Origin of the sequence: Nocardioides pocheonensis, assembly GCF_003725535.1 — a bacterium.
Lineage (GTDB): Bacteria > Actinomycetota > Actinomycetes > Propionibacteriales > Nocardioidaceae > Marmoricola > Marmoricola pocheonensis.
The window spans coordinates 54,469-136,723 of the sequence record NZ_RJSF01000005.1 but is presented as its reverse complement, the minus strand read 5'-3'; the positions used below and the strand labels follow the sequence as shown (position 1 = coordinate 136,723).

Genomic DNA, 82,255 nt, shown 5'->3' with positions numbered 1-82,255 from the left:
TCCCGGCGCAGGCGTCGCCGTTCTTCCTCCCGGGCGCTGACGAGCGCGACTCGGGAGCGTTGCAGAGCGAGGCTCGCCCGGACCGCGTGCGCTGCCACGCCGACTTGCCGCGCCAGGTCGACCAGGAGGCGGCGATCCGACATGTGCAGTGGCTGGCCGGGTGCACGCGGCGACACGAGGAGTCGGCCGACCCGTTCGGCCTGGTAGGTCATCGGAAACTCCTCGACCGTCCCTGCCGGCCGTCCGTGCTCGGCCGCCATCGACCAGCCGGTCTCGTCGAGCAGCTCGACGGCGGCGTAGGGGAGTCGGAGGGCGTCGGTCACCGCCGTGACGACGCCGGGAAGCACGGTGTCGGGCAGCACCGCGTGCTCGAGCTGCCGGCCGATCCGGTTCATTGCTTCGTAGGGTCGCAGTCGGTCGCCGTAGAACACCTCGTCGACCGTTCTCTGGACCAGCGCGCGCAAGGGCTGGAACGCCGCCGCTGCAGCGACGGCCGCCGCGACGTGCTCCGCCTGCGTGGCGTGCCCACCGACGGCGGCCTCGACCATCGCGACGATCGCCAGGTAGATGCCGGCGACCAGGGCGCTGACGACGGCGTACGCCGCGGCGCGCCGGACGACCAGATCCAGGTCGTAGAGCCGGTAGCGAAGCACGGCGACACCCAGAAGCACGGGCATCACCAGGAGGGCGACCGAGATCAACACGTCGCTGACCACCGGCAGCGCGTCGTGCAGCAGCAAGGGCACTGGGAACAGCGAGACGCCGGCAAGGAACCACTTGAGCTGCTGTCGCTCGTCTCCACCGGATCGACGCCAACGCAGCACCAGCGTGACCAGGCCGGCGCACAGCGCCAGCAGCCCCAGCGGCGCACTGAGGGCGATCATCGTCGCCCAGAGACCGTCCAGCGCGGTGATGGCGTAGGGGTTGTCTCGACCCGGCACCGACTCGAGCCGCTGGGGCGTGAGCGCGTTGCCGAGGGTCGCCAGCACGATGAATGCCCAGCCGGCCCAGAGGGTGTGCCGCCATCGTCGGGACAAGGGCCGACCATCGGGAAACACCTGCGGGATGATGCCGGCGAACATGCCCATCGTCGGCAACGCGGCCGCGTCGGCGCGCCACGAGACGAACACGCCGGCCGGCAGTCCAGCGGACGGGTGCGCCGCCGCGTACCGGGCGTAGAGGCCACCGACCCCCAGCACCGTCAACGACACCGCGCCTGCGCAGAAGAGCGGGCCGATCCCGTTTCCCGGCCGCTGCCACACGACCAGCGCCCCGACCACCGCGAACGCGACTGCGCTCAGACCCATCAGCGCGTCGCCGAGATGCCCGCCGGCGGCACCGAGTACGACGGCGAGCAGCCAGGAGCCGGCCGTGACGGCGACGGCTGACGCCGCCGCCGCCCGGCCAACTCGCTGCATGTCACGTTGTCTCTGTGCCACCGGTCATCTCCTGCATGCCTTCGCCCACAGTGTCGCCGCCGCGACGGCTCCAGTCCCGCGGATCGGGGAACTCCCGCTCAGTGCAGGAGATTGCCGGCAACGGTGACGAGGATCGACGCACCCGCCGCGAACAACCCGAGGATGCGAGCCGCGGAGAATGCCCGGGAGTGCTGTGCGCTCTCCGATCCCGCGCGGCCGACCAGCGCTGCGGCGCTTCCGACGATCAACGGCAGGCCGCTCCAGAAGACGCCCAGTCCCAGCACGGAGACCGTGGCCAGGCCCACCGCCCAGCGGCGGCCGCCCGCCGTACCCGCATCGACCGCACGAAGAGCTCGCGGCGCCAGCACTCCGAACGTCACGATCGCTGCCACCGCAGCCATCACGAGGACGAACGGCATCCCCGACTTCTGGGAGTCAGGCGCCTGCGAGTCACCGTAGGTGCCGTAGACAACCAACGCCATCGCGAGGACACCTGCCACCATCCCCGCGCGGGCCGCGCGTGCGCGGCCGCCGTTCCCGCCGATCCGACCCTGTTCCACCACCGTCTGTGCCATGACCACTCCTTGGACGATTGAGCTGACCGAACGACCGTGCCGCCAGGGCTGTCCCACTGTCATGAGACTCGTGTCCCGTTCGTGTCGGGATCTTGCCGCTCCCACCCGGCTGGCCAGGCGCCATCGCTGGGAGGAGGATCCTGGTCATGGAGAGCCCCGCGAGCTTCGCCGATCAGCTGGCTGACGCCGCGCGCTCGATGCAGGGATGGGCGAGCACTCAACTGACGCTCGAGAAGGTCGTCCTGGTCGCCACCGAGATCATCCAGGGGTGCGATCTTGTCGGTATCTCGATCGTCCACAGTGAAGGGATCGACACTCCCGTGGGGAGCGACGAGACCCTGAACCGAACCGACGGACTCCAGTTCGTGCTCAAGGAAGGACCGTGCTTCGACGCGCTGCACATGGACGAGATCGTCCACAGCCGGGACCTGGCCAACGACAAGCGCTGGCCCAGGTGGGGGCCGATGGTCGCGAAGGAGGCCGGTGTCGCCTCCATCGTGAGTTACCGCCTGTACACGACCAGCGACACCCTCGGCGCGATGAATCTGTACTCAACCGAGCTCGACGCGTTCGACGCCGACGACATCAACAACGGTCAAGCGCTCGCCGCCCACGTCGGTGTGGCGCTGGCAGCTTCGCAACACGCGGAGCACCTCGAGACGGCAATCAACCATCGCACGACGATCGGACGGGCCGAAGGCATCCTGATGGAACGGTTCGGCATCCCACCCGCTCAGGCGTTTGCTGTCCTCCGCCGCGTCTCACAGCGGCGGAACGTCAAGCTGAATTGGGTGGCCGCGGAACTGGTCCGCACCGGGGAAACGCCGGCGTAGTGGGCGATCCGAATGCACGGCGGTGATTCTTCGAGCGCGACCTTGGCTCGTACCCTCGGACCACTGTGTGACGACGCAGTCTGTCGCGCGACGCGCCTGAGAGCCGATCAACCGCGTGCCGGCCGCGTCCTCAGCTGTGGGCTGGCGCAAGCGCGCGGATGACACGACGTGGCAGGAGCCACCCGGAAGGCGCAGTGCAGGGACGCGTGCTCGCGTGAGCCACGCGCCCCTGCACACCCCCGTCCGGCGCGCTCAGTGCGAGCGCGGAGACGCCTGCCGATGGGCGATGAGCCGTCGCCTCACGGAGTGTGCGTGGCCAGGATCGGCGTTGCGAAGCTGCGCCTCCGACCCCCTCGTCAACGCCGGCTGCCTGACCCCCGCCCGGTCGGAGTCGACGCCGTGGAACGGCATCAACGTGTCCCTGGCCTGCTCGATGAGCGTGGGTTCGCCAGCGATGACGCGCTGCGCGACATCGGACGGATCGGTGGCAGGTACGTCGTCATTTCGCTCGCGCGGCAGCCCGGCACGCGGACGGGTCGCAGCTCGGCGTGCGTGAGGGGTCCGGAACTGAGGGTCGGCGGGCGACATACCTGAGCCTCTCGAGGAGAGCCGTCACGACCACGACAACCGGCCGCAGGCTGCTTTCCCAACCACCGACCTCGAATGTAGGTGACGAACGTGAACCTGTCTACGCCGGCGGGTCGACGGGGAGCCTGCGGGAAGGGGTTCTGGGATCGGAGAGTGGGCGCTCGCACGCCCCTGGCGGCCATCGAAGTCACTGCCGAGCGCCCGTCGCCCGTCGCCCGTCGGTCACCGTGGGACTCGACGCGCGCGTGGTCGGTGAGCGCAGGGATGCCACCGTGCGAAGAGCCGTGCGGACCACGATGAGAGCAGCCACAGCAGTGGCGCCGCGCGCGAGGAGTCGGCACGTGCTCAGTCGAGGGTGACTGGCTCCAACGTCCACAGGACCTGGCCGGATTCTCCAGCGGAGGAAGCGGCCACCTGTGCCCACGCCTCGACGGGGGCAAAGGTCTCGAGCCAGCCGTTGAGCAGGCGGTCGGCCTCCTCTTCGCCGTACTGGGCGGAAAGCAGGACGCCAAGTTCCCAGTCCTCTTCGAGACTGCCGCCCTCGAGCATGAACGCATATGTGACGACGTCGTCCGCCGGCCCCCCGCTCGAGCGCATCACCCGCCACCGCCCGGCGAGGTCAGGACGTTGTGCCCGAACGGCGGGTAGAACGACCTCTGCAAGGAACCGTTCGAAGTCTTCGGCACGCTCCGCTCGGACCGGATTGAGACCTAGATGAAGCTGCTCGGTCATGATGCCCCCTGCTTGTCGTCGCGGCCTGAAGGGTCCAGTTCACCAGCGTGGACTCGGGAGCGGTCGGTGTCCAGAGTCCTGCTTGGGATGGGCAGCGTCGGAGCGCCGCCGACCCGCGGCTGAGACTTGGCACACCATCGGGACACCAGAGTGGATGCATTCGTCGGCGGCCCCGCAACCGGCGATGTCTGGGCTGACGGTCTTCCTTGTCGACGGCGACGTCATCGGCGTCGCGGGGGTTCTCCCGCTACGGCGGCTCACAGTGACCATCGCCAGCCGCTCATGTCTAGCCCAGCATTGACTTGGTCGAGATTATCCTTAGAGTTCTAACTATTCGAACTCTAAGAAAGAGTTCCGATCAAGGAGAACACCATGACCACTCTGCTCGTGCAGCACCAGGTGCAGAACTTCGACGACTGGAAGTCGGGTTTCGAGAACCACGAGTCCAACCGGCGCCAACACGGCTCGACCGGTCACCGCGTCCTGCGTGACGGCGACGCGGTCGCCATCCTCATCGATTTCCCCGACACGACCGCGGCTCAGGGCTTCGCGACCGACCCGGCGCTGAAGGAAGCGATGTCGAACGCAGGCGTCATCGGTGCGCCAGCGATCAGCTACCTCGACGACGTCGAGAGCGTGAGCTATTGAGCCCCGACGCCGAGCCCGTCGACGGCGGTCGCCCCGGCAGCGGGGAGACCGCCGTCGTACCACGCCATGTCGACCGCGCCGCGTTCGCCCGCGAGTTCCCTTCCGGGGACGCGACCGCGACGGAGTGCGCGCAGAACCTCATCCACACCGCCGACCTCTTCCGTGACGCGGACATGCGCGCCCTCCGCCATCACGGCCTGTCGATCCCGGCCCGCATCCTCCTTGCCACCCTCGACGGCGCCGAGCAGCCGCTCTCGCACTCCGCGATCGCCGAGCGCCTCTTCGTCACCGGTGCCAGCGTGACGTCGCTCGTCGACACGCTCGCGCGCAAGGGCCTGGTCCGCAGAGTCCCGGACACCTCTGACCGCCGCGTCATGCTCGTCGAGCTGACAGGCGCCGCCCAGCCGGTCATCGACGCCTACCTCGCCGAGATCACCACCCTTCACGCCCACGAGTTCGCCGTCCTCGACGATGAGGAGCGCGAGACCTTCGTGCGTCTCCTGGCCAAGGTCGCCGCCTCGATCGAGTCGCTCGACGTGGACGCCGTCATCGCGAGAAGCCGTCCCCGCAAGCGCCCGCGCAGGCCGCGCCGACGGGCCTGACCGGGGCTGATACGGCGCTGATACGGCGCCGACTCTGCCGTGCAGCTCGGCCACGAGGCCCGGAACCTGCGCGTCCCGAGCCGATGCGCGGCCTGGGCCCGCTGCAGCGACCGGTGAACCGTTCACGGGTCGGCTCCGTGTACGTCTATGACGGACCTCGTCCTCGTCCAGGGCGGTGGATCCCGTGACAGGAATGAACCAGCCGACACCTTGGAGGACACAGATGTCCACGTTGCGCTTGGCGACCGGCGCCACTCTCGCCGTCGCTGCCTTTGTGATCGTTCCCGCATCCGGCGCCTCGGCGCACGTGCACGGGATCACCCCGCTGCGCTGTACGCCCGCGCCGGCCAACGCGGGTGCCAACCAGACCAACGACACTCCGGCGGCGGCAGCCAACGGCGGTCCGATCTCGGATGTCATTCCGATCACAATGGGCGGCAACGTGACGTTGTTCGGCGAAGGCTTCGACGCCGCGGTCTGTTCCTGACCCGACCCCGCCCTCCGATCCAGGGGGACCTTCGCCGTACACGAAGTCGGCATGCGGCGGTGCGACGCGTGTCGGTCCGGACATCGTTCTCATGAGACGGTCCGGCTCACAGGGTCCCGGGACCCGTTGTCACGAGTCGTCCGACGACCCGCTGGCTGGAATGGCCCCATGCGGATCTCCGACTGTCCGGACCCGCCGCGGGGTTCTAGGTTCGACATCATGAGCACAGTTCTGGAGCGCCTCATCGAGGCACAGAATGACCACGACGCCGATCTCTTCGCCTCCCACTTCACCGAGGACTATCAGAGCGATCAACCCGCACACCCCGGACGCCGGTTCTCGGGACGAGCCCAGGTCCATGAGAACTGGTCCTCGGTCTTTGCTGGTGTCCCGGACTTCCGGGCAGACCTCCTGGCAACGTGTCGCGACCGGGACACGGAGTGGGGCGAGGTCTACTGGCGGGGCCACCACACCGATGGCTCAGGTTTCGCCATGTGTGGGGTCATCATCGCCACCATCCGCGATGACCGGATCGCCGCAGCGCGGCTCTACGTCGAGCCTGTCGAGGACACCGGTGAGGACATCGCCACCGCGGTCGACCAGCTCTACCGGCCGCCCTCCCAGGATTCCTGATCGACGCCCGAAGCGCACGGACGTCAGTACCGAACAGCGCTGCGCCACCTGTCAGCCATCCGAGTGCACAGGGCCGACCCGAGGCCCCTGCACGATGACCAGACATCCGTCGGGCACACATGCCGACCGCGTACCCGCCGACTGGCGGCGGACAACGATGCGTCTTCGCGGCGGTGTGACGCACAGCCCGACCGACGGGACTCCTGCACGCCCATGGGCTGCCACCTGAACACGATCCTCCAGTCTGAGCGTGCCGGGCATGCGTTCGGTGGCAGACTCCCGAACTGTGTTCAACAGGTACAGCTTTCGGAGCATGTGGCGGCTCGCCGCGCCACCCGGTGACGTGTATGCCGCGCTCGCTGAGCTGGCCGACTATCCGTCCTGGTGGCCAGAGGTCAGACGCGCCGAGTCTCGAGGCGGGAATACGTACGAGCTCACCTGTCGCTCGTTGTTGCCGTATGACCTCGTCTTCACCACCACCCAACAACGTCGTGACCCGGTCGCCGGCGTGCTCGAGGCGAGCATGGTCGGCGACCTGTCGGGGTTCTCGCGGTGGACGATCACTGCCTCAGGTGCGGGCACCGAGGCAGTGTTCGAGGAGGAGGTTGAGTTGAAGAAGGCGTCGCTGCGCCGGCTTTCGCCGGTGGCACGGCCCGCATTCCGCGGCAACCACACCTTGATGATGCGTCACGGCCACCGCGGCCTGACGGCATACGTGGCTGGCTACGGCCTTCGCGATCGCCAACGCCCGTAGCAGCCGCTCAAGGACGACGTGCGTCAGCTCTGGCCTGTCGACAGCTCAGACCTTCGCGGCTACGGAAAGACGCTGGTTCGTCGAGCGTGCGGATCGTGTCAGGTGTCCGGCAGACGAGAGGTACGGCAGGGGGTGTGGACGGCCTCGCGGCGTGGTGGTGACCGTCCGTTGACCGGCCCGAAATGCACAAGCAACGATGCGGCTTCGGCCTTGTCCGTGAGGCTCCTCACGGGTTGGGCCCTACCCGTGGGTACGCTGCCACACTCCGCGGATGGGAGCCATGCCACCTGAGTCCTCGCCCGATCGCGACTTCGACGACATCGCTGCGGCGCTCGCCATGCAGGGTGCGAATCCTCTTGCGGGGCTGACTCCGCCGCAGGTCGCCAGCGCCATGTTTCGGTGGTCCCTCGCCTACAGTCGCCGACCCACGCTGGTCTTGTCGCAGGCTCTCCAGTGGGGAGCCGAGGAGACCAGGATCGTTGCGGGCGTGTCGCCGATTCGACCCGACGCGAAGGACGCCCGCTTCGCAGACCCCGCGTGGCAGCACGCCGCGTGGCGACGTCTGGCCCAGTCCTACGTACTGGCGGGTCGGATCATTCTGAGTTCGGTCGACGAGTTGGACCTCGATGCGAAGAGCGCGCTGCGTGCGCGGTTCGCACTCGGTCTGCTGATCGACGCATGTGCTCCCACCAATGCTCTCGCCGGGAATCCGGCCGCGCTGAAGAAGGCGCTGGCCACACGAGGTCGTTCCCTGTACGACGGCACGCGCCACTTCCTGTACGACGTGCGCAACAACCGGGGGATGCCCTCGCAGGTGGACAGCCGGCCGTACCGCGTGGGCGAGACGGTCGCAGTCACCAAGGGTGCGGTGGTCCATCGGACCGAGATGTTCGAGCTCATCCGGTATGCGCCCACGACCCCCAGGGTCCACAGTCTGCCGACCGTGGTGATCCCGCCTCAGGTCAACCGGTACTACTTCCTGGACCTCGCTCCCGGCCGCAGCTTCGTCGAGCACGCCGTGAGCACCGGGATCCAGACGTTCCTGATCTCCTGGCGCAACCCGGGGCCGGAGCAGCGGGACTGGTCGCTGGACGACTACGCCGGCGCCTGCGTCGAAGCGATGCAGGTCGCCGCCGAGCTGTGCGGCGTGGAGCAGGTCAACACCATCGGATTCTGCGCCGGCGGGATGACCCTGGCCGGTGTCCTGTCCCATCTCACCGCGACGCACGCCGACCTCATCAATGCGGCCACCCTGGCAGTCACGTTGCTGGACACCGATGTGAACAACTCGCTGAACATGTTCGTCAGCCGGCGAACGGTCGCGGCCGCGATCTCGAGGTCACGCCGCAAGGGCGTGCTGGACGGTCGGACTCTGGCGTCGGTGTTCGCGTGGCTGCGGCCCAACGACCTGGTCTGGAAGTACTGGGTCTCGAACTACCTGATGGGCAACAACCCGCCCGCCTTCGACATCCTGGCGTGGAACGCCGACTCGACCAACCTGCCGGCCACGCTGCACGCCGAGTTCCTGCACATGTGGGTGGACAACGTGCTGATGATCCCGGGCAGCTTCGAGATGCTCGGCACCCCGATCGACCTGACCCAGGTCAAGAACGACCTGTACGTCGTCGGCGCCCTGACCGACCACCTCGTCCCGTGGCAGTCGGCGTACGCCGCCGCTCGCGTGATGGCGGGTGACGTCCGGTTCGTGCTGTCGAACAGCGGCCACATCCAGGCCCTCGTCAACCCGCCGGGCAACCCCAAGGCGAGCTTCCTCACCAACGACGACAACCCCGACGACGTCGAGGCCTGGTACCGCTCGGCGTCGAGGAACACCGGGTCGTGGTGGGAGGACTGGACGCGATGGACCGCCGAGCGCTCCGGCGAGCCGCGGCCCCGGCCGCGCCGCCTCGGGAACCGCAGTCATCCCGTCCTGGAGAGCGCACCGGGAAGCTACGTCCATGGCTGACCTGGATGGACCGTCGATGATGGACGTGCCCCTGAGCGCATGGCTGCTGCTCGACAACGCCCGCCGTCATCACCATCGAACCGAGGTGGTGAGCCGGCTCGCTTCCGGCAAGACCCACCGCTACACCTACGCCGACCTCGCGACCCGTGCGCACCAGCTCATGGGTGCGCTCGACGTGCTCGGAGTCGACCCGGGCGAACGCGTGGCGACCTTGGCCTGGAACAGCTACCGGCACGTCGAGGCCTACTTCGGAGTCCCGTGCAGCGGTCGCGTCCTGCACACGCTCAACGTGCGCCTCAGCACCGACGAGCTGGCCTTCGTCATGAACGACGCCGACGACCGGGTCGTCCTGGTCGACCCGGACTTCCTGCCCGTGATCGCACAGGTGGCCCCGATGGTCCCCGGACTCAGGCACGTGGTCGTCCTCGACGACACAGCCGGCGATCTCGTGGCGGGTGCCCTCAGCTACGAGGACCTGATCGCGGACCGACCGGAGATCCACCCCCAGCCCCTGATCGACGAACGGGCACCCTGTGGGCTCTGCTACACGTCGGGAACCACGGGTCGGCCCAAGGGCGTGGTCGCCACGCATCGTTCCACCTACCTGCATGCGATGGGTGTCTCGTCGGGCGCAGGGATGTCGGTGGGACCCACCGACGTCGTGCTGCCCCAGGTCCCGATGTTCCACGCGAGCGCGTGGGGCCTCGTCCACGCCGCGGTGGGCGTCGGCGCGGGCCTGGTGCTCTACGGCGGCGGGCTCGAGCCCGAGCCGTTCGTCGACCTCCTCGAGGAGGAACGCGTCACGATCGCGGCCGGCGTACCCACCGTCTGGCTGGGCGTCGCCGAGGAGCTGGCGAACCGCACCAACCCGCTCCGATCCCTGCGTCACATCGTCTGCGGAGGAAGCCAGCCACCCCGGTCGCTGATCGATCGGTTCCAGCGCGACTTCGGGGTGCCGATCATTCAGGCGTGGGGCATGACCGAGACGTCTCCGCTGGCCTCGTTGGCGTGGCCGCAGCCAAGGATGCACGACTGGCCCGAAGAGGCGGTCCTCGACACGGCGCGCACCCGCGCCGGCCTGCCGATCCCGGGCATCGCGATCAGCATCCGGGACGCCGATGGCGACGAGGTTCCCTACGACGGCTCGACGATGGGCGCGCTCCACGTCCGAGGACCGTGGGTGGCATCCGGCTACCTCCATGGGCATGGCGCCGAGAGCTTCACCGACGACGGCTGGTTCGACACCGGCGACATCGCCGTCGGCCATCCCGACGGCTACTTCGTGATCGCTGACCGCACCAAGGACCTGATCAAGTCGGGCGGCGAGTGGATCTCCTCGGTCGACATGGAGGCCGCGCTGATGGCGATGCCCGAGGTCCTCGAGGCCGCGGTGATCGCCATCCCCGATGACCGCTGGCTCGAGCGACCCATGGCGTGCCTGGTCCTGCAGCCGGGTGCGCAGGTCACCCCGGAGCAGGTGCGCAGCCACCTCGAGGCCCATGGATTCGCGCGCTGGCAGCTGCCTGACCGCGTCGAGCTGATCACCGAGATCCCCAAGACCTCGGTCGGCAAGTTCGACAAGAAGGTGCTTCGGTCGCGGTTCTCCGCATGAGCCGGTCGGACGACGTCACCTCGTTCGTGCGGGTCGGCCCGACCCGGGTGAGGGTCCGCACGCATGGGAGCGGCCCGCCGCTGCTGATGATCATGGGTATCGGCGGCAACCTGGACATGTGGGACCCGCTCGTCCCCCACCTCCCCGGGCGCGAGCTCCTGATGTTCGACTTCCCCGGAACCGGCAACTCCGGCATCTCGTGGCTGCCCCCGACGATGGCCGGCAACGCCTGGTTCGTGAAGAAGCTGATCCGCGTGCTGGGCCACGCGCGGCTCGACGTCCTCGGCTACTCCTGGGGCGGCCTGCTTGCGCAGCACCTGGCCATCCAGCACCGCGGCAGCGTCGACCGCCTCGTCCTCGCGGCAACGACGTATGGACTGGGGGCCCGACCGCCGGGTCCGGTCGTGGCGTCCCGGATGCTCACGCCTCGGCGCTACTACTCCCGCCCGTACTTCAAGAAGATCGCCCCGCACATCTACGGGGGGCGGTATCGCGTCGACCCGGTCCTCGCCAACGAGGACGCACGGCGCCGGGTCGGACGGCCCCCCAGCCTGTACGGCTACATGACCCAACTGGCGGCCGTCACGGGCTACTCCACGCTCCCCGGACTGCCTTTGATCTGCGCGCCCACGCTGATCATCGCGGGCAACGACGACCCGATCGCCCCATCCGTGAACGCGAAGGTCATGGCGCGCCTCATTCGCCGATCCGAGCTGCACATTCTCGAGGGTGCCGGCCACATGATGCTCTTCGACAGCCCCGAGATCTCGGCGCCGCTGGTCAGCCGTTTCCTGGCCCGGGAACCCACCTCACACGCCTGACGCTGGAGATCGCCGTGAGCCAGTGTTTCGCGGTACGGCCCACTCCCAGGATCATCCGAGCACCAGGGTGCGACCCGCGGATTTCCGAACTTCGCGCACATGCAGCGTCCCTGATCGCGGCGGAGTGACGCAGCTGGGTGGCATCTGGATCGCACGCGACGCCTGCCCCGGTCGACGTGCTTGACCTGGGTCTTCGCAGCACCAAGTCTGAGGACATGACCAGTCATTCGGTCGATTCCCCCCGCCGGCTGCTCACGTTCGGCCGGGTGGACCGGGTTCAGGTGCAGGTTGGCTTCCGTGCCAGGCCCGACGACCGGCCGTACCAGCAGTTCCTGCTCGACCTGCCGACCTCGGAGGCGGACAGCGCCCGCGGGGGTGGTGCAATCGACGAGCAGCGGGTCCTCGCGGCACTGGAGCCGGTCCTCTATGCCGGCGCCGAGGCGCCGAAGCACTACTCGTTGCACCAACACCGTTGGCACACCAGCTGGGGCGCGAGTCCTGGTGTCCTGGGCATCGGACTCTTCGTGACCACCGGCGCCAGGACGACGGCGACCATCTCGGAAGCATCGCACGACAGCGTGACCCGCGCGTTCCGTGACCTGATGGAGGTGGCTGGTCGACCGCAGCCAACGCCGACCACGCGCGATGCCGCGATCCTGCAGGCACGACGCGCAGCCGCCATGGCCTATGCCATGGACCTGGAGGCGCTGTCGGTCAACGTCGAGGAGCACCGTCCGGCGGAGAACTCCTGGACCGTCGGACTGCGCGCCACCGCAATCGACCAGTACGTGGTCGTCGTCGGCTTCGTTGATGGGTATGCCGGATCGGTCCGGGTGCGACACGCACCGCAGATCGAGGTGTCTGACTCCGTCGGCTCCGAATGATTCGGACCTCGCGAGCTCCGGCGCGCCGGGCCGGCCAGAAGGGCTCTGGCGGCGGAGTGACGCAGGTGATGCGGGCATGGGATTGGCGGGGAACGGCCAACGGGCGTGCATGACGCCACGTCCAGGACTCCGCAGTGTTGAGCGCCTTCCACGGACAGCAACCGACGCGCTTGCTAGTGGGTGGGCGCGATGACCGCGAGGACTGTCGACGCGAACTCGTGTGGCGATTCGTACGCCGCGAAATGGGACGCACGTGGGACGACGAGGACCTCGTGGCCGTACGCCGACCGCAGGGCTTCGACCGACGCGTGCCGGATCGCCGGGGAACGTTCACCCACGGTCACCACGACGCGGCCCGGGGTCGCGGAGAGTGGTTCTGGCTCGAAGTGCCGGAACATCGCGAGCTCCCTCGCGGTGACGGCATCGTCGACGGGCTCTCCGAAGAGCTCTGGGGTCCACGCGTCGCCGTAGAGCGTCCGCGCGAATGCCGTGGTTCCGCCCTCCTCGAACGCCCTCACCATCGGGCCGAGCAGGCTCGGGGCGAGTCTGCCGACCGCCGGCTCGTGCAGGATCGCGCCGGCCAGCGGCACCGGCCCGGAGGCCAGCGCCAGCCCGATGGTCGCGCCGCCGCTCATGCCGACGACCCAGGCGCCCTCCACCTGGGGTGCGAGCCAAGCGAGCTCGCGGGCGAGGTCGCCCGTGCGCGGTCGCGTCACCGCGACGACGTCGTGGTCCGGCAACAGTGGAGCCAGCCGATCCCACACGCGGGCGCTGGTCGCCGCTCCGTGCACCAGGACGACGCGAACCATGGGCGGAACCCTAGACGTCCGTCCGCTCGGCGCAAGCGGCTGTGCGATCTCTTTAAACAGTTCGTAACCGCGTCCGGTGAGTCCTCGAAACATGCTGCATACACCGTCGTATACAGCGCCGGGTCCATGCGGTGCGGCTCTCGGGACTCGACGACAGAGAAGGGTGACGGGTGCGCACCAGGAGCCGGGCCGGGGCAGCCGAGAGCCTCCGCGAACGCGCCTACACCCAGATCCGCAAGATGGTCATGCTCGGCGAGTTCCAGACCGGGCAACGTCTCGCCGAGGAGCAGATCGCTGAGCAGCTGGAGGTCTCGCGGACGCCGGTGCGCGAGGCGTTCGTGCGGCTGCATGCCGATCGGCTGCTGAGCCGATTCTCCGACGGCGGCTACTTCGTCGCCGAGATCGACCTGATCGATCTCCGCGACCTGTACGAATTGCGCCTCGCGCTCGAGCTGCAGGGAATCAATCGGGCCCGGGAGTTCGGCATCGACCACGACCGCGCCGCGCTGCTCGCGCTCCGGAAGGAGTGGCAGGCGGTCCAGAAGTCGCCGCCGGAGCCGGACGGCTCCTTCATCGAGCTGGACGAGTCGTTCCACGTGGCCCTGCTGCGCGCGTCGGGCAACCTCGCGCTGGTCGAGGTGCTCGAGTCGGTGAACGTCCGGATCCGGCCGGTGCGCACCTACGACTTCCTCAGCGAGGACCGGATCGTGACCAGCACCGCCGAGCACCTCGGGATCGTCGAGGCGCTCCTCGACCACCAGATCCCGCTCGCCGCCGACCGGCTGCGCGAGCACATCGGCGCGTCGCTCGAGGTCGTCGAAGAACGCGCCGCCGAAGCCATGCGGCGGCGAGCCCTGCGCAGCCGCATCACCCGGGAGGTCTGACCCATGTCCATGAGAGACCCGCAACCGCTGCTCGAGGTGCTCGGCCTGACCAAGCACTTCGGTGAGGTCACGGCCAACAGCGAGGTCAGCCTCGAGGTACGGCCCGGAGAGGTGCACGCCCTCGTCGGCGAGAACGGCGCCGGCAAGAGCACGCTGCTGAAGATGATCTACGGCGTCTACCACCCGGACGCCGGGAACCTGATCTTCAGCGGCAAGGAGGCCGTGATCAACAGCCCGGCGGATGCCCGCAAGCTGGGCATCGGGATGGTCTTCCAGGACCTGCGTCTCGTCCCGGCCCTCACCGTGGTGGAGAACGTCGCCCTGGCTGTCCCCGAGGGCTTCGTGCTCCGGACCGCCCAGCTCGCCGACCGGATCGCCGAGGCCAGCGAACGGTTCGGCCTCGAGGTCAATCCGTGGGCCAGGGTCGGACAGCTCTCCATCGGTGAGCGACAGCGCGTGGAGATCCTGAAGGTGCTGATGACCGGCGCGAAGCTGGTCATCCTCGACGAGCCGACGAGCGTGCTGGCACCGCAAGAGGTGGAGGCCCTGTTCGGGGTCGTGGATCACCTGCGTGCCCAGGGCTTCGGCATCGTGATCGTGACCCACAAGCTCGACGAGGTCCGCGCGATCGCGGATCGTGCGACGGTCCTGCGCGGCGGAAGGACCATCCTCGAGAACGTCCGGCCCGGCGACTACACCGACGCCGAGCTGATCGAGGCGATGGTCGGGCGCAGCGTGGCGGACCTCGAACGACGGTCCTGGGGCGACGGTCGTGGACCAGCCGGACGCGCAGGGGCAACCGCGCCGGCGCTCGTCCTCTCCGGCGTGGACTGCATCGGCGACAAGGGCAACCTGGCGTTGGCAGGCATCGACCTGGTCGTCGCGACCGGCGAGCTCGTCGGTATCGCCGGCGTCGCCGGCAGTGGCCAGCGCGAGCTCTGCGAGGTCGCACTCGGGCTGCGCCGACCCTCGAGGGGGAGGGTCCGGGTCGACGGCACCGAGGTGCGCTCACCGAGCGATGCGATCGCCGCCGGATCCGCGAGCGTGCCCGAGGATCCGGTGGCCGACTCCGTCGTCGGCAGGCTCAACGTCGTCGAGCACATGGTCCTCAACGGCCGGCCGTTGCCGTCCAGGCGTCTGGGCATCGACTGGCGCTGGGTGCACCGCCGGACCGTCGCCGACAACGAGCGCCTGGGCCTGCGGATCGCGCCGTCGCACCGCAAGGTCAGTGAGCTGTCAGGCGGCAACATCCAGCGGGTCGTGCTGACCCGGGAGCTCGCTCTGGACGCCAAGCTCCTGGTCGCGGCGTACCCCAGCCGCGGCCTCGACATCGCCAACGTGCGCCGTACCCAGGAGCTGCTCCTGGAGCGCCGCGACGCCGGCGCCGGAGTGCTGATGGTGTCCGAGGACCTGGACGAGCTCATGAGCATGTGCGACCGCATCCTGGTGATGCACCAGGGCCGGATCTCCGGGGAGATCAGCGTCGCCGACTTCGACCGCCAGCACATCGGTCGCCTGATGATCGGAGGGGCGGCATGACCGCGATCACCTCGGCCGACCTGACCGGCAGCAACCCGGCCCCGGTCGCCGTCCGGCTGCTCAAGCTCCTCCCCGGGCTGGGACGCTGGGTCCTCGCGATCGCCGCGGCGCTGGCAATCTTCAGCGTCCTGCTGGCGGTCAAGAACGTGAACCCGGTCGACGCCTACAGCAAGATGATCGACTCGACGTTCAACCGGCCACGGTCGGTGCAGGAGATCTTCGTCCAGATGACGCCGCTCGTCCTCGGGGCGCTCGCGGTCGCGGTCCCGGCCCGAGCCGGGCTGACCAATGTCGGCGGAGAAGGTCAGATCATCATCGGTGCCGTCGCCGCCTGCGGCACGTCCCTGATGCTCGGGGACAGCGCCCCCGGCGGCCTGATCATCGCGGCGATGCTGGTCGCCAGCATGGTCGCAGGGGCACTGTGGGCCGGCCTGGCGGCCGCCCTGAGACTCGTCGCCGGTGTCAACGAGGCGATCAGCACGCTGCTGCTCAACTTCATCGCGCTCGACGTGCTGCTGTACCTGATCTACCAGCCGTGGCGGGACAACCCGGTCGGACAGCCGACGACCAAGGAGCTGGTGGACACCGCCAAGCTGCCGGTGGTGGCCGCCGGCAACAAGGTGCACATCGGGTTGTTCATCGCGCTGGGGCTGGTGGTCGCCGTCCACCTGTTGCTCAACCGGACCCGGTGGGGCTTCCGGATCTCGGTGGCGGGCGGCAACGCCGAGGCCGCTCGCCGCGCCGGCCTGAACGTCGGCGTGCTGGTGATCTCGGCCCTCATGATCGGCGGCGCCCTGGCCGGACTGGCCGGGATGATCCACTTCGCCGGCGTCGAGTACAAGCTGCGACCCGGGTTCGGCAACCAGCTCGGCTACACGTCGTTCCTGGCGTGCTGGCTGGCCAGGCACCAGCCGTTCCCGATCGTGGTCGCCGCGCTCGTCTTCGCCACCCTCTCGGTCGCGGGCGACAGCCTCCAGCTGGACTCCGGCTTGCCCGGCTCCTCGGTGAACGTGCTGACTGCCCTGATCCTCCTCGCTGTCCTCGGCTTCACCACCAAGCGGAAGGTGTCGCGGTCATGAGCCTGGTCGTGGATGTGATGGGCGGCGGCGTGGCCGGCGGGACGTCGATCATGTTCGCCGCGCTCGGCGAGACCGTCGGCGAGCGCAGCGGCGTGATCAACCTGGGCACCGAGGGCTCGATGCTCGTCGGTGCGCTGACGGCGTACGCGGTCGCCACGGACAGCGGCAACCCCTGGATGGGCGCCCTGGCGGGCGCGGTCGCGGGCGGCACGCTCGCAGCGTTGCACGCGTACCTGGTGGTGTTCCGCGGCGCCAGCCAGTTCGCCGTCGGTCTGAGCCTGCTCTTCCTGGCGCTCGGACTGACCTCGCTGTTCGGCGCCGCCTACGTCGGCCGACCCGTGGTCGGGTTCAGCGACTGGCACGTCCCGCTGCTCAGCGACGTCCCGGCACTCGGGCCGATCTTCTTCCAGCACGACCCGCTTCTCTACCTCAGCTACCTTCTCGTGCCGGCGGTGTGGTTCGCGCTGTTCCGCACCCGGCTGGGACTGCTGGTGCGTACGGCGGGCGAGCGGGCCGACTCGCTGACCGTGCATGGGTACAGCGTGAGCTGGACCCGGTTCGGTGCCGTGACCTTCGGCGGCATGCTCGCCGGCCTCGGCGGCGCGCACCTCTCGATCGCCTACGCGAATGCGTGGTTCGAGAACATGGTCTCCGGCCGCGGCTTCATCGCGGTGGCCCTGGTGATCTTCGCGGTGTGGAGCCCGTGGCGGGTGATGGGCGGCGCCTACCTGTTCGGGATGGCGATCGCGCTCGGGCCCGCCCTGCAGGCCCGTGGCTACGAATGGAACCAGTTCGCCCTGGACGCCATCCCGTTCGTGATGACTCTCGCCGTCCTGGCCGTTCTCGGGCGCCGGACGCTGTCGAGCTCACCGGCGGAACTGAAACGAGTCTTCGAGAACGCCCCGACGTAGCGGCCTACTCGAAGGGGCAGCCGCCCCCGATCGACCCGAGCAGCACCCCGAAGACAAGCCACCGCGCCCCCGGAATCAGTTGGACCTGGAAGCCAAGGGCGCGGCGGTGAACACGAAAGGAACCTTCATGTCCGTCAGCAAATCTACCCTCCGGCTGGCCGCCGTGGCCTCGGCCGCGGCGCTCGCCCTCGCGGGCTGCGCCTCGGCGACGGAGTCCGTCGGCAGCACCGGCGACAGCGCCGCCCCCGGCAAGGGCACCAAGGCCGTCGGCTTCATCATGGTCGGCCCGAAGGACGACTTCGGCTACAACCAGGCCGTGTACGAAGGCAGCCAGGTGATCAAGAAGGAGTTCCCCGACCTCGACGTGCTGACCGCCGAGAACGTCCCCGAGGACGACACTGCGGCGACCACGATGGAGCAGATGATCGACAAGGGCGCGAAGCTGATCTTCGCGACCAGCTACGGTCACCTGGACGCCGCGATGAAGGTCGCCGCCGCGCACCCGGACGTCGTCGTCGTCCAGCAGGGCAACACGATCTCCGGGGCCGTCCCGAAGAACGCCGGCACCTACTTCGGCACGGTCTACGAGCCGATGTACCTCGCCGGCATCGCCGCCGGGGCCTCGACGAAGACGAACAAGCTCGGCTACGTGTACGCGTTCCCGATCCCGCAGACGATCGCGAACATCGACGCGTTCGAGCGCGGTGCGCAGTCGGTCAACCCGAAGGCCGAGACGATCACGGTGAGCACCTCGTCGTGGTGCGACCCCGGCAAGCAGCAGGCCGCCGCAGCCAGCCTCCTCTCCCAGCACGTCGACGTGCTCACCCAGCACCAGGACTGCACCGCCACGGTCATCCAGGCAGCCGAGAAGGCCGGCGCGATGACCGTCGGGTACCACGCGGACGCGTCGTCGCTGGCGCCGAAGGGCTGGCTCACCGGGGCGGTGTGGAACTGGGGTCCGCTGTACACCGACATCGTCAAGACGGTGCTGGCCGGTGACTTCGTCGGCAGCAAGTTCAATGCGAACTACCGGGTCGGCTACAAGACCGGCACCAACCCGTTCGTGCTCGCAGGGTTCGGCCCCGACGTCTCGGCGGACGCGAAGGCGAAGATCGACGCGGCCCAGAAGTGGCTCGGCACCGATGCCGGCTCACCGTTCGTCGGCCCGGTCGAGGACCAGTCCGGCAAGGTCGTGATCAAGGCCGGCACGGTGCCGACGTACGCGCAGAACGACGCCCTGAGCTTCTTCGTCAAGGGTGTCGTCGGGAAGCTCGCCAAGTAGACCCGGGCCCAGGAACAGAGATGAGCGGAACCGTCGCGAGCACCACGCCGTACTCCTGGCCGTACGACGGCCGGCTCGACCCGAGACGCCTCGCGCTGCTCGTGGTCCTGCCCGGACCCGAAGACGCGGAGTCGGTAGCCGACGGAGCCGGAGCCCCCGACTCGGTCCTTGGCCGGGTCGGGGTGCTCGCCGGAGCGATGTTCGACGTCGGGGGTGTGGTCGTCGAGGTGACGACCACACCCCCGCCCGGCCGGCGGCCCGAGCGCGTCCCGGCGCCCCGGCGGGCCGCGAACCTCGGTCTGCGCGGCCCCGCGCACCGGATCACCTCTGGGGGCGTCGACGGCTTCTTCTCCAGCCCTCTCGACGCCACCCTGCGGGCACTCGGTCGCGACCAGCTGGTGCTCTGCGGGCAATGGCTCGAGACCGGGGTGCACTCGACGATGCGGTCGGCGAACGACCGCGGGTACGAGTGCCTGCTCGCCCTGGACGCGTGCATCCCCTACGACCCGGACCTGGCACCGGCCGCCCGGTCCCAGATCGAGATGTCCGGCGGCATCTTCGGCGCCGTCGGCGACACCGCCGCGGTTCTCGCGGCGCTCGTGCCCTGAGCCCCCAGACCAGAACCTCCCCGAAAGGACACCCGCGTGACCACTTCCGCCTTCGGCCCCATCGACGCCGAGCCCTACGCCTGGCCCTACGACGGCGCCTTCGTCGCCGCCCGCACCGCGCTGGTCAACATCGACTGGCAGGTCGACTTCTGCGGTCCCGGCGGGTACGTCGACCAGATGGGCTACGACCTGTCGTTGACCCGCTCCGGACTGCCCGCCACCCAGCGGGTGCTCGCCGCCGCCCGCGAGGTCGGCATGTTCGTGGTCCACACCCGCGAAGGCCACCGCCCAGACCTGTCGGACTGCCCGCCCAACAAGCTGTGGCGCTCGGAGCAGATCGGTGCGGGCATCGGCTCGGACGGTCCGTGCGGCCGCATCCTGACCCGGGGCGAGCCCGGGTGGGAGATCGTTCCCGAGGTCGCGCCCATCGAAGGCGAGCTGGTGATCGACAAGCCGGGCAAGGGGTCGTTCTACGCCACCGACCTCGACCTGTTGCTGCGCACCCGCGGCATCACCCACCTGATCTTCACGGGCATCACCACCGACGTCTGCGTGCACACCACCATGCGCGACGCCAACGACCGCGGCTACGAGTGTCTGCTGCTCACCGACTGCACGGGTGCCACCGACCGCGGCAACTACGAGGCTGCGCTGAAGATGGTCACGATGCAAGGCGGCGTGTTCGGCGCGATCGCGGACTCTCACGCTCTGCTGGCTGCGCTCGCCGGTACCGACGCGGCATGACCTCATGCGCTCTCGCGCCGGAAGCCGGTGCCGTGCGCGCGATCGCGGCGGAGTCGGGGCACCTCCCTCGCCACCCCTACGGCAGCGACAGCTCCAGTACGCCGGGCCCGGCGGCGTCGGGTCGGGAGGCGACGCGGGAGACGCACAGACAGATCCGTGAGCCCGCCTCCTGCTGCGTGCTGCTGAGGAAGACGTCGCGGTGGTCGAGGCGTCCCTCGAGGGCGGCGACGTCGACGAGACAGAGGCCGCACTCGCCCTTCCGGCAGTCGTACATCAGGTCGGCGCCGGCAGCGGACAGCGCGTCGAGGATGGTCGTGTCGGTGCCGACGGTGGTCTCGAGGCCGAGCTGGGGGAGCCTCACGACAAAGGGCTCGGGGTCGAACCAGCCGCTGTTGCCGAAGGTCTCGTAGCGCAGGTTGGTGGGCGGCAGCTCGGCGGCGAGCCAGGCGCGGCGGACGGCGTCCATGAGGCGGATCGGCCCGCACATGTACAGCTCGGTGTCCGCGGCGACGTCGTCGGCGGCGATCGACGCGACGAGGGCGTCCACGTCGAGCGGGCTGCCCTCGTCGTCAATGAGCTGCGACAGCCGGTCGCCGTGGACGGCGGCGAGCTCGTCGGCGTACGCCATCACGTCGCGAGTTCGGGCGACGTACACCAGGCGGTAGTCGGCGCCCACGGACGCGAGCACGCGCGCCATCTTGACGAGCGCGGTGATCCCGATGCCGCCGGCGAGCAGCACGTAGCGAGGTGCGCCGATGCGTAACGGGAAGTTCTGCAGTGGCTGGGTGGTCGTGAGCTCGTCGCCCACCTCGAGGGTGTGCATGTACGCCGACCCGCCGCGCGACGCCGCCGCGAGCTGGACGCTGATCGTGAGCCGGCCGCCGTCGGCGTCGGACTCGACGATGGAGTACGACCGGGTGTCCCAGCCGCTGCCGATCGGCACGCGCACGTCGAGGTGCGTGCCGGGCGCGGCCCGCCGCGACGGCGGCCGCTCGAGGGTGATCCGGCGGACGCGCGCGGCCACGAGTCGCGACTCGACGACGCGCGCGGTGGCCCAGGTCGGACGTCCGGCGGTGCTCACGTGAGCGCTCCCTCGGCCTCGAGCATCCGGTCGAGGATGCGGCGTACCCACATGCCGCCGGCGTCGATGCTCAGGCTGTAGAACTCGTGGTCGGGGTTCGCGTCGATCGCCGCCTGCTGGGCGGTGAGCATCGCCTCGTCCTCGCCGAAGACGCCGTGGACGCCCTGGCGCAGCTGGGTGGTGATCAGCTGGCTGTCGAGCCGGTAGTTGCGCATGAACGCCCAGAAGTAGTGGCAGGTGCGATCCGTCTCGGGGGTGATCGTGTTCATCACGTAGCCGTTCACCCCTTCCGACCGGTCGCCGGACGGGGCGCCGGTGCCGGCCCGGGCGACGCCGACGTCGATGCAGATCGTCGACGGCGCGTAGTAGTGGATGATCTGCCACCGGTCGACGCGTCCGCTGAAGCCGGGGAACTTGTCGCGCATGTTCTTGAGCCAGAACGGCGGCGGCTCCACGTCGAGCATCCAGCGCTCGACGGTGACGCTGCCGTCGGCCTCGCGCCGGGTCTGGAACTCCGACTCGCTGAGCTCGGCCTGGCCGAGAGTGTTGCCGTGCACGAACTCCTCGTGGGTGAGGTCCATCAGGTTGTCGAGCACCAGCTGGTAGTTGCACTTCGCCTCGATGGTCAGCCCGTCACCGGCCCACGCGGGGTCGTCGAGCTGGGTCATCGGGGGAACGAGCGCCGGGTCCGCCAGGGTCGGGTCGCCGGGCCAGACCCAGACGTAGCGGTAGCGCTCGACGGTCGGGTACGACGGCACCATGGCGCTCGGGTTCACCGTCTCCTGGGCCGGCATCTGGGTGCAGCGACCGGCGGAGTCGAACCGCAGCCCGTGGTAGGGGCACTGGACCTCGTCGCGCCCGACCAGCTTGCCCATCGAGAGCGGGGCGAGGCGATGCCAACACGCATCGGCGAGCGCGACCGGGCGGCCGTCGGCGGTGCGGTAGAGCGCGAGCGGCTTGCCGGCCACGGTGCGGGCGAGCAGGCCCTTGGCGGTGATCTCGTGGTCCCACGCAGCGGCGTACCAGGCGTTCAGCGGGTGGGGGAAGATCTTGGCTCGCACCCGGTCCTCGGCACTGGTCGGCGGTGCGGGGCGTGGCGGCTGCAGCGTGGTCATGTCGGGCTCCGTTCGTCGGTGACCGCAGCATGCGATCGCCGATGTGACCGCGACTACGCCGTTTCCGCCTGGCGGAAGTCTGGCGTCGGCGCGCCGAGCGCCCGCGAGATCCCGCGGCTGGCCGCGCGCAGTGCGGGGATCAGCGACGCGGGGGAGACCGAGCCGTGCCGGACGACGAGGGAGAGTGCGGCGACCACGTCTCCGTGGGCGTCGCGGATCGGGCACGCGACCGACACCGCGTCGTCGGTGACCTGCCGGTCGCTCACGGCCACGCCGGTGCGGCGCACCTCTGCGAGCACCGCGCGGAGCTGGTCCGGGTCGCTGATCGTGTGGTCGGTCCAGGTGCGCAGCGGCCGGGACAGCACCTCCTGCAGGATCTCGTCCGGCGCATGCGCGAGCAGCACGAGCCCGACTCCGGTGGCGTGCAGCGCGAAGTGGTCACCGACGCGAGTCAGGACGGTGACCGAGCGGCGTCCGGTGAGCCGCTCGACGAACACCGCCTCGCACTGCTCGCGCACGGCGAGCTGGACGTTCTCGCCGGTGGCGACGAACAGGTCCTCCATGTACGGCAGCGCGACCTCGCGCAGCCCGAGACCGCGCGGTGCCAGGGACGCCACCCGCCACAGCCGCAGGCCGACCTGGATCCGCCCCGAGCGGGTGCGCTCGAGCGCGCCCCAGGCGACCAGGTCGGTGACGATCCGGTGCGTCGTGGTCAGCGGCAGCCCGCTCTCGCGGCTGATCTCCTGCAGCGTGCGGGTCGGGTGGTCGGGCGTGAACGTCGCCAGCACGTCGAGCGAGCGGTCGGTCAGCGACATGCCGTCCTCCTGTCAGCCCGCCAGCAGGGGGACGTCCAGCCGTGACCGGAGCTCCTCGACGGTGGTGCCGAAGGTGGCGGTCACGACCACTCCGTCCGGGGTGAGGTCGAAGGTGGCCACGTCGGTGTAGACGCGGCTGACGCAGCCGACGCCGGTCAGCGGGTAGGTGCACGAGGGCACCAGCTTGGCCCGGCCCTGCTTGTCGAAGAGCGTCATCATCACGAACACGTCCTTCGCCCCGATGGCGAGGTCCATCGCGCCGCCCACGGCGGGGATCGCGTCCGGCTCGCCGGTGTGCCAGTTGGCGAGGTCGCCGGTGCCGGACACCTGGAAGGCGCCGAGCACGCACACGTCGAGGTGGCCGCCGCGCATCATCGCGAACGAGTCGGCGTGGTGGAAGTACGCCGCGCCCGGGGTCTCGGTCACCGGCACCTTGCCGGCGTTGACCAGGTCGGGGTCGACCTCGTCCCCCTGGGCAGCCCGGCCCATGCCGAGCATGCCGTTCTCGGTGTGCAGCACGACGCCGCTGTCCGGCGCGAGGTGGTCGGCGACCGTGGTGGGCTGGCCGATGCCGAGGTTCACGTAGGACCCCGGCGGGATGTCGGCGGCGATCTGCTGAGCCAGCTCGGTGCGGGTCAGGGGCCCGCGGTCGGGCTGCTCGATCGTGGCGGTCGTCATCCGGCCGCTCCTTCCTCGGCGAGCTCGGTCGACGCCGGGCAGACCACCACGCGGTCGACGAAGATGCCGGGGGTGACCACGACCTCCGGGTCGATCGCGCCGGCGTCGACGAGGCGGTCGACCTGCACGACCGTCGTGGTCGCGGCAGTGGCCATCACCGGCCCGAAGTTGCGCGCGGTCTTGCGGTAGAGGAGGTTGCCGCGGGTGTCGGCGACGTGGGCCTTCACCAGGGCCAGGTCGCCCCGGATCGGGTACTCCAGGACGTAGTCGCGCCCGTCGATCGTCCGGGTCTCCTTGCCCTCGGCGAGCGGTGTGCCGACGCCGGTGGGGCAGAAGAAGGCGCCGATGCCGGCTCCGGCGGCGCGGATCCTCTCGGCGAGGTTGCCCTGCGGCACCACCTCGAGCTCGATCTTGCCGGCGCGGTAGAGCGCGTCGAAGACCCACGAGTCGCTCTGCCGCGGGAACGAGCACACGATCTTGCGCACCTGCCCGGCGGCGAGGAGGGCGGCGAGCCCGTGGTCGCCGTTGCCGGCGTTGTTGCTCACCACGGTCAGGTCGCGCGCCCCGGTGCGGATGAGGGCGTCGATCAGCTCCACCGGCTGGCCCGCCGTACCGAAGCCCCCGACGAGGACCGTGGCTCCGTCCGCGACGCCCTTGAGCGCGGCGTCCGGGTCAGATGCGATCTCGGTCATGCCGTGTTCTCCAGGACGACGGCCAGGCCCTGGCCGACCCCGATGCAGATCGCCGCGACGCCCCACCGGTGCCCGTCCTCGCGCAGCACCTTCGCCAGCGTGCCGAGGATGCGGCCTCCCGACGCGCCCAGGGGGTGTCCGATCGCGATCGCACCGCCGCGGGTGTTCACGATCTCCGGGTCGATGCCCCACGCGTCGACGCAGGCCAGCGACTGCACCGCGAACGCCTCGTTGAGCTCGACCGCGCCGACGTCGGCCCAGCCGATGCCGGCCCGCTTCAGGGCCAGGTTGGCCGCCTCGACCGGGGCGTAGCCGAACCGCTGCGGCTCCAGTGCCGATGCACCGCGACCGGCGATGCGCGCGACCGGGTCGCGGCCGAGCAGGTCGACAGCCTCGGGCGAGCCCAGGAGTACGGCGGACGCGCCGTCGTTGAGCGGGGAGGCGTTGCCGGCGGTGATCGTCCCGTCGGGACGGAACGACGGTTTAAGACCGGCCAGCGTCGCGGGGGTCGACTCGGCGCGGATGCCCTCGTCGCGGACCAGGTCCGTGCCCGGCACCGGGATCACCAGGTCGTCGTAGAACCCCGCCTCCCAGGCGGCGTGCGCGCGCTGGTGCGAGCGGGCCGCGAACTCGTCCTGCCGGTCTCGCGGGATGTCGAGCTCGCCGGCGAGCTGCTCGTTGGCCTCGCCGAGCGAGACCGTCCACTCCGCCGGCATCCTCGGGTTGACCAGGCGCCAGCCCAGGGTGGTGGAGACGGCGGTGACGTCGCGTGCCGGGAAGGCACGGTCGGGCTTGGGCAGCACCCAGGGTGCGCGGGTCATCGACTCGACACCACCGGCCACGACCACCGAGGCGTCGCCGCACTCGATGGCCCGCGACGCCACCATCGCGGCGTCCAGGCTCGAGCCGCAGAGCCGGTTGACCGTGCTGCCCGGCACCGTGACCGGGTAGCCGGCCAGCAGCAACGCCATCCGGGCGACGTTGCGGTTGTCCTCCCCGGCACCGTTGGCGTTGCCCAGCACGATCTCGTCCGGCACGAGTCCGGGCGTGCGCGTCGTCAGCGCCGACAGCGCGGTTGCGGCGAGGTCGTCCGGACGCACGTCGGCGAGGCCGCCGCCGAACCGGCCGAACGGCGTGCGGACCGCGTCGTACACGAAGGAGCTGCTCACCGGCCGTCCTCCTCGGTGGGGGTGGCGTCGAGCACCTGCTGGGCGATCCGGAACGCGGTGTTCGCGTCGGGCACCCCGCAGTAGATGGCGGTCTGCAACAACAGCTCCTTGATCTCGTCGTCGGTGAGGCCGTTGGTCTTCGCTGCACGCAGGTGCATGGCGAGCTCCTCGTGGTGGCCCCGGGCCACGAGGGCGGTGAGCGTGATCAGCGACCGGCTGCGGCGGTCGAGGCCCGGGCGGGTCCAGATGCTGCCCCAGGCGTACTCCGTGATCAGCTCCTGGAAGTCGCGGGTGAACGCGCTCGTGCCGGCTTCCGCCCGGTCGACGTGGGCGTCGCCGAGCACCTCGCGGCGCACCTTCGTGCCCGCGGCGCGCACGTCGTGCAGCGTGAGGGCGGTGCGCGCGTGCCCGCGCACCAGGGCGGCCACGTCGGCCGGTGCCTCGGCCGGCGCGAGGTGCGCCACGTCGGGCAGGACCACCGCCCGCCCCGCTTGTACGCCGGTCGCGATCGCGCCCGCCATCGTGGGGGTCGCGACGCCGTCGTGCTCGCCCGTGACGGCGAGCACCGGCGTGGTGATCTCGTGCAGCCGCGCACGTGCGTCGAAGCCGGCGAGCGCCTCGCAGGCCCGCGCGTAGCCGAACCGGTCCGCGTCCTGGAGCGAGTGCAGGAGGCGTGCTGCCACCGCCGGCTCCCGCTCGATGAAGCCCGGCGCGAACCACCGCTGGCTCGACCCGGCGACCATCACCGGCGTGCCGGAGCTGCGGACGAGCTCGGCACGCTCGGTCCACCCCTCGGCCTCTCCGATCTTCGCCCCCGTCGAGATCAGCACCGCGCTGCCGACCCGGCCCGGCGCGTCGAGCAGGAGCTGGAGGCCGACGGCACCACCGAGGGAGTCGCCCGCGTAGGCGAACGTGCCTGCGGGCTCGCCCCGCTCGGCCAGGGTCTTGTCCCCGAGGCCGAGGACGGCCGCGGCGAGCTCGGCCATGGTGAACGGCTCGTCCGTCGTCGGGCTGGCCCCGTGACCGGGCAGGTCCCAGCCGACGACGTGGAAGTCGTCGGCCAGGAGCTGTGCTGCGTCCGACCAGAGCGCGCTGACGGAGGTCCCGAGCGAGGGACCGCACAGCAGGAGCGGAAGGTCGGTGCGACCCGCGAGCTGGGTGCCGACGACGGTGGGCACGGTCATCGGGTTCCTCCGTGGTAGCGGGCGAGCACGGCGTCGACGAGCTGCTCGCTCGCGCCGAGGTAGTCGGCAAGTCGCTCGGCAGGTCCGTCGGCGGCCTGCGCCGCGATCGAGGCCTGCTCGGCGAGCAGGCTGCTCGCGGCCGCCTGGGCGTTCGCAGCCATCCGGTCGCGGTCGACGCGCAGGCCCTCGAGGAGCTCGGTGGTCTGCGAGGCGGCGACGACCGCGCGGCGGGCCAGGGTCGACAGCGCCGACCACTCGACGTGCCACCCGCCGTCGGCACGCTCGTCGACCGACTCGGCCGCGGCGAGGTGCAGCTGCGCGGCGAGCGCGGGCGCGGCGAGTGCGGCCCGGCGTACGAGCACGGAGAGGATCGGGTTGGCCTTGTGCGGCATCGTCGACGAGCCGCCGCGGCCGGCCGCCTCGGCGACCTCGCCGATCTCCGGCCGGGCGAGGACCAGCACGTCGTTGGCGATCCGGCCGTACGCGTCGGTGGTCGCGACGAGCGCATCGGCCAGCCGGGTGACCGGGCTCCGGTTGGTGTGCCAGGGGAGTGCGTCGTCGAGGCCGAGCGCGGCGGCGGCCTCGGACGTGACCGAGCGGGCGGCCTTCGCCGGCTCCGCCACGTCACCGAGCCGGGCGAGCTCGACCGTTGCCGCGAGGGTGCCGACTGCGCCACCGAGCTGCGCCGGAAGCCGTACGCCGGCCAGCTGCTCGCGCGCGTCGAGCAGGCCCTCGAGCCAGCGCGCGACCTTCAGGCCGAACGTGATCGGGACAGCGTGCTGGGTCAGGGTGCGGCCGGCCATCACGGTGCCGCGGTGCAGGTCGGCCAGGTGGGCCAGGCGCTCCGCCTGCTGGTCGCACTCGGCGAGCACGCTGCCCACTGCGTCGCGCGCACAGAGCATCAGCGCGGTGTCGACCACGTCCTGGCTGGTGAGGCCGCGGTGGATCCAGGACGCGGCCTCGGCGTCGCCGCCCCGTGTCCGCAGGAGGTCGACGAGTGCGATCACCGGGTTGCCACCGGACTCCGCGGCCGCGCTGATCCCCGCGAGGTCGGCCGGACCGACCACGGTGTCGAGGTCCGCGCGCGCCCGGGTCGGCGCGATGCCGGCCGTGACCAGCGCGCCGAGCCACGCGGACTCGACGCGCACCATCGCGGCCAGGAACGCGCCCTGGCCGAACAGCTCTCCGGCGCGCTCGTCGCCGGGCCAGAAGAGGTCAGCCATCGTGCCCCGGATAGGAGAGGAAGACGGTCTCGCCCTCGCCCTGCAGGCGGATGTCGAACACCAGCCCGGTGGCGTCGCGGCGTGCGACCAGGGACCCCCGCCGGTCGGCCGGCACCGAGGCCAGCAGCCGGTCGCTCTCGAGCAGCGGGTGGTCGGGGACGTAGGCGCGGGTGAACAGCCGGTTCAGCAGGCCCCGCGCGAAGACGGTGATCGCGAAGAACGGCGCGGCACCCTCGGTCGGTCCCGGCACGACGGTGGTGAACGAGTACTCCCCGGTCCGGTCGACCGAGGTGCGGCCCCACCCGGTGAAGGTGAAGCCGTCGCGCTGCAGCGAGCCGGGCTCGCGGGAGATCCGCCCCTGCTCGTCGGCCTGCCAGACCTCGATCAACGCGTCGGGCACGGGATCGCCCCTGCCGTCGCGCACGGTGCCGCGGAGCCGGATCGCGTCGGGCCTCCCCGGCGGGACCAGCTCGTTGCCGCCGGCGTACGGGAGGGCGAAGCCGTAGAACGGCCCGACGGTCTGCCCGGGAGTCGGCGGGAGGGTGGGGGACTGGGTCATGCCGTGGTCTCCGGTTCCATCCAGGTGCGTTGCGAGCCGGTCAGCACGACGTCCCACCGGTAGCCGGTGCTCCACTCGTGCTCGGTGACGTCGTGGTCGTACGCCGCGACCAGCCGCTCGCGGGCGCGCGGGTCGACGATCGACTGGTAGATCGGGTCGAGGGCGAAGAGCGGGTCACCCGGGAAGTACATCTGGGTGATCATCCGCTGGGTGAAGTCGGTGCCGAACAGCGAGAAGTGGATGTGCGCGGGCCGCCAGGCGTTGAAGTGGTTCCGCCAGGGATAGGGGCCGGGCTTGATCGTGGTGAACCGGTAGGTGCCGTCGGCGTCGGTGAGGCAGCGGCCGACGCCCGTGAAGTTGGGGTCGATCGGCGCGGGGTGCTGGTCGCGCTTGTGGATGTAGCGCCCCGCCGCGTTGGCCTGCCAGATCTCCACGAGCTGGTGCGCCACCGGCCGGCCGTCGCCGTCGAGGACCCGCCCGGTGACGATGATCCGCTCGCCCACCGGCTCGCCGCGGTGCGCGATGGTCAGGTCGGCCTCGAGAGCGTCCACGTCCTGGTGCCCGAAGACGGGCGCGAACAGCTCGACGGTCTCGGGGTCCGCGTGGTGCGGGTCCTTCGTGGGGTGGCGCAGGATGCTGCTGCGGTAAGGGGGGTAGTCCAGGCGCGGCATCGTCTCCGGCACGGTCGCCGTGGCGGCGTACTCGGCCGAGATCGCGTCGATCTCCCCGGTGATCTCCTGCTGCGAGGCGGCGGCGGCGTCGGAGCTCGTCTCCGGACTCGCCTGCGCCGGGGTCAGGGTGCTGGTCATGGGCTGGACGGTAGAGGGACGAGAGTCGACGAGCGACGCTACGCTTCCACTCAGCGGAAGGAGGGCGATGGCAGGCAACACCTCGGCGCCGGGCGCGAGCGTGACTTCGCGGGTGCTCGCGATCCTCGGCTCCTTCGACGCCGAGCACCGCTCCCTGACGCTCAGCGAGCTCGCCCGGCGCTCCGGCCTCCCGCTGCCGACCGTGCACCGGCTCGCCGCCGAGCTGGTGTCCGGGGGCGCCCTGGTGCGCCGAGGGTCGGGCGAGTACGTCGTCGGCCGCCGGATGTGGGACCTCGGGTTGCTCGCGCCGGTGCAGGCCGACCTGCGTCAGGTCGCCTCGCCGTTCCTGCACGACATCTACGCGGCCACCCTGGCCACGGTGCACCTGGGGGTCAGGGACGGCGCCGAGGTGCTGTACGTCGACCGCCTCTCCGGCCACGCCTCGGTGCCGGTCGTCAGCCAGATCGGCTCCCGGCTGCCGCTGCACGCGACCGGCGTCGGCAAGGTGCTGCTGGCCTACGCGCCGGACGCCGTGCGCGAGCAGGTGCTCGGCAACCTCACCCGGTTCACGTCGTACACGATCACCCAGCCCGGCCGGCTCGTCGCCGAGCTGCGCCAGGTCCAGCGCCTGGGCTACGCGCAGACCCACGAGGAGATGAGCCTCGGCGCGTGCTCGGTCGCGGTCCCGATCAGGTCCGCGGACGGCCGCGTCGTCGCAGCGCTCGGCATCGTGGTCGCGAGCCTCAGGCGCGACCGCCCCCGGTTGATCGCTGCCCTGCAGGTCGCGGCCCAGGGCATCGGCCGCAGCCTCTCCGCCGAGAGACGTTGACCGACCTTCCACTCAGTGGAAGGACCGGCTCGATCGGCGAGCAGTCATCCGCTGCACTTTCGCCATGCCCGAACCCGTTCTGACCCGGACCACCGTCGGCATCGTCGGTGGCGGTCCCGCCGGCCTGATGCTCTCCCACCTCCTGCACCGTGCCGGTGTCGACTCCGTCGTCGTGGACAACCGCACCCGCCACGAGATCGAGCAGACCGTGCGTGCCGGGATCCTGGAGCACGACAGCGTCCGGCTCCTCGTCGACAGCGGGGTGTCCGACCGAGCGCTGCGGGAGGGGCACGAGCACCGCGGCATCGACCTCGCGTTCGGCGGCAGCGGTCACCGCATCGACTTCCCCTCTCTCGCCGGAGCCTCGGTCTGGCTCTACCCGCAGACCGACGTCTTCATCGACCTCGCCGCGGCGCGGGAGCGCGACGGCGGTGACGTCCGGTTCGGGATCAGCGACACCCGGGTCGTCGACGTCACGTCGGACCGGCCGGGGATCCTGTTCACCGATGCCGACGGCGTCGCGCAGGAGGTGCGCTGCCACTACCTCGTCGGCGCGGACGGCTCGCGCAGCATCTGCCGGCAGCAGATCACCGACCGGCGCGACCACTTCCGCGAGTACCCGTTCGCCTGGTTCGGGATCCTGTGCGACGCGCCGCCGAGCGCTCCGGAGCTGATCTACAACCACTCCGACCGCGGGTTCGCCCTGATCAGCCAGCGCACCGACACCGTGCAACGGATGTACTTCCAGTGCGACCCCACCGAGGACGTCGCCGACTGGTCCGACGACCGGATCTGGGAGGAGCTCCAGGCGCGGGTCGGCGCGAACGGCTACACCCTCCAGGAGGGGCCGATCACCTCGAAGACCGTGCTGCCGTTCCGCAGCTACGTGTGCGAGCCGATGCGGCACGGCAACCTGCTCCTGGCCGGGGACGCCGCGCACACGGTCCCGCCGACGGGCGCGAAGGGGCTCAACCTCGCCCTCGCCGACGTCCGCCTGCTCGCCGAGCAGCTCGAGCTCGCGATCCGCAAGGACGACCCGACGGTGCTCGACGACTACACCGACCGGGCGTTGGCGCGGGTCTGGAAGTCGCAGCACTTCTCCTACTGGATGACCACGATGCTGCACTCCCTGCCGGACGCCAGCGCCTTCGACGCGCGTCGCCAGATCGGGGAGCTCGACTCGGTGGTGACGTCGCGAGCCGGGTCGGCGTACCTGGCCGAGGCGTACTGCGGCTGGCCGTCGGCGTAGCCGACACCGTCAGGACTCGAGCTCCTCGAACAGTGTGAGCTGGAGGTCCGCGGGCGCTTCGAGGCGCGCGTTCAGGGAGTTCCACGGCGTCACGGTCGGCGGAGCGACGAGCTCGGCGCCACCGGCGACGAGCCGGTCGGTGGCCGCGGCGGCGTCGGCGACCTCGAAGGCTACGCGCAGTCGTGGGCTGACCGGTCGTCCCACCTCGACCCGGTCGATCATCTCGACCTGCGCCCGGTTCGACAGCTCCAGGGTCGCGCGGCCGACGTCGAGGATCGTGACCTTCTCGCCCTGATCACCGTGGATCTGCAGCTCCTCGCGCGCGCCGAGCACGTCACGGTAGAAGCGCAGCGCCTCGTCGTAGTCGTCGACCTGGACGACCAGCCGCATCTGCAGCACCTGGCGGGGGTTGTCGGCGGGGTCGGCCATGAGGAGGACCTTTCTGCTGGGCTGCGGTCTCCCCGAGGCTAGGCCAGCGGATCGGGCAGCGCGGCGGCGTACCGCTGCGCCAGGTCGCGGACGTGCTCGACGAGCTCCGGCGGCTCGCTGACGTGGAACGGGAGGCCGAGCATGGAGATCCAGACCGCGACGACCTCGAGGCTGTCGCCGCCCGTGACGAGGACGCTGCCGCCGTCAGGGAGCGGCTCGACGGTGCCGACGGCGGGGTTGATCCGGTCGACCACCTCCCCGGCGGGCGCGTCGACGCGGATGCGGGCGTGCACCGCCCAGCCGGTGCGGGCCACCTCGCGCACCACGAACTCGGTGAGGTCGCCCGGGAAGTCGACGGGCGTGAACCGCCGGCCCCCGGGCGTCTTCACGCGCAGCCAGTCGACCCGGTACGGCGCCCACGTGTCCCCACGGGGCTCGCGCGCGACGAGGTACCAGCGGCGCTGCCACGCGACCAGGTGGTACGGCTCGATCTCCAGCGGCGCGTCCTGGTAGTCGCAGCGGAGGCCGTCGTGGTCGCGGATCGCCAGGGAGATCGCCTCGAGGACGCCAGGGTCGATCGCAGGGTCCTCGACGTTGCTGTCGGTGTTGACCGGCCCCGACGTCGTCGCCCGCACGAGGGCACGCAGCTTGCGGCGCAACCGGTCGGGCAGCACCTGCTCCAGCTTGGCCAGCGCCCGGGCACTGGTCTCCTCGACGCCCGCGATGCCGGTCGCCGCGCGCAGGCCGACCGCCACCGCGACCGCCTCCTCGTCGTCGAGCAGCAGCGGCGGCAGCTTCGCCCCGACGCCGAGCCGGTAGCGACCGCCCGGGCCGCGGACGGCGTCGACGGGGTAGCCGAGCTCGCGCAGCCGGGACATGTCGTTGCGGATGGTGCGGTCCGAGACGCCGAGCCGCTCGGCCAGGTTGGAGCCGGACCAGTCCGAGCGCGTCTGCAGCAGGGAGAGGAGGGAGAGGGTGCGGGCCGAGGTCTCGCGCAAACTCGTCCTCCTCACTCGAAAAATCCGGAACTTATTCTTCCGGAATAGTACCTAACGTCGTGGTCACGAGGTCGAACCCGGCCGACACCTTCCGAGGACAGAGGAGAACCCCATGACCACCACCGACGCCACCATCAGCCCGTTCACCGTCGAGGTCCCGCAGGCCGAGCTGGACGACCTCCGCAGCCGGCTCGAACGCACCCGCTTCGCCCCGGCCGCGCCCGGCGACTCCTGGGACTACGGCACCCCCGAGGCGTACCTGCGCGACATGGTCGAGCGCTGGAAGGGCCTCGACTGGCGCGACGTCGAGGAGCGGATCAACGCCCACCCCAACTACCTCACCGAGATCGACGGCCAGACGATCCACTTCGTGCACGTGCCGTCGGCCGAGCCGGGGGCGCGGGCACTCCTGCTCGCCCACACCTACCCGGGCTCGTTCCTGGAGTTCCTGCCGATGATCGGCCCGCTCACCGACCCGGTGGCCCACGGCGGCCGCGCGGAGGACGCCTTCCACGTGGTGATCCCCTCGATGCCCGGCTTCGGCTTCTCGACCCCGGTGGTCGACGGCGGCTGGACGATGGAGCGGGTTGCGCGGGCGTACGACGCCCTGATGCGCCGGCTCGGCTACGCGTCGTACGGCGTGCACGGCTCGGACGGCGGCGCGATGATCGGCCGCGAGCTGGCGATCCTCGACCCGGAGGGCTTCCTGGGCGCGCACGTGCTGCAGCTGTTCTCCTTCCCCTCCGGCGACCCGGCGGAGTTCGAGGGCTTCGGTCCGAAGGAGTACGCCGCGCTGGAGCACATGCAGTGGTTCCAGAAGGTGGGCGGCTACAACGCGATGAACGGCTCGCGGCCGCAGACCGTCGCGGCCGGTCTCTCCGACAGCCCGGTCGGCCAGCTCGCCTACTCCGAGCTGTTCGAGAGCTTCGGCAACGGCACCTCCCTGGTGGCGCCCGAGCAGGTGCTGGAGCAGGTCTCCCTGTACTGGCTGACGAACACGGCCGCGAGCTCGGTCCGGTTCCACTACGAGGAGGCCCGGGCCCAGCGGGAGCCCGTCGTGAGCACGGGGCGCCTCGGGGTCGCGGTGTTCCGCGACGACTTCCAGACGATCCGGTCGCTGGCCGAGCGCGACAACGCGAACATCCAGCACTGGTCGGAGCACGAGCGGGGTGGGCACTTCGCCGCCCTGGAGAACCCCGAGGCGATCGTGGACGACCTGCGGGTGTTCTTCGCCTGACACCTCTGTGCACGCACTGGTCTCGTCCGGGTGCCCGAGCCGCAGCGGTTTGCGGGTCGGGCACCCGGATCAGGGAGTAGCGTCGGGATGTGGCGGGAAGGCGGGTCCCGGGATCCATACCGGCGGAGCTGAGCTCATTTGTCGGAAGGCGAGATGAGCTGTCGGACGTGCGCCGTCTCGTCGCCGAGTCGCGTCTGGTGACCCTCACCGGCACGGCCGGCGTCGGCAAGAGCCGGCTGGCCCGCCGCGTGGCCGGGCTGCACGGCCGCACGTTCCGCGACGGCGTCGCCCTCGTCGACCTCGACGAGGTGGCCGACCTCGGATACGTGGCCGAGGCCGTCGCCGGCAGCCTGGACGTCCCGGAGCACGCCGGGCGCGACGCCGAGGCCGCCCTCCGCGACTTCGTCGCCGGGCGCGAGATGCTCCTGGTGGTGGACAACTGCGGCCACCTCGCCGAGTCGGTCACCGACCTGCTGGAAGGCCTCCTGCGCGGAGCACCCGGACTGCACGTGCTGGCGACGAGCCGCGAGGTGCTGGGCGTACCCGGGGAGATCACGTACCGCGTCGAGCCGCTGCCGCTGCCGGCGGACGACGACCCGCCCGGAGCCGTCGAGGTGAGCCCCGCGATCGCGCTCTTCGTCGAGCGCGCCGCCGCCGCCGTTCCGGGGTTCGCCGTCGGAACCTCGGACCTCCCGACCGTGGTGGAGATCTGCCGTCGTCTCGACGGCATCCCGCTCGCGCTGGAGCTCGCTGCCGCACAGCTGCGGGTGATGTCGCCGTCCGAGCTCGCCGCCCGTCTCGACGACCGGTTCCGGATCCTCACCTCGCGCCGCGGGACGGCGGTCGCGCGTCACCGCACCCTGCGCGCGGCGGTCGAGTGGAGCTACGAGCTGTGCGACAAGCTCGAGCGCCAGCTGTGGCAACGGCTCTCCGTCTTCGCCGGCGACTTCGACCTCAACGACGCCGAGGAGGTCTGCGCCGACGACGTGTTCACCCGGCTCGACGTCGTCGAGGCGATGCGTGGTCTCGTGGACAAGTCGATCCTGTCGGTGCAGGCGCAGGGCGGGAGCACGCGATTCCGGCTGCTCGAAACCCTGCGGGGCTACGGACTCGACCGGTTGCGCGAGTGCGACAGCCTGGGCAACGGCCCCGACGAGGACCAGCTCAGGACGCGCCACCTGGCCTGGTACGCCGACCTGGCCTGCCAGTTCGAGACCGAGTGGTTCGGTCCCCACCAGGCCGAGTGGCTGACCCGGATGAAGGCAGAGCTGCCCGACGTCCGGGCTGCGCTCGCGTTCGCCCACGAGCATCCTGAGCACATCAGGACCGGCCTGCGCATGGCCGGCGCACTCTGCTGGTTCTGGGGCACGACGGCGGCTCTGCGCGAGGGGCGCTCGTGGCTGGTGCGCGTGCTTGCCGTCGGACGCGAACCCACCCGTGAGCGTGCGCGGGCCTTGTCCGCGCTCGCCATCGTGATGGCGACGATCGGCGCGCCCGCGGGCGGCGACGAGGTCGCCCGCGAGGCGCTCGAGATCACCCGCTCCGAGGACCCCGAACGGCTTCCCCGCGCGTTGGACAACGTCGGGATGATGCTGTTCCCGTACGGCGACCCGGAGGCCCTGCCGGCCATGGAGGAGGCCGTCACCCGGTGTCGCGAGCGCGGACTGGGCGGCGAGGAGCTCGCGTACGCGACGTACGTGCTGGGTTACGGGCGTGGGATGAGCGGCGACGCGAAGGCCGCGGACGCGCTCTTCGCCGAGTCGATCGAGCTGTGCCGCGCGGCCGGAGACCACTGGTGGCAGGGCGTCGTGAGGATCATGGCCGCCCTCGTGTCCTGGGCGAACGGCGACACGGCTGGTGCCGCTGCGAACGCCGTGGAGGGCCTGCGCGTGTGCCGGCTCGTGCCCGACCTGCACGCGTGCGCCGTGGGACTGAACATCGCGGGCCTGCTGCTGGTGGGGCGTGACGACCGCCAGGCGGCCGGGCTGCTCGGCACCGCGGACCAGTACTGGGCCGACGCCGGCGGGTCGATGCTCCAGACCCCGGTCTGGGTCGACCTGGTCGAGGACGCGAAGACCCGGTGCAGGCAGACCCTCGGTGACACCGAGTTCGAGGCGCTCTATCGCGCCGGGCAGGAGCAGCCACCGGAGGAGGCTGCGGCACAGGTGCTCGGCGAACCCCCCGATGCGGCTGCTGCGGCCGCACCGGCCACCCGCGACCAGTTCGGCCTCACCCGACGGGAGCGCGACGTCGCCGCACTCGTCGCCGAAGGGCTGAGCAACCGCGACATCGCGGCCCGGCTGGTGATCTCGCAGCGGACCGCCGAGACGCACGTGCAGAACATGCTGGCCAAGACCGGGTTCAGCACCCGCAGCCAGCTCGCGGTGTGGTTCAACGCCCACGGCGGCACCTGACGACCGGGACCGCCGGTGGTGTCGGTCGCCCGAGCGGCTGGGTCGGGGTGGCGGAACGTCCCGCAGCGCTACGTGGTCGAGAACGCCTCGCGGAACCGCGAGAGCGCGGTCTCGTCGTCGCCCGAGGCCCATGCCTCGAGGCCGACGACACCGTCGTACCCGGCTTCTGCCAGCGCTCGCGCGACGGCCGGGTAGCTGACCTCGCCGGTGCCCGGCTCGCACCGGCCGGGGACGTCGGCCACCTGGATCTCGCCGACCCACGGCAGGCTCTCGTGCACCAGGTCGATGAGGTTCCCCTCGCCGATCTGGGCGTGGTAGAGGTCGAGGTTCATCCGCAGGTGCGGGCTGTCGACGGCGGCGACCAGGGTGCGAGTGTCGGCGGCCCTGGCGAACGGTGTGCCCGGGTGGTCGACGGCGGTGTTCAGGTTCTCCAGGCAGAACACCACGCCTTCGCGCTGGCCGAGCGCGGCGATCCGCGACAGCGTCTTCTCCGCGATGAGCCACATCGCGCCGGTGACCGTCTCGACCGGCACGACCGGCAGGCCGCGGTCGTCGAGGCCGGTGCCGTGCAGGTTGAGGTTGGGCCGGCCGAGCTTCGCGGCCGCTGCGACCGACTCTTCGGCGGTGCGCAGGAGCGCGTCGGCTCCGTCCGGGTCGGCCAGGCTCCCGTGGACGTATCCGGTCATCGAGGTGAACGTTGCTCCGGTCGCCGCGAGCGCGTCGAGGTCCTTGCGCGTCCAGTCCCAGATCTCGACGGCGAAACCGAGGTCATGGATCAGGCGAGCACGCTCCTCGACCGGCTTCTCCAGGAAGACCATCTCGGCGCAGACCGCGAGCGTGAACGGGGTGCTCATCGGACGGCTCCGGTGGCGACGTCGACGGGCACGCCGGACTCGACCGACGCGATGGCCGCCAGAGCGACCGCGAGTGCGCGGCGGGCGTCCGCTCCGGTCACTGCGGGCGTCCGGCCTGCCCGCACCGCCTCGGCGAACTCGGCGAGCTCCGCGGCGTAGGCGTCGGCGAACAGCTCGACGTCGCCGCGCACCGTCTCGATCGCGCGACCCGACGCCGTGGACAGCACGAGCGCAGAGCGGGGGCCGCCACCCATCGAGACCATCCCCCGTGAGCCGAAGACCTCACCGCGCACGTCGTACCCGTACGTCGCCGAGAAGCTGGCCTCCGCGACAGCACGTGCGCCGTTGTCGAAGGTGATCACGACGACCGCGGTGTCGAGGAGGCCGGCGTCCTTGAAGGCGGGCGCCACCAGGGCGTCCGCGGTCGCGTAGACGCTGACCGGCTCCGCGCCCGGGTTGAGCCAGAGCAGGGTGTCGAAGTCGTGGATCAGCGTCTGGGTGAAGATCGTCCACGGCGGCACCCCCGCGGGATCGGCGAGCCCCGGGTCACGGGTGACCGAACGCATCAGGTGCGGAGTGCCGATCGCGCCGTCGTCGATCAGCCGGCGCGCGGCGGCGAAGTCCGCGGAGAACCTCCGGTTGAAGCCGACCTGAAGCGGTACGCCGGCCCTCGATGCTGCTTCGACCCCGCGGTCGATCTCCTCGAGCGTCATGCCCATCGGCTTCTCGCAGAACACCGCCTTCCCGGCGGCCGCCGCGGCCGTGACGAGCTCGGCGTGAGCCACCGACGAAGCCGTGATCACGACGGCCTCGATGTCGGGGTCGCCGAAGACCTCCGACGGTTCGGTCGCAGCACGCGCGCCGACCTTCGCGGCGAGTGCGGCCGCTGCCTCGGGCCGGGGGTCTGCGACGGCCACCAGCCGGGCGCCCGGCACTCGCTCCGCGAGCAAGGTCGCGTGCGACGTGCCGATCCTGCCGGCACCGATCAGGCCGATCTGCACCGGGTCGAGTCGCGGGGCGTGGGTGTGGGACATGCGCCGGTCTCCTTCAAGGGCTAGAGCGCTCTAGTCTCGATCACGCGGCGTCGCCGGTCAAGGGTTTCGGCTAGAGCGATCTAGGATCAGCGACAGGAACGGGTCTCGAGGAGGCGTGATGGCAGGAGAGAGCCGCAGCTCGGCGGTCACCATGGCCGACGTCGCCGAGCGCGCCGGCGTCTCGCGAGCCCTCGTCTCGATCGTGTTCCGAGGGGTGGTCGGTGCGAGCGCGGAGAACCGCGAGCGGGTGATGCGGGCCGCCGCCGAGCTCGGTTACAGCCCCGACCGGCGTGCGCGGCTGCTGGGGAGCAGTCGGAGTCGCACCCTCGGCGTCGTCTTCGGGCTGCACCACGAGTTCCACACCGAGCTCGTCGAGCGGTTCTACCAGGGCGTGGAGCGCACCGAGTTCGACCTGGCGCTCGGGGCAACGGCGCCGACTCGAACCGAGCGGACCGCGGTGCAGTCGCTGCTGGAGTTCCGGTGCGAAGCACTCCTGCTGGTCGGCCCGACGATGCAGCGCAAGGACCTCGACGCACTCGCGTCCCAGGTGCCGGTCGTCGTGCTGGCGCGGGACCTCCGGGCGCCGTCCTGCGATGTGGTGCGCACCGACGACGAGCACGGTGCCCGGATCGCGGTGGAGCACCTGGTCGGGCTGGGCCACCGCGCCGTCGTGCACGTGGACGGTCGGCGCGCTCCGGGCGCCGCAGAGCGCCGTCGCGGCTATCGGAAGGCCATGGAGTCGGCCGGCCTCTCCGCCCAGGTGCGTGTGATTCCTGGAGGGCTCACGGAGGAGGACGGCGAGCGCGCAGCGGCCGACGTGCTCTCGGGCCGGTCGCGGCCGACCGGCGTGGTCGCGTTCAACGACCACTGCGCGGCGGGCCTGCTCTCCGCGGCTCGGCAGGACGGTGTCGCCGTGCCCCGCTCCCTCTCCCTCGTCGGGTACGACGACAGCCGTATCGCCGGGCTCTCGTCCATCTCCCTGACCACGATCGCGCAGGACTCACGGCGGCTCGCCGGTGCTGCGCTCGACCTGGCGGTCCGGCGCGCCGGCGGCTGGGACGAACCTCCGGTCGACACGGTCGTGCCGCCGCGCCTGGTGGTGCGGGGAACCAGCGCGACGCCCGAGCGACGCCGCTGATCCCGGGCTGCTTCCCGATAGCCTGTCCGCATGTCCGACGTCCCGATCCGACGCGTCCGCCCTTCGCGGTGGGAGCCGCTCACGGTGGGCATCGACATCGGCGGCACGAAGGTGATGGCAGGCGTCGTCGACGGCTCGGGCACCGTGCTGGCGGTCGAGCAGCGGCCGACGCTCGGGCACGACGTGCAGGCGGTCGAGGACACGATCGTCGACGTGGTGCGCGGCTTCGCGACCCGGTACGACGTGGCGGCGGTCGGCATCGGCGCGGCCGGCTTCGTCGACGCGACGCGGTCCGTCGTGATGTTCTCGCCGCACCTCGAGTGGCGCCGTGAACCGCTCCGGGCGCGCGTGGCCGACCGGCTGCGCGTGCCGGTCGTGGTGGACAACGACGCGAACGCCGCCGCGCTCGCCGAGTCCCGCTTCGGCGCGGGTCGCGGCCACCGGTTCGTGCTCTGCGTGACGCTCGGCACGGGCATCGGGGGTGCCCTCGTGCTGGACCAGCGGGTGTACCGCGGCGCCAACGGGATGGCGGGGGAGTTCGGCCACATGCAGGTGGTGCCCCAGGGCCATCGGTGCGAGTGCGGCAACCGTGGCTGCTGGGAGCAGTACGCCTCGGGCAACGCGCTGGTCCGCGACGCCCGCGAGATGGTCCGGGCGAACTCCCCGATGGCCCACCACCTGCGCGCGCTCGTCGACGGCGATGCCGACGCCCTGCAGGGTCCGCAGATCACCGAGGCCGCGCGTGAGGGCGACCCACTCTCGATCGAGCTGATCGGCGACGTCGGCACCTGGCTCGGCGTCGGGCTGGCCGGTCTGACCGCGGCGTTCGACCCGCACTGCATCATCATCGGTGGTGGGCTCAGCGCTGCCGGCGACCTGCTCGTCGTCCCGACCCGGCAGGCCTTCGCACGATCGCTCACCGGCCGCGGTCACCGCGCCGAGCCGCTGATCACGGCCGCAGAGCTGGGCCCCCAGGCCGGGTTCGTCGGTGCTGCCGACATGGCGCGCTCGGCAGCGCGCCGCTCCCGCAAGGTGCGCGTACGCCGCACCCGTGAGCGCACCCGGACGCCGCGCCGGCTGCTCCGGGCCGAGCGCTCCTGGAACTCACCGGGCGCGAGCTGACCGGTCGGCCCGTTACCGGTCGACCAGCGTCGTCTCGTAGGCGTAGAGGTCCGGGCGGTACAGGTGGGTGCCGTACTCCACGGCCCGACCGCTGTCGTCGAACGACGTGCGCTCCATCGTCAGCACCGGGTCGCCCTTGCGTCCACCGAGCAGCCGCGCCTCAGCGGTCTCGGCGCGTCGTGCGCTGATCGTCTGGTGCGCCACGCGCAGGTGGATCCCGCCGGCGCGGAAGTGCTCGTAGAGGCCGGTCGTCGTGAAGTCGACGTGGCTGAGGTCGCTGATCGCCGCAGGCACGAAGTTGCGCATCAGGGCAAGCGGCTCGCCGTCCACGGTCCGCAGCCGGTCGAGCTTCCACACCGAGCTGCCCTCGGCGACCTTGAGCCGAGACGCGGCGACCTCGTCGGCCTCGACGAGCTGCTGGTCGAGGACCTGGGTCTCCGCCTGGCGGCCACCCCGCTTGAGGTCGTCGTACAGGCTGGTCAGCTCGACCGTTCGCTTGATCGGCGGGTGCACCACCTGGGTGCCCACCCCCCGCTTGCGGACCAGCATCCCCTTGTCGACGAGGAGCTGGATCGCCTGGCGCATCGTGGGGCGGGAGAGCCCGAGATCCCCGGCGAGCGCCACCTCGTTGGCGATCCGGTCGCCGGGGGCGAGCTTGCCCTCGAAGATAGCCCGCTCGAGCTGCTCGGCAACCTGGAAGTACAGCGGCACCGGGCTCGAGCGGTTCACGACGACGTCCGGTAGCGGCATCTCCCAGCCCCCTCTCGCGCCGACGGTCGTGGCACCGTGCTCGGATCGTAGCGCAGGACCTGCAAACGTCCATATGTCCTAACAAACTCTTGACCTGCGTCCGGAAGTGTGACGACAATCTCACCCATGACGCAGGTGCACGGGTCCCAGGCCCCCGGCAACCAGAACCAGTCCCTTCGATCGCGAGTCGCCGGAGCGCCCATCTCCTGGGGCGTGTGCGAGGTGCCGAACTGGGGACACCAGCTCGAGGCCGATCGCGTGCTCGCCGAGATGCGCACCCTCGGGCTCGCCGCGACGGAGTTCGGCCCCGTGGGCTTCCTGGAGGAGGAGCCGGCCGCCAAGGCCGAGCAGCTGGCGTCGTACGGGATGAAGGCCGTGGGTGGGTTCCTGCCGGTTCTCCTGCACGACGCGGCCCACGACCCACTGCCGGAGGTCGACGCCTTCATCGACGGCTGCCTTGCCTCGGGAGCCGGCGTCGTCGTGCTCGCCGCGTTCACCGGCGTGGACGGCTACGACGCGCGTCCGGTGCTCGACGACGAGGGCTGGGCGACGATGCTGGCCAACCTGGACCGGATCACCGACCGGGCCGAGGCCCGGGGCGTGATCGCCTGCGTGCACCCGCACGTCGGCACGATGGTCGAGACGGGCGAGGAGACCGAGCGCGTGCTCGCCGGATCCCGGGTGGGGCTCTGCGTCGACACCGGCCACCTCATGGTCGGGGGCGCCGACCCGGTCGCGCTCACCGCTCGTCACCCCGACCGCGTCGTGCACGTCCATCTCAAGGACGTCGACGGCAGCCTGGCGGCGAAGGTGATCGACGGCTCGCTGAGCTTCGGCGAGGCCGTGCGCGCAGGCATGTTCCGGCCGCTCGGCGACGGCGACGTGGACATCGCGGCGATGGTGCGCACGCTCGAGGGCGCCGGCTACCAGGGCTGGTACGTCCTGGAGCAGGACGTCATGCTCGACGCCCCACCGGTCGACGAGGGTCCCGTCGCCGACGTGCGCAAGAGCCTCGACTACCTGGTGCAGGTCGCTCCATGACCGTGGCGGCGGAGCAGCCCGCACGCTTCGAGGTGCTGACCATGGGGCGCGTCGGCGTCGACGTCTACCCGGAGCAGATCGGCGTGCCTCTCGAGGAGGTCGCCACGTTTCGCAAGTTCCTCGGCGGCAGCCCGACGAACGTCGCCGTCGCCGCGGCGCGTCACGGCAGGAGGACGGCCGTGATCACCCGCACCGGCGCCGACCCCTTCGGCCGGTTCGTGCACCAGGCGCTGCGCGGGTTCGGCGTCGACGACCGCTACGTCACCGAGGTGCCGAACCTCCCCACGCCGGTCACGTTCTGCGAGATCTTCCCGCCCGACGACTTCCCGCTGTACTTCTACCGGTTGCCCACGGCACCGGACCTGCAGATCGAGGTCGACGAGCTCGACCTCGACGCGATCGCGGCCGCCGACGTGTTCTGGGTCACCGGCACGGGCCTGTGCGAGGAGCCGTCGCGGTCGGCGACCATGGCCGCCCTGAAGGCACGCGACGGCCACGGTACGACGATCCTCGACCTCGACTACCGGCCGATGTTCTGGTCGTCGCGGGCCGAGGCGCACGAGCACATCCGCGCTGCCGTCGAGCTGGTCGACGTCGCGGTCGGCAACCTCGACGAGTGCGAGACCGCGATCGGGGAGCGCGAGCCCGAGAGCGCAGCGGCCGCCCTGCTGGAGGCGGGTGTCGAGCTCGCCGTGGTGAAGCAGGGTCCGGCCGGTGTCCTGGGCGCCCGGCGCGACGGGTCCGTGGTCGTGCCGCCGGTGGCGGTCGAGGTCGTGAACGGGCTGGGCGCGGGCGACGCGTTCGGCGGCGCGCTGTGCCACGGGCTCCTGGCCGGCTGGGACGACGAGCGGGTGCTCCGGTTCGCGAACGCAGCCGGGGCGGTGGTGGCCGGCCGGCTCGCCTGCTCCGACGCGATGCCGAGCAGCGAAGAGCTCGAGGAACTCCTGGGGGAGATGCCGTGAACGTGCCGATCCGGGACCTGGCCGGCGTACGGGCGAGCGAGCCCGGCAGGATCGCCGCTCTCGCCGCTACGCGTCGCGCCCCAGGAGGGCTCGTCGGGAGCACCGGACGCCTCGTGCTCGTGGCCGCGGACCACCCGGCCCGCGGCGCGCTTCGCGCGGGCGCCGACGCCCTCGCGATGGCAGACAGGTGCGAGCTGCTGGAGCGGCTCGCGACCGCGCTCGCACGGCCCGGTGTCGACGGCGTGCTCGGCACTGCCGACATCATCGAGGACCTGCTGCTCATGGGTGCTCTGGACGACAAGGTCGTGATCGGATCGATGAACCGCGGCGGCCTGGCCGGCACCGCCTTCGAGATCGACGACCGCTTCACCGCGTACGACGCCGCCGCGATCAGCCGGATGGGGTTGCAGGGCGGCAAGATGCTGCTGCGCATCGACCCCGCGGATCCGGCCACGGCCCGCACCTTGGAGTCCTGCGCACAGGCCGTGGGCGAGCTCGCCGAGCGCCAGCTGATGGCCATGGTCGAGCCGTTCATCTCACACCAGGTCGGCGGCCGCGTGCGCAACGACCTGTCCGTCGACGCCGTCATCAGGTCGGCGACGGTCGCCGCCGGACTCGGCTGGAGCAGCGCGCACACGTGGCTCAAGCTGCCCGTGGTCGATGACATGGACGCCGTCCTCGCCGCCACGACGCTGCCGGTGCTGCTGCTCGGCGGGGAGGTCTCGGAGGACCAGAGCACGCAGTTCGCGTCGTGGCAGAAGGTGCTCTCGAACCCTCAGGTCCGCGGCATGGTCGTGGGCCGGTCGATGCTCTATCCACCTGACGGGGACGTGTCCGCCGCCGTCGACGCCGTCGTCGGGATGATGTGAGATGGCGACCGAGACGACGCGGCGGACGACCCGCTTCGTGGTGCCCGCGGACAGCGAGGCTCCCTACGGCCTCGACCTCCTGATCACGCCCGAGTCCGCAGGATGGGACCACGGCGGGCTGGCCGTGCTGACGCTCGCGCCGGGCGAGCAGCGCACCTGGTCGACCGGCGCGGCCGAGACCCTCGTGCTCCCGCTGTCCGGCTCGGCGACCGTCACCTGCGACGGGGAGACGATCGAGCTGACCGGTCGGCCCGACGTGTTCGCCGGACCGACGGACTTCGGCTACGTCCCGCGCGACGCGGAGATCCGGATCGCCAGCGAGGCCGGTGGCCGGTTCGCGCTGCCGTCCGCACGCTGCGAACGCCGGCTGGACTTCCGGTACCAGCCGGTCGACCGGGTGCCGGTCGAGCTGCGCGGCGCGGGGCAGGCCAGCCGCCAGGTGAACAACTTCTGCACGCCGGAGGCGTTCGAGGCCGACGCGCTGATCGCGTGCGAGGTCCTCACGCCGGGCGGCAACTGGTCGTCGTACCCGCCGCACAAGCACGACCGGACCACGGAGACCGAGAGCGAGCTCGAGGAGATCTACTACTTCGAGGTCGCCGACGGACCCGCCGGCCCGGGGATGGCCTACCAGCGCGTCTACGGAAGTCCCGGAAACGACATCGACGTGCTCGCCGAGGTGCGCACCGGCGACGCGGTGCTGATCCCGCACGGCTGGCACGGACCGTCGATGGCGGCTCCCGGGTACGACCTCTACTACCTCAACGTGATGGCCGGTCCCGGCGACGAGCGCGCCTGGCGGATCTGCGACGACCCCGCGCACGGCTGGGTCCGGGACACCTGGGCAACGCAAGGGGTCGACCCGCGGCTGCCGTTCGGGCGCGACGCGAAGGGGGAGGGATGACGATCCGGCTGACCGTCGGCCAGGCCGTGGTCCGGTTCCTGGCCCACCAGTGGAGCGAGCGCGACGGCACGGAGCAGCGGCTCGTGCCCGGCTGCTTCGGCATCTTCGGGCACGGCAACGTGGCCGGTCTCGGACAGGCGCTGCTGCAGGACGCGACGCACGGCGCGGCGGAGCTGCCGTACTACCTCGCGCGCAACGAGCAGGCGATGGTGCACGCGGCGGCGGCCTTCGCCAAGACGCGCAACCGGCTCCAGACCCTGGCCTGCACGGCCTCGATCGGGCCGGGGTCGACGAACATGGTGACCGGCGCGGCGCTCGCGACCACCAACCGGCTGCCCGTCCTGCTGCTGCCCAGCGACTTCTTCGCCACGCGGGTCGCGAACCCGGTGCTCCAGGAGCTCGAGGACCCGCGCTCGCACGACGTCTCCGTCAACGACGCCCTGAAGCCCGTGTCGCGGTACTGGGACCGGGTGAACCGTCCCGAGCAGCTGCCGTCGGCCCTCCTCGCCGCGATGCGGGTGCTCACCGATCCGGCCGAGACCGGCGCCGTGACCGTGTGCCTGCCTCAGGACGTGCAGGCCGAGGCGTTCGACTGGCCCGAGGAGCTGTTCGTCAAGCGGGTGTGGCACGTGCGGCGGCCGGTACCCGAACCGGCGGCGCTGGCCCGCGCCGTGTCGGCGATCCGCACCGCGCGGCGGCCCCTCGTCGTCGCCGGCGGCGGCGTCGTGTACGCCGACGCCGCGGACGCGCTCGTCCGGTTCGCCGAGGCGACCGGCATCCCCGTGGCCGACACGCACGCCGGCAAGGGGGCGATCCCGTGGGACCACCCGCAGGCCGTGGGCGGCGTCGGCTCGACCGGCACGCCGGTGGCCAACCGGCTGGCCCGCGACGCCGACGTCGTGATCGGGGTCGGCACGCGGTACAGCGACTTCACCACGGCGTCGCGGACGCAGTTCGGCAACCCGGACGTGCGGTTCGTGAACCTCAACGTCACCGGGTTCGACTCGGCCAAGCACGCGGCGATCGCCGTCGTCACCGACGCGCGCGCCGGTCTCGAGGCCCTCACCGAGGCCTTGGCGGGGTGGCAGGTGGACCAGCCGTACGTCGCGGCGTACCAGGAGCACACGGCCGCGTGGAACGCCGAGGTCGACCGGGCGTTCCACCTGGGCCACGAACCGCTTCCCGCGCAGACCGAGGTCCTCGGCGCGCTGCACGACGTGCTCGACCCGAGCGACGTGATCGTCCAGGCGGCGGGCAGCCTGCCCGGCGACCTGCAGCTGCTCTGGCGCGCCGCGGACCCCAAGGCCTACAACGTCGAGTACGCCTACTCCTGCATGGGCTACGAGATCGCCGGTGGTCTCGGCACGAAGATGGCCGATCCTTGTCGCGAGGTGTTCGTGCTGGTGGGCGACGGGTCGTACCTCATGATGGCGCAGGAGCTCGCGACCGCGGTCGCCGAGGGCGTGAAGCTCAACATCGTGCTGGTGCAGAACCACGGCTTCGCGTCGATCGGCTCGTTGTCCGACTCCGTCGGGTCGCAGCGGTTCGGCACCAGCTACCGGCAGCGCGACCCGGAGACCGGCCGCCTGGACGGCCCGTTCGTGCCGGTCGACCTGGCGGCGAACGCCGCGAGCCTCGGCGCGGACGTGATCCGCGCCTCGACGATCGAGGAGCTCCGGGCCGCCCTGGCGAAGTCCCGCGCCTCCGAGCGCACCACGGTCGTCGAGATCCAGACCGATCCGCTCGCGCCGGTCCCCTCCTCGGAGTCGTGGTGGGACGTCCCGGTGGCGGAGGTCTCGGAGCTGGAGACCACGCGCACGGCGCGGGCGACGTACGACGAGGGCAAGGCGCACCAGCGCGGGTACCTGAGGCCCGCGGACGCGGCACCGGACACGAGCGAAGAGCAACGAGAAGAGGACCGACGATGAGGCAGATCGACCACTGGATCGCGGGCAAGACGACCGCCGGCTCGTCGCAGCGACGCGCCCCGGTGTGGAACCCGGCCACGGGCGAGCAGCAGGCGGAGGTCGCGCTGGCGAGCCGGGACGACGTGGACGCGGCCGTCGCCGCAGCGCGGGACGCGTTCGTCGAGTGGTCGCAGGCGTCGCTGAGCACTCGCACGCGCGTGCTGTTCGCGTTCCGCGAGCTCGTGAACGCGAACGTGGGACGGATTGCCGAGGCGATCACCGACGAGCACGGCAAGGTGCTGTCGGACGCGCGCGGCGAGGTCCAGCGTGGCCTCGAGGTGGTCGAGTTCGCCTGCGGCATTCCGCAGCTGCTCAAGGGCGACTTCTCGGCACAGGTCTCGACCGGGGTCGACCTGTTCTCCTTCCGCGAGCCGCTCGGGGTCTGCGTGGGCATCACGCCGTTCAACTTCCCGGCCATGGTGCCGATGTGGATGTTCCCCGTCGCGATCGCGTGCGGGAACACGTTCGTGCTCAAGCCCAGCGAGCGGGACCCGTCGGCGTCCCTGATCCTGGCCGAGCTCTGGGCCGAGGCCGGGCTGCCCGAGGGCGTCTTCAACGTCCTGCACGGCGACAAGGAGGCCGTCGACGGACTCCTCGACCACCCCGACGTCGCGGCGGTGTCGTTCGTCGGGTCGACCCCGATCGCGAAGTACATCCACGGTCGCGCCTCGCAGGAGGGCAAGCGGGTACAGGCCCTCGGTGGTGCGAAGAACCATGCGATCGTGCTCCCGGACGCCGACCTCGACTACACGGCGGACCACCTCGTGGCGGCGGCCTTCGGATCCGCCGGTGAGCGCTGCATGGCGATCTCGGCCGCGGTCGTGCTGGGCGGCGCGGCCGACGAGCTCGTCGGCCGGGTCAGCGAGAAGGCGCGCGCGGTCAAGGTCGGCTCCGGCCGCGACGCAGGCAGCGAGATGGGTCCCGTCGTGACGGCGCAGGCACGCGACCGGATCCTCGGGCTGATCGACGCCGGCGAGCAGCAGGGCGCGCGGATCAGCGTCGACGGCCGCGGCCTCAGCGTGCCGGAGCACGAGGGTGGCTTCTTCGTGGGGCCGACGGTGATCGACGAGGTCACCCCGGAGATGGACGTCTACCGCGAGGAGATCTTCGGGCCCGTGCTCTCGATGGTCCGGATGGACGACGTCGACGCCGCGATCGACCTGATCAACGCCAACCCGTACGGCAACGGCACCGCGATCTTCACCGGGAGCGGTGAAGCGGCGCGGAGGTTCCAGCGCGGCGTACGGGTCGGCATGATCGGCGTCAACGTGCCCATCCCGGTGCCGATGGCGTACTACTCCTTCGGCGGCTGGAAGGACTCGCTCTTCGGTGAGCACCACATCCACGGTCCCGAAGGCGTGTCCTTCTACACCCGGGCGAAGGTCATCACGGCGCGCTGGCCGCACGTCGACCAGGCCGCTCACCAGGCAGCGCAATTCAGCTTCCCCACCGCCCGTTAGGGCACAGACGTCCGGTGCCCGAGCACCGGGGGACAGTCCGCGACACGCGGTCGAACTAGGAGGAAACACATGAAGGTCCGACGGGGATTGACCCTCGGAGTTGTCGCGCTGGCGTTCGCGCTCGCGGGCTGCAGCACCGGGAGCGGCAACAGCAGCGGCTCCAGCTCCGACACCAACACCAAGGCAGCGAGCGCAGGCTCGGCGAAGGGAAAGTTCCGGATCGACGTCATCACGCACGCGAACGCGGGTGACTCGTTCTGGGACGTCGTCAAGGCCGGGGCGGTCCAGGCCGGCAAGGACGAGGGCGTCGACCTGCACTACCAGAGCGACGGCGACGTGGGTAAGCAGGCGACGCTGATCGACAACGCCGTCGCGTCAGGTACCGACGGACTGGTCATCTCGATGGCGAACCCGGACGGTCTCGAGAAGAGCATCAAGGCCGCGGTCGCGGCAGGCATCCCGGTGATCACCATCAACTCCGGCATCGACAAGTGGAAGGAATTCGGCGCGATCACGCACGTGGGCCAGAGCGAGACGCTGGCCGGCGAGGGAGCCGGCGAGAAGCTCTCGAGCCTGGGTGTCAAGAACGTGCTGTGCGTGATCCAGGAGGCCGGCAACGTGGCCCTCGAGCAGCGCTGCGCCGGCGCCAAGTCGAAGTTCTCGGGCAAGATGACCAACCTGCAGGTCGACAACACCGACCTCGCGGGCTCCGAGGCCACCATCGAGTCCAAGATCCAGTCCGACTCGAGCATCGACGGCATCCTGACCCTGGGCGGCGACATGTCCGGTCAGGCAGTGAAGGCAGTCGCGGCCACCGGCGCGAAGATCCAGGTCGCCACGTTCGACGTCAACGCCGACGTGGTGAAGAACATCTCCGACGGCAAGCTCGCCTTCGCGATCGACCAGCAGCCCTACGTCCAGGGCTACCTCGGTGTCACGGGGATCTACCTCAAGCTCCTCAACGGCAACGACATCGGTGGCGGTCAGCCGGTGTACTCAGGTCCCGCGATCATCACCAAGGACAACGCGGCCGACGTGCTGAAGTTCGCGCAGAACGGCACTCGCTGAGCCGAGGGTGGGGTCCGGTCCTGGTTCCGGACCCCACCCTTCACCCGTACGACGAGCCCGAGGAGGGCACCGATGAGCACCACAGCAGCGCCACCGCAGGTGGCCGAGCCGGAAGAACCGCACGACGTCAGGGACGAGCGGCTGGGGAAGAACGCCCGGTTGGCCGCGGTGCTGCGTCGACCGGAGGTGGGCGCCATGGTCGCGGCGCTCATCGTCTTCCTGTACTTCGCGTTCTCGACCGAGGCGTTCGCCAGGCCCTCCGGTGCGAGCACCTGGATCTACACGTCGTCGTCGTTCGCGATCATGGCGGTCGCGGTCGCGCTCCTGATGATCGGCGGTGAGTTCGACCTCTCCGCCGGCGCGATGACCGGTTTCACCGGACTCATCACCGGCATCCTGATGACGCACTACCACTGGAACGTCTGGGTCTCGATCTTCGCGTCGCTGGTCGCGGCTCTGGCGGTGGGCTTCCTGAACGGCGTGCTCGTGATGAAGACCGGCTTGCCGAGCTTCATCGTCACGCTCGGCACGTTCTTCGTGCTCCGCGGAGTCGACCTCGCGGTGGTCAAGCAGATCATCCACCAGGTCTCGGTGGTGAACTTCCAGGACGTGCCGGGCTACGACGCCGGCGCCAAGGTCTTCGGCTCCTACGTCAAGCTCGACCTCGGCTGGCTGCCGTGGGTGAAGGTCCCGAGCACCGGCTTCCTCACCCTGTACGCCGCGACGTTCTGGGCGATCGTCGTGGTGCTGGTGGCGACCTGGATCCTGCAGCGCACGCACTCCGGCAACTGGATCTTCGCCGTCGGCGGCGCCCAGCAGAGCGCGCGCCAGGTCGGCGTCCCGGTCTTCCGGACCAAGGTCGGGCTGTTCATGACGACCGCGTTCGCCGGCTGGATCGTCGGCATGCTCAACCTCTTCAAGACCACCACGGCGCAGTCGACGACCGGTGTGGGTCAGGAGTTCGTCTACATCATCTGCGCCGTCGTCGGCGGGTGCCTGCTGACCGGTGGCTACGGGTCGGCGGTCGGGGCCGCCTTCGGTGCGCTGATCTACGGGATGGTCGGCCAGGGCATCGTCTACGCGGGATGGGACAGCGACTGGCTCTACGCGTTCCTCGGCGTGATGCTCCTCGGCGCGGTCCTCGTCAACAACTGGGTCAAGACACGAGCGGAGCAGATGAGATGAGCACGACCACGGAGAACCGGTCCGGTGCACCGACCCTGCCGTCGCCGGGCTCCTCGATCATCGAGGTCGAGGACATCGGCAAGACCTTCGGGTCCGTCCTGGCCCTGCAGGGCGTGACCACCACCGTGAACGCCGGCGAGGTCACCTGCGTCCTCGGCGACAACGGAGCCGGCAAGTCGACGTTCATCAAGATCCTCGCCGGTGCGCACGCGCACAGCCAGGGCAGGTTCGTGGTCGACGGCCAGGAGCGGCACTTCGCCTCGCCGCGCGACGCGTTGGCCCTCGGGATCGCCACCGTCTACCAGGATCTCGCGGTCGTGCCGCTGATGCCGGTCTGGCGGAACTTCTTCCTCGGGGCCGAGCTGACCAAGGGGTTCGGCCCGCTCCGCCGGCTGGACGCCGCGAAGATGAAGCGGATCACCAAGACCGAGCTCGCGGCGATGGGCATCGACCTGCGCGACGTGGAGCAGCCGATCGGCACGCTCTCGGGCGGTGAGCGCCAGTGCGTCGCGATCGCGCGCGCCGTGTACTTCGGCGCGAGGGTGCTGATCCTCGACGAGCCGACGGCGGCTCTCGGCGTGCGCCAGTCCGGCGTCGTGCTCAAGTACGTCGCCGCGGCGCGCGACCGGGGCCTGGGCGTCATCTTCATCACCCACAACCCGCACCACGCCTACCCGGTGGGTGACCGCTTCATGCTGCTGCGACGCGGCCGGAGCATGGGCAACTTCCCGAAGGCAGAGCTGGCGCTCGACGAGCTGGTCCAGATGATGGCCGGCGGCAGCGAGCTGGAGGCGCTCAGCCACGAGCTCAGCCGGGAGCTTCCGGACTCGGAGGTCGCCCGGGCGCTCGAGGACGAGGTGGCCGAGACCATGGGCGTCGCTGACCCGAACGACCCGGTCGACCGGGGGGTTTCGTGACGCGTGACGTCGGGGTCGCGGTGATCGGGTTCGGCTGGATGGGCCAGGTGCACACCCGGGCCTGGGCCCGCTTGCTGCACCACTACCCGGACAGCCCGCTGCGGCCGCGGTTCGTGGCGGTCGCCGACCCCGAGCCCGAGCGTCGCGACGAGGCGGTGGCGGCGTACGGCTTCGGTGGGGCGTACGCGGACTGGCGCGAGCTGCTGGAGCGCGACGACGTGGACGTGGTCAGCGTGTGCGGGCCGAACTTCGTGCACCGCGAGATCGGCACGGCCGTGGCGGAGTCCGGTCGACACCTCTGGATCGAGAAGCCGGCGGGCCGCAGCGCGCAGGACACGGCGGCGATCGCCGCCGCGGTCCGCAAGGCGGGCGTGAGTTCCGCGGTGGGGTTCAACTACCGCAACGCGCCGGCGGTCGAGGTCGCCCGTGAGCTCGTCGCGACGGGTCGACTCGGCCGGATCGAGAGCGTCGAGGTCCGCATGCTCGCCGACTACTCGGCGCATCCCGACGGCGCGCTGTCGTGGCGCTTCGACCCGACGTACGCCGGCACCGGCGTGCTCGGCGACCTGGCCAGCCACGGCTTCGACCTGGCCCGCTACGTCGGCGGGGACACCGTCGGGGCGGTCGCCGAGCTGGTCGCTGACCGGGCGACCTTCGTCACGGAGCGACCCGGCGCCACCGGCGCGGTCTCCCACTTCGCGCGCGGCGGCGACGGCCCGAGGGCGGCGGTCGGCAACGAGGACCAGGCCTCGGCGCTGCTGCGGTTCGAGTCGGGCGCCCGCGGATACCTGACCGCGTCACGGGTGGCCGTGGGCGAGCAGTGCAGCTACGGCATCGAGGTGCGCGGCACCGAAGGCGCTCTGGCGTGGGACTTCCGCCGGATGGGCGAGCTGCGCACCTGCCTGGACCAGGACTACCAGGACGCCGCGTGGCAGACCCGGCTGGTGGCTCCTCGTGACGGCGAGCTCGGCCGCTTCCAGCCGGGCTCCGGCATGGCGATGGGCTTCGACGACCTCAAGGTCGTCGAAGCACGTCGGCTCGCCGAGAGCATCAGCACCGGCGTCCAGCACGGCGCCGGCATCGACGACGCGGTCGTGGCCGCGGAGCTGGTCGACGCCGTCGTGCGGTCGGTCGACGAGAAGAGATGGGTGAGCCCGTGAGCACCGACGTGCGGATCGGAGTGGTCGGAGCCGGCGCGATGGGGGCCGCCCACGTCGAGACGCTCCACCGGTGGGTGCCCGGTGCCCAGGTGGTCGCCGTGTACGACCTGGACCTGGACCGCGCCGAGGCCGTCGCCGGGTCGGTGGGCGCGTTCGCGGCGTCCTCGGCCGAGTCGCTGATCCAGGACGACGCGATCGAGGCGGTGCTGGTCGCTGCCCCCGACCCTCTGCACGAGGAGCTGGCGCTGGCGTGTCTCGCCGCCGGCAAGCCGACGCTGCTCGAGAAACCGCTCTCGACGTCGGTCGAGGGCGCGCGCCGTGTCGTCGACGCCGAGGTCGCGGTCGGCCGGCGACTGCTCCAGCTGGGCTTCATGCGGCGCTTCGACCCGGCGTACGTCGCGCTGCGGTCGGCGGTGCTCGCCGGCGAGGTCGGGCGGCCTCGGGCGGTGCACTGCGTGCACCGCAACGTGCAGGCCCACCCGAGCGCCACGTCCGACGGCGTGCTGGTGAACTCCGCGATCCACGAGTTCGACTGCGTTCCCTGGCTGGTCGGCGACCGCGTCGACGCGGTCACGGTGTTCGCGCCGAGGGTCGACGGCGACGCTCTCCAGGACGTGCAGGTGATCGTGCTCGAGATGGCCGGCGGGTCGGTGGTCACGGTGGAGGTCTCGGTCAACGCGCGTTACGGCTACGACATCCACACCGAGGTCGTGGGCACCGAGGGGACGGTCTCGTTGAGCCCGCCGTACGGCCTGAGCTCTCGGCGGGACGCCCTCGACGGCCGCCGGGTCGGCGCGGACTTCGTCGCCCGCTTCGCCGATGCCTACCGGATCGAGTTGGCGGCGTGGGTCGACGGGATCCGCAGCGGGTCGCCGGCGACACCGTCCGCATGGGACGGCTACCTCGCGACCGAGATCGCGTTCGCCGCGATCGAGTCGCTCCACACGCGGGCCCGCGTCGAGGTGCCCCGGTACGACGTGCCGGCGCTCTACGGCTGAGCCGGCCCGGGGAGCTTGTCGGGCAGTCGGGTGCCCAGCCGCGCGGTCAGCCCGGCCAGGGCCTCGTCGAGGGTGCCTGCCACGACGAGGTCCTCGAGCACGTCCGGGTGCACGAATCCCGCCTCGACCAGTCCGCGGAGCGCGGCCAGCAGCGGGTCCCAGAAGCCCGCGACGTTGAGGAAGCCGACCGGGTCGTCGAGGAAGGCGATCTGTCGCCAGCTCCAGACCTCGAAGATCTCCTCGAGCGTGCCGAGGCCGCCGGGCAGGCAGAGGAACGCGTCGGCGTACCGGGCCATGAGGGCCTTGCGCTCGTGCATGCTCTCGACGACGTGCACCTCGGTCAGGTCCGCACGCCCCCACTCGCGCTCGACCATGGCGCGCGGGATCACGCCGACGACCTCCCCTCCGGCGTCGAGCGCACCCTGGGCGAGGCGGCCCATCAGGCCCTTCCCGCCCGCGCCGTAGACCAGGCCGATGCCCCGCTCGGCCAGTCCACGGCCGACGTCGTGGGCCACCTCGAGGAGGGTCGGGTCGGTTCCGGGAGCGGAACCGCAGAAGACGGCGACGCGACGCAGCTCGGGCATGGCGCCGAGCCTAGGGCCGCCGGCGCGAAATCGAGGTGGCCCTCGGCGCCCTCGGCCCGCAGACTTCATCATCATGACCGTGGATCCCTGGGACGTGGCGCGGCTCGACCTCGGCGGCTACCTGGCCCGGCTCGAGGTCACGCCTGAGGCGGGCTCCGACGGGTCGGCGCCCACGCGCGAGCTCCTCGACGAGCTGCACGAGGCGCACGTCCGGACGTTCACCTTCGACAACGTCGATGTGCTGCTCGAGCAGCACCCCGGGGTCGGCCTGGAGGCGGTGCAGGCGAAGTTCGTCGGCCGGGGGAGGGGCGGCTACTGCTTCGAGCACTCGACGCTCTTCGCGGCCGCGCTGCAGCGACTGGGGTACGACGTCCGCCGCCGGCTCGGCCGGGTCGGCGACCCGGACGCCGGCACCCAGCAGGGCCGCACGCACATGGTCGTCGAGGTCGCCGTCGACGGGCAGCGGCTGCTGTGCGACCCCGGCTTCGGGATGAGCCGGCTGCGGCCGATCGTGCTCGCCGACGGGGCGGAGGACTCCTACGGCGGCTGGTCCTACCGGGTCCGTCGTACGCCGGGCGGCTGGGCGCTCGACCGGGAGAGCGACAGAGGCTGGGAGGTCACGCACACGACCGACGACCTCGACGTGCTCCCCGTCGACGTGGTGATGGGCCACCACTACACCAGCACGTTCCCCACCTCGCACTTCCGCAACGGCCTCATGGTCGCCCGCCACCTGCCGGGCCGGCACGTCGTGGTGACGCACGAGGCGCTCACGATCCGCCGGCCGGGAGAGCCGACCGAGCACCGCGAGCTGGGTGACGGGGAGCTGGACGAGTGGCTGGCGACCCTGGGAGTGCGGCTCACCGACGACGAGCGGCGACGCCTGGCCGCGAGGGTGGCGGCCCTCCGCTCCTGACCAGGGTCGCTCCTGACCAGGGGCCCGACGCCTGGCGCCGGCGTCGGGTCAGCCGACCGCGTCGAAGTCCGGCGTGCGCGACCAGCGTACCGACGCGCTGATCGCGGAGGTGAAGTGGAGCGCGCCGGCCAGGAGGTAGACCACCACGAGACGACCGTCCGCGACGGTGCGGCTCGCGACGACGGAGAGCAGCACCGCGCCCACGGCGACCAGGAGGCCGACGATCGCCCGGCGCTTGCCGCGGGCCAGCTCGGCCGGCGTGGAGTACGGGCCGAAGGCGTTCGGTGTGGTGCTGCTCATCGTGGATCCTGGGTGGTCGGCGACGCGGAACCCGAAGGTAACTGCGGGCGGGCGACGGTGCCGGCGGAATCCGCGATTCCGGGTCCAAGGACCTGTCACACCGTGACGACGTTCCTCAGGCCGGCGTCCTCGAGGGCCTCCCGCGCACGGGCCAGGAGCTCCGGCGTGGCCTCGGGCGTCCCGGAGAACTCGAGCCGTACGCCGTGCCGGCGAAACCCGATCACCACCACGCGGACCTCCGGGTCGAGCGCCGCGAGCCAGGCGGCGGTGCGCTCCAGTTGGTCCGCGGAGTCGTTGTGGCCGGGGACGAGCAGGAGCCGGACCTCGGCGAGCCGGTTCCGGTCGTGGAGGTACCGGATGGAGTCGAGGACGAGGCCGTTGCCGCGCCCGGTGAGCCGTCGGTGCACGTCGGGGTCGAGCGCCTTCAGGTCGACCATGAAGCCGTCGGTCACGGGCAGCAGGGCGTCCCAGACCCGGGGCAGCGCGTGGCCGTTCGTGTCGACGTACGTCGTCAGCCGACGGAGCCGCGGGTCGGCCCGCACCGCGCGGAAGAGGTCGCGCACGAAGCGCCACTGCGCGGTCGCCTCCCCGCCGGAGACGGTCACACCCTGCAGGTACGGCTCTGCGAGGCGGATCTCGGTGAGCAGCCCGGCGACGGTCTGGTGACGGGTGCCCGGAGGGTGCGGCGGGATCGTCTCCGGGTTGTGGCAGGCCAGGCAGTCGAACGGGCACCCCTGGGTGAAGACCACGAACCGGTTGCCCGGGCCGTCCACCCACGAGAACGGGACGACGTCAGCGAGCCGGACCGGCGTCGAGCTCATCGGCCACCACCCTCTTCGGAGCCCGTCGGTCGACGTGGGACTGCGCCACCGAGCCCGCGCCCAGGAAGGTGCTGTCGTGCCGGGCCCCGCGCTCGATCTTCGCCAGGTCGGACTTGCGCACGAGGTAGCCGGTGATCCGGATGAAGTCATTGCTGTCGAGGTTGAAGGTGAAGTCCCTCATGCCCGTGCGGAACGCCCCGCGGATCACGTCGACCACCGCCTCGGGGTTGCGTCTCGTGGTCTCGTCGAAGGCCAGGACGTCGCTGATCCCGGCGGGGAACAGCGCGTGGTTCGGCGTGACCGTCCGCAGGTGCTCGAGCAGGGCGGGCTCGTCGCCGACGGGCACACGGCAGCCCGCGGTGACGCCGAGGTCGGAGTCGATGCCGCTCTGGCTGTGCAGAAGGGCACGCCCGCCGCTGCCCTCGCAGTAGGGCATCGGGCGCGTGGCGACGAGCTCGGCGACCCGCTCGAGGATCTCGTGGGCAAGCTGGTCGGCAGCGGGGTCGTGGCCGTAGCTGCCCGGAGTGCCCTCGTGCTCGAGCACCCGGGCCACGGCCTCGGCGAGACCGAAGACACCGAACATCGCGGTGTAGCGGTCGAGGCTCAGGAGCCCGTCGCCGACCAGCCAGGAGTGCTCGAAGAACCGGGCCTCCTCCACGAGGTGCAGGATCCGCGCCTGCATCAGCTCCGCGGTGAGCTCGACGTAGTGCGGGAGCAGCTCGTCGAGGAAGGTGGCGCGCGATCCCTGGTGGCGCAGCGCGACCTCGGCGAGGTTCAGCCGGACCAGCGTGTGCGAGCCACCACCGGCGGGCAGCGAGTTGTAGCAGGACGCCACGCCGTACGCCGGCCCGAGCCCCGCGATCATCATCGGGTGGTTCACGAAGTGCGGCTGCCCGCACGCGAAGACCGTCTCCACGGCGTCCCGGACCAGGTCGTCCGGGGTCAGCTCCGGGTCCACCTTGAGGCTGAGGTTCGGCACCACCTGCAGCAGCTCGCGCTCCAGCCGCAGGGCCGTCCGGCCCACCCGGGTGTCGCGCGGGCCGAGGTTCGCGTGCGTGAAGGCGTCGGGCAGCATCCGGTCGAGCGAGATCCAGAACAGCCGCAGCCTGCGCTGCAGCTCGGCGTCGTCGACGTCGGCGGCGTACGGCTCCAGCAACGCGTCGAGGTCACCGAGCCAGACCGGGTAGCCGGTGATCGAGGGGACCTGCGTGTAGGCGATCAGCAGGTGGGCCAGGGCCTCGTCGAGGTCCCGAGCCGGGGCGAGCTCGAGGAACGACGACCCGCGCTCGAGGAGGACCGCGTAGTCGGGCAGCACGTAGCGGGGCCGGTACGGCGCGTTGCCCTCGTAGAGGTCGCAGACGACCCGCTTCTCCAGGGCCTCCGCGCACTCCGCGGACACCGGCGGAGGCTCCAGCGCGTTCTCCGCGATCGCAGCCAGCCGGTGCACGCGCTGCCGGTAGGTGAGTGCAGGATCGTCGATGACGGCGCGCGCCTGCCGGCGCAGCTCGAGCAGCTCCATGGCTCCAGCATCGGCGCGGCTCGGGGCGTGGCACAGGGCCCAAAGACCCCGCGGCGCGGGGCGTGCGTCAGCCGAAGGTCAGCCAGAGCCCCACGATGGTGGGGACCATGCCGAGGGTCAGCCAGGGGCTGAGCCACGCGCGCTTGTGGATCGCCAGCGCGGCGGCGATCGACAGCACGCCGAAGATGCCGGCGATCATGTTGAGCCCGACCTGGGACACCGTGCCGCGCTCGTCGAGGAACATCGCGGCGAGGATCAGTCCGGCGGCCATGTGCAGGCCCGTGGTGACCGCGAGGGTCGACATCACCCACTGCTGCACGCGGGTGAGGCTCTCCTTCTCGGCCCGGACGTTGCGCACCGGACGGGGAGCGTTCGGGTCCATCAGGTGCCTGGCCCGGCGGGGAGCGGCAGGGCCGGATGACGCGGCAGCGCTCGTCACGTCACGCGGCGTCTCGGTCATCGGTCCTCCTCGGTCGACCGGCGCTCACGAGCGGCACGAGCAGCGCTGGTCGACCGGCACGTTGCCCAGCACGGACTCTACGTGCTCACCGCAGCCGGTGTAGCTGGCCTTGCCGCAGGCGCGACAGGTGGCGGGCATGCACATGGGGGAGTCCTTCCGCGGTCCGGTGTTCGCTCTCTCATCATACCCGAGGGGGTATCAAGGGATCGCATCCGCTGCCCGGCGTACGACGGGTCACGGCACCGGCTGGCCCACCCCGGTCGGTGCCTCGACCGGCGCCGTCGGCGCCTCGGCCGCCTCGTGCTCCTCACCCCTCGCGAGGAAGCGCAGGCGCCGCGGCAGCCACCAGGTGCGGTCGCCGAGCGCCGCCAGCAGCGACGGCAGCAGCACCGCGCGCACCACCGTGGCGTCGAGCAGGATCGCGACGGCGAGCCCCACGCCGAGCTGCTTGAAGGTGGTCATCGACAGCGTGCCGAAGACGGCGAAGACGCCCACCATGATCGCCGCGGCGCTGGTCACGACACCGGCGGAGATCTCGATGCCGTGGGCCACGGCGTCACGGGTCGGCAGTCCGCGGTCGTGGGCCTCACGGATCCGCGAGACCACGAAGACCTGGTAGTCCATGGAGAGCCCGAACAGGATCACGAACGAGAACAGCGGGATCCAGGACTCGATCGCGCCCACGCCGTGGGCGCCGACCAGGCCGGCCCCCCAGCCGTGCTGGAAGACCGCGACCATCACGCCGAACGCGGCGGCCATCGAGAGCACGTTCAGCAGCACCGACACCGCGGCGATCGTCACGGAGTCGAACGCCACCAGCATCAGCACGAACGCGAGGACCAGCACGAAGGCGACCACCGGCACGATCGCCTTCTCCAGGTGGGCGTTGAAGTCCTCGGAGAACGCGAGGTTGCCGGCGACGTACACCTTCGTCCCCGGCACCGCGCCGAGGGTCGCCGGGATGACGTCCTCGCGCAGCGTGGCGAGCGCACGCGCCGAGGTCTTGTCCGAGCCACTGCCGGCGAGCGGGACGTAGAGCTCGAGGATGCCGGCGTCGGGGTGTGCGTCGGGGACGATCGGCCCCTGCGCCGCCCCGGTGGAGGCCGCCCTCGCCCGGAAGTCCGCGACCGCGGCGGTCAGGGCGGGACTGCTCAGGTCGCGGGACGCGACCACGACGTTCGCCGGGCTCGGGCCGCCCGGGAACGCCGTGTTGATCCGGCGGTAGGACTGCATGATGCTGGCGTCCGCCGGGAGGAGCTTGGAGAGGCTGAGCTTCTCGGTGTGGATGCCGACCGCGGGGGCGGCGAGGACCAGCAGGAACAGCGTCGCCACGGTCGTGGAGACGCCGGGCCGCTTCAGCACGCGGCCGAGGATCGCGGCCCAGGCCTTGCTGCCACCCTGCGGGCGGCGCATCCGGGCCAGTCCCGGCACCCGGCCGAGGTCGACCCGGTCACCGAGCAGGGACAGCAGCGCCGGCAGCACGGTCACCGAGCCGAGGATCGCGACCAGCACGACCAGGATCGCGGCCGTGCCGAAGCCGTTGAAGAGCGTCATGCCGGAGAGGTACATGCCTGCCATCGCCGCGACCACGGTGAGTCCGGAGACCAGCACCGAGCGGCCCGAGGTCGCCGCGGCGGTCATCAGGGCGGACTCAGGAGTGCGCCCCAGCGCTCGCTCCTCGCGTTCCCTGCGCAGGTAGAACATGCAGTAGTCGACGCCCACGGCGAGCCCGACCAGGAGCATCACCGAGCTGGTCGAGCTGTCGACGTGCATCCGGTGGCTGATCAGGGCCAGCAGCCCGTTGGCCGCCAGGAACGAGGTCAGCGCCAGGCCGACCGGCAGCACGGCGGCGAGGAACGCGCCGAAGGCGATCAGCAGGATCCCGAGGGCCAGCGGTACGGCGGTCCACTCCGCGCGCCGGAAGTCCTTGCCGATCGTGTCGTTGAACCACTGGTTGGCCGAGCCGTCGCCGAACTCGTCGAGCCGGACGCCGGGGTGCGCCTTCGCGGTCGCTGCCGCCGCGTCCTCGAGCGGCTGGACCCGGTCCGCCGCGGTCATCGGGTCGCCCTTCATCGTCACCTGCACCAGGACGGAGTGACCGTCGGCCGAGACCAGCCCGTTCGCGTACGGCTCGGTGACCGCCGTGACCAGCCCCGTCGCCTGGAGGCGACCGACGAGGTCGGTCACGGTCGCGTGCATCGCCGGCCCGGTGGCCGCGCCGGGACCGGTGAGCAGGAACATCTCGCTGGCCTTCGAGGCCAGCCCAGCCTGGTCCAGGACCTGCAGCGCCTTCGCCGAGTCGCCCTGCGCGTACTCGTCCTCGGTCATCTGCTGCTGCCCGGCGGACGCGCCGACGGCGACGGCGAGCGCGACGAAGAGCACCCACCCGACGACGGCGACGATGCGGTGGCGCACGCTCCAGCGAGCCATGCTCGCGGCGATGTTGCGACGTCCGGGCACGACGGGGCCCGGGTTGACCTTCTCCCTACCCATGGCTCCGATCCTGCTCCGGCGCCCCGTCGGGCGGCAGGGCCGAACGGGTGTCCGTTTCGGGGCGGACGCCCGGGCCGCGGGGTCGCGCCGACCGCACTGCTCCGGGGCGGGAGACTGTCCCCGTGGGCGTGCAGTCGGTCGGCATCATCGGGGGCGGGATCGTCGGCCTGGCGATCGGGCGGCAGCTCGCGCGGGAGCACCCGGGGCTGAAGGTCGTGGTGCTGGAGAAGGAGGACCGGGTCGGCGCGCACCAGACCGGACACAACTCCGGCGTCGTGCACGCCGGCATCTACTACCGGCCCGGGAGCCTCAAGGCCGAGCTGTGCGCACGGGGGAGGCGGCTCCTGCGCGACTACTGCGCCGAGCACCACGTGCCGTACGCCGAGTGCGGCAAGCTCGTCGTCGCGGTGGACGCCGCGGAGCTCGGCCGGCTCGACGCCCTCGAGCGGACGGCCCGGGAGAACGGCGTGCCCGGCCTCCGCCGCCTCGACGCGGAGGGGATCAGGGAGATCGAGCCGCACGCCGCGGGAGTCGCGGCGCTGCACTCGCCGGCCACCGCGATCACCGACTTCGTCGCGGTCGCCGAAGCGCTCGCCGGGGAGATCCGGAGATCGGGCGGCGAGGTACTGCTCGCGACGCCGGCCCTGGGTGTGCATCGCGCGAGCGCACTCCTCGAGGTGGAGACCCCGTCCGGACGGCACCGCTTCGACCGGCTGGTGGTGTGCGCCGGCCTCCAGTCCGACCGGGTCGCCCGGTGGGTGGGGGACGTCGACGGACCGCGCACGGTGCCCTTCCGCGGCGAGTACCTGAGCGTCGTACCGGAGAAGCGGGGGCTGGTCCGGGGCCTGATCTACCCCGTGCCGGACCCGCGCTACCCGTTCCTCGGCGTGCACTTCACCCGGCGGGTCTCCGGTGACCTCGAGATCGGTCCGAACGCCGTGCTCGCGCTCGCGCGCGAGGGGTACAGCCGTCGCGACCTGGACTGGGCCGACGTCCGCGACCTCGCCTCGTGGCCCGGCTTCTGGCGGATGGCGGCCACGCACTGGCGCACGGGCGTCCGTGAGGTGCGCGGATCGGTGTCCCTGCAGGCCTATCTCCGCGACGCCCGCCGCTACGTGCCGGAGATCGGCCTCGAGGACGTCGTGCGCGGGCGGTGCGGGATCCGCGCTCAGGCGGTCGACCGTGACGGCACGCTCGTCGACGACTTCCGGATCCACGAGGCGGGCGGGGTCACCAGCATCCGGAACGCGCCCTCCCCGGCGGCCACGTCGAGCCTGGCGATCGCCGAGCACGTCGTCGCGCGCCTCGACTGGGCCTGAGGGCCCTCGGTCCCGGCTCTTTCAGGACCTTCGGCACTGCCTGGGCCACCTCCCGTCCGGGAGGGTGGCCGTCTACGACTGTGGTCCGGAGGGAGTCGCCCGTGCGCCACCGATGCTCGGAAGGAGCGCGCCCATGACCGCCGAGCCGCTCGCCGACCAGCGGGTGCTGCGGGAGATCGGCCGGGCCGAGGCGCTCGACCTGCTCGCGACGGTCACCTACGGGCGGGTGGTCTTCACCCTGGCGGCGCTGCCGGCGATCCGCCCCGTGAACCACGTCGTCGACGACGGCGAGATCGTGATCCGCACGCGTCGCCTCGCCGGTCTGAGCACGGCCCTGGCCGACCACGCGGACGGTGCGATCGACCAGCCTGACCTCGTCGTCGCCTACGAGGCGGACCACCTGGACCCGGTCGAGCGGACCGGGTGGAGCGTGGTGGTCACCGGGATCGCGACGGTGATCACCGATCCGGAACGACTCCGCCGGATCGCGGAGCGGCTGCACCCTTGGGTCGACTCCGCGATGGACACCGCGATCGCGATCGCGCCGGAGATCGTCAGCGGGATGCGCCTGGTCACTGGCTGAGCGCCGCGGGCCAGCCGATCCCCGGACGCGCGACGAGCACGTGGAGGGGCCCGCGGACCGACCATGCGCCGTACGCCGCGGGGACGGCGACCAGGTCGCCCCCGGCCACCGGCACCTCGCCCGCCTCGGACACGAGCGCCCCGCCACCCTCGAGCACGACCACGGCGGCGAACCCCGCGGGCACGGGCTCGCTCTGCTCGGCCCCCGGGGCCAGGACGTCGAGCCGGAAGAAGGTGTCACCGAGCGACGGCAGCGCGGGCGTGAGCGTGCCGGTGGTGAGGCCGGGGTCGACCCGCCGGCGCAACGAGGCGAGGTCGGCCGGCTTCAGGGCCTCGTGGGACACCGCGGCCATCGCACGCTCGAAGCCCAGGCCGAGGTGCGACTCCTCGCGGGTCGAGGTGGTCACCGACCACTCGAGCAGGATCGAGAAGTCGGTCGGTTCCTGCACCTCGACCACGAACACGCCCTCGCCGATCGCGTGCACCTGGCCGGCCGGCACGAGGATCCCGTCGCCGGGCTCGACCGGCACCCGGTGCATGCGGGACAGCATCCAGTCCGAATCCTGCTCGTCGCGGCGTACGGCGAGCTCGGCCGGATCGACGTCCTCGGTCCACCCGAGGTGCACCGCCGCGCCGGGCTCGGCGTCGACCACGAACCACGACTCGGTCTTCCCGTAGGGGCAGTCCAGGTGACTCGCGGCGAACGCGCGGTCCGGGTGGGCGTGCACCGGCAGCCGCTGCCCGGCGTCGAGCAGCTTGACGAGCACGCCGGTGTCCGCCGGCCCGGGTCGGGGCGCCGCGGCCGGCTCGGCGCCGAGCCAGGCGGCCGGATCGGCCTCGACGAGGTCGCGCAGGAGTCGTCCGTCCTCGGTCACCGCGAGCCCGGTGGTCTCCTCGCCGAACCGCGCGACCGTCGCGGCCACCCACTCCTCGGGCTGGTGGTCGGAGGTGGGTGTGAAGCCGCGCAGCGCGGCGATCCGCGCGCCGCCGCGGTAGAAGTGCTGCACCGGGTTGGGCGCGAGGAGGAGCGGCTTCATCCCGCGGCCGCCTGCGGGGAGTCCGTCGCGCCGGGAGCCTCGGCCGCGTCGCCCAGGATGCGTCGGGTGACCTCGCCGAGCCCGTCCGCGATCGCCTCGCGCTGGTCGTCGGTGAGCACGTCGATGATCAGCTCGCGGACGAGGGCGACGTGGCCGGGAGCCGCCTTCTCGAGCAGCTTCTGCCCGGCCTCGGTGAGGACGGCGTACACCGCGCGGACGTCGCTGGTGCAGCTCCGACGGCGCACCAGGCCGGCCTTCTCGAGCTGGGAGATCTGGTAGGTCAGGCCACTCTTGGAGTTGAGCAGGGCCTCCGCGAGCTCGGTCATCCGCATCTCGTGGTCGCACGTCCCGGACAGCTGCACGAGGATGCCGTACTGCTGGTGCGAGATGCCGACCGACTCCTTGAGCTGGAGGTCGAGGCGGCGGTCGACCAGGGCACTGGCCGCGACGAACGCGTGCCAGGCACGCTTCTCCTCGTCGCTGAGCCACCGCGTCCCGGTCATGTCGTGAGCGTAACAAATCTCTTGTTCAAATTCGAACGATCCGGTACGGTTCCTTTCGAGTTCGAATTTGAACGACCACCCGAACGACGGGAGACCCGATGAGCAGCACGATCCACGGCCTGGCGGCCGTCACGCCGCTGGCCCCCCGCGCCACCCTGCGCACCCGCGTGCGCATCCCGCTCCGCTTCGCGGACGGCTACTCCGTGACGGTGGACGCGGTCACCTTCCACGGCCTCGCCGACGGCCAGGAGCACGTCGCGCTGGTGCTCGGCGATCCCTCGACGTGGGAGGTGCCGCTGGTCCGGATGCACTCGGAGTGCCTCACCGGCGACGTGTTCGGCTCCACCCGGTGCGACTGCGGTCCCCAGCTGCGCGAGGCGGTCGAGCGGATCGCGGACACCGGCGGCGTGCTGCTCTACCTGCGGCAGGAGGGGCGCGGCATCGGGCTCTACAACAAGCTCGACGCCTACGCGCTGCAGGACACCGGCCTCGACACCTACCAGGCCAACCGCGCCCTCGGGTTCGCCGAGGACGCCCGTGACTACACCGCCGCGGCGCAGATGCTCTCGGCGCTGGGGATCGGCGAGCTCGACCTGCTCACGAACAACCCGGACAAGGCGGCCCAGCTCCGCGACCTCGGTGTGCTGGTGCGCCGGACCACGCCGACCGGGGTCTTCGCCACCGACAGCAACCTGCGCTACCTGCACGCCAAGGTCGAGCACACGCAGCACGACATCGACCTGGCCGGCATCGCCGGTCTGGTGGGCTGACGTGCGCGCGGTCGTGATCCGCGACTTCGGTGTCGAACCGGAGCTCGCCGACCTCCCGGTCCCCGAGCCGGGCGCCGGGGAGATCCGCGTGCGGATGCGCGCCGCCGGCATGAACCCCTTCGACTGGAAGGTGATCGACGGCGCCCTCAAGGGCGTGGTCGAGCACCCCTTCCCCGTGGTGATGGGGTCCGACGGCGCCGGCGAGGTCGAGGCGGTCGGCGCCGGCGTGGAGGCCTTCTCGGTGGGCGACCGGGTCTTCGGCCAGTTCATGAAGGTCGCCCTCGGCCGCGGTTCGTACGCCGAGCAGGTGCTCGCTCCCGCCGACGGCAAGCTCGCGCCGATGCCGGAGGGCCTGTCCTTCGAGACGGCCGCCGCCCTCCCGACGGCCAGCGTGACGGCGTACCAGGCAGTCGAGGCCGCGGCGCTGGAGCCCGGGGCGATCTTCCTCGTCAACGGAGCCTCGGGTGGGGTCGGCCAGTCGGCGGTCCAGCTCGCCGCGGCTGCCGGCGCGCACGTGGTCGCGACCGGTCCCTCCGACCTCGCCGACCACCTGCGCGACCTGGGCGCCGCCGAGGTCGTCGACTTCACCCGCGGCCCCACCGCCGAGCAGGTGCGCACCGCCCACCCCGACGGCATCGATGCCGTGCTCGACCTGGTCAGCGGCCCGGGCGACGCCGACCCGATCGTCGGGCTGCTCCGGCCCGGCGGCGTCGCGCTGAGCACCAACGGCGCCCTCGACCCCGAGGCCCTCCAGGCCCGCGGGCTGCGCGGCACCAACTTCTACAGCGACGCGACCCCCGAGGCTCTCGGCGCCGTCGCCGCCCTCGCCGCAGGGGGCCGGCTGCGGATCACGGTCGACAGCTCGGTGACGCTGGCCGAGGTGCCGGAAGCGGTGGCCCGGGCCCGCGCCGGGCATGCCCGGGGCAAGACCGTGATCCGGCTCTGACCCGACCGACCCCGCGCGGCCGTCCGACCGGCTGGGTCTAGCTCTCGCGAACCGAGCGGTCCCAGCGCAGGTACTCCTCGACCACCGCGTCCACGCTCTGGTCGACGTCGATCGTCACGCCGTTCTCGTCGGGGGCGAGGTGCTCGAGCGTCGCGAACTGCGACGCGAGCAGCGACGCCGGCATGAAGTGGCCCGGGCGGCTCGCCTGACGCTTGCGGATCACCTCGGGAGTGCCGTCGAGGAGCAGGAACGCGATCTCGTGGGCGTGGTGACGCAGCTGGTCGCGGTACTTGCGCTTCAGTGCCGAGCAGCTCATCACGCCGCCGTCGGGATGCTCGGCGAGCCACGTCCCGATCGCCTCCAGCCACGGATGCCGGTCGTGGTCGTCGAGCGCGTGCCCGGCCGTCATCTTCGCGATGTTGGCCGGGGGGTGGAAGTCGTCGGCGTCGGCGAACGGCACCCGGAGCCGCTGCGCCACGGCGGCCCCGACCGTCGACTTCCCGGACCCGGACACCCCCATCACCACGAGTGGTGTGTGTGCCATCGGCCGCTCCTCGGGGTCTCGTCGTCCGGCTGCGGTACCCGCCGTGCTGCAGCACATGATTCCCGCGCGAGCGGGCACCTGAACCGGCGAGTTCCGAAGAGAGGTGCGTCATGACCCACTCAGCGCTGCCCGTGCTCGCGGCCGACCAGCCGCTCAGCGACGCCGGCAACACCCAGCTCCTCCTGGCCGCAGTCCTGGCCATCGCCGCGGTGGTCGTCCTCATCGTGTGGGCGAAGTTCCACCCGTTCATCGCCCTGATGCTCGGCACCGGCGTCCTCGGCGCGGTGGCCGCCGTGGCGCCGCTGGACGTGCTGCACGCGTTCGTCGACGGGCTCGGCACGACGTTCGGCACCGTGGGCCTGCTCATCGCGCTCGGCGCGATGCTCGGCAAGCTGCTCGCCGACTCCGGGGGCGCGAACGAGATCGTCGACCGGATCGTCGAACGGGTCGGCCCGACGCGGCTGCCCTGGGCGATGGCCCTCATCGCGGGGATCATCGGGCTGCCGATGTTCTTCGAGATCGGCGTGGTCATCCTGGTCCCGATCATCATCCTGGTCGGCCTGCGCACGCGGATCTCGTTGATGCGGATCGGCATCCCTGCCCTGGCCGGACTGTCGGTGCTGCACGGCCTGGTGCCGCCTCACCCCGGGCCGGTGACCGCGATCGACCTGCTGCACGCCGACCTCGGCCGGACCCTGATCTTCGGGCTGATCGTCGCCGTCCCCACCCTGATCGTCGCGGGTCCGCTGCTCGCGCAGTTCCTCGACAAGCTGGTACCCATCTACGCGACCGAGGAGCGGGCTGCGGCCCTCACCGGCCTCGGGGACCGGTCGCCGGCCTCGGTCGGCTCCGCTCCGGCGGGTGCCGGCGGGCCCGGGACCACGCGCGGTGTCGGTGACCCGGCACGCGCCAGTGGTGGGGTCGGCGAGACGGCCGAGGAGAGCAGCGCCGCCGGTACGCCGGCCGCGCGGCCGCTCCGTCGCCCACCGTTCGCGGCCGCGGTGCTCACGATGGTGCTGCCCGTCTTCCTGATGCTGCTCAAGGCGGTCGCCGACCTCACGGCCCACGAGGGCGGCAAGGTCCGCGACACCCTCGACTTCATCGGTGACCCGTCGATGGCCCTGCTCATCGGCGTGCTCGTGGCGATGGTCGCGCTCGGTGCCACCTCGGGCATGTCCCGGGAGCGGGTGCAGGAGTCGCTGGGCTCGGGTCTGCCCGGGGTCGCCTCGATCATGCTGATCGTCGCGGCGGGCGGCGGGTTCAAGACCGTCCTGTCGGACTCCGGAGTCGCGAACGTGATCGCCGACGCGGCCAAGCACTCGAGCCTCTCGCCGCTGCTGCTGGGCTGGCTCGTGGCCGTGGGCGTCCGCCTCGCGACCGGGTCGGCGACGGTGGCCACCGTGACCACGGCGGGCATCGTCGGCGGCCTCGGCGCCGACCTCAGCACGAGCCACCTCTCGTTGCTGGTGCTGGCGATCGGCTCGGGCTCGCTGTTCTTCAGCCACGTCAACGACGCCGGCTTCTGGCTCGTGAAGGAGTACTTCGGTCTCACCGTCGGTCAGACCCTGAAGTCGTGGTCGGTGATGGAGACCGTGATCTCGGTGATGGGGCTGCTCTGCGTCCTGCTGCTGAGCGTGATCGTCTGACGCGCGATCGGCCTACGGGCGTTCGCTGCCGTGCTCGGCCCTGGCCAACGTCTCCTGCAGCGACAGGCGCGAGGTGAGGCCCGTGGACGCGGCCGCGCGCCGGTACGCGTCGAGGGCGGCGGTCGCCTCGCCGACGTCCTGGAGCAGGCCGCCGAGCTCGAACCACAGCTCCGCAGCGCGGCGGTCGGCGCCCACACCGCTGAGCAGCAGGATCGCCTCGTGGTACGACGCGGCGGCGTCGCTGGTGCGTCCCTGAGCCGCGGCGATCTGACCGCGCAGCACCAGGGCGTCCGCAGCGGTCAGCGGCGCCTGGTCGCGGGCGAGCTCGTAGGTCTGCGCGGACTGCTCGGCGGCCGCGTCCGCGTCGCCGAGCAGCAGGTGCGCACGCGCCAGGCCCAGCTGGTTCGCGACCTTGTCCACGGCGCTCGCGTTCGACCACTCCAGCTCACGGGCCGCACGCTCGAGGATCGTCTTGGCCTCGGCCGCCTCCGGCGGGTCCAGCCGCATCTGCATGTGGCCGAGCTCGGTCCGCAGCCGGGCCAGGTTGCGGGTGTCGCTGTCCTGCTCGAACAGGGCGATCGCCTTGCGCGCCAGCGCGAGCGCCTCGTGCACCGAGCCCTGTCGTGAGGCCATCACGCTCGCGTTCCAGTACGCCGAACCGCGAGCCGTCGCCGAGCCGAGCTTCTCGGCCTGAGCGATCGTCTGCTTGCAGAGCCGCACGGCGTGGCTGGTGTCGCCACGCTCGAAGTACGCCGCCGCGACCGTGAGGGTGAGCTGCATCGCCTCGTTCAGGCTGGACAGACCCTGGCGCTCGATGACCTCCGCGGCGCGCTCGCCGACGTCGACGGCCATGCTCAGGTCGCCCGCCTCGCGGTAGCAGCGGCTCAACCCGATCAGGCCGCGGATCCAGTCGAGGTCGTAGGGCTCGGTCGCGGTGAGCTCCTCGAGGGCGATGATCGCGCCGTCCAGGTCGCCCTTGCCCTCGAGGGCGAACGCTCGCACGAAGCGAGCGGGCCGCTCGAGCTCGCGGATGCCCGAGTCGGGCAGCCGACCCAGGATCGATTCAGCACGGGCGAGTGCCTCGGCGGCGTTGCCGGCGGCGAGGTCCAGCTCCGCGTAGTCCAGCTCCAGCTGGAGCTCCGCGCGCTGGTCGCGCGTGATCCCGACGAGCAGCTCCTCGACGGTGGTGCCGAGCCGTTCGGCCAGGTGGCCGAGCAGCTTCAGGTCCGGCCGGCGCTGACCAGCCTCGATCCTCGAGATGTACGCCGTCGAGGCGTGGCCCCCGGCGGCCTCGGTCTGCGTGAGACCCGCCGCGACGCGCGCGTTGCGCAGCCGGCGGCCGAGCACGGCGGGGTCGATGGACTTGCTGAGCTCGGCGAGGGTGGTGTCCATCGCGCCATTCTGCCGCACGAACCTCCGCTTTTGTCCAGTTTCTGCACACCGGACTTGCCAGAGAGCGCCGCGCACTTGACAAAGTTCGCCGCGGATCGTTGACTTAGGCAAACCGGACAAGTGGGGCGTCGCCTCCGGGGCCGGTGCCACGGGCACGAGCGTCGTGAGTCGCACGGGTGGCGGTGGACGAGCGGCTCAGCCCTCGTGGGGATGCCCGCCGCCCCCGTGCGTCGGACCGGCCGGTCGAACGACTGGTCGACCGGCCGGTGTGACGGCCAGGTACGCGCCTGGTTCAGCTCGGCAGGCGCTCGCCGGTGGCGGTCGAGAACACGTGGACGTGCTGCGGCTTGGGGGCGAAGTCGACGAGGTCGCCCTTCTGCGGCGGCGTGCGTCCGTCGACGCGCGCGATCACGTGGTGCTCGGCGCCGCCGAGCTTCGCCACGCCGTAGATGTAGGCGTCGGCGCCGAGGGACTCGACGAGGTTGATCTCCGTGCGCAGCCCCTGGCCGTCGCCGACCAGCTCCATGTCCTCGGGCCGGACCCCGATGGTCACGGCGTCTCCGCTCTGGTGCGCCGCGCCGGCGGCCTCGCGCCGCAGCGGGACGTGTGCGCTGCCGAACTCCATGGTGTCGCCCTGGACGCCGACCTCGAGCAGGTTCATCGCCGGGGAGCCGATGAAACCGGCGACGAAGACGTTGGCCGGGTTGTCGTAGATGTAGGAGGGCGTGTCGACCTGCTGCAGGATGCCGTCCTTGAGCACCGCGACGCGGTCGCCCATCGTCATGGCCTCGACCTGGTCGTGCGTGACGTACACGGTGGTGACGCCGAGCCGGCGTTGCAGCGCCGCGATCTGGCTGCGCGTCTGCACGCGCAGCTTCGCGTCGAGGTTCGACAGCGGCTCGTCCATCAGGAACACCTGGGGGGACCGCACGATCGCGCGACCCATCGCGACGCGCTGGCGCTGACCACCGGAGAGCGCCTTGGGCTTGCGGTCGAGGTACTCCTCGAGGTCGAGGATCTTCGCGGCGTCCTGGACGCGGGTGCGGATCTCGTCCTTGTGCACTCCGGCGATCTTCAGCGCGAACCCCATGTTGTCGGCGACCGACATGTGCGGGTACAGCGCGTAGTTCTGGAACACCATCGCGACGTCGCGGTCCTTGGGCGGCACGTCGGTGACGTTGCGGTCGCCGATGAAGATCGAGCCTTCATCGACGTCCTCGAGCCCGGCGAGCATCCGCAACGAGGTGGACTTGCCGCATCCGGAGGGGCCGACCAGGACGAGGAACTCGCCGTCGGCGATCTCCAGGTCCAGCTTGTCGACGGCGGGTCGCTCGGACCCTGGGAACAGGCGCGTGGCCTGGTCGAACTTGACCGTGGTCATGTTGATCTCCTTCACCGGCAGGAACGTGCCGGACGATCCGTTGTAAAGGGATGGACGTCGCGACGCAGGTAACGCCGGACGCGCTGACAGTACGACAAAGGTGACCAAGATCCCAGAGTTATCCGTTCGTGACCTTGTTTCCCCTTTGTTTCGTGGACATCTCCCTCCGCGCCGCGCTTGTATCAAGCATCGGCATCCGCGACCCGATGCACCCGTGCGCGGTCGAGCCGGCACTCCAGCAATGAAGACTCCAGCAATGAAGCAGGACGAACAAGGGAGCAAGACGGATGCGACGAATCAACACCCGGCGAAGCTTGAGCGCGCTGGCCCTCGTGGCCACGGCCGGCTTCGTCCTCGCCGCCTGTGGCGGGGGAGGAAACGGCAGCAGCTCGGCAGGCGGGAAGTCTCCCGGTGAGGGCAAGCCCGAGTGCGCACAGCTGACCAAGTACGGCAACCTCACCGGCAAGAAGGTCCACGTCTACACCTCGATCGTGGCCCCGGAGGACCAGTCGCAGAAGGACTCCTACAAGGTCTTCACCACCTGCACCGGCGCGACCGTGCAGTACGAAGGCTCCAAGGAGTTCGAGGCCCAGCTGGTCGTGCGGGTCAAGAGCGGCAACGCGCCTGACATCGCCTACGTGCCGCAGCCGGGCCTGCTGGCCACGCTGGTCAAGCAGACCGGCAAGGTCGCCGAGGCTCCCAAGGACGTCTCCGACAACGTCGACAAGTGGTTCGGCAAGGACTGGAAGGCCTACGGCACCGTCGACGGGAAGTTCTACGCCGCTCCGCTGGGCGCGAACGTGAAGTCGTTCGTCTGGTACTCCCCGAAGATGTTCGCGAAGAACGGCTGGACGGTCCCGCAGACGTGGGACGAGATGATGCAGCTGACCGACAAGATCGCCGCCACCGGCATCAAGCCGTGGTGCGCGGGCATCAGCTCGGGCGACGCGACCGGGTGGCCGCTGACCGACTGGCTCGAGGACACGATCCTGCGCGACGCCGGCGCGGACTTCTACAACCAGTGGGTCGCCCACGACGTGCCGTTCAACGACCCGAAGGTCGCTGAGGCCCTCGACCGCGACGGCGCGATCCTGAAGAACCCGAAGTACGTCAACGGTGGCTACGGCGACGTGAAGTCGATCGCGACGACGACCTTCCAGGACGGCGGCCTGCCGATCCTCAAGGGTCAGTGCGCGATGCACCGCCAGGCGAGCTTCTACGCCGCCAACTGGCCGAAGGGCACGGACGTCTCCGAGAACGGTGACGCGTTCGCCTTCTACCTGCCCGTCACCAACCAGGACAACGGCAAGCCCGTCCTCGGTGGTGGCGAGTTCGTGACGGCGTTCAACAAGCGTCCCGAGGTCCAGGCGTTCCAGACCTACCTCTCCAGCGACACCTGGGCCAACGAGAAGGCCAAGGACACGCCGGGCGGCGGCTGGGTCAGCGCGAACAAGGGTCTCGACCCGAACAACCTGGTCAGCCCGATCGACAAGCTGTCGGCCGAGACGCTGCAGGACCCGAACGCGGTCTTCCGCTTCGACGGTTCGGACCAGATGCCGGGTGAGGTCGGGTCGGGCTCCTTCTGGAAGGAGATGACCGCCTGGATCGCCACGGGCGAGAGCACCAAGGACGCTCTCGACAAGATCGAGGCATCCTGGCCGAAGAGCTGATGGCCTGAGCCGGTTCGTGGGGGTGCCCTGAGCACTCCCGCGGACCGGCTCGAACTCTCGAGGAGGGATCGACGGATGTCGACAGGTGAGAAGCTCGTCCAGATGGGCATCGCGGTCGCGTTGTTCGTCGCGGTGGTCGGCCTGATGCTGTTCCTGGCCGATCGCGTGAAATCCCGGCGTGGCGAGGTGCTGCAGACGACTGCCTTCGTCCTGCCGGCCGTGCTGATGATCGGCTTCGGACTGCTCTACCCGATGCTGCGCACGGTCTACGAGTCGTTCCGGAACGCTGGGTCGACCGCCTTCGTGGGCACCGACAACTACCACCACATCTTCACCGACCACGACCAGCTGGTCGTGCTGCGCAACACCGCCTTCTGGGTGATCGTCACGCCGATCGCGGCGACCGTCATCGGCCTGGTCTACGCCGTCCTGGTCGACCGCGCGAAGTTCGAGAAGTTCGCCAAGGCGCTGATCTTCCTGCCGATGTCGCTCTCGCTGGTGGGCGCCTCGCTGATCTGGAAGTTCGTCTACGACTACAAGGCCACCGAGAACGACCAGATCGGCCTGGCCAACCAGATCCTGAAGTGGCTCGGCTTCGACACCTACCGGTTCCTGCTCACTGAACCGTGGAACACCTTCTTCCTGATCGTGATCATGATCTGGGTGCAGGCCGGCTTCGCGATGACGGTGCTGTCCGCGTCGATCAAGTCGATCCCGGACGACATCGTCGAGGCCGCCCGGCTCGACGGCGTCTCCGGAATGCGGATGTTCCGGTTCATCACGGTGCCGATGATCCGACCCTCGCTGATCGTCGTCCTCACCACCATCAGCATCACGACGCTCAAGGTCTTCGACATCGTCCGAACGGCCACCGGCGGCAACTTCGGCACCAGCGTGCTGGCCTACGAGTTCTACGTGCAGAGCTTCCGCTCGTTCAACACGGGGCTCGGTGCGGCGCTGGCAGTGCTGCTGTTCCTGCTGGTGACACCGATCGTGGTCTACAACATCCGTCAGATGCGCAAGCTGGAGGCACGATGACGACCACCACGCCCGAGCTGACGGTTCCGCCGGCTGCCCGCGTTCCGGCAGGGACGAAGGCGCACACGGCACTGACCAACCGCTGGGCATCGTTCGCTGCGGTCGTGATCGCGGTGCTGTGGACGATCCCGACGGCAGGCCTGCTGATCTCGTCCTTCCGTCCCCAGGCCGACGTCCAGGGCAACGGCTGGTGGAACTTCTTCACCAACCCGCACGTGACGCTCGACAACTACCGCGCCGTGCTGCACGGGAGCGACACCGACCTGGCGACGTACTTCGTGAACTCCATTGCGATCACGATCCCCTCGGTGATCATCCCGATCTCGCTGGCGACGATGGCGGCGTACGCGTTCGCGTGGATGAAGTTCCCCGGTCGCAGCGTCCTGTTCGTGGCCGTCTTCGCCATGCAGATCGTGCCGATCCAGGTGACGATGATCCCGCTGCTCACCCTGTACGTGAACCCGCCGTTCGGGCTGCCGCAGCTCGCGGGTGGGGATGCGCCCGGTGGCGGGTTCTACACGATCTGGCTGTCGCACTCGATCTTCGCGCTGCCGCTGGCGATCTACCTGCTGCACAACTTCATGAAGGAGATCCCGGCGGAGCTGATCGAGGCGGCGCGCGTCGACGGCGCCGGCCACGTGCGCATCTTCAGCCGGATCATGCTGCCGCTGATGATGCCGGCGATCGCGGCATTCGGGATCTTCCAGTTCCTCTGGGTCTGGAACGACCTGCTGGTCGCGCTCGTCTTCGGTGGCGGCAGCCTCGACGTCTCACCGCTCACCGTCCGGCTGGCCGAGCTGTCCGGCACCCGTGGGCAGGACTGGCACCTGCTCGCCGCCGGTGCGTTCGTGTCGCTGGTGGTGCCGCTGATCGTGTTCCTGGCCGGCCAGCGCTACTTCGTCCGCGGCCTGCTGTCCGGGAGCGTGAAGGGCTAGCGCCTCCGATCGATCAGGCCTGACCGGCCCGCACCCGCTCGGCGTACCAGTGGTACGACGCCTTCGGCGTGCGCGCGAGCGTGTCCCGGTCGACGTGCACGATCCCGAAGTACTTGGTGTAGCCCTCGGCCCACTCGAAGTTGTCCATCAGGGTCCAGAGCACGTAGCCGCGCACGTCGGCGCCCTGCTCGCGGGCGCGTTCGACCGCGGCGATGTGGTCGCTGAGGTAGCCGATCCGGTCCTGGTCGTCGACGGCCCGGTCGCCGGTGCGGGCGGTGTCGGGGTAGGCGGCGCCGTTCTCGGTCACCACGAGCGGAAGCCCGGTCCGCTGGTGGGTGGTGACCAGCAGCTCCTCGAGGCCGCGCGGCTCCACCTCCCAGCCGATGTCGGTGAGCGGTGCGCGCGGCGTGAACCGGAACGGCGCGACCCCGGGGAACTCCTCGACGCCGGCATCGCCACCGGTGGTTTCGGCAGGCTCAACCAGCGTGGTGGAGCCCCCCGAGGTGGTTGAGCCTGCCGAAACCTCCTCGACCGGCAGGTCGACCCGAGCCGGGGTGTAGTAGTTCACGCCCAGCCAGTCGGCCGAGCCGCGGACCAGGTCCAGGTCGCCCTCGCGGACGACGGTCGGGTCGGCCAGCACCGGCGCGACCCGCAGGGTGCCCTCGTCGTACGCGCCGTCGACGAGCGGGCCGAGCCAGACCCGGTTGCGGATCGCGTCGACGCCGTCGGCCACCTCCGCGGCCTCGGGGCGGTCGGGCCACACCGGGGTGAGGTTCAGGACGATGCCGACCGCATCGGCGCCGGCCTCGTGGAGGCGGGCCGCGGCGAGGCCGTGACCGAGCAGCAGGTGGTGGGCGGTGACGTGGGTGCGGCCGCCCTCCTGGCGACCGGGCGCGTGGCGACCGGACCCGTAGCCGACGTACGCCGCGCACCACGGCTCGTTGTGCGTCGCCCAGAGCCGGACCCGGTCACCGAGCCGCTCGTGGACCAGCGCCGCGTAGTCGGCGAAGCGCTCGGCCGTGTCCCGGTTCAGCCAGCCGTCCGCGTCCTCCAGCTGCTGGGGCAGGTCCCAGTGGTAGAGCGTCGCCATCGGGTTGACGTCGCGCTCGAGGAGGGCGTCGACCAGGCGCTCGTAGTAGGCGAGACCACGCGGCTCGACCGGACCGGAGCCGGTCGGCTGCACCCGCGGCCAGGCGATCGAGAACCGGTAGTGGTCGACCCCGAGCCCGGCCACGAGGGCGATGTCCTCGTCGAGCCGGTGGTAGGAGTCGCAGGCGACCGCGCCGTCACTGCCGTCGACGACCGCTCCGGGGCGGGCCGCGAAGGTGTCCCAGATGGACACGCCGCGGCCGTCCTCGCCGGTCGCTCCCTCGACCTGGTAGGAGGCGCTCGCGACACCCCACGAGAGCCGGATGCGGTCGGGCAGGTGAGAGCTCATGGCGCCAACCTACGGCCTGCCGAAGGGTCGGTTGCTTCCTTGGCCCCGGCGATTCGGGCCGTAGGCCTCTAACCGCCCGCGGGAGCGGGCGAAAGGGTGGAGACATGACCCCTCAGCGACTCGATTCTGTTCCCGTGCCCGCGGTCGGGGAGGTGACCCAGGCAGGTGAGCTCGCCGCGCGCGCCGTAGCCGTGAGGAAGGTCTACGGCACGGGCGAGACGTCGGTCGTCGCGCTCGACGACCTCACCCTGGACCTGCCGCGCGGCCAGTTCACCGCGATCATGGGTCCGTCCGGATCCGGCAAGTCGACCCTGATGCACTGCCTGGCCGGCCTCGACACCCTGACCTCCGGCCAGGTCTTCATCGGGGAGACCGATCTGGCCACCTTGTCGGACCGCGAGCGGACCGTCCTGCGCCGCGACCGGCTCGGCTTCGTCTTCCAGTCGTTCAACCTGCTCCCGACCCTCACCGCCGAGGAGAACATCACCCTGCCGGCGGACCTCGCCGGCGCGGCTCCCGACCCCGAGTGGTTCGCCACCGTGGTCGACAAGCTCGACCTGCGGTCCCGGCTGCGCCACCGGCCGTCCGAGCTCTCCGGAGGGCAGCAGCAGAGGGTCGCCGTCGGGCGGGCGCTGATCCGCCGCCCTGCGGTGGTGTTCGCCGACGAACCGACGGGCGCCCTGGACTCGCACGCGAGCTCCGAGCTGCTGCGCTTCCTGCGGTCCGTCGTGGACGAGCTGCTGCAGACGGTGGTGATGGTGACCCACGACCCGGGTGCGGCGGCCCATGCGGACCGGGTGGTCTTCCTCGTCGACGGCCGGATCGTCCTCGAGCTGTCCGAGCCGACGCGCGAGCACATCCTGGACGTGATGGGCCGATTGGGCGAGGAGTGAGCCGATGCTCAAGGTGTCGTTGCGCAACCTGTTCGTCAACAAGCTGCGACTGTTCCTCACGGTCGCTGCGGTGACCGTGGGGGTCGCGTTCGTCTCGGGGACGTTCGTGCTCTCGGACACGATGGGCAAGGCCTTCGACCAGCTCTACGCCGGCCTCACGTCCGGTCAGGACGTGATCGTGCGCGCCAAGGCGCCGTACGAGATCGATGTCACCACCGGGGGGACCCAGCGTCCGCTCGACGAGAGCATCGTCGCGCGCGTCGCCGGCGTGCCCGGGGTCGTGGTGGCCCAGGGCGACGTCGCGGGCTATGCGCTGGTGCTCGACAAGGCGGGCAAGCCGATCCAGCCCGGTGGCGCCCCGACGATCGGCGGCACGGCGTCGGGTGACGACCGCCTGGCCGGCGACTTCTCCTACCGGTCCGGCCACAAGCCGTCCGGGCCCCAGGAGATGGCTCTCGACGCGGCCACGGCCAAGAAGGCCGGCTTCGGGCTCGGTGACCACGTCGACGTCGTCTACCAGGGCGGCCGGCGGACGTTCACCTTGGTCGGCACGATCGGCTTCGGCAAGACCGACAGCATCCTCGGGGCCACGTTCGCCGGCTTCGACCTGCCGACGGCGCAGGTCATCACCGGCAAGGAGGGCAAGGTCGACAACGTGGCCGTCAAGGGCGAGGCCGGGATCGGCGCAGCGGAGCTGCGCGACCGGATCGCCGCCGTGCTGCCCGACGGTGTCGAGGTCCTGACCGCTGAGCAGGTGGCGTCGGAGGGATCCGCGTCGGTCCGTGACGCGATGGGCATCTTCACCAAGGTCCTGCTGGTCTTCGCGGGCGTCTCCCTGCTGGTCGGGTCCTTCGTCATCTGGAACACGTTCAACGTGCTCGTGGCCCAGCGCCGCCGCGAGGTGGCGCTGCTCCGTGCCGTCGGCGCTTCGCGGCACCAGGTGCTCGGCGGCGTCCTCGCGGAGGCCGCGCTGATCGGTCTGGCATCGGGCGTGATCGGGCTGTTCGCCGGTGTCGGTCTGGCGGCCGGGATCCGCTCGCTGATGAAGCTGGTGGGTGCCGAGATCCCCACGACGACTCCGGCTCTGGAGACCCGGACCGTCGTGGCCGCGCTCGCCGTCGGGCTCGGGGTCACGATGGTCGCGGCGATCGCGCCAGCCTGGTCGGCCACGCGCGTGTCGCCGATGGAGGCCCTGCGTGATGCGGCGACGTCCAGCAGTGTCATCGGGCGGCTGCGGTCCACGGCGGGCTGGGTGCTGGTCGGCGCCGGGGCCCTCGGCCTCGTTGCGTGCGCCTGGGTCGGCAACGTGCCGTGGTGGACGACGTTCGCCACGTTGGCCGCGTTCGCGGGCCTCGTCACCGCGGGACCGCTGCTGGCCGGCGGAACCGCCCGCCTGGCGGACCACGGCCGCCGGGGGAGTGGCTGGCGGATGGCGGCGCGCAACATCGCTCGCAACGCCCGCCGATCCGCAGCGACCGCGCTGGCGCTCACGATCGGGCTGACGGTCGTCGTCGCGGTGGCGGTGACCGCCGCGTCGATGCGCTCCTCGATCACCGCGGCCGTCAACGACGGCAACCGGTCCGACCTGATCCTGCAGCCGGCCGGCATGGGTGTCGGGATGCCGGCATCGGTGGCCGCGGCGATGCGGGAGCGCAGCGACCTCGGTGCGGTCGTGGCGTTCCGGGAGTCCGGTGCGCGCGTGAACGGCCGCAACGCCTTCGTCACCGGGATGGACACCGCGGGGCTCTCCGACGTGATCGATCTCGGCATCGAGAGCGGTGGTCTCGAGGGTCTCGACCACGGCTCGATCCTGGTCAGCGACAAGAAGGCCGAGGATCTCGGCGTCGGCGTCGGCGACACCCTCACGGTGACCTATCCCGAGACGGGTGCGGTGCGGATGCGGGTCGCCGGCACGTTCAGCAAGGGCTTCCTGATCAACGCCACCTACGTGATGGGCATGGCTGACTACGCGCCGAACGTCACCTCGAAGCTCGACGCGGCGGTCATGCTCAGCAACGCCCCGAGGGTGGATCCCGCGCAGACGAAGGCGGCGGTGAAGAAGGCGCTCGCGGCGTACCCGAACGTGAAGGTGAGCGATCCCGCCGAGCTGACGAAGGACGCCCGCCACTCGGTCGACCAGATGCTCGGGCTGGTCACCGCCCTGCTGCTGCTGGCCGTGATCGTGGCGATCCTGGGCATCGTGAACACGCTCGTGCTCTCGGTCGTGGAGCGCACTCGCGAGCTCGGCCTGCTGCGCGCGGTCGGGGCGACCCGTCGGCAGGTGCGGACCGTCGTACGACGCGAGTCGGTGCTGATGTCGATGCTGGGCGCGGTCACCGGTCTCGCCCTCGGGACGGGCGCAGGCGTCGCCCTGAGCCGGGCCCTCGCCGACGAGGGCATCTCGCGGGTCACGGTGCCCGTCACGACACTGCTCGTCTACCTGGTCGTGGCGGCAGGGGTCGGCGTGCTGGCGGCGATCGGGCCGGCCCGTCGGGCCAGCAGGGTCGACGTGCTCCAGGCGATCACCACGGAGTGAGCGCCGAATGAAGTGTCGCTGACGCGCGCATCTGGCTACGCTCCGACCAGGCACCTCGCCGCGGGGACGGGAGCATTCGGATGCGCACATGGGCCGAGTTCGTACTGCGGCATCGCCGCTGGGTGATGATCTTCTGGGTGGTGATGATGGTCGCCGGCGGCGTCACGTCGGGCGCCACCAGCAACCGGATGACCGTCGACTTCTCGCTCCCGGGACAGCCGGGCACCGAAGCGGCCGGCAAGATCATCGCGGCGGTCCACAACGGCGGCAACACCACCCCGATGCTGGTGACCGTCACGGTGCCGGCCGGCCAGACCGTCACCGGCAGCGAGGACGCGATCGCCAAGACCTTCGACGCGGTCGGAGCCGGGGTGCCGAACGTCCGGGTCATCGACGAGGCGAACACCGGTGACAAGGCCTTCCGGACCGACGACGACCGCACGGCGTACGCGATGGTGTTCTACCCGTTCCCCCAGAGCCAGACCGCCAAGCCGCCGACCGAGCCGATCCGCAAGGCTGCGGACGCGGTCAAGCCCGCCGGTGCGACGATCGGGGTCACCGGCGTCGATGCGCTTGCCCTCGGCGACGACGCGACCGGTCCGGGGGTCCTGGCGGAGACGCTGCTGGGCGCCGGCGGCGCGCTGCTCGTGCTGCTGTTCGTGTTCGCCTCGCTGCTGGCGTTCCTGCCCCTGGTCGTGGCAGCGGTGGCGATCCTGTCGACGTTCCTGATGCTGCTTCCGCTCACCTATCTCACCGACGTCTCGTTCATCGTGCAGTTCCTGGTCGCGCTGGTCGGGCTGGGCGTCGCGATCGACTACTCGCTGCTCCTCGTCACCCGGTGGCGCGAGGAGCGCGACCACGGCAAGGACAACCACGACGCGGTCGTCGCCGCGATGGAGACCGCCGGGCACGCCGTCCTGTTCAGCGGACTGACCGTGGCGATCGGCCTGCTCGCGCTGATCGTGCTCCCGGTCCCGTTCATGCGCAGCATCGGCATGGGCGGGGCGCTGATTCCGTTCGCCAGCGTGCTGGTCACGCTTTCCCTGACTCCCGCGATCCTCGGCGGCATCGGTCCCCGCGTCGACTGGCCGAAGATCCGCCACGAGCACGTCGCGAGCCGCGGCTGGACCAGTTGGGCGCGTCTCGTCGTACGCCACCGCTGGGTCGCGGCAGGTGCCGCGTTCCTGCTCCTGGGCGTGCTGTTCGCGGCGTTCCTCGGCATCAAGATCGGCGCACCGTCCTCCGACTCCCTGGCCAAGTCCGGCCCGGCGGTCACGGCGCTGCACACCCTCGAGGACGGCGGCATCTCCACCGGAGTCCTGACGCCGATCGAGGTCATCGCGCAGAAGGACAAGGCCGCCGCCGTGGCCGACGCACTGGGCGCCGTGGACGGCGTCGACGCCGCGCTGGTGTCCGATGCGCCCTCCAGCTCCGCCGACGGACGGACCGTGATCGTGCTGGTGCCGCACGAGGAGACCGTGAACTCGACGAGCGTGGAGGTGGTCAAGCGCGTCAAGGAGGTCGCGGACAGGACCCCCGGTGTGCTGGGCGTCGCCGGACTCGGCACTGCCCAGGTCGACTTCCTGCACGCCGTCTACGGCAACTTCCCGCTGATGCTGAGCATCATCGCGCTGCTCACCTTCGTGCTGCTGGTCCGCGCATTCCGGTCGCTGCTGCTGCCCTTCAAGGCGGTGATCCTCAACCTGGTCTCGATGACGGCCGTGTACGGCGCCATGGTGCTGTTCTGGCAGAAGGGCCACGGCTCCGACGCCCTCTTCGGCATCCAGGAGACGGGTGCCGTGACGTTCTGGATCCCGTTGATGGTGTTCGCGTTCCTGTTCGGGCTGTCCATGGACTACGAGGTCTTCATCCTGGCCCGGGTCCGCGAGGAGTACGACGAGGGCCGCTCGACCAACGACGCCGTCATCGAAGGGATCGGCCGCACGGGCCGGCTGGTGACCAGCGCCGCGCTGATCCTGTTCCTGGCGTTCGCCGCGCTGGCAACCGGGCCGGGCACGGACCTGAAGGTGATGGCGACGGCCCTCGGCTTCGGCATCCTGCTCGACGCGACCGTGGTGCGCTCCCTGCTGGTGCCGTCTCTCGTGTCCCTGTTCGGGAGCTGGAACTGGTACCTCCCGGACTGGGTGGCCCGGCTCCTGCGTGTCGAGATCTCGCACCCGCACCGCGAAGAACCCGAAGCCGAGCGCGAGCTC

At 71.1% G+C, this 82,255-nt stretch carries 77 protein-coding genes (1 of these 77 cut by a window edge); 46 read left to right on the top strand and 31 right to left on the bottom strand.

Annotated elements, in window-relative coordinates; all coding sequences use genetic code 11:
• The coding region (locus EFL26_RS24010) for a hypothetical protein (RefSeq protein ID WP_221176814.1) at positions 1-1,418 on the bottom strand (1,418 nt) is incomplete at its 3' end.
• A gap of 98 nt (positions 1,419-1,516) precedes the next feature.
• Positions 1,517-1,993, bottom strand: coding sequence for a hypothetical protein (locus tag EFL26_RS02860; RefSeq protein WP_123221386.1), 477 nt, complete (start codon positions 1,991-1,993; stop codon positions 1,517-1,519).
• Positions 1,994-2,139: 146 nt separating this feature from the next.
• On the opposite strand from EFL26_RS02860, the gene EFL26_RS02855 reads away from it, so the two are divergent.
• A complete protein-coding gene (locus EFL26_RS02855; protein ID WP_123221385.1) occupies positions 2,140-2,826 on the top strand; it encodes a GAF and ANTAR domain-containing protein in 687 nt (228 codons plus the stop codon).
• A 933-nt stretch (positions 2,827-3,759) separates the two neighbouring features.
• On the opposite strand, the gene EFL26_RS02845 is transcribed toward EFL26_RS02855, so the two are convergent.
• On the bottom strand, positions 3,760-4,146 hold the full coding sequence (locus tag EFL26_RS02845; RefSeq protein WP_148046606.1) for a hypothetical protein: 387 nt from the start codon (positions 4,144-4,146) through the stop codon (positions 3,760-3,762).
• Positions 4,147-4,518: 372 nt separating this feature from the next.
• On the opposite strand from EFL26_RS02845, the gene EFL26_RS02840 reads away from it, so the two are divergent.
• The 9 genes from EFL26_RS02840 (at position 4,519) to EFL26_RS02800 (ending at position 12,553) form a co-directional block, all read left to right on the top strand.
• Positions 4,519-4,794, top strand: a complete 276-nt coding sequence (locus EFL26_RS02840; protein WP_123221382.1) for a hypothetical protein — start codon at positions 4,519-4,521, stop codon at positions 4,792-4,794.
• Positions 4,791-5,396: a MarR family winged helix-turn-helix transcriptional regulator gene (locus EFL26_RS02835; protein WP_123221381.1), complete on the top strand. Its 606-nt coding sequence runs from the start codon at positions 4,791-4,793 to the stop codon at positions 5,394-5,396. Before EFL26_RS02840 ends, EFL26_RS02835 begins: the two co-directional genes overlap by 4 nt.
• Before the next feature lie 223 nt (positions 5,397-5,619).
• Positions 5,620-5,883, top strand: coding sequence for a hypothetical protein (locus EFL26_RS02830; RefSeq protein ID WP_123221380.1), 264 nt, complete (start codon positions 5,620-5,622; stop codon positions 5,881-5,883).
• A gap of 168 nt (positions 5,884-6,051) precedes the next feature.
• Positions 6,052-6,516, top strand: coding sequence for a nuclear transport factor 2 family protein (locus tag EFL26_RS02825; RefSeq protein ID WP_183408002.1), 465 nt, complete (start codon positions 6,052-6,054; stop codon positions 6,514-6,516).
• Between the two features lie 313 nt (positions 6,517-6,829).
• On the top strand, positions 6,830-7,270 hold the full coding sequence (locus EFL26_RS02820; protein ID WP_221176813.1) for an SRPBCC family protein: 441 nt from the start codon (positions 6,830-6,832) through the stop codon (positions 7,268-7,270).
• 271 nt (positions 7,271-7,541) lie between these two features.
• Positions 7,542-9,236, top strand: a complete 1,695-nt coding sequence (locus tag EFL26_RS02815) for a PHA/PHB synthase family protein (protein WP_123221377.1) — start codon at positions 7,542-7,544, stop codon at positions 9,234-9,236.
• A complete protein-coding gene (locus tag EFL26_RS02810) occupies positions 9,229-10,848 on the top strand; it encodes a long-chain fatty acid--CoA ligase (RefSeq protein ID WP_221176812.1) in 1,620 nt (539 codons plus the stop codon). The genes EFL26_RS02815 and EFL26_RS02810 overlap by 8 nt, the downstream gene beginning before the upstream one ends.
• Positions 10,845-11,669 (top strand): alpha/beta fold hydrolase, encoded by an 825-nt coding sequence (locus EFL26_RS02805; protein WP_123221376.1) that lies wholly within the window; start codon positions 10,845-10,847, stop codon positions 11,667-11,669. The genes EFL26_RS02810 and EFL26_RS02805 overlap by 4 nt, the downstream gene beginning before the upstream one ends.
• Before the next feature lie 215 nt (positions 11,670-11,884).
• On the top strand, positions 11,885-12,553 hold the full coding sequence (locus EFL26_RS02800; RefSeq protein ID WP_123221375.1) for a hypothetical protein: 669 nt from the start codon (positions 11,885-11,887) through the stop codon (positions 12,551-12,553).
• Between the two features lie 173 nt (positions 12,554-12,726).
• Here the strand turns inward: EFL26_RS02800 and EFL26_RS02795 are convergent, their stop codons facing one another.
• Entirely contained in the window at positions 12,727-13,362 is a 636-nt protein-coding gene (locus tag EFL26_RS02795) for an alpha/beta fold hydrolase (protein WP_123221374.1), read from the bottom strand.
• Between the two features lie 170 nt (positions 13,363-13,532).
• Here EFL26_RS02795 and EFL26_RS02790 point away from each other — a divergent pair, with 170 nt between their 5' ends.
• The 7 genes from EFL26_RS02790 to biuH all read left to right on the top strand — a co-directional run bounded on the left by EFL26_RS02790 (position 13,533) and on the right by biuH (position 20,409).
• The gene (locus EFL26_RS02790; RefSeq protein ID WP_221176811.1) at positions 13,533-14,246 is read left to right on the top strand and encodes a GntR family transcriptional regulator; all 714 of its coding nucleotides are present in this window, start codon (positions 13,533-13,535) and stop codon (positions 14,244-14,246) included.
• Positions 14,247-14,249: 3 nt separating this feature from the next.
• Positions 14,250-15,785 (top strand): ABC transporter ATP-binding protein, encoded by a 1,536-nt coding sequence (locus tag EFL26_RS02785; RefSeq protein WP_123221373.1) that lies wholly within the window; start codon positions 14,250-14,252, stop codon positions 15,783-15,785.
• A complete protein-coding gene (locus EFL26_RS02780; protein ID WP_123221372.1) occupies positions 15,782-16,864 on the top strand; it encodes an ABC transporter permease in 1,083 nt (360 codons plus the stop codon). Before EFL26_RS02785 ends, EFL26_RS02780 begins: the two co-directional genes overlap by 4 nt.
• A complete protein-coding gene (locus tag EFL26_RS02775; protein ID WP_123221371.1) occupies positions 16,861-17,775 on the top strand; it encodes an ABC transporter permease in 915 nt (304 codons plus the stop codon). The genes EFL26_RS02780 and EFL26_RS02775 overlap by 4 nt, the downstream gene beginning before the upstream one ends.
• 127 nt (positions 17,776-17,902) lie before the next feature.
• On the top strand, positions 17,903-19,057 hold the full coding sequence (locus tag EFL26_RS02770; protein WP_123221370.1) for a BMP family ABC transporter substrate-binding protein: 1,155 nt from the start codon (positions 17,903-17,905) through the stop codon (positions 19,055-19,057).
• Between the two features lie 20 nt (positions 19,058-19,077).
• Positions 19,078-19,665 carry an isochorismatase family protein gene (locus tag EFL26_RS02765; RefSeq protein WP_123221369.1) on the top strand — a complete coding sequence of 196 codons (588 nt, stop codon included), beginning with the start codon at positions 19,078-19,080 and terminating at the stop codon, positions 19,663-19,665.
• A gap of 36 nt (positions 19,666-19,701) precedes the next feature.
• Positions 19,702-20,409: a biuret amidohydrolase gene (biuH, locus tag EFL26_RS02760; protein ID WP_123221368.1), complete on the top strand. Its 708-nt coding sequence runs from the start codon at positions 19,702-19,704 to the stop codon at positions 20,407-20,409.
• Positions 20,410-20,485: 76 nt separating this feature from the next.
• Here the strand turns inward: biuH and EFL26_RS02755 are convergent, their stop codons facing one another.
• Genes EFL26_RS02755 through pcaH form a run of 10 tightly spaced genes read right to left on the bottom strand, consistent with a single transcriptional unit; the run spans position 20,486 to position 29,734 of the window.
• Positions 20,486-21,490 carry a PDR/VanB family oxidoreductase gene (locus EFL26_RS02755; protein ID WP_123221367.1) on the bottom strand — a complete coding sequence of 335 codons (1,005 nt, stop codon included), beginning with the start codon at positions 21,488-21,490 and terminating at the stop codon, positions 20,486-20,488.
• Positions 21,487-22,605, bottom strand: coding sequence for an aromatic ring-hydroxylating dioxygenase subunit alpha (locus tag EFL26_RS02750; protein WP_123221366.1), 1,119 nt, complete (start codon positions 22,603-22,605; stop codon positions 21,487-21,489). Before EFL26_RS02750 ends, EFL26_RS02755 begins: the two co-directional genes overlap by 4 nt.
• A 53-nt stretch (positions 22,606-22,658) precedes the next feature.
• Entirely contained in the window at positions 22,659-23,420 is a 762-nt protein-coding gene (locus EFL26_RS02745; protein WP_123221365.1) for an IclR family transcriptional regulator, read from the bottom strand.
• A gap of 12 nt (positions 23,421-23,432) precedes the next feature.
• Positions 23,433-24,098, bottom strand: a complete 666-nt coding sequence (locus EFL26_RS02740) for a 3-oxoacid CoA-transferase subunit B (protein WP_123221364.1) — start codon at positions 24,096-24,098, stop codon at positions 23,433-23,435.
• Positions 24,095-24,790 carry a 3-oxoacid CoA-transferase subunit A gene (locus EFL26_RS02735; RefSeq protein ID WP_123221363.1) on the bottom strand — a complete coding sequence of 232 codons (696 nt, stop codon included), beginning with the start codon at positions 24,788-24,790 and terminating at the stop codon, positions 24,095-24,097. The genes EFL26_RS02740 and EFL26_RS02735 overlap by 4 nt, the downstream gene beginning before the upstream one ends.
• Positions 24,787-25,959 (bottom strand): thiolase family protein, encoded by a 1,173-nt coding sequence (locus tag EFL26_RS02730; RefSeq protein WP_123221362.1) that lies wholly within the window; start codon positions 25,957-25,959, stop codon positions 24,787-24,789. Before EFL26_RS02730 ends, EFL26_RS02735 begins: the two co-directional genes overlap by 4 nt.
• Positions 25,956-27,143 carry a bifunctional 3-oxoadipate enol-lactonase/4-carboxymuconolactone decarboxylase PcaDC gene (pcaDC, locus tag EFL26_RS02725; RefSeq protein WP_123221361.1) on the bottom strand — a complete coding sequence of 396 codons (1,188 nt, stop codon included), beginning with the start codon at positions 27,141-27,143 and terminating at the stop codon, positions 25,956-25,958. The genes EFL26_RS02730 and pcaDC overlap by 4 nt, the downstream gene beginning before the upstream one ends.
• Positions 27,140-28,366, bottom strand: a complete 1,227-nt coding sequence (locus EFL26_RS02720; protein ID WP_123221360.1) for a lyase family protein — start codon at positions 28,364-28,366, stop codon at positions 27,140-27,142. Before EFL26_RS02720 ends, pcaDC begins: the two co-directional genes overlap by 4 nt.
• Positions 28,359-28,925, bottom strand: coding sequence for a protocatechuate 3,4-dioxygenase subunit alpha (pcaG, locus tag EFL26_RS02715; RefSeq protein ID WP_123221359.1), 567 nt, complete (start codon positions 28,923-28,925; stop codon positions 28,359-28,361). The genes EFL26_RS02720 and pcaG overlap by 8 nt, the downstream gene beginning before the upstream one ends.
• Positions 28,922-29,734, bottom strand: a complete 813-nt coding sequence (pcaH, locus tag EFL26_RS02710) for a protocatechuate 3,4-dioxygenase subunit beta (protein WP_123221358.1) — start codon at positions 29,732-29,734, stop codon at positions 28,922-28,924. The genes pcaG and pcaH overlap by 4 nt, the downstream gene beginning before the upstream one ends.
• 67 nt (positions 29,735-29,801) lie before the next feature.
• Between pcaH and EFL26_RS02705 the strand changes: the two genes are divergently transcribed.
• A complete protein-coding gene (locus EFL26_RS02705; RefSeq protein WP_123221357.1) occupies positions 29,802-30,563 on the top strand; it encodes an IclR family transcriptional regulator in 762 nt (253 codons plus the stop codon).
• Between the two features lie 64 nt (positions 30,564-30,627).
• Positions 30,628-31,812, top strand: coding sequence for a 4-hydroxybenzoate 3-monooxygenase (locus EFL26_RS02700; protein WP_123221356.1), 1,185 nt, complete (start codon positions 30,628-30,630; stop codon positions 31,810-31,812).
• Positions 31,813-31,821: 9 nt separating this feature from the next.
• On the opposite strand, the gene EFL26_RS02695 is transcribed toward EFL26_RS02700, so the two are convergent.
• Both EFL26_RS02695 and EFL26_RS02690 read right to left on the bottom strand, forming a co-directional pair.
• Positions 31,822-32,241, bottom strand: a complete 420-nt coding sequence (locus EFL26_RS02695) for a VOC family protein (protein ID WP_123221355.1) — start codon at positions 32,239-32,241, stop codon at positions 31,822-31,824.
• Positions 32,242-32,279: 38 nt separating this feature from the next.
• Complete coding sequence (locus EFL26_RS02690; protein ID WP_123221354.1) at positions 32,280-33,239, bottom strand: helix-turn-helix transcriptional regulator; 960 nt, start codon at positions 33,237-33,239, stop codon at positions 32,280-32,282.
• A 112-nt stretch (positions 33,240-33,351) separates the two neighbouring features.
• Here EFL26_RS02690 and EFL26_RS02685 point away from each other — a divergent pair, with 112 nt between their 5' ends.
• Positions 33,352-34,476, top strand: coding sequence for an epoxide hydrolase family protein (locus EFL26_RS02685; RefSeq protein WP_123221353.1), 1,125 nt, complete (start codon positions 33,352-33,354; stop codon positions 34,474-34,476).
• A 167-nt stretch (positions 34,477-34,643) separates the two neighbouring features.
• Complete coding sequence (locus tag EFL26_RS24615) at positions 34,644-36,890, top strand: ATP-binding protein (RefSeq protein WP_123221352.1); 2,247 nt, start codon at positions 34,644-34,646, stop codon at positions 36,888-36,890.
• 68 nt (positions 36,891-36,958) lie between these two features.
• Here the strand turns inward: EFL26_RS24615 and EFL26_RS02675 are convergent, their stop codons facing one another.
• Positions 36,959-37,744: a TIM barrel protein gene (locus EFL26_RS02675; protein WP_123221351.1), complete on the bottom strand. Its 786-nt coding sequence runs from the start codon at positions 37,742-37,744 to the stop codon at positions 36,959-36,961.
• Positions 37,741-38,778, bottom strand: coding sequence for a Gfo/Idh/MocA family oxidoreductase (locus EFL26_RS02670; RefSeq protein WP_123221350.1), 1,038 nt, complete (start codon positions 38,776-38,778; stop codon positions 37,741-37,743). Before EFL26_RS02670 ends, EFL26_RS02675 begins: the two co-directional genes overlap by 4 nt.
• 118 nt (positions 38,779-38,896) lie before the next feature.
• On the opposite strand from EFL26_RS02670, the gene EFL26_RS02665 reads away from it, so the two are divergent.
• Together EFL26_RS02665 and EFL26_RS02660 are read left to right on the top strand one after the other, a co-directional pair.
• Positions 38,897-39,916 carry a LacI family DNA-binding transcriptional regulator gene (locus EFL26_RS02665; RefSeq protein ID WP_123221349.1) on the top strand — a complete coding sequence of 340 codons (1,020 nt, stop codon included), beginning with the start codon at positions 38,897-38,899 and terminating at the stop codon, positions 39,914-39,916.
• Between the two features lie 30 nt (positions 39,917-39,946).
• Positions 39,947-41,038, top strand: coding sequence for an ROK family glucokinase (locus tag EFL26_RS02660; protein WP_123221348.1), 1,092 nt, complete (start codon positions 39,947-39,949; stop codon positions 41,036-41,038).
• A gap of 12 nt (positions 41,039-41,050) precedes the next feature.
• On the opposite strand, the gene EFL26_RS02655 is transcribed toward EFL26_RS02660, so the two are convergent.
• Positions 41,051-41,788, bottom strand: coding sequence for a GntR family transcriptional regulator (locus tag EFL26_RS02655; RefSeq protein WP_123221347.1), 738 nt, complete (start codon positions 41,786-41,788; stop codon positions 41,051-41,053).
• 126 nt (positions 41,789-41,914) lie between these two features.
• Here EFL26_RS02655 and EFL26_RS02650 point away from each other — a divergent pair, with 126 nt between their 5' ends.
• The 11 genes from EFL26_RS02650 to EFL26_RS02600 all read left to right on the top strand — a co-directional run bounded on the left by EFL26_RS02650 (position 41,915) and on the right by EFL26_RS02600 (position 54,319).
• Positions 41,915-42,829: a TIM barrel protein gene (locus EFL26_RS02650; protein ID WP_123221346.1), complete on the top strand. Its 915-nt coding sequence runs from the start codon at positions 41,915-41,917 to the stop codon at positions 42,827-42,829.
• 2 nt (positions 42,830-42,831) lie between these two features.
• Positions 42,832-43,791 (top strand): 5-dehydro-2-deoxygluconokinase, encoded by a 960-nt coding sequence (gene iolC, locus EFL26_RS02645; RefSeq protein ID WP_425464095.1) that lies wholly within the window; start codon positions 42,832-42,834, stop codon positions 43,789-43,791.
• A gap of 2 nt (positions 43,792-43,793) precedes the next feature.
• Positions 43,794-44,660 carry a Cgl0159 family (beta/alpha)8-fold protein gene (locus tag EFL26_RS02640; RefSeq protein WP_221176824.1) on the top strand — a complete coding sequence of 289 codons (867 nt, stop codon included), beginning with the start codon at positions 43,794-43,796 and terminating at the stop codon, positions 44,658-44,660.
• A gap of 1 nt (position 44,661) precedes the next feature.
• The gene (gene iolB, locus EFL26_RS02635; RefSeq protein ID WP_123221343.1) at positions 44,662-45,564 is read left to right on the top strand and encodes a 5-deoxy-glucuronate isomerase; all 903 of its coding nucleotides are present in this window, start codon (positions 44,662-44,664) and stop codon (positions 45,562-45,564) included.
• The gene (gene iolD / locus EFL26_RS02630) at positions 45,561-47,492 is read left to right on the top strand and encodes a 3D-(3,5/4)-trihydroxycyclohexane-1,2-dione acylhydrolase (decyclizing) (RefSeq protein ID WP_123221342.1); all 1,932 of its coding nucleotides are present in this window, start codon (positions 45,561-45,563) and stop codon (positions 47,490-47,492) included. Before iolB ends, iolD begins: the two co-directional genes overlap by 4 nt.
• Positions 47,489-48,991 carry a CoA-acylating methylmalonate-semialdehyde dehydrogenase gene (locus EFL26_RS02625; RefSeq protein ID WP_123221341.1) on the top strand — a complete coding sequence of 501 codons (1,503 nt, stop codon included), beginning with the start codon at positions 47,489-47,491 and terminating at the stop codon, positions 48,989-48,991. Before iolD ends, EFL26_RS02625 begins: the two co-directional genes overlap by 4 nt.
• Before the next feature lie 69 nt (positions 48,992-49,060).
• Complete coding sequence (locus tag EFL26_RS02620; RefSeq protein WP_123221340.1) at positions 49,061-50,059, top strand: substrate-binding domain-containing protein; 999 nt, start codon at positions 49,061-49,063, stop codon at positions 50,057-50,059.
• Between the two features lie 72 nt (positions 50,060-50,131).
• Complete coding sequence (locus tag EFL26_RS02615; RefSeq protein ID WP_123221339.1) at positions 50,132-51,244, top strand: ABC transporter permease; 1,113 nt, start codon at positions 50,132-50,134, stop codon at positions 51,242-51,244.
• Positions 51,241-52,161 carry an ATP-binding cassette domain-containing protein gene (locus tag EFL26_RS02610; RefSeq protein WP_123221338.1) on the top strand — a complete coding sequence of 307 codons (921 nt, stop codon included), beginning with the start codon at positions 51,241-51,243 and terminating at the stop codon, positions 52,159-52,161. Before EFL26_RS02615 ends, EFL26_RS02610 begins: the two co-directional genes overlap by 4 nt.
• Entirely contained in the window at positions 52,158-53,321 is a 1,164-nt protein-coding gene (locus EFL26_RS02605; protein WP_123221337.1) for a Gfo/Idh/MocA family protein, read from the top strand. The genes EFL26_RS02610 and EFL26_RS02605 overlap by 4 nt, the downstream gene beginning before the upstream one ends.
• The gene (locus EFL26_RS02600) at positions 53,306-54,319 is read left to right on the top strand and encodes a Gfo/Idh/MocA family protein (protein ID WP_123221336.1); all 1,014 of its coding nucleotides are present in this window, start codon (positions 53,306-53,308) and stop codon (positions 54,317-54,319) included. Before EFL26_RS02605 ends, EFL26_RS02600 begins: the two co-directional genes overlap by 16 nt.
• Here EFL26_RS02600 and EFL26_RS02595 read toward each other — a convergent pair.
• Positions 54,310-54,903 carry an LOG family protein gene (locus tag EFL26_RS02595; RefSeq protein WP_123221335.1) on the bottom strand — a complete coding sequence of 198 codons (594 nt, stop codon included), beginning with the start codon at positions 54,901-54,903 and terminating at the stop codon, positions 54,310-54,312. The two genes, EFL26_RS02600 and EFL26_RS02595, sit on opposite strands and share 10 nt — an antisense overlap.
• A gap of 73 nt (positions 54,904-54,976) precedes the next feature.
• On the opposite strand from EFL26_RS02595, the gene EFL26_RS02590 reads away from it, so the two are divergent.
• Complete coding sequence (locus EFL26_RS02590; RefSeq protein WP_123221334.1) at positions 54,977-55,819, top strand: arylamine N-acetyltransferase family protein; 843 nt, start codon at positions 54,977-54,979, stop codon at positions 55,817-55,819.
• Between the two features lie 48 nt (positions 55,820-55,867).
• Here the strand turns inward: EFL26_RS02590 and EFL26_RS02585 are convergent, their stop codons facing one another.
• The 5 genes from EFL26_RS02585 to EFL26_RS02565 all read right to left on the bottom strand — a co-directional run bounded on the left by EFL26_RS02585 (position 55,868) and on the right by EFL26_RS02565 (position 61,412).
• Positions 55,868-56,119, bottom strand: coding sequence for a hypothetical protein (locus tag EFL26_RS02585; RefSeq protein WP_123221333.1), 252 nt, complete (start codon positions 56,117-56,119; stop codon positions 55,868-55,870).
• A gap of 95 nt (positions 56,120-56,214) precedes the next feature.
• Positions 56,215-56,940, bottom strand: coding sequence for a radical SAM protein (locus EFL26_RS02580; protein WP_123221332.1), 726 nt, complete (start codon positions 56,938-56,940; stop codon positions 56,215-56,217).
• Complete coding sequence (locus EFL26_RS02575) at positions 56,912-58,459, bottom strand: YjjI family glycine radical enzyme (protein ID WP_123221331.1); 1,548 nt, start codon at positions 58,457-58,459, stop codon at positions 56,912-56,914. Before EFL26_RS02575 ends, EFL26_RS02580 begins: the two co-directional genes overlap by 29 nt.
• A gap of 67 nt (positions 58,460-58,526) precedes the next feature.
• Positions 58,527-58,919: a hypothetical protein gene (locus tag EFL26_RS02570; protein ID WP_123221330.1), complete on the bottom strand. Its 393-nt coding sequence runs from the start codon at positions 58,917-58,919 to the stop codon at positions 58,527-58,529.
• A 234-nt stretch (positions 58,920-59,153) separates the two neighbouring features.
• Complete coding sequence (locus EFL26_RS02565) at positions 59,154-61,412, bottom strand: MMPL family transporter (RefSeq protein WP_123221329.1); 2,259 nt, start codon at positions 61,410-61,412, stop codon at positions 59,154-59,156.
• A gap of 122 nt (positions 61,413-61,534) precedes the next feature.
• Here EFL26_RS02565 and lhgO point away from each other — a divergent pair, with 122 nt between their 5' ends.
• Together lhgO and EFL26_RS02555 are read left to right on the top strand one after the other, a co-directional pair.
• Positions 61,535-62,731 carry an L-2-hydroxyglutarate oxidase gene (lhgO, locus tag EFL26_RS02560; RefSeq protein ID WP_123221328.1) on the top strand — a complete coding sequence of 399 codons (1,197 nt, stop codon included), beginning with the start codon at positions 61,535-61,537 and terminating at the stop codon, positions 62,729-62,731.
• A 133-nt stretch (positions 62,732-62,864) separates the two neighbouring features.
• A complete protein-coding gene (locus EFL26_RS02555) occupies positions 62,865-63,314 on the top strand; it encodes a pyridoxamine 5'-phosphate oxidase family protein (RefSeq protein WP_123221327.1) in 450 nt (149 codons plus the stop codon).
• Here EFL26_RS02555 and EFL26_RS02550 read toward each other — a convergent pair.
• Complete coding sequence (locus EFL26_RS02550; RefSeq protein ID WP_123221326.1) at positions 63,304-64,350, bottom strand: class I mannose-6-phosphate isomerase; 1,047 nt, start codon at positions 64,348-64,350, stop codon at positions 63,304-63,306. The two genes, EFL26_RS02555 and EFL26_RS02550, sit on opposite strands and share 11 nt — an antisense overlap.
• Positions 64,347-64,853, bottom strand: a complete 507-nt coding sequence (locus EFL26_RS02545) for a MarR family winged helix-turn-helix transcriptional regulator (RefSeq protein WP_123221325.1) — start codon at positions 64,851-64,853, stop codon at positions 64,347-64,349. Before EFL26_RS02545 ends, EFL26_RS02550 begins: the two co-directional genes overlap by 4 nt.
• Positions 64,854-64,951: 98 nt before the next feature.
• Between EFL26_RS02545 and EFL26_RS02540 the strand changes: the two genes are divergently transcribed.
• Together EFL26_RS02540 and EFL26_RS02535 are read left to right on the top strand one after the other, a co-directional pair.
• Complete coding sequence (locus tag EFL26_RS02540) at positions 64,952-65,623, top strand: GTP cyclohydrolase II (RefSeq protein WP_123221324.1); 672 nt, start codon at positions 64,952-64,954, stop codon at positions 65,621-65,623.
• A 1-nt stretch (position 65,624) separates the two neighbouring features.
• Positions 65,625-66,569: an NADP-dependent oxidoreductase gene (locus EFL26_RS02535; protein ID WP_123221323.1), complete on the top strand. Its 945-nt coding sequence runs from the start codon at positions 65,625-65,627 to the stop codon at positions 66,567-66,569.
• A 37-nt stretch (positions 66,570-66,606) separates the two neighbouring features.
• On the opposite strand, the gene EFL26_RS02530 is transcribed toward EFL26_RS02535, so the two are convergent.
• Positions 66,607-67,113, bottom strand: coding sequence for a gluconokinase (locus EFL26_RS02530; protein ID WP_123221322.1), 507 nt, complete (start codon positions 67,111-67,113; stop codon positions 66,607-66,609).
• A gap of 110 nt (positions 67,114-67,223) precedes the next feature.
• Here EFL26_RS02530 and EFL26_RS02525 point away from each other — a divergent pair, with 110 nt between their 5' ends.
• Entirely contained in the window at positions 67,224-68,759 is a 1,536-nt protein-coding gene (locus tag EFL26_RS02525) for a GntP family permease (protein ID WP_123221321.1), read from the top strand.
• 12 nt (positions 68,760-68,771) lie between these two features.
• On the opposite strand, the gene EFL26_RS02520 is transcribed toward EFL26_RS02525, so the two are convergent.
• Positions 68,772-70,151: a helix-turn-helix domain-containing protein gene (locus EFL26_RS02520; RefSeq protein ID WP_123221320.1), complete on the bottom strand. Its 1,380-nt coding sequence runs from the start codon at positions 70,149-70,151 to the stop codon at positions 68,772-68,774.
• A gap of 292 nt (positions 70,152-70,443) precedes the next feature.
• Complete coding sequence (locus EFL26_RS02515) at positions 70,444-71,532, bottom strand: ABC transporter ATP-binding protein (RefSeq protein ID WP_123221434.1); 1,089 nt, start codon at positions 71,530-71,532, stop codon at positions 70,444-70,446.
• Between the two features lie 314 nt (positions 71,533-71,846).
• Here EFL26_RS02515 and EFL26_RS02510 point away from each other — a divergent pair, with 314 nt between their 5' ends.
• The 3 genes from EFL26_RS02510 to EFL26_RS02500 all read left to right on the top strand — a co-directional run bounded on the left by EFL26_RS02510 (position 71,847) and on the right by EFL26_RS02500 (position 75,175).
• Positions 71,847-73,202 (top strand): ABC transporter substrate-binding protein, encoded by a 1,356-nt coding sequence (locus tag EFL26_RS02510; RefSeq protein ID WP_245999974.1) that lies wholly within the window; start codon positions 71,847-71,849, stop codon positions 73,200-73,202.
• Between the two features lie 75 nt (positions 73,203-73,277).
• Positions 73,278-74,240 carry a carbohydrate ABC transporter permease gene (locus EFL26_RS02505; protein WP_123221318.1) on the top strand — a complete coding sequence of 321 codons (963 nt, stop codon included), beginning with the start codon at positions 73,278-73,280 and terminating at the stop codon, positions 74,238-74,240.
• Complete coding sequence (locus tag EFL26_RS02500) at positions 74,237-75,175, top strand: carbohydrate ABC transporter permease (protein WP_123221317.1); 939 nt, start codon at positions 74,237-74,239, stop codon at positions 75,173-75,175. The genes EFL26_RS02505 and EFL26_RS02500 overlap by 4 nt, the downstream gene beginning before the upstream one ends.
• Before the next feature lie 13 nt (positions 75,176-75,188).
• Here EFL26_RS02500 and EFL26_RS02495 read toward each other — a convergent pair whose 3' ends face one another.
• A complete protein-coding gene (locus tag EFL26_RS02495; RefSeq protein WP_123221316.1) occupies positions 75,189-76,613 on the bottom strand; it encodes a glycoside hydrolase family 1 protein in 1,425 nt (474 codons plus the stop codon).
• 104 nt (positions 76,614-76,717) lie between these two features.
• Here EFL26_RS02495 and EFL26_RS02490 point away from each other — a divergent pair, with 104 nt between their 5' ends.
• The 3 genes from EFL26_RS02490 to EFL26_RS02480 form a co-directional block, all read left to right on the top strand.
• A complete protein-coding gene (locus EFL26_RS02490) occupies positions 76,718-77,506 on the top strand; it encodes an ABC transporter ATP-binding protein (RefSeq protein WP_123221315.1) in 789 nt (262 codons plus the stop codon).
• Positions 77,507-77,510: 4 nt separating this feature from the next.
• Positions 77,511-80,042 carry an ABC transporter permease gene (locus tag EFL26_RS02485; RefSeq protein ID WP_123221314.1) on the top strand — a complete coding sequence of 844 codons (2,532 nt, stop codon included), beginning with the start codon at positions 77,511-77,513 and terminating at the stop codon, positions 80,040-80,042.
• An 80-nt stretch (positions 80,043-80,122) separates the two neighbouring features.
• Positions 80,123-82,255, top strand: the 5' portion of a protein-coding gene (locus EFL26_RS02480) for an MMPL family transporter (RefSeq protein ID WP_123221313.1). 15 nt of this gene lie beyond the right edge of the window; the window shows 2,133 of its 2,148 coding nt (coding positions 1-2,133); it begins with the start codon at positions 80,123-80,125; the stop codon falls past the right edge of the window.

Coding starts and splice junctions, on each gene's coding strand:
- EFL26_RS02665 (WP_123221349.1), top strand. CDS start 38,897: ATGGCAGGAGAGAGCCGCAGCTCGGCGGTCACCATGGCCGACGTCGCC.
- EFL26_RS02705 (WP_123221357.1), top strand. CDS start 29,802: ATGGCAGGCAACACCTCGGCGCCGGGCGCGAGCGTGACTTCGCGGGTG.
- EFL26_RS02520 (WP_123221320.1), bottom strand. CDS start 70,151: ATGGACACCACCCTCGCCGAGCTCAGCAAGTCCATCGACCCCGCCGTG.
- EFL26_RS02685 (WP_123221353.1), top strand. CDS start 33,352: ATGACCACCACCGACGCCACCATCAGCCCGTTCACCGTCGAGGTCCCG.
- EFL26_RS02530 (WP_123221322.1), bottom strand. CDS start 67,113: ATGGCACACACACCACTCGTGGTGATGGGGGTGTCCGGGTCCGGGAAG.
- EFL26_RS02820 (WP_221176813.1), top strand. CDS start 6,830: ATGTGGCGGCTCGCCGCGCCACCCGGTGACGTGTATGCCGCGCTCGCT.
- EFL26_RS02855 (WP_123221385.1), top strand. CDS start 2,140: ATGGAGAGCCCCGCGAGCTTCGCCGATCAGCTGGCTGACGCCGCGCGC.
- EFL26_RS02720 (WP_123221360.1), bottom strand. CDS start 28,366: ATGGCTGACCTCTTCTGGCCCGGCGACGAGCGCGCCGGAGAGCTGTTC.
- EFL26_RS02575 (WP_123221331.1), bottom strand. CDS start 58,459: ATGGAGCTGCTCGAGCTGCGCCGGCAGGCGCGCGCCGTCATCGACGAT.
- EFL26_RS02580 (WP_123221332.1), bottom strand. CDS start 56,940: ATGAGCTCGACGCCGGTCCGGCTCGCTGACGTCGTCCCGTTCTCGTGG.
- EFL26_RS02805 (WP_123221376.1), top strand. CDS start 10,845: ATGAGCCGGTCGGACGACGTCACCTCGTTCGTGCGGGTCGGCCCGACC.
- EFL26_RS02600 (WP_123221336.1), top strand. CDS start 53,306: ATGGGTGAGCCCGTGAGCACCGACGTGCGGATCGGAGTGGTCGGAGCC.
- EFL26_RS02735 (WP_123221363.1), bottom strand. CDS start 24,790: ATGACCGAGATCGCATCTGACCCGGACGCCGCGCTCAAGGGCGTCGCG.
- EFL26_RS02485 (WP_123221314.1), top strand. CDS start 77,511: ATGCTCAAGGTGTCGTTGCGCAACCTGTTCGTCAACAAGCTGCGACTG.
- EFL26_RS02525 (WP_123221321.1), top strand. CDS start 67,224: ATGACCCACTCAGCGCTGCCCGTGCTCGCGGCCGACCAGCCGCTCAGC.
- EFL26_RS02670 (WP_123221350.1), bottom strand. CDS start 38,778: ATGTCCCACACCCACGCCCCGCGACTCGACCCGGTGCAGATCGGCCTG.
- EFL26_RS02570 (WP_123221330.1), bottom strand. CDS start 58,919: ATGACCGAGACGCCGCGTGACGTGACGAGCGCTGCCGCGTCATCCGGC.
- EFL26_RS02660 (WP_123221348.1), top strand. CDS start 39,947: ATGTCCGACGTCCCGATCCGACGCGTCCGCCCTTCGCGGTGGGAGCCG.
- EFL26_RS02775 (WP_123221371.1), top strand. CDS start 16,861: ATGAGCCTGGTCGTGGATGTGATGGGCGGCGGCGTGGCCGGCGGGACG.
- iolD (WP_123221342.1), top strand. CDS start 45,561: ATGACGATCCGGCTGACCGTCGGCCAGGCCGTGGTCCGGTTCCTGGCC.
- EFL26_RS02610 (WP_123221338.1), top strand. CDS start 51,241: ATGAGCACGACCACGGAGAACCGGTCCGGTGCACCGACCCTGCCGTCG.
- EFL26_RS02815 (WP_123221377.1), top strand. CDS start 7,542: ATGGGAGCCATGCCACCTGAGTCCTCGCCCGATCGCGACTTCGACGAC.
- EFL26_RS02625 (WP_123221341.1), top strand. CDS start 47,489: ATGAGGCAGATCGACCACTGGATCGCGGGCAAGACGACCGCCGGCTCG.
- EFL26_RS02830 (WP_123221380.1), top strand. CDS start 5,620: ATGTCCACGTTGCGCTTGGCGACCGGCGCCACTCTCGCCGTCGCTGCC.
- EFL26_RS02585 (WP_123221333.1), bottom strand. CDS start 56,119: ATGAGCAGCACCACACCGAACGCCTTCGGCCCGTACTCCACGCCGGCC.
- EFL26_RS02650 (WP_123221346.1), top strand. CDS start 41,915: ATGACGCAGGTGCACGGGTCCCAGGCCCCCGGCAACCAGAACCAGTCC.
- EFL26_RS02750 (WP_123221366.1), bottom strand. CDS start 22,605: ATGACCACGCTGCAGCCGCCACGCCCCGCACCGCCGACCAGTGCCGAG.
- EFL26_RS02840 (WP_123221382.1), top strand. CDS start 4,519: ATGACCACTCTGCTCGTGCAGCACCAGGTGCAGAACTTCGACGACTGG.
- EFL26_RS02800 (WP_123221375.1), top strand. CDS start 11,885: ATGACCAGTCATTCGGTCGATTCCCCCCGCCGGCTGCTCACGTTCGGC.
- EFL26_RS02590 (WP_123221334.1), top strand. CDS start 54,977: ATGACCGTGGATCCCTGGGACGTGGCGCGGCTCGACCTCGGCGGCTAC.
- EFL26_RS02620 (WP_123221340.1), top strand. CDS start 49,061: ATGAAGGTCCGACGGGGATTGACCCTCGGAGTTGTCGCGCTGGCGTTC.
- EFL26_RS02675 (WP_123221351.1), bottom strand. CDS start 37,744: ATGAGCACCCCGTTCACGCTCGCGGTCTGCGCCGAGATGGTCTTCCTG.
- EFL26_RS02655 (WP_123221347.1), bottom strand. CDS start 41,788: ATGCCGCTACCGGACGTCGTCGTGAACCGCTCGAGCCCGGTGCCGCTG.
- pcaH (WP_123221358.1), bottom strand. CDS start 29,734: ATGACCAGCACCCTGACCCCGGCGCAGGCGAGTCCGGAGACGAGCTCC.
- EFL26_RS02550 (WP_123221326.1), bottom strand. CDS start 64,350: ATGAAGCCGCTCCTCCTCGCGCCCAACCCGGTGCAGCACTTCTACCGC.
- pcaDC (WP_123221361.1), bottom strand. CDS start 27,143: ATGACCGTGCCCACCGTCGTCGGCACCCAGCTCGCGGGTCGCACCGAC.
- EFL26_RS02845 (WP_148046606.1), bottom strand. CDS start 4,146: ATGACCGAGCAGCTTCATCTAGGTCTCAATCCGGTCCGAGCGGAGCGT.
- EFL26_RS02515 (WP_123221434.1), bottom strand. CDS start 71,532: ATGACCACGGTCAAGTTCGACCAGGCCACGCGCCTGTTCCCAGGGTCC.
- pcaG (WP_123221359.1), bottom strand. CDS start 28,925: ATGACCCAGTCCCCCACCCTCCCGCCGACTCCCGGGCAGACCGTCGGG.
- EFL26_RS02785 (WP_123221373.1), top strand. CDS start 14,250: ATGTCCATGAGAGACCCGCAACCGCTGCTCGAGGTGCTCGGCCTGACC.
- EFL26_RS02700 (WP_123221356.1), top strand. CDS start 30,628: ATGCCCGAACCCGTTCTGACCCGGACCACCGTCGGCATCGTCGGTGGC.
- EFL26_RS02765 (WP_123221369.1), top strand. CDS start 19,078: ATGAGCGGAACCGTCGCGAGCACCACGCCGTACTCCTGGCCGTACGAC.
- EFL26_RS02540 (WP_123221324.1), top strand. CDS start 64,952: ATGAGCAGCACGATCCACGGCCTGGCGGCCGTCACGCCGCTGGCCCCC.
- EFL26_RS02565 (WP_123221329.1), bottom strand. CDS start 61,412: ATGGGTAGGGAGAAGGTCAACCCGGGCCCCGTCGTGCCCGGACGTCGC.
- EFL26_RS02740 (WP_123221364.1), bottom strand. CDS start 24,098: ATGACGACCGCCACGATCGAGCAGCCCGACCGCGGGCCCCTGACCCGC.
- EFL26_RS02745 (WP_123221365.1), bottom strand. CDS start 23,420: ATGTCGCTGACCGACCGCTCGCTCGACGTGCTGGCGACGTTCACGCCC.
- EFL26_RS02860 (WP_123221386.1), bottom strand. CDS start 1,993: ATGGCACAGACGGTGGTGGAACAGGGTCGGATCGGCGGGAACGGCGGC.
- EFL26_RS02695 (WP_123221355.1), bottom strand. CDS start 32,241: ATGGCCGACCCCGCCGACAACCCCCGCCAGGTGCTGCAGATGCGGCTG.
- EFL26_RS02500 (WP_123221317.1), top strand. CDS start 74,237: ATGACGACCACCACGCCCGAGCTGACGGTTCCGCCGGCTGCCCGCGTT.
- EFL26_RS02780 (WP_123221372.1), top strand. CDS start 15,782: ATGACCGCGATCACCTCGGCCGACCTGACCGGCAGCAACCCGGCCCCG.
- EFL26_RS02810 (WP_221176812.1), top strand. CDS start 9,229: ATGGCTGACCTGGATGGACCGTCGATGATGGACGTGCCCCTGAGCGCA.
- iolB (WP_123221343.1), top strand. CDS start 44,662: ATGGCGACCGAGACGACGCGGCGGACGACCCGCTTCGTGGTGCCCGCG.
- EFL26_RS02770 (WP_123221370.1), top strand. CDS start 17,903: ATGTCCGTCAGCAAATCTACCCTCCGGCTGGCCGCCGTGGCCTCGGCC.
- EFL26_RS02595 (WP_123221335.1), bottom strand. CDS start 54,903: ATGCCCGAGCTGCGTCGCGTCGCCGTCTTCTGCGGTTCCGCTCCCGGA.
- EFL26_RS02490 (WP_123221315.1), top strand. CDS start 76,718: ATGACCCCTCAGCGACTCGATTCTGTTCCCGTGCCCGCGGTCGGGGAG.
- EFL26_RS02495 (WP_123221316.1), bottom strand. CDS start 76,613: ATGAGCTCTCACCTGCCCGACCGCATCCGGCTCTCGTGGGGTGTCGCG.
- EFL26_RS02505 (WP_123221318.1), top strand. CDS start 73,278: ATGTCGACAGGTGAGAAGCTCGTCCAGATGGGCATCGCGGTCGCGTTG.
- EFL26_RS02615 (WP_123221339.1), top strand. CDS start 50,132: ATGAGCACCACAGCAGCGCCACCGCAGGTGGCCGAGCCGGAAGAACCG.
- EFL26_RS02545 (WP_123221325.1), bottom strand. CDS start 64,853: ATGACCGGGACGCGGTGGCTCAGCGACGAGGAGAAGCGTGCCTGGCAC.
- EFL26_RS02825 (WP_183408002.1), top strand. CDS start 6,052: ATGCGGATCTCCGACTGTCCGGACCCGCCGCGGGGTTCTAGGTTCGAC.
- EFL26_RS02795 (WP_123221374.1), bottom strand. CDS start 13,362: ATGGTTCGCGTCGTCCTGGTGCACGGAGCGGCGACCAGCGCCCGCGTG.
- EFL26_RS02555 (WP_123221327.1), top strand. CDS start 62,865: ATGACCGCCGAGCCGCTCGCCGACCAGCGGGTGCTGCGGGAGATCGGC.